The sequence below is a fragment of the Shimia fortis genome (assembly GCF_040225985.1).
GTDB lineage: Bacteria > Pseudomonadota > Alphaproteobacteria > Rhodobacterales > Rhodobacteraceae > Shimia.
In genome coordinates, this window is the sequence record NZ_JBBPEU010000005.1 from 1 (window position 1) to 114260 (window position 114260).

108 protein-coding genes, 2 tRNA genes, 2 pseudogenes and 1 riboswitch (1 of these 113 running past the window's edge) are annotated in these 114260 nt (G+C 58.2%); of the genes and pseudogenes, 61 read left to right on the plus strand and 51 right to left on the minus strand.

The window, feature by feature from the left end; genetic code table 11:
• Nucleotides 1–18 precede the first annotated feature (18 nt).
• Nucleotides 19–95, plus strand: a tRNA-Met gene (locus tag WNE31_RS09260).
• A gap of 537 nt (nt 96–632) precedes the next feature.
• Nucleotides 633–1037 (plus strand): 2Fe-2S iron-sulfur cluster-binding protein, encoded by a 405-nt coding sequence (locus WNE31_RS09265; protein WP_349979466.1) that lies wholly within the window; start codon nt 633–635, stop codon nt 1035–1037.
• Nucleotides 1038–1045: 8 nt separating this feature from the next.
• Here the strand turns inward: WNE31_RS09265 and WNE31_RS09270 are convergent, their stop codons facing one another.
• From WNE31_RS09270 to nrdH, 6 genes are read right to left on the minus strand one after another with little or no spacing between them, the layout of a single operon-like run.
• Nucleotides 1046–1723 (minus strand): Dph6-related ATP pyrophosphatase, encoded by a 678-nt coding sequence (locus tag WNE31_RS09270; protein WP_349979467.1) that lies wholly within the window; start codon nt 1721–1723, stop codon nt 1046–1048.
• Nucleotides 1720–2496, minus strand: coding sequence for a cobalamin-binding protein (locus WNE31_RS09275; RefSeq protein ID WP_349979468.1), 777 nt, complete (start codon nt 2494–2496; stop codon nt 1720–1722). The genes WNE31_RS09270 and WNE31_RS09275 overlap by 4 nt, the downstream gene beginning before the upstream one ends.
• A 27-nt stretch (nt 2497–2523) precedes the next feature.
• Nucleotides 2524–3495 carry a class 1b ribonucleoside-diphosphate reductase subunit beta gene (gene nrdF, locus WNE31_RS09280; RefSeq protein WP_349979469.1) on the minus strand — a complete coding sequence of 324 codons (972 nt, stop codon included), beginning with the start codon at nt 3493–3495 and terminating at the stop codon, nt 2524–2526.
• A gap of 14 nt (nt 3496–3509) precedes the next feature.
• Nucleotides 3510–5633 (minus strand): class 1b ribonucleoside-diphosphate reductase subunit alpha, encoded by a 2124-nt coding sequence (gene nrdE, locus WNE31_RS09285; RefSeq protein WP_349979470.1) that lies wholly within the window; start codon nt 5631–5633, stop codon nt 3510–3512.
• Nucleotides 5615–6022, minus strand: a complete 408-nt coding sequence (gene nrdI, locus WNE31_RS09290; protein ID WP_349979714.1) for a class Ib ribonucleoside-diphosphate reductase assembly flavoprotein NrdI — start codon at nt 6020–6022, stop codon at nt 5615–5617. The genes nrdE and nrdI overlap by 19 nt, the downstream gene beginning before the upstream one ends.
• A gap of 21 nt (nt 6023–6043) precedes the next feature.
• Complete coding sequence (gene nrdH / locus WNE31_RS09295) at nt 6044–6265, minus strand: glutaredoxin-like protein NrdH (protein ID WP_349979471.1); 222 nt, start codon at nt 6263–6265, stop codon at nt 6044–6046.
• 86 nt (nt 6266–6351) lie between these two features.
• A riboswitch (cobalamin riboswitch) is annotated at nt 6352–6543 on the minus strand.
• A gap of 308 nt (nt 6544–6851) precedes the next feature.
• On the opposite strand from nrdH, the gene WNE31_RS09300 reads away from it, so the two are divergent.
• From WNE31_RS09300 to WNE31_RS09320, 5 genes are all read left to right on the plus strand, one after another.
• Nucleotides 6852–8420 (plus strand): ABC transporter substrate-binding protein, encoded by a 1569-nt coding sequence (locus tag WNE31_RS09300; protein WP_349979472.1) that lies wholly within the window; start codon nt 6852–6854, stop codon nt 8418–8420.
• A 246-nt stretch (nt 8421–8666) separates the two neighbouring features.
• Nucleotides 8667–9650: an ABC transporter permease gene (locus WNE31_RS09305; protein WP_349979473.1), complete on the plus strand. Its 984-nt coding sequence runs from the start codon at nt 8667–8669 to the stop codon at nt 9648–9650.
• Nucleotides 9650–10600: an ABC transporter permease gene (locus WNE31_RS09310; protein ID WP_349979474.1), complete on the plus strand. Its 951-nt coding sequence runs from the start codon at nt 9650–9652 to the stop codon at nt 10598–10600. Before WNE31_RS09305 ends, WNE31_RS09310 begins: the two co-directional genes overlap by 1 nt.
• A complete protein-coding gene (locus tag WNE31_RS09315; protein ID WP_349979475.1) occupies nt 10597–11571 on the plus strand; it encodes an ABC transporter ATP-binding protein in 975 nt (324 codons plus the stop codon). The genes WNE31_RS09310 and WNE31_RS09315 overlap by 4 nt, the downstream gene beginning before the upstream one ends.
• On the plus strand, nt 11568–12536 hold the full coding sequence (locus WNE31_RS09320) for an ABC transporter ATP-binding protein (protein WP_349979476.1): 969 nt from the start codon (nt 11568–11570) through the stop codon (nt 12534–12536). The genes WNE31_RS09315 and WNE31_RS09320 overlap by 4 nt, the downstream gene beginning before the upstream one ends.
• Nucleotides 12537–12642: 106 nt before the next feature.
• Here WNE31_RS09320 and WNE31_RS09325 read toward each other — a convergent pair whose 3' ends face one another.
• The 3 genes from WNE31_RS09325 to WNE31_RS09335 are packed head-to-tail and all read right to left on the minus strand — an operon-like array spanning nt 12643 to nt 17798.
• Nucleotides 12643–15105: a GcvT family protein gene (locus tag WNE31_RS09325; protein WP_349979477.1), complete on the minus strand. Its 2463-nt coding sequence runs from the start codon at nt 15103–15105 to the stop codon at nt 12643–12645.
• A 10-nt stretch (nt 15106–15115) separates the two neighbouring features.
• Nucleotides 15116–16291, minus strand: coding sequence for a mandelate racemase/muconate lactonizing enzyme family protein (locus tag WNE31_RS09330; RefSeq protein ID WP_349979478.1), 1176 nt, complete (start codon nt 16289–16291; stop codon nt 15116–15118).
• The gene (locus tag WNE31_RS09335; protein ID WP_349979479.1) at nt 16278–17798 is read right to left on the minus strand and encodes a trimethylamine methyltransferase family protein; all 1521 of its coding nucleotides are present in this window, start codon (nt 17796–17798) and stop codon (nt 16278–16280) included. The genes WNE31_RS09330 and WNE31_RS09335 overlap by 14 nt, the downstream gene beginning before the upstream one ends.
• A 92-nt stretch (nt 17799–17890) precedes the next feature.
• On the opposite strand from WNE31_RS09335, the gene WNE31_RS09340 reads away from it, so the two are divergent.
• On the plus strand, nt 17891–18784 hold the full coding sequence (locus tag WNE31_RS09340) for a LysR substrate-binding domain-containing protein (protein ID WP_349979480.1): 894 nt from the start codon (nt 17891–17893) through the stop codon (nt 18782–18784).
• A 62-nt stretch (nt 18785–18846) separates the two neighbouring features.
• On the opposite strand, the gene WNE31_RS09345 is transcribed toward WNE31_RS09340, so the two are convergent.
• The 15 genes and pseudogenes from WNE31_RS09345 to WNE31_RS09420 all read right to left on the minus strand — a co-directional run bounded on the left by WNE31_RS09345 (nt 18847) and on the right by WNE31_RS09420 (nt 28945).
• Nucleotides 18847–19548: a vWA domain-containing protein gene (locus WNE31_RS09345; protein ID WP_349979481.1), complete on the minus strand. Its 702-nt coding sequence runs from the start codon at nt 19546–19548 to the stop codon at nt 18847–18849.
• A 141-nt stretch (nt 19549–19689) separates the two neighbouring features.
• The gene (locus WNE31_RS09350) at nt 19690–20046 is read right to left on the minus strand and encodes a 3-hydroxyacyl-CoA dehydrogenase family protein (RefSeq protein ID WP_349979715.1); all 357 of its coding nucleotides are present in this window, start codon (nt 20044–20046) and stop codon (nt 19690–19692) included.
• A 12-nt stretch (nt 20047–20058) separates the two neighbouring features.
• Complete coding sequence (locus WNE31_RS09355; protein ID WP_349979482.1) at nt 20059–20565, minus strand: 3-hydroxyacyl-CoA dehydrogenase NAD-binding domain-containing protein; 507 nt, start codon at nt 20563–20565, stop codon at nt 20059–20061.
• Complete coding sequence (locus tag WNE31_RS09360) at nt 20565–21314, minus strand: SDR family NAD(P)-dependent oxidoreductase (protein WP_349979483.1); 750 nt, start codon at nt 21312–21314, stop codon at nt 20565–20567. The genes WNE31_RS09355 and WNE31_RS09360 overlap by 1 nt, the downstream gene beginning before the upstream one ends.
• Nucleotides 21307–22031, minus strand: a pseudogene (locus WNE31_RS09365) (aldehyde dehydrogenase family protein). Before WNE31_RS09365 ends, WNE31_RS09360 begins: the two are co-directional and overlap by 8 nt.
• Complete coding sequence (locus WNE31_RS09370) at nt 22015–22596, minus strand: aldehyde dehydrogenase family protein (protein WP_349979484.1); 582 nt, start codon at nt 22594–22596, stop codon at nt 22015–22017. The pseudogene WNE31_RS09365 and the gene WNE31_RS09370 overlap by 17 nt, the downstream one beginning before the upstream one ends.
• Before the next feature lie 143 nt (nt 22597–22739).
• Nucleotides 22740–23668, minus strand: a pseudogene (kce, locus tag WNE31_RS09375) (3,5-dioxohexanoate:acetyl-CoA acetone transferase).
• The gene (locus tag WNE31_RS09380) at nt 23665–24201 is read right to left on the minus strand and encodes a hypothetical protein (RefSeq protein ID WP_349979485.1); all 537 of its coding nucleotides are present in this window, start codon (nt 24199–24201) and stop codon (nt 23665–23667) included. The pseudogene kce and the gene WNE31_RS09380 overlap by 4 nt, the downstream one beginning before the upstream one ends.
• 199 nt (nt 24202–24400) lie before the next feature.
• Nucleotides 24401–24931 carry an SDR family NAD(P)-dependent oxidoreductase gene (locus WNE31_RS09385; RefSeq protein ID WP_349979486.1) on the minus strand — a complete coding sequence of 177 codons (531 nt, stop codon included), beginning with the start codon at nt 24929–24931 and terminating at the stop codon, nt 24401–24403.
• Nucleotides 24932–24980: 49 nt separating this feature from the next.
• A complete protein-coding gene (locus WNE31_RS09390; protein WP_349979487.1) occupies nt 24981–25196 on the minus strand; it encodes an SDR family NAD(P)-dependent oxidoreductase in 216 nt (71 codons plus the stop codon).
• Nucleotides 25193–26698 (minus strand): choline-sulfatase, encoded by a 1506-nt coding sequence (gene betC / locus WNE31_RS09400; protein WP_463407428.1) that lies wholly within the window; start codon nt 26696–26698, stop codon nt 25193–25195. The genes WNE31_RS09390 and betC overlap by 4 nt, the downstream gene beginning before the upstream one ends.
• A 124-nt stretch (nt 26699–26822) precedes the next feature.
• Nucleotides 26823–27143: an SRPBCC family protein gene (locus WNE31_RS09405; protein ID WP_349979718.1), complete on the minus strand. Its 321-nt coding sequence runs from the start codon at nt 27141–27143 to the stop codon at nt 26823–26825.
• Nucleotides 27144–27155: 12 nt separating this feature from the next.
• The gene (locus WNE31_RS09410; RefSeq protein WP_349979488.1) at nt 27156–27857 is read right to left on the minus strand and encodes an aromatic ring-hydroxylating oxygenase subunit alpha; all 702 of its coding nucleotides are present in this window, start codon (nt 27855–27857) and stop codon (nt 27156–27158) included.
• 120 nt (nt 27858–27977) lie between these two features.
• Nucleotides 27978–28358 carry a helix-turn-helix domain-containing protein gene (locus WNE31_RS09415; protein WP_349979489.1) on the minus strand — a complete coding sequence of 127 codons (381 nt, stop codon included), beginning with the start codon at nt 28356–28358 and terminating at the stop codon, nt 27978–27980.
• Nucleotides 28355–28945, minus strand: a complete 591-nt coding sequence (locus WNE31_RS09420; protein WP_349979490.1) for an AraC family transcriptional regulator — start codon at nt 28943–28945, stop codon at nt 28355–28357. Before WNE31_RS09420 ends, WNE31_RS09415 begins: the two co-directional genes overlap by 4 nt.
• A 307-nt stretch (nt 28946–29252) precedes the next feature.
• On the opposite strand from WNE31_RS09420, the gene WNE31_RS09425 reads away from it, so the two are divergent.
• The 5 genes from WNE31_RS09425 to rpsO all read left to right on the plus strand — a co-directional run bounded on the left by WNE31_RS09425 (nt 29253) and on the right by rpsO (nt 33032).
• Nucleotides 29253–29918 carry a DUF3299 domain-containing protein gene (locus tag WNE31_RS09425; protein ID WP_349979491.1) on the plus strand — a complete coding sequence of 222 codons (666 nt, stop codon included), beginning with the start codon at nt 29253–29255 and terminating at the stop codon, nt 29916–29918.
• Nucleotides 29919–30039: 121 nt separating this feature from the next.
• The gene (gene truB / locus WNE31_RS09430; protein ID WP_349979492.1) at nt 30040–30951 is read left to right on the plus strand and encodes a tRNA pseudouridine(55) synthase TruB; all 912 of its coding nucleotides are present in this window, start codon (nt 30040–30042) and stop codon (nt 30949–30951) included.
• 29 nt (nt 30952–30980) lie between these two features.
• Entirely contained in the window at nt 30981–31505 is a 525-nt protein-coding gene (locus WNE31_RS09435) for a DUF1643 domain-containing protein (RefSeq protein WP_349979493.1), read from the plus strand.
• Nucleotides 31506–31581: 76 nt separating this feature from the next.
• Entirely contained in the window at nt 31582–32619 is a 1038-nt protein-coding gene (locus tag WNE31_RS09440) for a calcium-binding protein (protein ID WP_349979494.1), read from the plus strand.
• A 143-nt stretch (nt 32620–32762) separates the two neighbouring features.
• Nucleotides 32763–33032 (plus strand): 30S ribosomal protein S15, encoded by a 270-nt coding sequence (gene rpsO, locus WNE31_RS09445; protein ID WP_349979495.1) that lies wholly within the window; start codon nt 32763–32765, stop codon nt 33030–33032.
• A gap of 75 nt (nt 33033–33107) precedes the next feature.
• On the opposite strand, the gene WNE31_RS09450 is transcribed toward rpsO, so the two are convergent.
• Nucleotides 33108–33794, minus strand: a complete 687-nt coding sequence (locus WNE31_RS09450; protein ID WP_349979496.1) for an SGNH/GDSL hydrolase family protein — start codon at nt 33792–33794, stop codon at nt 33108–33110.
• 278 nt (nt 33795–34072) lie between these two features.
• On the opposite strand from WNE31_RS09450, the gene pnp reads away from it, so the two are divergent.
• Together pnp and WNE31_RS09460 are read left to right on the plus strand one after the other, a co-directional pair.
• Entirely contained in the window at nt 34073–36223 is a 2151-nt protein-coding gene (pnp, locus tag WNE31_RS09455) for a polyribonucleotide nucleotidyltransferase (RefSeq protein WP_349979497.1), read from the plus strand.
• A 178-nt stretch (nt 36224–36401) separates the two neighbouring features.
• Nucleotides 36402–37550 (plus strand): alpha-hydroxy acid oxidase, encoded by a 1149-nt coding sequence (locus WNE31_RS09460; protein WP_349979498.1) that lies wholly within the window; start codon nt 36402–36404, stop codon nt 37548–37550.
• A 51-nt stretch (nt 37551–37601) separates the two neighbouring features.
• On the opposite strand, the gene WNE31_RS09465 is transcribed toward WNE31_RS09460, so the two are convergent.
• The 3 genes from WNE31_RS09465 to rbfA form a co-directional block, all read right to left on the minus strand.
• A complete protein-coding gene (locus WNE31_RS09465) occupies nt 37602–39458 on the minus strand; it encodes a calcium-binding protein (protein ID WP_349979499.1) in 1857 nt (618 codons plus the stop codon).
• A gap of 95 nt (nt 39459–39553) precedes the next feature.
• Entirely contained in the window at nt 39554–40288 is a 735-nt protein-coding gene (locus WNE31_RS09470) for a phosphodiester glycosidase family protein (RefSeq protein WP_349979500.1), read from the minus strand.
• Entirely contained in the window at nt 40285–40686 is a 402-nt protein-coding gene (rbfA, locus tag WNE31_RS09475; RefSeq protein ID WP_349979501.1) for a 30S ribosome-binding factor RbfA, read from the minus strand. Before rbfA ends, WNE31_RS09470 begins: the two co-directional genes overlap by 4 nt.
• Nucleotides 40687–40806: 120 nt before the next feature.
• Here rbfA and dapB point away from each other — a divergent pair, with 120 nt between their 5' ends.
• The 4 genes from dapB (at nt 40807) to WNE31_RS09495 (ending at nt 45989) form a co-directional block, all read left to right on the plus strand.
• Nucleotides 40807–41616, plus strand: coding sequence for a 4-hydroxy-tetrahydrodipicolinate reductase (dapB, locus tag WNE31_RS09480; protein ID WP_349979502.1), 810 nt, complete (start codon nt 40807–40809; stop codon nt 41614–41616).
• 294 nt (nt 41617–41910) lie between these two features.
• A complete protein-coding gene (locus WNE31_RS09485; protein WP_349979503.1) occupies nt 41911–42870 on the plus strand; it encodes an ABC transporter substrate-binding protein in 960 nt (319 codons plus the stop codon).
• A 3-nt stretch (nt 42871–42873) separates the two neighbouring features.
• On the plus strand, nt 42874–43926 hold the full coding sequence (locus WNE31_RS09490) for a quaternary amine ABC transporter ATP-binding protein (protein WP_349979504.1): 1053 nt from the start codon (nt 42874–42876) through the stop codon (nt 43924–43926).
• Complete coding sequence (locus WNE31_RS09495) at nt 43923–45989, plus strand: ABC transporter permease (RefSeq protein WP_349979505.1); 2067 nt, start codon at nt 43923–43925, stop codon at nt 45987–45989. Before WNE31_RS09490 ends, WNE31_RS09495 begins: the two co-directional genes overlap by 4 nt.
• Before the next feature lie 26 nt (nt 45990–46015).
• Here the strand turns inward: WNE31_RS09495 and WNE31_RS09500 are convergent, their stop codons facing one another.
• Nucleotides 46016–46204 carry a DUF1674 domain-containing protein gene (locus WNE31_RS09500; protein WP_349979506.1) on the minus strand — a complete coding sequence of 63 codons (189 nt, stop codon included), beginning with the start codon at nt 46202–46204 and terminating at the stop codon, nt 46016–46018.
• A 75-nt stretch (nt 46205–46279) separates the two neighbouring features.
• Here WNE31_RS09500 and WNE31_RS09505 point away from each other — a divergent pair, with 75 nt between their 5' ends.
• The 9 genes from WNE31_RS09505 (at nt 46280) to WNE31_RS09545 (ending at nt 57215) form a co-directional block, all read left to right on the plus strand.
• Nucleotides 46280–47548, plus strand: a complete 1269-nt coding sequence (locus tag WNE31_RS09505) for an RsmB/NOP family class I SAM-dependent RNA methyltransferase (RefSeq protein ID WP_349979507.1) — start codon at nt 46280–46282, stop codon at nt 47546–47548.
• 133 nt (nt 47549–47681) lie between these two features.
• Complete coding sequence (locus WNE31_RS09510) at nt 47682–49430, plus strand: heparinase II/III family protein (RefSeq protein WP_349979508.1); 1749 nt, start codon at nt 47682–47684, stop codon at nt 49428–49430.
• Between the two features lie 20 nt (nt 49431–49450).
• The gene (purH, locus tag WNE31_RS09515; protein ID WP_349979509.1) at nt 49451–51040 is read left to right on the plus strand and encodes a bifunctional phosphoribosylaminoimidazolecarboxamide formyltransferase/IMP cyclohydrolase; all 1590 of its coding nucleotides are present in this window, start codon (nt 49451–49453) and stop codon (nt 51038–51040) included.
• Nucleotides 51041–51143: 103 nt separating this feature from the next.
• Nucleotides 51144–51614 carry a signal peptidase II gene (gene lspA, locus WNE31_RS09520; protein ID WP_349979510.1) on the plus strand — a complete coding sequence of 157 codons (471 nt, stop codon included), beginning with the start codon at nt 51144–51146 and terminating at the stop codon, nt 51612–51614.
• Between the two features lie 52 nt (nt 51615–51666).
• On the plus strand, nt 51667–52182 hold the full coding sequence (locus tag WNE31_RS09525; protein ID WP_349979512.1) for a DUF3035 domain-containing protein: 516 nt from the start codon (nt 51667–51669) through the stop codon (nt 52180–52182).
• A 90-nt stretch (nt 52183–52272) separates the two neighbouring features.
• A complete protein-coding gene (locus tag WNE31_RS09530) occupies nt 52273–53613 on the plus strand; it encodes a M16 family metallopeptidase (RefSeq protein ID WP_349979513.1) in 1341 nt (446 codons plus the stop codon).
• Nucleotides 53610–54908, plus strand: a complete 1299-nt coding sequence (locus WNE31_RS09535) for a M16 family metallopeptidase (RefSeq protein ID WP_349979514.1) — start codon at nt 53610–53612, stop codon at nt 54906–54908. Before WNE31_RS09530 ends, WNE31_RS09535 begins: the two co-directional genes overlap by 4 nt.
• A 98-nt stretch (nt 54909–55006) precedes the next feature.
• The gene (locus tag WNE31_RS09540) at nt 55007–56062 is read left to right on the plus strand and encodes a saccharopine dehydrogenase (protein WP_349979515.1); all 1056 of its coding nucleotides are present in this window, start codon (nt 55007–55009) and stop codon (nt 56060–56062) included.
• Between the two features lie 10 nt (nt 56063–56072).
• Nucleotides 56073–57215, plus strand: a complete 1143-nt coding sequence (locus WNE31_RS09545; RefSeq protein WP_349979516.1) for a saccharopine dehydrogenase family protein — start codon at nt 56073–56075, stop codon at nt 57213–57215.
• A gap of 57 nt (nt 57216–57272) precedes the next feature.
• On the opposite strand, the gene WNE31_RS09550 is transcribed toward WNE31_RS09545, so the two are convergent.
• The 3 genes from WNE31_RS09550 to mutL all read right to left on the minus strand — a co-directional run bounded on the left by WNE31_RS09550 (nt 57273) and on the right by mutL (nt 60789).
• On the minus strand, nt 57273–57599 hold the full coding sequence (locus WNE31_RS09550) for a DUF3775 domain-containing protein (protein WP_349979517.1): 327 nt from the start codon (nt 57597–57599) through the stop codon (nt 57273–57275).
• Between the two features lie 109 nt (nt 57600–57708).
• Entirely contained in the window at nt 57709–58860 is a 1152-nt protein-coding gene (locus WNE31_RS09555; RefSeq protein ID WP_349979518.1) for a DNA recombination protein RmuC, read from the minus strand.
• Nucleotides 58861–58911: 51 nt separating this feature from the next.
• A complete protein-coding gene (gene mutL, locus WNE31_RS09560) occupies nt 58912–60789 on the minus strand; it encodes a DNA mismatch repair endonuclease MutL (RefSeq protein ID WP_349979519.1) in 1878 nt (625 codons plus the stop codon).
• Nucleotides 60790–60996: 207 nt separating this feature from the next.
• On the opposite strand from mutL, the gene WNE31_RS09565 reads away from it, so the two are divergent.
• From WNE31_RS09565 to WNE31_RS09575, 3 genes are all read left to right on the plus strand, one after another.
• On the plus strand, nt 60997–61215 hold the full coding sequence (locus WNE31_RS09565; protein ID WP_349979520.1) for a YgaP family membrane protein: 219 nt from the start codon (nt 60997–60999) through the stop codon (nt 61213–61215).
• 15 nt (nt 61216–61230) lie between these two features.
• Nucleotides 61231–62904: a bifunctional protein tyrosine phosphatase family protein/NAD(P)/FAD-dependent oxidoreductase gene (locus tag WNE31_RS09570; protein ID WP_349979521.1), complete on the plus strand. Its 1674-nt coding sequence runs from the start codon at nt 61231–61233 to the stop codon at nt 62902–62904.
• Nucleotides 62905–63027: 123 nt separating this feature from the next.
• Complete coding sequence (locus tag WNE31_RS09575) at nt 63028–64782, plus strand: SulP family inorganic anion transporter (RefSeq protein ID WP_349979522.1); 1755 nt, start codon at nt 63028–63030, stop codon at nt 64780–64782.
• A gap of 3 nt (nt 64783–64785) precedes the next feature.
• Here WNE31_RS09575 and WNE31_RS09580 read toward each other — a convergent pair whose 3' ends face one another.
• The 4 genes from WNE31_RS09580 to WNE31_RS09595 are packed head-to-tail and all read right to left on the minus strand — an operon-like array spanning nt 64786 to nt 68706.
• Nucleotides 64786–65712, minus strand: coding sequence for a metal ABC transporter permease (locus tag WNE31_RS09580; protein WP_349979523.1), 927 nt, complete (start codon nt 65710–65712; stop codon nt 64786–64788).
• Nucleotides 65709–66914: a metal ABC transporter permease gene (locus WNE31_RS09585; RefSeq protein ID WP_349979524.1), complete on the minus strand. Its 1206-nt coding sequence runs from the start codon at nt 66912–66914 to the stop codon at nt 65709–65711. The genes WNE31_RS09580 and WNE31_RS09585 overlap by 4 nt, the downstream gene beginning before the upstream one ends.
• A 13-nt stretch (nt 66915–66927) precedes the next feature.
• The gene (locus WNE31_RS09590) at nt 66928–67734 is read right to left on the minus strand and encodes a metal ABC transporter ATP-binding protein (protein ID WP_349979526.1); all 807 of its coding nucleotides are present in this window, start codon (nt 67732–67734) and stop codon (nt 66928–66930) included.
• A 9-nt stretch (nt 67735–67743) separates the two neighbouring features.
• Complete coding sequence (locus WNE31_RS09595) at nt 67744–68706, minus strand: metal ABC transporter solute-binding protein, Zn/Mn family (RefSeq protein ID WP_349979527.1); 963 nt, start codon at nt 68704–68706, stop codon at nt 67744–67746.
• Between the two features lie 184 nt (nt 68707–68890).
• Here WNE31_RS09595 and deoC point away from each other — a divergent pair, with 184 nt between their 5' ends.
• From deoC to polA, 3 genes are all read left to right on the plus strand, one after another.
• Nucleotides 68891–69883, plus strand: coding sequence for a deoxyribose-phosphate aldolase (gene deoC, locus WNE31_RS09600; RefSeq protein WP_349979528.1), 993 nt, complete (start codon nt 68891–68893; stop codon nt 69881–69883).
• Between the two features lie 12 nt (nt 69884–69895).
• Entirely contained in the window at nt 69896–72232 is a 2337-nt protein-coding gene (locus WNE31_RS09605; RefSeq protein ID WP_349979529.1) for an aldehyde dehydrogenase family protein, read from the plus strand.
• A gap of 84 nt (nt 72233–72316) precedes the next feature.
• Nucleotides 72317–75124 carry a DNA polymerase I gene (polA, locus tag WNE31_RS09610; protein WP_349979530.1) on the plus strand — a complete coding sequence of 936 codons (2808 nt, stop codon included), beginning with the start codon at nt 72317–72319 and terminating at the stop codon, nt 75122–75124.
• Here polA and WNE31_RS09615 read toward each other — a convergent pair.
• Together WNE31_RS09615 and WNE31_RS09620 are read right to left on the minus strand one after the other, a co-directional pair.
• Entirely contained in the window at nt 75121–75876 is a 756-nt protein-coding gene (locus WNE31_RS09615) for a hydroxypyruvate isomerase family protein (protein WP_349979531.1), read from the minus strand. The two genes, polA and WNE31_RS09615, sit on opposite strands and share 4 nt — an antisense overlap.
• Nucleotides 75877–75996: 120 nt before the next feature.
• Nucleotides 75997–76593, minus strand: coding sequence for a DUF1285 domain-containing protein (locus WNE31_RS09620; RefSeq protein WP_349979532.1), 597 nt, complete (start codon nt 76591–76593; stop codon nt 75997–75999).
• A 67-nt stretch (nt 76594–76660) separates the two neighbouring features.
• Between WNE31_RS09620 and WNE31_RS09625 the strand changes: the two genes are divergently transcribed.
• The 8 genes from WNE31_RS09625 to WNE31_RS09660 all read left to right on the plus strand — a co-directional run bounded on the left by WNE31_RS09625 (nt 76661) and on the right by WNE31_RS09660 (nt 88041).
• Nucleotides 76661–77668: an AAA family ATPase gene (locus WNE31_RS09625; RefSeq protein ID WP_349979533.1), complete on the plus strand. Its 1008-nt coding sequence runs from the start codon at nt 76661–76663 to the stop codon at nt 77666–77668.
• Nucleotides 77665–78537 (plus strand): DUF58 domain-containing protein, encoded by an 873-nt coding sequence (locus tag WNE31_RS09630; protein ID WP_349979534.1) that lies wholly within the window; start codon nt 77665–77667, stop codon nt 78535–78537. Before WNE31_RS09625 ends, WNE31_RS09630 begins: the two co-directional genes overlap by 4 nt.
• Nucleotides 78534–81278 (plus strand): DUF4159 domain-containing protein, encoded by a 2745-nt coding sequence (locus WNE31_RS09635; protein WP_349979535.1) that lies wholly within the window; start codon nt 78534–78536, stop codon nt 81276–81278. Before WNE31_RS09630 ends, WNE31_RS09635 begins: the two co-directional genes overlap by 4 nt.
• The gene (locus tag WNE31_RS09640) at nt 81275–83320 is read left to right on the plus strand and encodes a hypothetical protein (protein WP_349979536.1); all 2046 of its coding nucleotides are present in this window, start codon (nt 81275–81277) and stop codon (nt 83318–83320) included. Before WNE31_RS09635 ends, WNE31_RS09640 begins: the two co-directional genes overlap by 4 nt.
• A 108-nt stretch (nt 83321–83428) precedes the next feature.
• Nucleotides 83429–84949, plus strand: a complete 1521-nt coding sequence (gene gpmI, locus WNE31_RS09645; RefSeq protein WP_349979537.1) for a 2,3-bisphosphoglycerate-independent phosphoglycerate mutase — start codon at nt 83429–83431, stop codon at nt 84947–84949.
• Nucleotides 84946–86073 carry a murein hydrolase activator EnvC family protein gene (locus WNE31_RS09650; RefSeq protein ID WP_349979538.1) on the plus strand — a complete coding sequence of 376 codons (1128 nt, stop codon included), beginning with the start codon at nt 84946–84948 and terminating at the stop codon, nt 86071–86073. Before gpmI ends, WNE31_RS09650 begins: the two co-directional genes overlap by 4 nt.
• Nucleotides 86074–86087: 14 nt before the next feature.
• Entirely contained in the window at nt 86088–87428 is a 1341-nt protein-coding gene (locus WNE31_RS09655; protein ID WP_349979540.1) for a S41 family peptidase, read from the plus strand.
• Between the two features lie 130 nt (nt 87429–87558).
• Complete coding sequence (locus WNE31_RS09660; protein WP_349979541.1) at nt 87559–88041, plus strand: RNA pyrophosphohydrolase; 483 nt, start codon at nt 87559–87561, stop codon at nt 88039–88041.
• Nucleotides 88042–88159: 118 nt separating this feature from the next.
• Here the strand turns inward: WNE31_RS09660 and WNE31_RS09665 are convergent.
• Nucleotides 88160–88235 (minus strand) — tRNA-Ala (locus WNE31_RS09665).
• 85 nt (nt 88236–88320) lie between these two features.
• Nucleotides 88321–88647: a TIGR02300 family protein gene (locus WNE31_RS09670; protein ID WP_349979542.1), complete on the minus strand. Its 327-nt coding sequence runs from the start codon at nt 88645–88647 to the stop codon at nt 88321–88323.
• A 109-nt stretch (nt 88648–88756) separates the two neighbouring features.
• Between WNE31_RS09670 and WNE31_RS09675 the strand changes: the two genes are divergently transcribed.
• Nucleotides 88757–89449, plus strand: coding sequence for a M48 family metallopeptidase (locus WNE31_RS09675; RefSeq protein ID WP_349979543.1), 693 nt, complete (start codon nt 88757–88759; stop codon nt 89447–89449).
• Nucleotides 89450–89479: 30 nt separating this feature from the next.
• The gene (locus WNE31_RS09680) at nt 89480–90130 is read left to right on the plus strand and encodes a GntR family transcriptional regulator (RefSeq protein ID WP_349979544.1); all 651 of its coding nucleotides are present in this window, start codon (nt 89480–89482) and stop codon (nt 90128–90130) included.
• Between the two features lie 14 nt (nt 90131–90144).
• Here WNE31_RS09680 and WNE31_RS09685 read toward each other — a convergent pair whose 3' ends face one another.
• Together WNE31_RS09685 and WNE31_RS09690 are read right to left on the minus strand one after the other, a co-directional pair.
• Nucleotides 90145–91107, minus strand: a complete 963-nt coding sequence (locus WNE31_RS09685) for an acetyl-CoA carboxylase carboxyltransferase subunit alpha (protein ID WP_349979545.1) — start codon at nt 91105–91107, stop codon at nt 90145–90147.
• A 171-nt stretch (nt 91108–91278) separates the two neighbouring features.
• Nucleotides 91279–91872: a LysE family translocator gene (locus tag WNE31_RS09690; protein WP_349979546.1), complete on the minus strand. Its 594-nt coding sequence runs from the start codon at nt 91870–91872 to the stop codon at nt 91279–91281.
• Between the two features lie 72 nt (nt 91873–91944).
• On the opposite strand from WNE31_RS09690, the gene WNE31_RS09695 reads away from it, so the two are divergent.
• Nucleotides 91945–92397 (plus strand): Lrp/AsnC family transcriptional regulator, encoded by a 453-nt coding sequence (locus tag WNE31_RS09695; protein WP_349979547.1) that lies wholly within the window; start codon nt 91945–91947, stop codon nt 92395–92397.
• On the opposite strand, the gene WNE31_RS09700 is transcribed toward WNE31_RS09695, so the two are convergent.
• Together WNE31_RS09700 and WNE31_RS09705 are read right to left on the minus strand one after the other, a co-directional pair.
• A complete protein-coding gene (locus tag WNE31_RS09700) occupies nt 92358–93011 on the minus strand; it encodes a hypothetical protein (RefSeq protein ID WP_349979548.1) in 654 nt (217 codons plus the stop codon). The two genes, WNE31_RS09695 and WNE31_RS09700, sit on opposite strands and share 40 nt — an antisense overlap.
• Nucleotides 93012–93093: 82 nt before the next feature.
• Nucleotides 93094–94056, minus strand: coding sequence for an L-malyl-CoA/beta-methylmalyl-CoA lyase (locus tag WNE31_RS09705; protein WP_349979549.1), 963 nt, complete (start codon nt 94054–94056; stop codon nt 93094–93096).
• Between the two features lie 557 nt (nt 94057–94613).
• On the opposite strand from WNE31_RS09705, the gene dgcN reads away from it, so the two are divergent.
• The 4 genes from dgcN (at nt 94614) to WNE31_RS09725 (ending at nt 98465) form a co-directional block, all read left to right on the plus strand.
• On the plus strand, nt 94614–95615 hold the full coding sequence (dgcN, locus tag WNE31_RS09710; protein WP_349979550.1) for an N-acetyltransferase DgcN: 1002 nt from the start codon (nt 94614–94616) through the stop codon (nt 95613–95615).
• Nucleotides 95616–95710: 95 nt separating this feature from the next.
• The gene (gene dgcA, locus WNE31_RS09715; RefSeq protein ID WP_349979551.1) at nt 95711–96676 is read left to right on the plus strand and encodes an N-acetyl-D-Glu racemase DgcA; all 966 of its coding nucleotides are present in this window, start codon (nt 95711–95713) and stop codon (nt 96674–96676) included.
• 69 nt (nt 96677–96745) lie between these two features.
• Nucleotides 96746–97483 (plus strand): hypothetical protein, encoded by a 738-nt coding sequence (locus WNE31_RS09720; protein ID WP_349979552.1) that lies wholly within the window; start codon nt 96746–96748, stop codon nt 97481–97483.
• Between the two features lie 121 nt (nt 97484–97604).
• Nucleotides 97605–98465, plus strand: coding sequence for a D-amino-acid transaminase (locus WNE31_RS09725; RefSeq protein WP_349979553.1), 861 nt, complete (start codon nt 97605–97607; stop codon nt 98463–98465).
• Between the two features lie 47 nt (nt 98466–98512).
• On the opposite strand, the gene WNE31_RS09730 is transcribed toward WNE31_RS09725, so the two are convergent.
• The 5 genes from WNE31_RS09730 to WNE31_RS09750 all read right to left on the minus strand — a co-directional run bounded on the left by WNE31_RS09730 (nt 98513) and on the right by WNE31_RS09750 (nt 101245).
• Complete coding sequence (locus WNE31_RS09730; protein ID WP_349979554.1) at nt 98513–99307, minus strand: DODA-type extradiol aromatic ring-opening family dioxygenase; 795 nt, start codon at nt 99305–99307, stop codon at nt 98513–98515.
• Nucleotides 99308–99487: 180 nt separating this feature from the next.
• Entirely contained in the window at nt 99488–99805 is a 318-nt protein-coding gene (locus tag WNE31_RS09735; protein WP_349979555.1) for a DUF1244 domain-containing protein, read from the minus strand.
• Between the two features lie 42 nt (nt 99806–99847).
• Nucleotides 99848–100087 carry a DUF6868 family protein gene (locus WNE31_RS09740; RefSeq protein WP_349979556.1) on the minus strand — a complete coding sequence of 80 codons (240 nt, stop codon included), beginning with the start codon at nt 100085–100087 and terminating at the stop codon, nt 99848–99850.
• 57 nt (nt 100088–100144) lie between these two features.
• Complete coding sequence (locus tag WNE31_RS09745; RefSeq protein ID WP_349979557.1) at nt 100145–100492, minus strand: 5-carboxymethyl-2-hydroxymuconate Delta-isomerase; 348 nt, start codon at nt 100490–100492, stop codon at nt 100145–100147.
• A gap of 3 nt (nt 100493–100495) precedes the next feature.
• Complete coding sequence (locus WNE31_RS09750) at nt 100496–101245, minus strand: N-formylglutamate amidohydrolase (RefSeq protein WP_349979558.1); 750 nt, start codon at nt 101243–101245, stop codon at nt 100496–100498.
• Nucleotides 101246–101365: 120 nt separating this feature from the next.
• On the opposite strand from WNE31_RS09750, the gene pyk reads away from it, so the two are divergent.
• From pyk to WNE31_RS09805, 11 genes are all read left to right on the plus strand, one after another.
• Nucleotides 101366–102811, plus strand: coding sequence for a pyruvate kinase (pyk, locus tag WNE31_RS09755; protein ID WP_349979559.1), 1446 nt, complete (start codon nt 101366–101368; stop codon nt 102809–102811).
• Between the two features lie 29 nt (nt 102812–102840).
• Nucleotides 102841–103065, plus strand: a complete 225-nt coding sequence (locus tag WNE31_RS09760) for a hypothetical protein (RefSeq protein WP_349979560.1) — start codon at nt 102841–102843, stop codon at nt 103063–103065.
• 109 nt (nt 103066–103174) lie between these two features.
• The gene (rpmI, locus tag WNE31_RS09765; RefSeq protein WP_027263382.1) at nt 103175–103375 is read left to right on the plus strand and encodes a 50S ribosomal protein L35; all 201 of its coding nucleotides are present in this window, start codon (nt 103175–103177) and stop codon (nt 103373–103375) included.
• A 14-nt stretch (nt 103376–103389) separates the two neighbouring features.
• On the plus strand, nt 103390–103755 hold the full coding sequence (rplT, locus tag WNE31_RS09770) for a 50S ribosomal protein L20 (protein ID WP_349979561.1): 366 nt from the start codon (nt 103390–103392) through the stop codon (nt 103753–103755).
• 210 nt (nt 103756–103965) lie between these two features.
• Nucleotides 103966–105036: a Hint domain-containing protein gene (locus WNE31_RS09775; RefSeq protein WP_349979562.1), complete on the plus strand. Its 1071-nt coding sequence runs from the start codon at nt 103966–103968 to the stop codon at nt 105034–105036.
• Between the two features lie 71 nt (nt 105037–105107).
• The gene (gene pheS / locus WNE31_RS09780) at nt 105108–106178 is read left to right on the plus strand and encodes a phenylalanine--tRNA ligase subunit alpha (RefSeq protein WP_349979563.1); all 1071 of its coding nucleotides are present in this window, start codon (nt 105108–105110) and stop codon (nt 106176–106178) included.
• Between the two features lie 146 nt (nt 106179–106324).
• Nucleotides 106325–107110 (plus strand): type 1 glutamine amidotransferase, encoded by a 786-nt coding sequence (locus WNE31_RS09785; protein WP_349979564.1) that lies wholly within the window; start codon nt 106325–106327, stop codon nt 107108–107110.
• Between the two features lie 51 nt (nt 107111–107161).
• On the plus strand, nt 107162–108079 hold the full coding sequence (locus WNE31_RS09790; RefSeq protein WP_349979565.1) for a dimethylarginine dimethylaminohydrolase family protein: 918 nt from the start codon (nt 107162–107164) through the stop codon (nt 108077–108079).
• A 174-nt stretch (nt 108080–108253) separates the two neighbouring features.
• On the plus strand, nt 108254–110653 hold the full coding sequence (gene pheT / locus WNE31_RS09795) for a phenylalanine--tRNA ligase subunit beta (protein ID WP_349979566.1): 2400 nt from the start codon (nt 108254–108256) through the stop codon (nt 110651–110653).
• Between the two features lie 130 nt (nt 110654–110783).
• A complete protein-coding gene (locus tag WNE31_RS09800; RefSeq protein WP_349979567.1) occupies nt 110784–111419 on the plus strand; it encodes a class I SAM-dependent methyltransferase in 636 nt (211 codons plus the stop codon).
• Between the two features lie 96 nt (nt 111420–111515).
• Nucleotides 111516–111965 (plus strand): YtoQ family protein, encoded by a 450-nt coding sequence (locus WNE31_RS09805; RefSeq protein WP_349979568.1) that lies wholly within the window; start codon nt 111516–111518, stop codon nt 111963–111965.
• On the opposite strand, the gene WNE31_RS09810 is transcribed toward WNE31_RS09805, so the two are convergent.
• Nucleotides 111966–112664: a glutathione S-transferase family protein gene (locus WNE31_RS09810; RefSeq protein ID WP_349979570.1), complete on the minus strand. Its 699-nt coding sequence runs from the start codon at nt 112662–112664 to the stop codon at nt 111966–111968.
• A 178-nt stretch (nt 112665–112842) separates the two neighbouring features.
• On the opposite strand from WNE31_RS09810, the gene WNE31_RS09815 reads away from it, so the two are divergent.
• Nucleotides 112843–113649 (plus strand): mechanosensitive ion channel family protein, encoded by an 807-nt coding sequence (locus tag WNE31_RS09815; RefSeq protein ID WP_349979572.1) that lies wholly within the window; start codon nt 112843–112845, stop codon nt 113647–113649.
• Between the two features lie 83 nt (nt 113650–113732).
• On the opposite strand, the gene WNE31_RS09820 is transcribed toward WNE31_RS09815, so the two are convergent.
• Nucleotides 113733–114260: the 3' portion of a CobW family GTP-binding protein gene (locus WNE31_RS09820; RefSeq protein WP_349979573.1), read on the minus strand. Its footprint extends 522 nt past the window's final position; 528 of the gene's 1050 nt are visible here — the last part of the coding sequence; its start codon lies off the right edge, out of view; it ends in the stop codon at nt 113733–113735.

Below are 114260 nucleotides of genomic sequence, written 5' to 3' on the forward strand. Positions count from 1 at the left end.
GCACCTAAGTGCTCATGGCGCGGGGTGGAGCAGCCCGGTAGCTCGTCAGGCTCATAACCTGAAGGTCGCAGGTTCAAATCCTGCCCCCGCAACCAATGACATGAGGTGCCCCTGGTTTCCCAGACACCTGCCTTTTCCAGTTTGAGCTGTCTTTCTTCGAAGTCAACGGGCGACAGCATGCCGTTGTTGGTGTGCTTGCGTTTTGGGTTGTAGAACAGTTCGATGTACTCAAAGTTATCGCGTCGCGCTTTGTCGCGGAAGCGGTACGCACTGGATGCACGACAGCCTCAAGCCGCGGATGAGGATCAAGGCGATTGGCCCTGCCGGACTGTTTACCAATGTGAACAGCACGGTCAAAAATTTTTGTTTCTGTCGGCGGGTTCTTTCATTACGCCCTTGATGTCGATGACCGCATGTATGTGGGATTAAGGGCGTGATCTGGACATTTTTTTTATCAACTATGCCAGGCGCCCTTCGGAAATCTTTTTCCCCAACGATTAGAACATGTGGTAGCTGCACACACGGTCTTGACCTGACATTTGTGGCTGAAGAGCCAGATACCTTCGGTCCTTTAACGGGAAATCAGGAGGCGATTAATCAACTGATGCTATTGCTGTGACCCGGAACCCTTTATGATCGCCGCGCGCGATGCGTTGGCCGGTATTAGGTTCGACATTGACAACTATCATCAGGAAAACTGTGTGGCACTGATTGAGACCATGGCAGATCGACCTGCCTTGGATGTTGTGTTTCCGGATGATGACAGCGCGGCCGCGATTCTGTTTTCCGCCTCGAGCGTGACCACCAAGGTTTCTGAAACCTACAAGGTGCTGGCGGCAGCGCGCTCGGTTGGTATGAACATCCCGTCGGATTTTACGTTTTGTACGTTCGGTGTGTTTGACATCTGCAAGGTCAGGAAAACCCAAGGCGAGGTGCATATGGTCCATAATGACGGGATATCGGACGATGATATTGAAGCAGGAAATACCCTTGTCTGCTGTTCAAGCCCGAACGGCAAGGTTGCGGTAGAGGAATGACGTGCCGCTCAGCCTTTTGCGATAAGCCTGAAGTCGGTGTAAGCCACGCCATTTTGCAGAACGGTTTCACCCCGTTCAAGGGCGAGCGGTTCTTCAAAACCCGGCGCATTGGCAACCACCGTATGAAATTCGCCATTTTCGCCAGAGGGGTCCACACCTTCAGGCAAGGCAGACAGAAAATTCATGTCAAAACGGGCCCCTGCAAGCTTTATGGGAATGCGGGCACAATCAGCGGCAACAACATAAGCTTCAAGACCGACAGAAAGCATATCGCGGGCAAGGGTTGCCGTATCCCGGTCCCAAAGCGGGAAATGCGAGGTGACGCCCAAAGCCGCCATCTGCGCCTCGCGCCAATCCCGAATGTCTTGCAGGAAAAGGTCTCCGAACACCCAGTCAGTCACACCCTGTTGCGCGAATTGGCGCACGACCTCCCTCGTGCGGTCAAGAAAGGCCGCGTTCGAGGTCGGTTCAGGCAAGTCGATTTCCACCAGAGTCAAGCCAAGTGCCCGCGCCTGCGCCCGTACGATTTCGCGACGAGTCGCGTGGGTTTTGACCCGCCCGCCATCGGTGTTGAAGTTGCTTACTAATGCGACGATGTCCAGATTTGCCGCGCTACGGGCAACATGCAGGGCCATGGCGCTGTCTTTGCCCGAACTCCATGACATCACGGCCTTGGTCCGGATCATGACAAGGCCTCGAGGATCGCATCCAGACCATCCGTCAATGCAGCCGGGCCAGGTTGCAGGATCAGAGGCGATTTGATCTCGAAAATGCGCCCGTCGCGCACGGCAGGGATCGTATCCCATCCTGGACGTGCTGAAACTTTTTCCGGTCGCACCTTCTTGCCGCACCAAGAGGCGATAATCACATCCGGAGCCGCTGCAATCACCTGTTCCGAAGTAACGACCCGATCACGTGCCTTGTCCTTGCCCGCCAGGTCGGGAAAAGCCTCTTGTCCGCCCGCGATTTCGATCAGTTCCGAAACCCAGCCAATGCCGGTGATCATCGGTTCGTCCCATTCCTCAAAGTAAACCTTGGGGCGCGGTTTTCCGGTGGTGCGGTTGGCAATTCTTGCGATGCGGGTTTCATACTGCGCTGCAAGCTTTTCGGCCTTTTGGCCTTGTCCGACCGTTGCTCCCACATGCCGGATCATCGCCAGAATACCCGCGACGTTGCGCTGGTTGTATCCCATGACGGTAATGCCTTCTCGCAACAGGTCAGCGGCAATGTCTGCCTGCAGATCAGAGAAGGTCAGCACCAGATCAGGATCAAGCGCCAGAATTTTGGGGATGTCCGCCGAGGTAAAGGCAGACACCCGTGGCTTTTCCTTGCGCACGCGCTTGGGACGTACGGCGTAGCCAGACACACCTGCAATGCGATCTTCTTCGCCAAGGAGATAGAGCGTCTCGACCGTTTCTTCAGTCAAACAAACGACGCGTTCAGGAGGAAAGGTTTTCATTGGTGTGCTTCCGTCAATTGGATCTGATCAAAAATCCCAGTCTTCGTCTTCGGTGGCAACGGCCTTACCGATCACATAGGAAGACCCCGAGCCAGAGAAGAAATCGTGGTTTTCGCTGTCGGGGCTGAGTGCTGCAAGGATTGTGGGGTTCACCTCGGACACTTCTGGTGGGAACAGTGCTTCGAAGCCAAGGTTTTGCAGAGCCTTGTTGGCGTTGTAGTGCAAAAAGACCTTCACGTCTTCGGTCAGACCTAGCTCGTCGTAGAGTTCCTCGGTGTATTTGTTTTCGATGCCATACAGCTCGAACATGAGCGAAAAGGCATAGTCTTTCAGTTTCTGCTGTTCCAGCTCGGTAAGTTTTTCATATCCGCGCTGAAATTTGTAGCCGATGTAATATCCATGCACTGCCTCGTCGCGGATGATCAGGCGGATAAGGTCGGCGGTGTTCGTCAGCTTGGCACGGCTAGACCAGTACATTGGCAGGTAGAAGCCCGAATAGAATAGAAAGCTTTCAAGAAAGACCGAGGCGATTTTGCGTTTGAGGGGGTCATTGCCCGGTGCATAAGTATCAAGAATTGCTTGCGCTTTGGCTCGCAGAAGTGGGTTTTCCTCGGACCAGCGGAAAGCTTCATCAATTTCCTTGGTGGAACACAGCGTAGAGAAGATTGAGGAATAGCTGCGCGCGTGCACGGCTTCCATGAAGGCAATGTTGGTCAGAACGGCCTCTTCATGCGGGGTTATGGCATCGGGCATCAACGCCGGCGCACCTACCGAGTTCTGGATTGTATCCAACAAGGTAAGACCAGTGAACACTCGAATGGTCAGTTGCTTTTCGTGATCCGTCAGCGTGGCCCAGCTTGGGATGTCATTGGAAAGCGGCACTTTCTCGGGTAGCCAGAAATTGACAGTCAACCGATTCCAGACCTCCAGATCTTTTTCATCCTCAAGCCGGTTCCAGTTGATCGCGCGCGGGATCGGGGTGTGGGTCATGTCTTTCATTTGTGTTTCTCCGATCATAGCGTGCAGGACACGCAACCCTGAACCTCGGTGCCTTCCAGGGCTTCTTGGCGCAAGCGCACGTAGTAGATGGTTTTGATGCCCTTTTTCCAGGCGTAGATCTGCGCGCGGTTGATGTCCCGTGTGGTGGCCTCGGCAGGAAAGAACAGGGTCAGCGACAGCCCCTGATCCACATGCTCGGTAGCGGCCGCATAGGTGTCGATCAGAGCTTCCGGACCAATTTCATAGGCATCGCGATAGTATTCTAGATTGTTATTGTCCATGAAGGCGGCAGGGTAATAGACGCGGCCAATCTTGCCTTCCTTGCGGATCTCGACCTTTGATACGATCGGATGGATCGACGAGGTCGAGTTGTTGATATAGGAAATCGACCCGGTTGGCGGCACCGCTTGAAGGTTGCGGTTATAGAGACCGTGTTTCATGACATCGGCCTTCAACACTTCCCACTCGGCACGGGTGGGCAGGTCAATACCGTCAAACAGCCGCGCGACCGTGTCACTTTCCGGCAGCCAATCACGGGTGATGTATTTGTCAAAAAAACTGCCCGAAGCATAGTCAGAGGTTTCGAACCCCTTAAAGGGTTGACCACGTTCCTGCGCCAATTCGCAAGACGTGCGCAGCGCGTGATAGGCCACGGCGGCAAAATAAACCGAAGTGAACTCTACACCCTCGGGGCTGCCGTAGTGCACATGTTGACGTGCAAGGAAACCATGCAGGTTCATCTGGCCAAGGCCGATGGCATGGCTTTCGTCATTGCCCCTGCGGATCGACGGCACCGAGTCGATGGCAGACATCTCCGACACGGCGGTCAAGGCGCGCACGGCCGCCCCGACCGTTGCGCCAAGGTCTTTGCCATCTATTGTTTTGGCAATGTTCAGCGAGCCGAGGTTGCAAGAGATATCCGTGCCTATATGCGAATAGCTAAGGTCATCGTTGAAGGCTGACGCCTCGTTCACTTGCAGGATTTCCGAGCAGAGGTTCGACATGTTGATGCGCCCTGCGATCGGGTTCATCCTGTTCACCGTGTCCTCGAACATGACATAAGGGTAGCCTGACTCAAATTGTATTTCGGCGATGGTCTGGAAGAATTCGCGCGCGTTGACCTTGGATTTGCGGATCCGCTTGTCATCGACCATTTCCTCGTATTTCTCGGTGATTGAAATTTCGGAAAACGGCACGCCGTAGACGCATTCGACGTCATGCGGCGAAAACAGATACATGTCGGCGTTTCGCTTGGCCAATTCGAAGGTGATGTCTGGGATCACCACACCAAGCGACAGGGTCTTAATACGGATTTTTTCATCCGCATTTTCGCGCTTGGTATCAAGGAACCGCATGATATCGGGGTGGTGCGCGCTCAGATATACTGCGCCCGCACCCTGCCGCGCGCCAAGCTGGTTGGCATAAGAAAAACTGTCCTCAAGAAGCTTCATTACGGGGATCACACCCGAGGACTGGTTTTCGATGCCTTTGATCGGGGCTCCGTGTTCGCGGATATTGGTCAGCAACAGGGCCACGCCGCCCCCACGTTTGGATAGTTGCAAAGCTGAATTGATGCCCCGCCCGATGCTTTCCATGTTGTCTTCGAGACGCAGCAGGAAGCAGGAAATCAATTCCCCGCGCGAGGCTTTGCCAGCGTTGAGAAAGGTCGGTGTTGCGGGTTGGAAACGACCGGACAGGATTTCGTCCATGAAGGACATTGCCAGCGCCTCGTCCCCACGTGCCAGCGCCAGTGCGGTCATCACGACGCGATCTTCATAGCGTTCAAGGAACCGCTGACCGTCGCGGGTTTTGAGCGTGTAGGAGGTGTAATACTTGAACGCACCAAGAAACGTGGGAAACCGAAATTTACGGGCATAGGCTTCGCCCCAGATATGGCGCTTAAAGTTCTTGGAATACTGGTCCAGGACGGCCTCTTCGTAATAGCCTTCTTCCACCAGGTAGCCGAGCTTTTCGTCCAGTGAATGAAAAAACACCGTGTTCTGGTTTACATGCTGTAGAAAATACTGACGCGCGGCCATGCGGTCGGCGTCAAAGCGGATTTTCCCGTCTCCGTCATAGAGGTTCAGCATCGCATTCAGCGCATGATAATCCAGAGTGATCAGATCATTGTCGAGCATAAGTTGTCCCCCAGTTTTTCAAGGCCCGCCCGCACGCGGGTGATGTCTGTATCGGTGCCGGCAAGTTCGAAAGAGTAGAGCAGCGGCACTTTGCATTTTTCAGAGATGATGCGCCCTGACAGAGCGTAGGTCGCACCGAAGTTTCGATTGCCGGCTCCGATGACGCCAGCCAACCTGGAGCGCCGGGCCGAATCGTTCAGAAATCGGATAACCTGTTTCGGAACCGCGCCCCGCCCCGCCCCATCTGCATAGGTCGGGCAGATCAATACATAAGAAGTTCCAGGATCAGGCAGCGGTGCCTCTGCGTCGATAGGAATACGTGAGGCTGGCAAGCCCAGCCGGGACACGAACCGTTCCGTGTTTCCCGACTTCGACGAGAAGTAGACCAGCGCCGGTGCGGCGCCCACCGATCAGGCCAGTCGTGCGATCATGTCGGGGCGAAAGCCCGACCAGTGATCCCCGCCGGCGACGACAACCGGTGCCTGCCGATACCCCAGTTCGGTGACGTGGTTGAGCGCGGTGTCGTCCTGCGTGAGATCCACGACGTCATAGTCGATCCCCTTAGCGTCCAGCGCACGGGTTGTGGCGGTGCATTGTACACAGGCAGGCTTGGAATAAACGATGATGCTCATCAGTCCTCTTTCTTTTCTGTTCAAAAGCCGAGGACGCAACGCGACGAAATCCGCACGATGCACGCCCCCGAACCCTCCGTTCGTGGTCATCATTTCACACTTGCGGCAGGTCTCCTGACTCGCGGATCAACGCTTGGTTGGCCTTCCCGAAACCGTGGTTTCAGTGGCGTGATCAACCTTGCTTTCCGCTTACAGTTGCGGGGGCAGTGCCGGATTTTCACCGGCTTCCCTCTTAGCCCTCGAACAGATTCGAGGGAACCGAAGCTTCACGATATTGGGGGTAGGGTGTTCCAACTGTCAATATATAGAGTGATAGGTCCGGGCTACTTTTTGTGGAACGGCATAGTGGCGGCTGCCCATTTCTGAATTGAATGCGCGAATGCCAGTAAGCGTCTGAGAGACATGCTTTGCACAGCAGGCGTTCTTGCTGAAAAGTGAAAGGGACTGAAACTCGGATTGTTGCCGCTGCGTAAAGTGGGGCCGAAGCCTTGTCATTTTCCCAAATCTGGCAAAAACTGCCACCACAATCAGTTCGGCACAAAAACGAAGCCGGACGTAATCCTAGGGAGATGACATGAAAACCGCGATGAAAACGATTCTTGCGTGTCTGGTTGCCGCAACAGCCCTGCCGGCAAGTGCAGAGACCCTGCGCTGGGCGCGTGCTGGTGATGCACTGACCCTCGATCCGCATGCCCAGAACGAAGGGCCGACCCACACCATCCGTCACCAGATGTATGAACCGCTGATCATTCGGGACACCACTGGCGCGTTCCAGGCGGCACTAGCCACGGAATGGGCCCCCAGCAAAGACGATCCGAATGTCTGGGTATTCAAGCTGCGTGAAGGTGTGAAATTCCACGATGGCGCTGACTTTACCGCCGAAGACGTGGTCTTCAGTTTTGAGCGCGCAAAGCAGCCCAATTCGGACATGAAAGAACTCATCGGCTCGATCACCGAGGTGCGCGCGGTTGACGACTATACGATCGAAATGGTCACCAGCGGGCCAAACCCGATCCTGCCGTCGAACCTGACCAACCTGTTCATCATGGACAAGGGCTGGACCGAGGCCAACAACACCGTCAACGTTCAGGACTTTGAAGGCGGCGAGATCACCTTTGCTACGACCAATGCTAACGGCACTGGACCTTACGTTCTGACCAGTCGAGAGCCAGACGTAAAAACCGTCATGACCCGCAACGAAGCCTATTGGGGCCGTGATCAGTTCCCGTTGGAAGTCAGCGAAATCATTTATACCCCGATCCAGAATGCCGCGACCCGCGTGGCCGCGATGTTGTCTGGCGAGGTAAACTTCTTGCAGGACATGCCGGTGCAGGACATTGCTCGTGTGGATGGTGCCGATGGCCTGATGGTCAAGCAGGCCCCGCAAAACCGTGTGATCTTCTTCGGTATGAACCAAGGCGCCGATGACATCGAGGCGGACAATGTCGAGGGCAAGAACCCGCTGGCCGACGTTCGCGTGCGTAAGGCCATGTCGATGGCGATCAACCGTGATGCGATCCGTCAGGTCGTTATGCGCGGACAGTCGCAGCCCGCAGGCATGATTGCACCGCCCTTCGTCAACGGCTGGACCGCCGAGATGGACGCCGAAAGCATGACCGACATCGAAGGCGCCAAGGCTCTGATGGCCGAAGCGGGTTATGCGGACGGGTTCTCGATCCGTCTGGACTGCCCGAATGATCGTTACATCAACGACGAAGCGATCTGTCAGGCGGCCGTCGGTATGCTGGGCCAAATCGGTGTCACGGTGAACCTTGATGCGAAACCCAAGGCACAGCACTTCCCGCTGATCACCGAAAGCAAAACCGACTTCTACATGCTTGGTTGGGGCGTTCCGACCTATGACTCGGAGTACATCTTCAACTTCCTCGTCCACGGTCGCGAAAGCGATATCGGTACCTGGAATGGCACTGGCTTCAACAACGCTGACGTGAATGCGAAGATCAAGTCTCTGGCTTCGAACACTGACTTGGATGCCCGCAACGCGGATATCGCAGATATCTGGCGCGTCGTGCAGGACGAGCAGCTTTATATCCCAATTCACCACCAAGTTCTGAACTGGGGTATGGCCGAAGGTGTCGGCATTGATGTGGATCCGGAAGACCAGCCAAAGGTCAAATACTTCACCATGAAGTAAGCTTGGCGGTTCGTCCGCGTAAAATGCGGCCCCCGGTGGATGTCGTTCCCCCGGGGGCCAATTTGGCAACGTAAGCTTTTGCCGATATCGGGAAACCTTGCAAAAGTGCAGGTTGACCTCGCGGCGGTTGGGGTTGTCTCGTCTTACACTTGAGGGGTAATAGGTTCTTTCGTGCGCGGACCATGTGGGCTGCGCCAAGTCAGAATTCCAAATTCTGCTGCAGGTGATCGGTAGGGAAACCAAAAAATGTTGGCCTTTGTCATTCGACGCATAGGACAATCGCTCCTCGTTCTTCTGGTCGTGGGGTTGGTTGCCTTTTCAATGTTCCGGTTCGTGGGTGATCCCATCGACAACATGCTCGGACAGGAACGCACCATCGAAGATGTCGAGCGTCTTCGGACCCAGCTTGGCCTCGACCAACCCTTTCCGGTTCAATATTACCGTTTCCTTGAAGGGGCCGTGCAGGGCAACTTCGGCGTGAGTTACCGACAAGGGCGCCCGGTGTCCGACATTCTTTTGGAGCGCGCGCCGGCAACCCTCGAACTGGCGTTTGTGTCGGGGGTTCTTGCCATTCTGGCTGGTATTGCGCTGGGCGTGTTTACCGCGATCCGACGAAACGGTCTGGCGGCGCATACCGTGATGGCAGCGTCCCTTGTTGGGGTGTCCTTGCCAACCTTCCTGATCGGCATCCTGCTGATTTATCTGTTCTCTGTTGAGTTGGGGTGGTTACCATCATTTGGCCGTGGAGATACCGTCAAAATAGGTGACTGGTGGACGACAGGTTTCTTGACCGAAAGTGGGCGCAAAGCATTGATCCTTCCGGCTATCACGCTTGGGCTTTACCAGATGACGCTGATTATGCGACTTGTGCGCTCGGAAATGCTCGAGGTGCTACGCCAGGATTATATCCGTTTTGCCCGTGCGCGAGGTTTGCGCAGCCGGGTGGTCAATTTCCGTCACGCGCTCAAGAACACAATGGTGCCCGTGGTGACCGTGATCGGCCTGCAACTGGGGGCGATCATCGCCTTTGCAATCATCACCGAGACCGTGTTTCAGTGGCCGGGTGTCGGTCTGTTGTTCATCAACGCGATCCAGTTCGTCGATATTCCGGTGATGGCGGCGTACCTGATGCTGATCTCGGTCATGTTCGTGGGCATCAACCTGATCGTCGATATTCTATACGTATTCATTGATCCGCGCCTTCGGGTTGACCGGGCAGGGGGGCACTGATGACAGACGCACCGATGACAGAACAGGCGCACGACAAGGGGCGCTGGGAACGCTTTCGAGAGAGTGACTTTTTCTACGCGTTTAAGCGGTCGCCTGTCGCCATAATCTCTTTTGCAGTGGTTTGCGTTCTCGTTCTCTCGGCGGTTTTCGCGCCGTGGATCGCGCCGACAAACCCGTTTGATCCATCCAGCCTGAACCTGATGGATGGGTTTACCCCGCCTATGGAACCAAACGCGTTTACCCAGAATACGTTCCTGATGGGCACGGATGACCAGGGGCGGGATGTGTTCTCGACCATCCTTTACGGGATGCGGGTGTCGCTGTTCGTGGGTGTCTCTGCGGTTCTTTTCGCGATGATCCTCGGGATCGTTCTCGGGTTGGTGTCGGGCTATTTCGGGGGGTGGACGGAAACCATCATCATGCGCGTGGCTGACGTGCAACTGACTTTCCCTTCGATCCTTGTCGCCATGCTGATCTTCGGTGTTGCCAAGGGGATCACACCTGTCGAATACCGCGACCAGATGGCGATCTGGGTGCTGATCCTCGCTATCGGCCTGTCGGACTGGGTACAGTTTGCCCGCGTCGTGCGCAGCGCCACGCTGGTCGAGAAAAGCAAAGATTACGTGGCTGCCGCGCAGTTGATCGGGCGCAGCCCGTGGGTCATCATGACCAAGCATATCCTGCCAAATGCGCTGTCGCCGGTGCTGGTGATCGCGACCATCTCGCTGGCGTTGGCCATCATCGCCGAGGCAACCCTGTCCTTCCTCGGCGTGGGCGCACCGCCGACGCAACCCTCGCTGGGAACGCTTATTCGCATCGGACAGGGATTCCTGTTCTCTGGCGAATGGTGGATCCTGTTCTTTCCTGCCTGCACCCTTCTGGCACTGGCGCTCAGCGTCAACCTGTTGGGGGACTGGCTCCGTGACGCTTTGAATCCGAGGCTCCGTTGACCCAACCTGTTCTTTCCATTCGCAACCTGTCGGTCGAAATCCCGACGCGGCAGGGTATCGTCAAACCCGTGGACAGTGTCAGCTATGACATTGGCGCGGGTGAAATCCTTGGCGTGGTCGGGGAAAGCGGCGCTGGCAAGTCTATGGCCGGCAACGCAGTGATCGGCCTTTTGAATGCGCCGGCCCACATCTCGGGCGGGGAAATCTGGCTGAACGGCAAACGCATCGACCAACTCAAGGGCGAGGAACTGCGCCGGCTGCGTGGTAAGCAAATCGGCATGATTTTTCAGGATCCGCTGACCTCTTTGAACCCGCTTCTGACCGTGGGCGACCAGTTGACCGAAACCATGCTGACCCATTTGTCTATTGGCCGTAAAGAGGCCGAAAAGCGCGCGGTGGCCGCATTGGAAGAGGTCGGCATTCCCGGCGCGGCCGAGCGGATCGACAGCTATCCGCACGAGTTTTCAGGCGGCATGCGGCAACGTGTTGTGATTGCGCTGGCGCTGTGCGCCGAACCCAGCCTGGTCATCGCGGATGAACCCACCACGGCGCTGGATGTGTCGGTACAGGCACAAATTATTGCTCTTTTGAAAAAGCTGTGTCGCGAAAGGGGAACCGCTGTCATGTTGATCACGCATGACATGGGCGTGATTGCAGAAACGGCAGATCGTGTGGCAGTGATGTATGCCGGGCGTCTGGCCGAGCTTGGCGCAGTACGCGATGTGCTGACTGCGCCGCAGCATCCCTACACGCACGGCTTGATGGCCTCGACGCCGATCGCGTCTCTGGGCAAAACCCGGCTGCACCAGATTCCCGGCGCCATGCCCCGGCTGCACATGATGCCCGAGGGCTGCGCCTTTCACCCGCGCTGTCCGCATGCGCAGGACAAGTGTCGACACGCCCCCCTGCCGCCCGTGGTGAATGAGCGGGCGGCCTGCTGGTTTCCCATGACAGAGGAGGAATTCGCATGAACGCCTTTGTCAGCGTCCGCGGCCTGACGCGGATTTTCGATGTCTCTAGACCTTGGTTGAACCGGGTACTTGAAGGCCGCAAAAAGGCCTATCTAACCGCCGTGTCAGATGTGGATTTCGAGATTGAGGAAAAGACCACTTACGCCTTGGTCGGCGAAAGCGGTTCGGGCAAGTCCACGATTGGCAAGATGCTGGTCGGGCTGCTGTCATCCACCGAGGGCAATGTCGAGGTCGAGGGCGTGAACCTGATGACCGAGAAACAGGCCGACAAGGTGTCTGCGGTGCGCTCGAGGATCCAGATGATCTTTCAGGATCCCTATGCTTCGCTCAATCCGCGCTGGCGGGTGCGGGATATTATTACCGAACCTGTCGCGGCGCAGGGCGGCGATACTAAAGGCCTGGCAGAAAGGTTGCTAGAGCAGGTTGGTCTGCACGCCTCGGACGCAGGCAAGTTCCCGCACGAGTTTTCCGGCGGGCAGCGTCAGCGGATTTGTATCGCGCGTGCTCTGGCTTCGGAACCGCGCCTGATTGTCTGTGACGAACCCACCTCGGCGTTGGATGTCTCGGTTCAGGCGCAAGTTCTGAACCTTATGAGCGACCTAAAGGACGAGTTCGGTCTGACCTACTTGCTGATTACGCATGACCTGACCGTCGTGCAGCACATGGCCGACAAGATTGGCGTGCTTTACCTTGGACGCCTTGTCGAAGAGGCCGACCCGAAAACTCTGTTTTCGACGCCCAAGCATCCCTATACGCAGATGTTGTTGGATGCGGCCCCGCGTATGGACGGGTTCGGTCGCGAAGTGCCGCCGCCGCAGGGCGAGATTCCCGACCCGATTGATCCGCCTTCGGGTTGTGCCTTCCATCCGCGATGTCCGATCGCGACAGACATCTGCCGTCAGGAACGCCCACCGATGCGTCAGCTTTCGCTGGGGCGGGTTGCCTGTCATCTGGCTGAAGACTGAGGTCATCGCGCGGCGGACTCCGCCGGGTACCTTTTTGAGTCCGATACAGAAAAGCCCTGACGCAAACCCGAGTTTGCGGCACCGTCTTTAATTTGGTTGCGATGCTCTATGCCCGAATGTGGGCGCCATTGGTATCGTACGCGGGGGCACCAAGCACTTCGGCGTCATACATCTCGCCCAGGATTTCCACCTGCAGAATGGTGCCGGGTTCTGCGTGTTTCGCAGCAACATATCCCATGGCTAGGGATTTCCCGACCCTGTGCCCGTATCCGCCAGACGAAACATAGCCGACCGCAGCACCGTCCTTGAGGATCGCTTCGTCATTGGACACGTCAATGCCGTCCACGTCGATGCTCATGGTGATCAGCTTTTGCGAAACGCCAGCCGCGCGTGCGGCTTCGGTCGCTTCTTTGCCGACAAAACCCTTGTTCCAGTTGATGAAGGCATCCATGCCGCTTTCCAAAGCATTGAAGTCTGGGCGGAACTCCAGGGTCCAGACGCCCCAGCCTTTCTCAAGCCGCATCGACATCAGTGCCCGCGCTCCGTACCAGCGATAACCCAGATCTGCGCCGGCCTCTTCGATGGCTTCAGCAAGTCGCAAGAGATATTGGGGTTTGCAATAAATCTCATAACCCAATTCGCCGCTAAACGAGATGCGGTTCAGGATCACCGGAACACCCGCCACGAAAGTCTGCCGAAGGTCCCTGAATTTCATTGTCGAAATATCGTCGCGCATGACTCGTTGCAACAAGTCGCGGGACTTTGGGCCGGACAGGGCAATGCCGTGCCAGTCGTCACTGATATTGGCATAGGTTATGTCGGCGGGCAGGTCCCGTTCGAACCACCGACGATGCGCTTCCTGCATGGCGCCCGAGCCGAAGAGAATGAAGTGATCTTCAGCCAGACATGCGACAGTGAGGTCGCCATAAAGCTTGCCCTTTGGGGTGAGCATGGGGGTCAGCGCCAATCGTCCCGGCTTTGGCACAAAGCCCGCCAGTACGCGATCCAGATAGGCACGCGCCCCTGCGCCTTTGAATTCGTGCTTCGAGAAGTTCGCAATCTCGATACCGCCCACGGCGTTTTGCACCGCCTGCACCTCGCGGGCGACATAGTCGTGGCTGCGGTTGCGTTCAAACGTTGGTTCCTCATGCGCATCCTCAGGGCCGTCGGCAAACCAGAGCGCGTTTTCCAGTCCAAACCCCTGACCCATACGCGCGCCTTTGGCGACAAGTCGGTCATAGAGCGCGGTGGTCTTTTGCATCCGGCCTTTGGGCAGGGTTTCGTTCGGGAAGGTCATAACGAAACGGCGTTCGTAGTTTTCGGATGATTTGACCGTGCCCCAGTCGGGTGTTGCAAATTCGCCAAAGCGGGCGACATCCATGGCCCAGACGTCGATGGAGGGTTCGCCGTCAATCATCCATTCGGCCATGGTCAGGCCTACACCCCCGCCCTGACAGAACCCCGCCATGACACCAACAGCAACCCAATAGTTCTTCATACCCGGAACAGGCCCGATCATCGGGTTGCCATCGGGGCCGAACGTGAAGGGACCGTTGATCATGTCCTTGATCCCCGCTTCGCCAATCGTTGGGATGCGGTCAAAGGACATCTCAAGCCTATCGGCAATGCGGTCAAGGTCGGGCTGCAAAAGCTCGTGCCCGAAATCCCACGGTGTACCCTCTACCTTCCATGGGGTCGATTTGGGTTCATAGGTACCCAGCAGCATCCCCTGCCTTTCCTGACGGAAATAGATATTGGCCTCATAATCGATCCCTGCCGGCAGCCTTCCGGCCTCACCCATGCTTTCCATGCGATCTTTGATCAGAGGGATGCTTTCCGTAATCAAGTAGTGATGTTCCATCGGCTGCACGGGCAGGTGAATGCCCGACATGTGGCCGACTTCGCGTGCCCAAAGACCGCCGCAGTTCACAACCTGTTCGGCGTTGATCACTCCTTTGGGTGTGGTTAGGTCCCATGACCCGTCGGGGCGTTGGGTCATCGCGGTCACACCGCAATGCGTAAAATAATGTGCCCCGTGCACGCGGGCGGATTTGGCAAAGGCATAGGTCGCGCCAGACGGATCCAGGTCGCCGTCCTGATCATCCCATAGCGCGGCATAGTAATGTTTGGGATCAATCAGCGGATGTCGTTCGGCAAGTTCCTGCGGCGAAATGAACTCCTGGTGAAGTCCCATATAACGCGCTTTGGAGCGTTCGCGTTTCAGATAGTCATACCATTCCTTGGTCGAGGCCGCATAGAAACCACCGGTGATGTGCAGCCCTACTGAGTGGCCCGATGTTTCTTCGATTTCTTTGTAAAGGTCGATGGTATAGCTCTGAAGGCGACTGATGTTTGGGTCGGAACTGATCGTGTGAATTTGTCCCGCCGCATGCCAGCTTGAGCCCGAGGTCAACTCGTCCCGCTCCAGAAGGACAACGTCTTTCCAACCGAACTTGGCTAGATGGAACAGGATGGAGCAACCGACCACGCCCCCGCCAATCACCACGACTTTGGCATGCGACGGAAGCGGTTTGCCTATGGCGGTTTCGTCTTTTTGAATCTCGGGCATGGGGGTCTCCTTAGTTGAGCGGCAAACGGCGGAAGCGCCCTGGGCTTGCAGGGTCATGGAAATGGTCAAGCGGGCCGTTGTCCAGCAGGTGTTGGTGCCAATGTGCCAGCGCCGCCCGATCCAGTGTGACGCCAAGGCCGGGGCCTTCCGGCACACGGATCACGTTATTGGTCTGCCGGAAGGGGCCATCTTCGATCACGTCACCAACTTGCCAACGGAAAAGGGATTGAGATGGCTCGGTGATCCAGGGCATGGCGGCAGACATATGCAAGTAGCCTGCGGTCGCGATGCCCGCATCACCGGAATAGCACCAAAACCCAACGCCCATCGCCTCGCACGCGCCGATAAAGCGGATCGCGCGGGAAATCCCGCCAAGCACAGCGAAGTTGGTGACGATATAATCGGGCGCCCCAAGGGCCACGGCCCGGCGAATATCGGGCACATGCGTGGAGATCGGAATCGCGAAATGGCGGCGCAGCTCGGCCATCTCTTCAAAGGTCGCAACAGGATCTTCATAGTTGCGGATGTCGTAGGGTTCGATCTCGCGGAATATCCGCATTGCGGTGGGCAGCGACCATTGCATATTGCTGTCGAGCCTCAGCATTGCCTCGGGACCAAGTGCCGTTCTCAATGCCTTGACCGTATCGATCTCCAGCTTTGGATCGCCAAGGATCAACTTGCCTTCGAACATCGTGCTGCCATAAGTCTCTTGCATTTGAAGGCAGTAGTCGGCAACGGCCTCTGGCGTCATTTCACCGCCTGCGCGAAAGCCAAAATATTCGGTGAAGGGAATTTCCTTGCGCACGGCCCCACCCAACAACCGATAGAGGGGCTCATTCGCCAGCTTGCCCCGCAAATCCCAGAGGGCGATTTCGATCGCTCCGAATGCTTTGACAACGGAACTGTCATCGGTGTTTTGAACGATTTGCCAAGGTGGAACGCAAAGCGCCTCGCAGCCTGCAATGTCCAGAGGATCAGCGCCTACCAGACGCTCGCCCATGGCCCGGATGGTTTCGACGACATCCACCGAGGGGGCTTCGCCTAGCCCGATCAGACCTTGATTGGTTTCAACCTCGATAATTGTTTTCGATGTGCCGGGATAATGCCCGCCGGTCCACCACATAGGTTTTTCGAGAGGAATATTGATGGGGGTCGCCCGCAGGCCCGTGATCTTAGTACCAGGCATCGGGTAACTCTTCTTTGCGTTTGGCGACAAAGGCCAGCAACTCTTCCCGTACACCTTCATCCATTGGCGGTGCTTGATACTCTCGCAGCATTTGGGTCCAACGCTTGAATGCGCGCTGGCGCATGTCATTCGACCCGGCATCCTCCCAGCTTTCGACGTTTTCGCTATCGCTCAGTTTCGGTTCGTAAAACGCAGTCTGGTAGTTTCGCATCGTATGGGCACATCTCAGAAAATGCCCACCTGCCTCGACTTCTTGATACGCATCGCGGGCACATGCCTCTTCCGAGGTATCCAACCCCGCCGACAGCACCTTTTGATAAGAGCCAAGCCGATCTGCATCCATCACCAGTTTTTCAAAGCCGGTACACAACCCGCCTTCGAGCCAACCCGCAGCGTGCAAGACGAAGTTGGCCCCGGCCAGCATGGTGGAATGCATCGAGTCTGCACTTTCATAGGCGGCTTGGGCATCCTCGACTTTGGATGCGGTCAACGATCCCCCGCAGCGCAGGGGCAAACCAGCACGACGCGCCAGTTGCCCGATGGCATAGTTCGACATGACGGGTTCCGGCATCCCAAAAGTTGGCGCTCCGGATTTCAGCGACATGGAGGACAGGAAGTTGCCTAGCACGAACGGTGCCCCCGGGCGCAACAGCTGCACATAGGCACACACACTCATCGCTTCGGCCATGGCTTGTGCTACGGATGCTGCCGTCGAAACTGGGCCCATAGCGCCCGAAAGAATGAATGGCACTACGACCATGCCTTGTCCACGGGTGGCATATACCCGCGCCGCTTCGGTCACGACCTTGTCTACCAACAGCGGAGAATTGGTGTTCACGTTGCCCATGATCACACAGTTCTCTGCCATCACATCAGTCCCGAAAACGATCTCGGCCATATCAACGCTGTCTTGGGCGCGGGACATTTCGGTGATGGCCCCGAGATGGGGTTTGTCCGACAGGGTCATATGCGCCAGAAGCATGTCGAGGTGCCGTTTGCTGACCGGAACATCGCAGGGTTCGCAGGTGACGAACCCGCCATGGTGCAGCGACGGCAACATGTATGTGAGCCGCACGAGATCTTCGAAGGCCGCCATGTCACCATAGCGCCGTCCCCCCTCTAGATCGCGAACAAACGGCGCGCCATAGATCGGGGCGAAGACCTGGTTCTGACCGCCAATCACGACCGACCTTTCGCGGTTGCGCGCCAGTTGCGTGAACGCGCGTGGGGCCTTGGCACAGAGGGAGCGGATCCAATCCGATGGGGCCTTGACGATATCACCGTCGATCACAGCACCTTCGCGCCGCCAGAGGTCCAGTGCTTCCGGATCATCCCGATAGGCGATGCCGATATCCTGAAGAATCCAGTCCACCTGTTGCTCCAGACGGGTGATCTGTTCTTCGTCGAGCGGATCGAAGAAGGGAAGCGAGCGCTGGATATAGGGTGCGGCACTGCCGAAAGCCACTTCGTTTCCGCGTGCTCGAACCTGTCTGGACCGTCTTGCCATTTCGCCACTCTCAGAGTTGTTTGAAAAAGGCTAGCGCCTTTGAAATCTCTTGTGACGCTTGAAAAAAGAAATGCTTTGGATAATTTCAAATTATGCAAAATTTGTGGAAACATCTCGCCTCGCCTCGCCATCTTGTGGTTTTTGAAGCCGCAGCGCGATTGGGGTCCTTTACCAGGGCGGCGCAGGAACTGAACGTGCAACAGCCCGCTGTCAGTGCCTCAATCCGGCGGTTGGAACAGAGCCTTGGCGTTGCGCTTTTCGCGCGCAGTCATCGCAAGGTTTCGCTGACCTCGGTGGGGGAACGGCTGTTCGCAGATGTGACACATGCCTTTGAATACCTTGCCGAATCTGCCAACGCCATACGGCAGCGCACGCGGCCCGATTATGTCACGCTGAATGCGTCCACGGCCTTTAACAATTACTGGATCATGCCACGTCTTGCCGATTTACAGGCGCGCCATCCCGCAATTGATTTGCGTCTTCAATCGAGTGACCGCGAACCTGACATTGATGCCGAAAACATAAGTCTCGCCGTGCGTCGTGGTGCCGGTGACTGGCCTGGTTGCGAAAGCGCGTTGATCGCGGAAGAGGTGATATATCCGATTGCCTCGCCCAGCACCATGGCGGCGGCGGTCGATCTGCGCAGCCTGCCCAACCTGCTTCATCAACGCCTTATCCACCTTGAGGAACCGGTGCGCGAACGCCCAAGTTGGCGAGACTGGTTTGCCCATTTCGGCATTCGCAATATCGAGGCGAAAGGCGGTCTGCGCCTGAATGATTACGCTCTGGTGATCCAGGCTTGCATGGCTGGTGAGGGGTTCGCATTTGGCTGGCAACATGTGACGGATCGTTTGGTCGCGCAGGGCTTGCTGGCCGCGCGCAAGGAATGGCAATGGCGCACGGGCAAGGGATTTTACCTCGTTTGGTCCAAGAGCAAGGGCCTGTCGAACGAAGCTGTTCTGGTGCGGGATTGGATTTTGTCCTAGCGCAAGCTGTCACATTGAGATGCCGCTTTTGCGGTCGCACCCCACCTCCGCATGCAAGAAGCTCACCCGATAACCGGACAACCAAGCGTACGTTGAAGAGCTGCGACCAATTCTTCGACGGTCTCGGTTGTGACAAACAACCCGCCCGTTTCATCTGCAAGACAACGGGCTACGGTGGTTGTGTTTTCTGGGTCTTGCTCGGGGTTGTTCCACGCGAAAAAATCGACCTCGGCGCGAAATCCGATCACATGCACCGTCAGGTCACGGGCTGTCGCCTTGAGCGCAGATGCCATGTCGCAAGGCCGTCCGCCGCAGGTTTCGTTTCCATCGGTCAAAAGAACCACGACGCCCGCGTTGATGCGGTACTCAAGGGCCTCTGAGGCTTGGCGGACCGCTTCGGTCAGCGGTGTAAGACCATCGGGGCGCAGCGCCTCAACGGCGTCTATCACCGGACCGTCTGCGTTTTCAATCGGACCAAAACGGAGATCTAGGTTCTGACAAGCGCCATTTGGGCCCGGTCCATAAATCATAAGGCCCACCCTTCGATAGGGCGCAATGTCCGGCATCGCGCGACGGATCGCTTGTCGTGCTTCCACGATGCGGGTGTTGGGGCCGCTTTCAAAGCTGATCTCGTCCATGGACGCAGAGCCATCAAACACCAGCATGGCGTCGACAGAACAATCGCCGATCTGTGCCTCTGGAGCACTGGTGCCAAATGCAAGCGCACACGACGCAAGCAGACCAATCTTGAGCAGGGGTTTCATGGTTCCAGTTTGGCACCTGACCCGAGAGTTGTCCAAACAAAAGCAAATGCGGCCGCGTCCTGGCATCTTGTGTATATGGGGCTCGGGGGCTTACCGCAGACCTGCGGTCGCCTTTTGCATCGCGGTAATCAAGGCATCGCGTTACGCCGACAATTCTGCCTGCGGACGGCTGCGCGACTGGTCTTCCACACCGGCTATCAACTGCTGTGCCACTTGCCCGTCAAGATAGACTTGCCCAAGATCATCCCACCACCCGTTGAACGTGTCGGCAAAGTGGTCGCAGAAGGACTGTAGGCCATCTTCGCCCGCGCCAAGATTGAACAACATGGTCGGGCCCATCGCCGCCCAACGCAGGCCGGGGCCGGCCCAAACCGCCTTGTCCACATCTTCGACGCTGGCGACGCCTTCCAGCACAAGGCTGATCGCCTCGCGCCAGATTGTCGCTTGCAGACGGTTTGCGACATGTCCGTTCTTTTCCTTTTGAAGTCTGATCGTGATTTTTCCGACGGCCTAGTAAAAGCGCTGAGCGACCTCGACAACGCCTTCGGTTGTCTTGCCATTTCCAAGGATTTCGACCAGAGGAATAAGGTGCGGTGGGTTGAACGGGTGCCCTAAGGCAAAGCGCGCAGGGGTTTTCCAACCGCCCTGCATCTGGCTCAGCATAAACCCCGAGGCCGAGCTTGCGACGATCGCATCCGGTTCAAGAACCGGCTCAATCTCGGCAAAAGTCGCGTGTTTGATGGGCAATCGTTCGGGCACGTTCTCTTGCACGAGTCCCGCGCCCTTGACTGCCTCGGCCGCAGATCTGTGAAAGCTGATCGCATCCGAATTTCCGTCCTTTGTCAGCCCCAGTTCGGCCAGAGTCGGCCATGCAGTTTCAACATAATCCCGGACGCGTGTTTCAATGTCGGGCGCAGGATCGAATACAGCAACAGACCGACCCGATGCGAGAAAAAGCGCCGTCCAACTTGCGCCAATGACCCCGCCGCCAAGGCAGGCTGTGTGTTGAAAAACCATCAGAACAATCCCGGGTTAAGAGGGGAGGCTGCCGTCATGCCGCCATACACGGTAAAGCATTCGCCGGTCACATAGGCCGATTGATCCGAGGTCAGCCACGTCACCATATCTGCAATGTCGTTGGGCGTTCCAAAGCGTCCGACTGGATGGCGCGAGAGGGCGTCCACCATTGCCGCGTCGGGGCTTTTTGCAAGCGCAAAAGCATCCTCGGCCATCTCGGTCATGATCCAGCCCGGTCGGATTGCGTTGCAACGCACCTTGGGCCCGTGATCGACAGCGATCGAGCGTGTCAGCCCATGAACCCACGCCTTGGACGCGTTATAGAGCGCCATGGACGGGTCTGATACCATGCCGGAAATCGAGCCGATATTGATAATGTTGCCGCCGTGTTCAGTCATGTCCGCCAGTGCGGCGCGGCACATGTTGAACACACCTTTACAATTGACGTTCATCACAAGGTCCCAGTCGTTGTCCTCGCTCTCGGCGACGGTCTTCTCAATCTGAACACCAGCGTTGTTGACCAACACTGATACCCGCCCAAAAACACTTTTGGCCTCTTGGACGAGCATTTCTGCATCACCGGTAAATGAGACATCCGCCTGAACCCAGTACGCGGCTACGTTCAAATCATCAGGCCGTGTGCCGCGCCCGCAGGTCGCAACGTTGTAACCCTCGATCAGCAACCGGTCGACAATCGCGCGTCCGATGCCCCGGCTGCTGCCCATCACGATGGCTGTCGGTTTATCCATGGGCCACCATCACATGTCTGACCGAGGTATAGGCATCCAGCGCATAGACCCTCATGTCGCAGCCTGTTCTCGATCCTTTCATCGCGGCCCAGGGCATTTCGGGTGTGCCGACCCCATGCGTGTTGACCCATGTAAAGCCATAGTGCAGGCGGCTTGTTAACTGCATGGCCCGGCCGACATTCGCGGTCCAGACCGAAGACGCCAAGCCGTAGCGTCCCGTGTTGGCGGTTTTCAAAGCGTCTTCCGCATCGGAAAAGCGCGACAGCGTAACCACTGACCCAAGACCTCATGCGTCGCAACCTCAGCGTCATTGGCCACATTGGCCAGAACAGTCGGCTGATAGAAGAACCCCTCACGATCCCCTGCAGCGCCACCTGTGACAACCTCGCAGGCGCCACTGGCGCGGTTGACAAAGGCGGCCACTCTTTCGCGTTGGGCTGTCGACACAATCGGCCCCATCTCGGTGCCTTCCTCGCGTTGCGTCCCGACCAGGATTTCCTTGACCTGCGCTTCGATCGCGGCCACCAGCTTGTCATAAACCCCGTCCTGCGCCATCACGCGGCAGGGTTGGGCACAGTCCTGCCCCGCGTTGAAGAAGCTGCCATACCGGATGGTTTCGGCCACCGCGTTGATATCGGCATCGTCAAAGACGATCACCGGGGCCTTGCCACCCAGGTCCAAGTGGACATGGCGGATTTGTTCACCTGCCGCCCGCATAGGCCGCCATGCCTGTGGCCGGGCTGCCAGTGACGGTGACTGCCTCCATCTGAGGGCTATTGATCAGCTGATCGCCAATCGTGGGCCCGTGCCCGTGGATCACGTTCAACACGCCCTTGGGCAGGATCTCATTTAGCAACTCTGCCGCCCGCAAAGTCGAGAGTGGCGTCACTTCCGAGGGTTTAAGGACAACGCTACACCCAGCCGCAATCGGTGCGGCGAGCTTCCATGCCGCCATCATCAGTGGATAATTCCATGGTGCAATCGCGGCAACCGGCCCGACTGGGTCGCGCCGGATCATGCTGGTGTGGCCTTCGACATACTCACCCTCGGCAGACCCCGTCATGGTCCGCGCCGCGCCTGCAAAGAACCGGAATGTATCGATGGTCAGAGGCATCTCGTCATCGCGGGCAGAGGGCCACGGTTTGCCGACGTCAAGGCTTTCCAGTTTTGCCAACTCGTCCTGATGGGCCTCAAGGCAATCCGCAATCCCGAGCAGAAACGCCGCACGATCCGCAGGCGGGCTGCGCGAGAAGGTTTCAGCAGCCTCTTCTGCGCTGCGCACAGCGGCTCGACCTGGTCTGCGCTGGCCTCGTTCACCTGTGCGATTTCCGCTCCGGTTGCAGGGTCAATTACCGGCAAAGCCTCGCCGTTGCCCGCCACCAGTTCTCCGTTGATCAGCATCTTTGTTTGCATGTTCTTTTCCTCTCAGAACGCGACCTGATCGCTACCCTTCAACCCGAGGCGCACCCGCGCCTCGGCCGGAGCGGCCACCTTCAGCCCCAGGTTTTCGATGATGTTGCGAATTTTGCTGACTTGCTGCGCGCTCGATACGGCCTTTCACCTGGGGCGATATAGAGGCTGTCCTCAAGACCCACCCGTTCGTTGCCGCCTAGCAGTGCACTCTGTGTGCTGAAGGGCATTTGATGCCGTCCGGCGGCCAGCACGGACCATTCGTAGTCATCTCCAAACAGTTTGTTTGCGATGGTGTGTATGTGCATCAGATTGTCGAGATCGGCCCCGACCCCGCCCAAAATACCATAAACCATCTGCACAAAGATCGGCCCTTGCAGCCAGCCCTGATCAATAATCCACGCAAGGTTATAGAGATGCCCCAGAGCATAGCATTCGAAATCGAACCGCGTGCCGTGACCTTCGCCAAGTTCTTTCAGCGCGTATTCAATTTCGGTGAACGTGTTGCGGAAGATAAAGTCGCGGGTCATGTTCAGGAATTCGGGCTCCCAAGCGTGCTTCCAGTTTGAATACTTGTCGAGCATTGGGAAAATGCCAAAGTTCATGGATCCCATATTCATGCTCGCCATTTCGAGGCTGGCCCGCAGCGCCGCACGCAAGCGTTCCTCGCGCGACATGCCCAGCCCGCCACCGGTCGAGACATTCCTCACCGCATCCGTTGCCTGTTTGATACGGGGAAGGAAACCCATGAACAGGTCCGGATCGGGGTCGGGTTTGCCGGTTTCCGGGTCCCGCGCATGCAGGTGAATGATCGACGCCCCAGCCTTGGCCGCCGCGATGCTGGCGATTGCGATCTCGGTGGGCGTGACCGGCAGGTGCTCCGACATCGTCGGCGTATGAATGCCACCGGTCGGCGCGCAGGTGATGATGACTGGTTTGCTCATGTCTGCTTCGCCTCCAGCTTGCCTAGATACTTTCCGGCCCGTCTGGCCACGGATTTGCGTGGTTCATCCGAAAGTCGGCTCAGATGCGGAAGCAACCAATCCTTCAGCGCGTCGTAGTCATTTGCAAGTGTCGCGAGATACTCGATGGAATTGTTCAATACGATCCAGTCGGAATGGACTTCGAGGTTCCGCTTTACCAGACCAACGGCGCGGGCCCTTTGCATTTCTGACATCTCTGCATGGGCGCCTTCAAATAACTTTGGCAGTGTCCATTGAGCTGAGGCCTGATCCAACGCGCCGATCTCTTCGATCAGTTTGTCAATCAATGGAACGATCAGGTCCGGTTGCCGGGCCTGAACCCTTCGCAGGGCGTTCGAAACCCGCAAACGTACGACCCCGTCTTGGCTTTTGTAACAGCCCAAAAGCTCGTCCATGCGGGTGGGGACTGCGAGCACTGTCTCAACTACCTCGATCGTACGACCAAGTGAATTTGGATGGCCACCCGACAGCATGCGTTCAAAATCTTCGCTCATGCGCGATCCAGCAGGGTACCCTGCGTCCTCCGCTTGTTCATTGTAAAGACTGTGAACTGAGTAAAGACTGTGAACTGACCCAAGTCCGACGCGTGGGTTTCGGGCGCTGCAGCTCTAAGTACACCCCAGATGCCTGTCACGGAGTTGCGTGTGGCCTGTTCTGTCGTGCGAAACTTCATGTGCTGACTCTTCTGCTTGCTCAGAGTTTCATCTGCTGAACTTGTGCCGACAGTCCGCCATCCAACACCCAAAGCTGCCCGCTGGCATAGCGAGCTTCGTCCGAAGCAAGCCAGTTCACGAGGTTCGCAATATCCTCGGGTGTGCCATAAGTCCGCATCGGGTGCACATCCCGCACCGCCTGTTGCAACTGGTCGATGGTCTTGCCACCCGCGCCCGATCCATCGCCGGTAAAAAAGCTCTGGAGCATCGGCGTGTCGATATAGCCGGGGCAAATCGCGTTCACACGAATGCCTTCGGGCCCATGATCGCACGCCATCGCGCGGGTCAACGCATGAACGGCTCCCTTCGTCGCACAATAAGCCGCCAGCCCCGGATCGGCGATAGAGCCGTCATAGCTGCCGAAGTTGATCAGGCTGGCCGTTGTACCAAATGCCGCTGCCTGTCTCATTAGGGGCAGGGCATATTTTGACGTCAGGAAGGTGCCCGTACAGTTGACTGCGAAACTCTGGTTCCATTCGTCAAGGGTTGTGTCCTCGATGTTTTTTTTCAATTTCGCTGCCAGCAGCATTGACGAGGATATCCAACTTGCCAAAGTCCCTTTACACCTGATCCATGGCCGATTTCACTGATGCCTCATCGGCCACGTTCATCGCAATGAAGCGGCTGTCATGATCGGATGCGTCGGCAAGAGAACCCTGACTGGTCAGGTCTGCCGCATAGACAGTCGCCCCTTCGCACAGAAAGCGCGCGACGATTGCCCTGCCAATGCCGCCGCGACCGCCGGTAACCATGGCAATTTTTCCTTCGAGTTTCATCCTATGCCTCCTTCAGGGGTGGAAACCTGTAACGGTCCGCGGCTTCGGTCCAATCCATGTGGTTGCGCACATACTGCTGACTTGCGTCTGATGGCGGGTTGTACCCAGTGTTCTCCGGACCCCGTCGCCATTGCCGCGTGCAGGGCGCGACGGGATTTCTGGGTTGCGATCACGTCAGCACGCAGTATCTCGCCGTCCCAGCGCGCTTTGACTTCGGCTTCGAACGCGGCTGCCGCCTCTGCATATTCAGGATCAGCGGCAATGTTGGTTCTTTCTGCGGGATCCTTCGAAAGGTCATACATCTGGGGCGGGTCCACATCGCAGTGGATGTATTTCAAGGCGCCGCGCCGGATCATGACCACAGGATAGGGAGTCATCTCGGCGCAGTATTCGCCAATGGCTTCATCCACAGGGTCAGCTTCACCCCGCGCTAAGGGCAACAGCGAACGTCCGTCTATGATGTCGCCCAGCATATCGAGCGATCCTTCTGCGGCATCAATGAAGGTCGGCAACAGGTCAAGCAGCGAACAGGCGTTCTGGGCTGTGCCCTGCGCAATGCCCGGCCCGGCCATGATCCGTGGGACAAGCGCCGACTGTTCGAAGAAATTCATTTTGTACCACAACCCGCGCTCTCCCAGCATGTCGCCATGGTTGGCTGTGACAATCAGGCTCGTGTTGTTCAGTTCCCCGATATCCTCGAGTGTTCTGACGATTTCACCCAGCTTGCTGTCGAAATAGCTGACATTCGCCAAGTCGGCACGGCGCGCGCGGCAGACCTCCTCTTCAGTCAGTGGCACATGGTTTGCCTCGATCCCGTCCATGACCCGGCGCGAGAACGGATCCTGGTCTTCGGAGGGCAGAGTGAAGGCAGGCATGTCAATCTCTGCATCCTCATAAAGGTTCCACCATTCAGGCTGTGCGACATAGGGGTCATGGGGATGGATGAAGCTGGCCACCAAGGCAAAAGGCGTTTCCGCGCCATGTGCACGGTCTCGTCCCCTGTCGATCAACCACATGCGCGCAGCAAAGCTGACTTCGTCGTCATAGTCGGTCTGGAAAGTCGCCACGGCAACGCCGCTTTCCTTGACCGTTTGCATGTTGTGATACCACTTATCGATCCGTTCATCATGGGCTTCCCAATCTGGAGTCCATGCGAAATCCGCGGGGTAAACGTCGGTGGTTACACGATCCTGGAAGCCATGTTTCTGGTCTGGCCCGACAAAATGCATTTTGCCGGACAGGCAGGTGCGATACCCGAGTATCTGAAGATAGTGGGCAAATGTCGGCACGGTTGCTCGAAACTCGGAGGCGTTGTCATAGGCGGCGATCCGACTGATTAACTGACCAGACATGATGGAAAACCGCGAAGGGGCACAAAGCGGCGAGTTGCAATAGGCCGCGTCAAAGCGCATACCACGGGCCACAAGCGCATCCACATGCGGGGTTTTTGCGATAGGGTGCCCGTAAGCCCCGCAATAGTGCGGCGCCAGTTGGTCGGCCATGACAACCAAGATATTCGGTTTTTGAGACGTTCCTTTTTCCTGCGTTTGATGAGTGACTGTGACACGAGATGTCAGCCTATCGGGGGGGGCTCGAAGCTCATCGGTTTGCAGGGAAGGGCGCTTGTCATTGCGCCGCCAGTTTGTAGGCGTCCAGAACAAGACCGTGGAAATGATGCACCGCATGTTCCGACATGCCAGACCCGTCAGGGTCATTGACGATACAGCCCGAGTCGAAGGCTGCTGTGCTCATGCCCTTTTGCACGCTTTCAACGATGGCAATGTCTTCAGCTTGTAGCACTTCGTCGAGATAACGGATGGACTCGACCTCTGACTCGTTAGGTTCCTTGGTTTCCAGAAAGAAATCATAGGTTTCCAGTGTGCGATCCGGACCTGCGGGAATAATGTTCAGGATGGTCATGCTCGATCGGCCCGGATAGCGCATGATGCAGGTGTTGGGCTAAAGCCACCACACTGCATGGGTTTTTACCGTCGCGTTGGACACATCATAGGCGCTGTTCGCGGCGTTTCCGGCATCCGCCACATGACTGGAATAAATGCCATGTGTGGTCACCCTGTACGTGTCCATCTCGATGAGCGTGCAGAAATCCTTGTGCGCCGACGGGCAATGATAGCATTCGAGGAAGTTGTCGACGACGTTCTTCCAGTTGGATTCGATATCATAGGTCAGACGGTGGGCAAAAGTCAGGTCCCCGATATCCGGGGCCCAAAATGTGATCTCCGTTTCCAGATCACTAGACAATTCCGCAAGCGGTTTTGCCGTGTTGTCGAGGTTTACATAGATGAAGCCGCAGAATTCCTCGTCCTTTACCTGATGCAGGCAAATCTGTCCGGGGTCGAAGTTTTCGAGGTTTTCAGTATGCGGTGCCCGCACCAGTTGGCCGTTAAGTTTGTAAACCCAGGCGTGATAGGGACACATGATGCGCGTGGTGTTGCCCTCACCCGAAAGCAGTTCGTGCGCACGGTGTTTGCAGACATTGTAAAAGGCCCGAAGCACGCCTTCGCGGTCTCGTACGATGGCTATCGGCTGGTCTGCAATCTCGACCGTGACATAGCTGCCCGGCTCGCGCAGCTTTTCTACGTGGCAAACCCATTGCCAGGTTTTGGCAATGATTTCTTTGAGGTCGATGTTGTACCACATCGCGTCGGTATAGGCTTCGGCCCGCAGCGAAAGAGATGCCGATGCGTTTTCATCATAGCCTTGGGCAATGTCTTCAAATTGTTTGGGAGTGGGCTGTTTTGTGCGCAGGTAGCCATCTAGTTAACTTTTTTCGCCCTCTGGTGCGGAAGGTTTGTTTTTGCGGTGCATCGGCCATGCACGGAATTCGACGGGTACTCGCCCTTCGACCCGGTCACTGCGGGGTGACAAACCAAAGCGTTGACGATAGGCCCGGCTGAAATGCACCTGGCTGGCAAATCCCGCGGCGATCGCCACTTCGGCGAGCGGCATCTCGGTCTGCGTGACCAGCCCGCGTGCCCTGTCGAGACGGATATCGCGGTAGTAGAGCGTCGGAGAATTGTTCACATAACGTGTGAACAACCGGTTCAATTGTCTCTGGGACAGTCCAATTGTCCTGCTGATTTCGGGGATTGATAGCGGTTGTTCCAGGTTCCGTTCCATCAACGTAATCGCGCGTTTCACACTGTCTGGTGCAAGTTGCCCCAGAGGTTCCACGTTACCTGGGCTTTGCAGGGCACCAAGGGGCCTGACGCTCTGATGAAACACATAGCGCGCGGCCGCATTGGCAAGCGTATTCCCGTGTATCCCCAAAATGATGTGCAGTGCGAAATCAACCGACGCAGCACCACCACAGCAGGTGATCCAGGGCCATCGAATACAAACAGTTCTTCGCTGGGCACGACATCGGGGTACATCTCGATCAGTGCGTCGATATGTTCATGATGCACTGTCGCCCTTCGGTCCTTCAGCAGCCCCGCCCGGGCCAGAATAAAAGCGCCGGTATCCAGCGCGCCGAGCGTTCTTCCTTGCCGCGCCCAGCGCCAAAGGGCGGCTTGCATGGATGGAGTGTTATGCGTTTCGGGCGTCCAACTGGACGACACGATGACAATGTCGAAGCTCAGGTTCTGCACCTCTGACATCGGGCGTGTCTGCAGCGTTACGCCGTTGCTCGCCGTGCAGAGCCCCCCTTCTGGCGAGGCAAGGGTCCATTTGTAACATGTGCGCCCGTCCAGATAGTTTGCCGCGCGAAATGGATCCAGAAAGCCCACCGTGGCCACCAAGTTGAAGTTCGGCGTCACAATAATCAGAAGTTCTAGAACTTTTTAGGCACTCTCCTTCATCAGGAAGACCAGCGTAGGCAAAGGTCGCCGGAATGCAAGAATGCAAACAGGTGTCGCTGTTCCAACGTTTCATACTTTGCGGAAAAGGCCGGTATGTTATCGAATGAATAAATATCGCGTGAGGTTACGGACGCTGCGCGGTCGTGACGTGCCTGCAGCCTTGCATTTAAGAGTAGAACTCCTCAGGTTGTTCTCTGACCCGACCACCGCATTCACCGATCACACGGAGACCTTGATGGCTAACCTGTTTCAAATGGCCCGAACAGTCGCTCTAAGTTGCGCATTTGCGCTGCCTGCAGGTCTGTCATTGGCCGATGCAAAAAAGGTGTACTGGCAGGATTTGATGGTCGCTGCAGAACCGATCGAAAACCCGTTTGCCAAACTGGAGACGGAGCAACTTCAGAGACTCGCAAGGCTCTTGCGATACGAGACAGAACAACCCGGTGTGCTGGATGTTGAGATCAAAGAAGAAATAAAGACTCTGAGGTCCGGCCTGGCCGCCGAAGGGCTGGATGTCGACTGGCTTTTCGAACAGCGCCTGATTATCATGGCGGCTAACGAAAAGGCGAATACGCAGCCGAACGAAGAATTGGTTGGCAAAGAGATCAAACTGGCAGGATATGTCCTGCCGCTGGAATTCAATGGCCTCAGAGCGACAGAATTCCTGCTGGTCCCAACGGTTGGCGCCTGTATCCATGTGCCACCACCCCCTGCCAACCAGATGGTGTATGTGACCTATCCCAAGGGTGTCGAACTGACCGGCCTTTATGACCCGGTCTGGATCGAAGGGCCGCTGGAATCCGAAATCCTGAACCATGACATCACCTATTCGGATGGTGCAGGTGAAGTGACGGTGAGCTACAAAATGGTGGCCGATTCCGTGCTGGAATACAGCCAGTAACGCGCGACCGACGGAGACCTGGTTGTTTAGGCTGCATGTGCGCGCCTTTAAAACCATAGCCATTTGACGTGCCCCGAGGAACGGGCTATCCCGCCGTTCTTGTTTAAGTACGGAGCAGGACATGGGACGCAAGCGCAAAGGGCGTGATATCTCGGGGTGGCTGATCGTTGACAAGCCGGCCGGCATGACGTCGACCTCGGTCGTCAACAAGGTCCGCTGGGCCATGGATGCGAAAAAGGCTGGTCACGCCGGCACGCTGGATCCTGATGCCACGGGCGTTCTGGCTGTCGCGTTGGGAGAGGCCACAAAGACGGTGCCCTACATCACCGATGCGCTGAAATGCTACGAATTCACCGTCCGGTTGGGACAGGCGACAAACACGGACGATGCCGAAGGTGAAGTGATCGCATCATCAGATATCCGCCCGTCGGACGAAGAGATCAAAGGCGCGTTGGGCGCGTTCGTCGGAGATATCCAGCAGGTGCCCCCAAAGTTCAGCGCCGTAAAGATCGACGGACAACGCGCTTACAAACTCGCGCGGGACGGGGAGGATGTGGAAATCGCGGCACGTTCCCTTTGGGTCGAGTCGCTGGTCATGCTGGACCGCGAAGACGAGGATCATGTCCTTCTGGAACTGGTCTGCGGCAAAGGCGGCTATGTACGCTCCGTCGCGCGGGACCTAGGCGAAGTGCTGGGCTGCTATGGACATGTCCGCGAGCTGAGGCGCGTGTGGTCGGGGCCGTTTGTGGCCTCGGAAGGTGTATCGATTGAACAGATCGACGAGCTGGCAAAAACCACGCAGCTTGATGAATTTCTGTATCCCCTCGAAGTCGCGCTGGACGACTTGCCCGAGGTGAAATGCACCTCAGAGGGTGCGGTGCGGCTGCGCAACGGTAACCCGGGCATGGTCATCGCCCACGATGTAGATTATGGCGACGAGGCTTGGGCCTCTTTCGAAGGGCAAGCTGTGGCGGTGGGTGTTTTCAAGTCGGGTGAGTTGCACCCCAATCGTGTCTTTGTCCTGCCAGAGTAATGTCGGCCGACAAACGGTCCGGAAAGCCCATGATACGCAAGGAATTTCAAAAAGGTGATGCGGCCTCGTATGCGGAGTATTCCGCATGCGGCACGTATCGCTATTCCTTGACCCGCCTCTGGGACGAGGCTGCACCACGTGTCGCCTTTGTAATGCTGAACCCTTCGAAAGCGACCGAACGGGATAACGACCCTACCATTGAACGCTGCGAACGGCGCGCGCGGGCATTGGGGTTCGGAGGATTTCGGGCGGTGAACATCTTTGCTCTGCGCGAAACGGACCCTGCGAAACTGCGCAAACATCCGGCACCCGAAGGTGAAGAAAACGCCGACGCCGTCCTTGCGGCATGTGACTGGGCGGATCAGGTGATCGCGGCCTGGGGCGCGCATGGCGACCTTCACGGACAGGGGACACGGGTTCGCGACATGCTGTTTCGCACGGGAAGGCCGATCCATTGTCTCGGGGTCACAAAGCACGGGCATCCGCGGCATCCGCTATATATCGCCTATGCGCAACATCCCGTGCTCTGGAATATGGCGGGCAAGACCTGTTAACCAACTGAATCAAAACTGCTTTACCTATATGCTCCGCCACGTCCTTATTCCGTGGGGCGTTTTGTGGAGTGGTGTTATGTTGATGTTTGCGGGTTTGTTGGGCCTGATGGCGGCGGGTGCGGCCGCAATGGTTGTCTTTGATGATGACACGTCTCAGGTCGAAGACGATCAGATGGGCGCGCAGCGGGAAGAGGCCGAGCCCCTCTCGGAAGAAGAAGCCGCCCAAAACCTTGTTGATTTGGTTGAGGGCGGTTCAGAGCCCACCGCAGATTTGTCGATCGGAGTCGAACAGGAAGACCTGATGGCCGATGAGGCAGAAAACCAGATCATCGGCGGTACAGGGCAAGCAGATGACATCGACGGCGGTGCCGGGCATGACCAGATCAATGGATATGCCGGCAATGACACATTGGAAGGTTTGGTAGGCGAAGATCACCTTTATGGCGACGCGGGCGCGGATGTTTTGTCTGGTGGGGGGGATGCCGACATTCTGCACGGCGAGTCCGACAATGACACCTTGCTTGGAGGAGAGGGGAATGACTCGTTATTCGGGCATTTCGGTGCGGATGTGCTGGACGGGCAAACGGGTGCGGACTCGCTGCACGGTGGTTTCGGGGACGACACCTTGGACGGTGGCGCAGACGCAGATGCGCTGCATGGTGGGTATGATGATGACCTTCTGAGCGGGGGCGAAGGTGAAGACACCTTGTTTGGCGGCGAAGGTGACGACCTCCTGTATGATGGGGATGCTCAAGTGGATTTCCTGAATGGTGGTGACGGAGATGATACCATTATCGCCGGACAGTCGGACATCCTGACCGGCGGCAGCGGGCAGGACAGCTTTTGCCTGGCCGACTGGCAATCCGGCGGAGAAAGCGTCATCATCATGGATTTCAACGTGGAAGAGGACCAGTTGGTCTTTCTTAAGGACGACATAGAAGACGACAACCCCACCTTCGAAATTGAACAGGATCGGGATAGACCCAACCAGAGCCGTGTGTTCCTTGACGGCGAGCAGGTTGCACTGATTAACAGCATTGGGGAGTTCTCGGCAGAAAACATCAGTTACGCACCCAACCAGATCCTTGATCATGTTGGGCCGGTGCGCTCTTGATGGGCGATTACCGCTTCCAATTCTTGTGAAACTGCCCTATACGCCCCCATCCGATCCGGGAATCTCTTGGGCGGATATCTCCACGGACCTTGCTGGACGACATCCCGGCTTGTGCCCTTAACCTTCAATCATAGGAGACCCCGATGTCGATCACTGTTGAAGAAAAAGCCCGCGTCATGGCGGAATTCGCAACCAAAGAAGGCGACACCGGTTCGCCCGAAGTACAGGTTGCCATCCTGTCGTCTCGCATCGCGACCCTGACCGAACACTTCAAAACCCACAAGAAAGACAACCACGGCCGCCGTGGTCTTTTGAAGATGGTTGCTCAGCGCCGTAAGCTGCTCGACTATCTCAAGGGTAAAGATGAAGCGCGTTATCAGGACCTGATCAAACGCCTCGGCCTGCGTCGCTAAGACTGCGAAAGCTGCACAAGACTTGGGCCGCGACCTGCAAGGGTGGCGGCCTTTTTCTTTGCCCTTGTGGCGGTCTCAGTTCCGTGTGGGGTCGTTTTCTCGGATCACGTCGGCCACGCGCTTGCCGATTTCCCGGCTGGCTTTAAGCGATGGGTGGATCATGTCCACGCCGTGAAAGGACCGGTCCCCATAAGGCACAAGATCCGCCAGCGATACAAAGTATACATCGGGCAGGATCTCGGCCAGCTTGGAAATCCGTGCCTCAAGCGCATCGCCGTCGTCCCGACATGCGTCTATCATCGACCCGACGCCGGGGCTGCGCAAGTAACCGATATATACTACTTTTGACCCGGCCTTGCGTGCGGTGTCGACAAGGCGCGGGATTTCCCCGCGGCGCCCGTCTGGCGAGATCATTTTGCGCATCCGTTTGTCACAGCTTACACATCCGCAGCCCAACCACAGATCATTGCCTCCGCCGTTCATGATGACCCAGTCCCAATCGCCCCTGGTCAACTGATTGCCGATCCTCATCCCGAAGGCGCCGGTCAGGGGCAGCTTGTAAACGATGCGCGCGCCACTCACAGAGTTGTTCAAAACGGGTTCTTCCAGCTCGCGGGCAACATTGTGCGCGATCGAACGGGCGGAGATCCCGTGCCAGGCCATCAGGCTGTCCCCTATGGCGAGAATCCGCGCGTTGCCCTCGGCCTGGGCCGTAGTACCGAAAAGGAGAACGATTGAGAGAAAAAATGCAGAAAATTTCATGATATCCGACGCTGTTACAATGCCGTTGTCTATCCTGCCCTATTTGGTGTTCTCGTGAAGGATGCACAAAGGATATTTTAAGGCAATCTTGTGGCTGGCAATGGGTAGCTCACTTTTGAGTTTTCAAATCCGCCTTTTTCAGCTAAGTGCCGAACATCTGAGACGTGGTGTTCGGACCTTGACACCGTGAAAGAAGATAAAGAGGTCGGCGGCAATGGGGCCGCCATATGCAACGGGAGACCCGGAGGGCCGGGAGTGCTCCCAACTAGGAATACATGATGTTTGATGTAACGACGAAGAGCATGCAGTGGGGCGAAGAAACGCTCACACTGGAAACGGGCAAGGTTGCCCGTCAGGCGGATGGCTCGGTCATCGCCACCCTGGGTGAAACTTCGGTCATGGCGAACGTGACCTTTGCAAAGCAACCCAAACCCGGTCAGGATTTCTTTCCGCTGACCGTCCACTATCAGGAAAAATACTACGCTGCCGGTAAAGTGCCCGGTGGCTTCTTCAAGCGCGAAGCGCGTCCTACCGAGAAAGAAACGCTGACCGCGCGCCTGATCGACCGCCCGATCCGCCCGCTGTTTGTGCCCGGTTTCAAGCACGAAGTTCTGGTCATGTGCACAGTGCTGTCGCACGATCTGGTCAACGACCCGGATATCGTTGCCATGATTGCTGCGTCGGCTGCCCTGACCATTTCAGGCGCGCCTTTTATGGGCCCGATCGCCGGTGCCCGTGTGGGTTACGAAGACGGTGAATACGTTCTGAACCCGACTGTCGACGACATGCAAGACCTGCGCAACAACCCCGACCAGCGTCTGGACCTTGTCGTTGCAGGCACCAAAGACGCCGTGATGATGGTTGAATCGGAAGCGTACGAGCTCAGCGAAGCAGAAATGCTGGGGGCCGTGAAATTCGCACATGAATCGATTCAGCCTGTGATCGACCTGATCATCTCGCTGGCAGAAGACGCCGCGAAAGAGCCGTTCGACTTCCAGGCACCGGATTACGCGGAGCTCTACGAAGCCGTGAAGGCCGCTGGCGAAGAGCAGATGCGCGCCGCATTTGCGATCACCGACAAGCAAGAGCGCACCGCCGCTGTTGCCGCCGCCCGCGAAGCGATCAAAGAAGCCCTCACCGAAGAGCAACTCGAAGACGCCAACCTTGGTTCGGCCCTGAAAAAGCTCGAAGCCGGCATCCTGCGCGGCGACGTGGTGAAGACCGGCACCCGCATCGACGGACGCAAGACCGACGAAGTGCGCGACATCGTGTGCGAAACCGGCCTCCTGCCGCGGACCCACGGTTCGGCCCTGTTCACCCGTGGTGAAACCCAAGGCCTCGTCGTGACCACGCTGGGCACTGGCGACGATGAGCAGATCATCGACGCACTGCACGGCAACTTCCGCTCGAACTTCCTGCTGCACTACAACTTCCCGCCCTACTCGGTTGGTGAAGCTGGTCGCGTGGGCCCTCCGGGCCGTCGTGAAGTGGGTCACGGCAAACTGGCATGGCGCGCCCTTCAGGCCGTTCTGCCCGCCGCAACCGACTTCCCCTACACCATCCGTGTTGTCTCCGAGATCACCGAGTCCAACGGCTCGTCCTCGATGGCATCGGTCTGCGGTGGTTCGCTGTCGATGATGGACGCAGGTGTTCCGCTAAAATCGGCAGTGGCCGGTGTGGCCATGGGGCTCATCTTGGAAGACGATGGATCCTACGCGATCCTGACCGACATCCTGGGTGACGAAGATCACCTTGGCGACATGGACTTCAAAGTGGCAGGTACCGAGAACGGCATCACGTCGCTGCAGATGGATATCAAGGTCGCAGGCATCACGCCCGAGATCATGGAGAAAGCCCTGGCGCAAGCCAAGGACGGCCGGATGCACATTCTGGGCGAGATGAACAAGGCGCTGACCGGTGCCGCGGAATTCTCGATCCATGCGCCGCGTATCGAGACCATGAACATCCCCACCGATAAGATTCGTGAAGTGATCGGCTCGGGTGGTAAGGTGATCCGCGAGATCGTCGAAGTGTCGGGTGCCAAGGTCGACATCAACGACGATGGCGTGATCAAGATTGCCTCGCCCAACGGTGAGGCCATCCAAAAGGCCTATGACATGATCCACGCAATCGTGGCCGAGCCGGAAGTTGGCGAAATCTACAACGGCAAGGTGGTCAAGATTGTTGATTTCGGGGCTTTTGTGAACTTCTTCGGCAAGCGTGACGGCCTTGTGCATGTCTCGCAAATCGAGAACCGCCGCCTGAACCACCCGTCGGACGTTCTGAAAGAAGGTCAGGACGTAAAGGTCAAACTGCTGGGCTTTGATGATCGTGGCAAGGTGCGCCTGTCGATGAAGATCGTTGATCAGGAAACCGGCGAAGAAATCCCGCAGGAACCGCGCGAGAAAAAAGAGAAGTCCAAAGACTGATCTTTTCGCTCATAGAAAATTCGGAAAACCCCGGCTTCGTGCCGGGGTTTTCTTTTTTGGCCATGCGCATGTTGTGTGAGGACATTGTTGGAAATCCCTTGACGAACCTATGGCTGGTCTATACCAAACTCTAAAATTGGTAATAAGATATTACCAATAAACCCACTTGGAGTGATCCATGCGACTGACCGATTGCCATAATTTTCAGGATTTTCGCCGACTTGCGAAGAAACGACTGCCGGGACCAATCTTTCATTACATTGACGGTGCCGCCGATGATGAAATCACTTATCGTCGGAATACGACAGCGTTTGATGATGTCGATCTGGTGCCAAACGTTCTGAACGGCGTTGAAAGCGTCGATATGTCGGTTGAGGTTATGGGGCAAAAGCTCGATATGCCGATCTACTGCGCGCCGACTGCGTTGCAGCGTCTATTCCACCATGAAGGAGAGCGCGCTGTCGCAAAGGCCGCCACCAAATATGGTACGATGTTCGGAGTGTCGTCGTTGGCTACGGTAACGGTCGAAGAGATCGAAAAGCTCGCACCCGGACCGAAAATGTTCCAGTTCTACTTTCACAAGGACCGGGGATTGAACGACGCATTGCTGGAACGTGCGCGTGCCGCGAATTTCAACGTTATGGCGTTGACCGTAGATACAATCACCGGCGGCAACAGAGAACGCGATCTGCGCACAGGATTTACCTCTCCGCCGAAACTGACACCTGCATCGGCGCTCAGTTTTGCAACACACCCGGCCTGGGCTTGGAATTTCTTCACCAAAGAGAAATTCGACATGCCCCATCTGTCCGGGCATGTTTCGGCGGGGACCAACCTTGCCGTGTCGGTCGGCGAATACTTCTCGACGATGCTGGACCAGTCGATGAACTGGAAAGACGCCGAGAAACTTTGTGCGCAGTGGAACGGCCAGTTTGCGCTGAAGGGGATCATGAGCGTTGAGGATGCGAAACGTGCCGTGGATATCGGATGCACCGGCATCATGGTCTCGAATCATGGCGGGCGGCAGCTTGACGGAAGCCGCGCACCGTTCGATCAACTGGCCGAGATTTGTGATGCAGTCGGTGATAAGATCGACGTAATTTGCGAAGGCGGAATCCAACGCGGCACGCATGTGATGAAGGCCCTGTCGGTAGGTGCCAAGGCATGTTCGGGCGGGCGGCTATATCTTTATGCCCTTGCCGCCGCCGGGCAGGCCGGGGTCGAGCGCGCGCTGGGCAACCTGCGGACCGAAATTGAACGCGACATGAAACTGATGGGGGTCACCAGTCTTGACCAACTCAGCCGAAATAATCTGCGCTGGCGTTAAGACTGTCTGAAACAGAAAGGCCCCAATGTGTGATGGGTTGGGGCCTTTTCTTTATGCCATCAGATCGAAAACCTGTCCGCCAATCTGTATATTGATGCTGTCCTGCCCCGCACCGTCAACAAGGGCCCACATGATCTGGCCGGTCGGGCGATAGATCACGAAAGCCTCCTCTACATTATCGTCGCCCGATCGCTCACCTGCTGCGTTCGAGGTGTGGGTGAAATTCACCTGAAACTGATCCCGTGTTGCAGATGCGATGCCAAATTGCAGGACATCGCCCGCTGCAGAGATGTAATCCTGAATCCAGTCCGAACCGTGGTCGAAAATTCCGATATGGTAGAAGCGATCGGCACCTGCACCTCCATTTACCAGATCATGGCCCCAACCACCGTTGACAAAGTCATTCCCGTCGCCACCGAACACCTGATCGCCAAAGGCGCTACCGGTGAGAGTGTCATTCCCGGATCCGCCAATTACGGTGTCCGCCCCAAAGCCGCCTGCGATCACGTCATCGCCGTTGTCACCACGAAGCTCGTCATTGCCGTGTCCGCCGTCGATGGTGTCGTTGCCTTCCCCACCGTATGCAATGTCGCGCAGGTCGTCTTCGGTCGCTCCTCCGCGCAAATCATCGTCGCCATCCCCGCCGATCAGGGTATCGCTGCCATCATTACCAATCAGCGTGTCGTTGCCACCTAACCCCGAAAGGCGGTCATTGTTGTTACCCCCTTCCAGCGTGTTGGCCCCTTCATCGCCGGTCAGGTTCCGCGCGGGGTCTGGCCGCACCGGATCAAGCGAGGTATCTGCGCCATCGAGATTGATTTCGTAAACCTCGTTGGTGACGATGAAGGCGGTGTTGTTATCGGTCCTGATCAAGGATCCGTGCGGTGTGCCTGAGCCAGTTTCGGACCCGATGAAATTGCCGTTCAGATCATATTCATGGATCACGCCATAGTTCCGGAACGGCGATGTAATTTCGAAATCGTGGAAGTTGACCAAGAAACCGGTTTCGGTCGCCGTCAGGACGGGCACTGTCTGGCTGCCTGTCGTGATCGCGTTGATCAGCGTAGGGCCGACAATTTCGGTGCCGGTCGGGCTATAGATACGAAACCAGACCGACCCGTCATCCGTGTCTTCGGGCTGGGTTTCCGCGTCTGTCCATGTGACGACGAAATTCCCGTTGGTCAAAGTTTCAATCTGAACCCCGGCCCGCACTCCGAAATGGTTGGAAGTACCTTCACTGATGGTGATCGCATCTCCGACTGAGGTGCCATCCATGTTGAAGAACCTCAGAAACGCCTCATCCACCGAGCCGGCCCGGTGAGAGGCGTACACAACAGCAAGCCGGTCACCCACAACGGCCAAATCATTAAGCCAACCAACGCCGTGGGCGGCCGCAGTGAGCGTGCCTTGTGATTGACCGATGAGGTTGCCCATCGGGTCCGCAACCATGAAATGGCCTTGATGCGCGACTGCGATATTGCCATTCGGAAGACTCCAGGCGTTGTCCAGCATCGAAACGGTGTTATCGCCAAAGACACCAGTGGTCAGCTCAGTTGCCGGGCCTGTTTCCTGCCCTGTTTCCGCATCCAGTGTGATCATCCAGTTTGTCATGATGGCGGGCAATGGCGCGGCATCGCGGACCTGAAAGTACAGGTTCATGGTGCCATCGCGATTGTCATGTATGTGGTAGACGATCACCTCGCCCAGCCCCACATCGCCAAAATCTGCATATTGGTAAGTGTCAAACACCGGGCCATCGTCGTCAAACGCGCGCACGAAAAGCTGACCGCTGTTGGCTCCCACGATTACAACGTTGTCGTCCACCCGGTAGGTTCTGAAATGGGCGCCATTGGCAAACACACGGTTGCTGTCATCCGTCGCGAAGGACGGTTCAAGAGAAAAAGCCATTGATATCTCCGCTGCATATGCCCTGTGCCGGGGCGCTCTAAAAATGTGTGACAGCGTAAACCCGCAACGTAAGTGCAATCAATAATTTGTTTGCGTCACTTGTTTTCGACGATTCCGACGATTGGGCCCAACCAGAAGCCGGGATCGGCGCGATCCAGTTCAGGTGCGTAAAGCCGCGAGACTTTTCCGTCGAGAAACAGCGCATTAGGCGTGCCGAGGGCGTCGCGAAACAGGCGCCCGAATTCGTGAAACGTGACCTTGTCATTCGAGATTGCAAAGACCACACGTTTGCCATCGGCGGTTGTTCCAACCCCGTTACGGAAATGGCGCGAGGTGCTGTCGACCAGAAATCGAGGGTGTAGTCTGCCGTTTATCACCAGCATCGGGCCTGATTGGGTGGCGTAGCGGCAGTTGGGAGAGGTCGCTTTGAAGGTAAGCGTTTCCACCACATCCACCCTATTGGCCGCAATACAGAGAACCCCGTTGGGCAAAAGGCCGAAGTTGCCATCGCTGGCACCGGTCAAAAGTTTGCCTTCAATGTCCCCGTTTTCGATATACAGGCCGACCGGGCTGCGATCTGCGTGATACATCCCCGCATTCATCGCAAAAACAAGACGCTCTTCAGGTGGAAGGGACGCGTTGACGGTCGAAAATTGCCCGAGGATGCTGCCTTCTTCATTGCGCAGAAACAAGCGTATATCCTCGGAGGCATCAGCCTCGCAAACGGAATACTCACTGCCCTCGTGGACCAGATCGCGACAGTTCACCGCCAATCCCGCCGTCGCTGTCAGCATCAGTGCCGCAGCGCAGATGACGGCGCTCAGTTTCATTCTTCGGTATCAAGGTCCTGACGCACGTGCGACTGATTCAGCATCCGGCGCGTATCATCCATCTGGTCAAAGGTCCGATCCAATTGAAAGCGCAGATCCGGTGTGAATTTCAGGCCGGTCTTCTTGCCAATCGCCCGCCTCAATTCTCCTTTGTTGCGCGCCAAAAGCTTGAGAACCTCTTCCTGACCCTTGCCGCCCAAAGGCAGCACATAGGCCGTGGCGATTTTCAGGTCCGGTGACGTGCGCACTTCGCCCACCGTGATTGAAAGGCGGTTGAGATCGGGGTCATGAATGTCACCGCGCGCCAACACCTCGGACAAGGTGCGGCGGATGAGTTCGCCAACGCGAAGCTGTCGTTGCGAGGGGCCGGGCCCGTCGTGAAATTTGTTCTTTGCCATGCGCCTCACTTATGCCTTTCACAAGTCTTTGCCAAGCACGACCGCATTGGGTAAACCCGTGCCCGAACATCAGATTGTCTGAAAACAGCGTATCGCAGCATCGCGGATAAGGAAATTGCCATGGAAGATCTTCCCGGAATCGTCATCACAGGGGCTTCGGGCCGTATGGGGCAGATGTTGATCAATACCGTGGTGGGCAGCGACAAGGTTAGGCTGGTCGGAGCGATTGAACGCGAGGGTCATCCGTGGGTCGGACAGGATGTGGGCGAAGCCATGGGGGGGCAACCTCTTGGGGTGGTTGTGACGGACGAACCTCTCGAGGCCTTTGCCAAGGCGCAGGCCGTGATTGATTTCACAGCCCCCTCGGCAACGCTGCAGTTTGCCAAGCTCGCAGCACAGGCGCGGGCCGTACATGTCATTGGGACGACCGGCATGACGGATGAGGATATTGCCAAGCTCGAACCGTGCGCGCGCCATGCTGTGATCGTGCGCGCCGGTAACATGTCGCTTGGGGTCAACCTTCTGACCCAACTGACCCGCAAGGTTGCTGCCGCACTGGATGCCGACTTTGACATCGAAGTAATCGAAGCCCACCACCATCACAAGGTTGATGCGCCGTCCGGAACCGCTCTTATGCTGGGCGAGGCCGCCGCCGAAGGGCGTGGCGTGAAGCTCTCGGATGTGGCGGATCGTGCGCGCGATGGCATCACGGGCGCACGCAAACGCGGAGATATCGGGTTTGTGGCCATTCGGGGTGGGGATATCGTCGGCGAACATGACGTGCTTTTTGCCGCGCCGGGCGAGCGCATCACCCTTCGGCATGTCGCAACCGACCGGTCCGTATTTGCGCGGGGCGCGTTGAAGGCGGCCCTGTGGGGACAGGACAAAAAGCCCGGCGAATATGATATGCTCGACGTGCTTGGCCTTTAATTCTTGCGGTTCGCACCGGTGTTCGCCCCGGTCCATCATGCGCCCTTGTCTCGAACCTGTTCGAATGTCGCTTCGGGTCGAGGAAAAAGATAAATCGTGCTAGGATTTGCGCAATGCATGGGCTTTCGGGCCCTGTCCTGTGACTCTGAGCTTGGCGTGATCCGACACGTTTCAAATCGAAAAATGAGACAGGATTGGCACAAAAGCTTGCTGGACCTGCCTTGTTGTGTCTTAATGCGAGAAACAAAAAGCTGAACGACCATTTAAGAAATGGTCAAAACCAGGGAGAACACCATGAAAAACGGATTGATGTTGCGCTTGTCGGCTTTGGCCATGATTGCCTCAGGTGCGGTGCAGGCGGCTGACCTTGGCGCAGTTGACGAACCGATTAAGCTGGCGATCAACGAATGGACCGGCCAGCACGTTACCACCCATGTCGCTGCCGAAATGCTTCGCTCTGCCGGATACGAAGTGGAATTCGTAACGGCGGGTATGCTGAACCAGTTTCAGGCAATCGCAGATGGCGACATCCATGCGACACTGGAAATCTGGTCCTCCAACGTGTCCGATCAATACGCCGTGCTGAAGGGCGAAGGCAAGTTGGAAGAGTTGTCCGATCTTGGGCTGAATGCGCGGGAAGGGATCGCTTATCCGGCGCACGTCGCAGACCTGTGTCCGGGCCTCCCGGCGTGGGAAGCGCTGAAAGATTGCGCGATGAACTTTGCCACGGCCGAAACTCTGCCGATGGGGCGTCTTGTGGACTATCCTGCGGATTGGGGAACCCCCGGTGCAGACCGCATGACCGGTCTTGAGTTGCCGTTCAAGGCCGTTCCGGCGGGGTCCGAAGGGGCGCTGATTGCCGAGCTGCGTGCGTCTACCGAAAAGAAATCACCGCTGCTGATCACCTTTTGGCAACCGCATTGGGCTATGTCCGCCTATGACGTCAAGTTTGTGGATCTGCCGCCGGGTGAAGAGGCGTGCTTCAACGATCCTGCCTGGGGGCCGAACCCGAACGCCATCAACGATTGCGACTTTTCTGCCAGCCGTATCTTCAAGGCAGGTTGGCCGGGCCTGAAAGACAAATGGCCCGCCGCCCACGAAATCCTTGTGAACTACCAGCTTGCGGTCGAAGATCAGCAACCCATGATGGGTGCCGTCGATGTCGACGGCGAGTCGGTTGAAAAGGTGGTTGCCGCCTGGATGTCCGAGAACGAGGGCAAGTGGAAGCCGGTTGTGGACGCGGCGACCAACTAAGCCATGACGTCTGAAAGCATGACCGCTCCGGCGATCTCGGTCGAACGCCTCTGGCAGGTCTTCGGCGACGATTCCGGCAATGCGTTGCGCGATGCGCAAGGTTCCGGAGACCAGAGCGAGATTGCCGAAAGCCTTGTCTCGCGCGGCCTTATTCCGGCCGTGCGGGATGCGAATTTCGAGGTTCAAAAAGGCGAACTTTTCGTCATCATGGGCCTGTCGGGATCAGGAAAGTCTACCCTGATCCGCTGTATTTCCAGATTGATCGAACCGACTGCGGGGGCCGTCAATATCGATGGAGAGGACATCCTCAAAGCCGATGACAAGAGGCTGATCGAATTGCGCCGTCGTAAGTTGGGGATGGTGTTTCAGCACTTTGGCCTGTTCCCGCACATGACAGTGGTCGACAACGTGGCCTTTCCGCTCAAAATGCAGGGCGCAGGGCAAGCTGAGCGTCAGGCCCGCGCGCTGGAAGTCCTTAAGATGGTTGATCTTGAGGGGCGCGAAGATGCCTATCCCCGCCAATTGTCTGGCGGACAACGCCAGCGCGTCGGGATCGCGCGGTCACTGGCTGTCAATCCCGACATCTGGTTCCTTGACGAACCGTTCTCGGCGCTTGATCCTCTGATCCGTCGGCAGTTGCAGGATGAATTTCTCCATATTCAGGCCACTCTCAAGAAGTCGATCGTGTTCATTACGCACGATATCGCCGAGGCTCTGAAACTGGCGGATCGAATTGCCATCATGAAAGACGGAGAAATCGTTCAGATCGGCACGCCGGAAGAGATCGTGCTGAACCCCGTGAATGACTATGTGGCTGAGTTTTCCAAGGATGTTCCCAAGGGGCGTCACGCCTGTGTCGAATCGGTAATGTTGAAATCAGTGCCCGACCACATGCCCGATGATCCGGGCCTGAAAGTCGGCATGACCCTGGATACCGCCTTAGCCAAATGCATGTTGCTCTATGAACCTGTTCCGGTGCGGGATGCAGCGGGCACGGTTGTGGGTGCCGTGAATCCGGGCGATTTGGCGGCCGCTTTGCAGGTTGAAGACACATGAGCCTTGCCGTTGACGCTCCAACAAGGCGCCGCTTGACCCTGACCCGAGGTGCCAAAGCGGCGCTTGTCGTGCTTTTTGTCGGGGTTGTCTGCAGGGTTTTCGGGTCGCAGTTGGAATGGTTGGTGATCTGGCCGGACGCGCTGGTCCTGCCGGTGACCGAATGGGTGGGAACAATTGTCGGTTGGTTTCTGGGTGTGCTGAAACCGATTGCACGGTTCTTGTCATTCCTGCTTGGCTTCCCGATGCAGTGGGCGAGTTTTGTTCTCGGACAAACGCCATGGCCTTTGACGATTGGCGTCGTCGTGGCTTTGGGGTGGTATCTTGGCGGTCTGCGAATGGCTTTGTTGGGTGGCCTCGGCCTTGGGTTCGTGCTGCTTAGCGGATATTGGGCCGAAGGGATGAACACGCTGGCGCTTGTTGCGGTTTCCGTACCCCTTGCCCTTCTGAGCGGCCTCGCGATTGGCATTCTGGCTTATGAAAAACCCCGAGTGAAAGCGGCTGTAAACGTTGTGCTGGACGTGATGCAGACAGTGCCGACATTTGCCTATCTGACTCCCTTGCTTGTTCTGTTCGGGTTCGGGCCAGTGGTCGGTTTGATTGCGTCTGCGATCTATGCTGCCCCGCCCATGGCGCGCAATGTCTTGCTAGGGCTGGAGCGGGTGGAGGCCGAAGTGCGTGAAGCGGCGGTCATGTCGGGCGCGACCCGTCGTCAGCAACTGTTTCTGGTCGAATTGCCCAGTGCCACAACACAGATCATGGTCGGCGTAAACCAGTGTCTGATGGCCGCTTTGTCCATGGTCATTATCGCGGCTGTTATCGGCGGATTTGATGATATCGGCTGGGAAGTGCTTTTGACAATGCGCAAGGCACAGTTTGGGCAAAGCTTCATGGCAGGGCTCGTGGTGGTAATCTTCGCCATTATCATCGACCGGATGTCTGCCAAACTGGCTGAACCCAGAGTGCATCATGCATCTGGCGTAACACGGGGCATACTCGTGGCTGCCGCGGCTGCGGCGATTGCGGTCTGGTTCACGGGCTGGAAGAGTGCCGATTTCCGCGCCTTTGACGGCATCGCCGAAGCGATTGATACGGGTGTCGGGACGTTCACGGCCAACAACGGGGCCGTGCTGGACGGCTTCAAGAATGGTGCGATGTTCTATGGGCTTTTGCCACTTCGAATAGGTCTGTCGGATGCTGTGTTGCCTTTCACCTGGGGCTTCAAGTGGACCGCAACACTTACATGGCTTTGGTACGGTGCCGCTGCGGTTCTTGCCTCGTTGCTGATCTCGAGGGGGCGAGTGACCACAGGCGTGATGCTGGTGATTTTTGCGGGCATGCTGGAAGTTGGCATTGCGCAGTTGGCCTGGCCCTTCGTGCTGATCGGCGCAGGGGCTCTTGGCTATGTTGCTGGAGGCGCCAAACTGGCACGTTTTGCCGTGCTTCTGCTGGCCTCAATCTTGGTCACCGGGCTTTGGGACCGCGCGCTGTTGTCGCTTTATTTGTCAGGCGCATCCGTTTTTGCTTGTGCATTGATCGGGGGCGCGCTTGGGCTTTGGGCGGGTGTCAGCAAAACGGCATGGGCCGTTCTCAGACCGATTTGTGACCTGTTGCAGACCATTCCCCTGTTTGTGTTCCTGATTCCGGTCTTGATGTTTTTCCAGATCGGAGAGTTCTCGGCGTTTCTGGCGATCTGCATGTACGCGATTGTTCCGATGATCCGCTATACGCGCCATGGTTTGATCAATACGCCCGATGACCTGATCGAGGCCGCCCGCGCTTCGGGGGCCGGCAAGTGGCAGGAAATGTTCGAAGTGCGCGCACCCTACGCCGCGCCGACAATCCTGCTGGGCTTGAATCAGACGATTCTTTATGCCTTTGCCATGCTGGTGATCGCGGCCCTCATCGGCACGACGGGGCTGGGTCAATCGATCTACCTCGCGCTTGGGCAGGCAGATGTCGGACTGGGGCTTACTGCCGGGGCGGCAATGGCAATCCTCGCCCTTGTCGCGGACAGGTTGGTGCAGGGTTTTGCAGAAGAGAGGCGCCAAGCCCTCGGGTTGTGACAGGCGTACGGGATGCGGGGTCGCAATCAAAAATCGATTGCGATTCCTTTCTTTTCCCAATCTCCATAGCGGACAGGTTCGGGGCCATCCCGGCCGCCAAGCTCGGTCGGCAACTCTAGGGATTTCTCTTTCTTGCGCCGTTCTTCGGCCTCGGCCAATGCGCGCAACGCAGCGGGCGGCAGGTCGCGTTTTTCTTCCTCGGGCGTATCCGTCATACCGGGGTTCCTTTCAGGTCTGCCCCTTGATATACGCGCCTGTCCCCGCTGGACAAGCCATTGAAGGAGCGACTGATGTCCGAAACCGGAGTGCAGGCCCGCCGCAGTGCGGTATATTTGCTGGATCAGGTTCTGGGTGAAGGCCGCCTCATGTCCGAATTGATCGGGGGCGGCGCGCTGGATCGCCTTGGCCCGGAAGACCGTGCCCGGGCGCAGCGTCTGGCGATGGAAACCTTGCGCGGTCTCGAACGCGCGGATCGCCTGTTGCAGAAACACCTTCAGAAATACCCCCCGCTAACTGTGCGCAATGTGTTGCGCCTTGCGACAGTTGAACTGTGTCAGGGCGGCGCGGCGCATGGCGTGGTGAATGCATCGGTTACGATTGTCTCCAAGAACAAGCGCACACAATCCATGAAGGGGCTGGTGAATGCCGTTCTGCGGAAGGTTGCCGCGACCGGACCCGAGAGCTGGCAAGGCTTGCGTGCTCCAAGGCTGCCGCGCTGGCTGCGCGACCCCTTGGTAATGGCGTATGGGTCCGAGGATGTGGCTGCCATGGAACGCGCGCATTTCGAAGGCGCGCCGCTGGATTTGACGGCGAAGGCTGATCCCGAAAAGCTGGCTGCCGCAGTCGGTGGCAAGGTGTTGCCCACGGGCTCTGTGCGTGTCGAAGCAGGGCAACAGGTGTCGACCCTGCCAGCATATGAGGCTGGGGATTGGTGGGTTCAGGATGCCGCCGCTGCGTTGCCTGTGCAGGTCCTTGCTCCGACCAAAGGCGAAAAGGTCCTTGATCTCTGTGCTGCGCCTGGCGGCAAAACCATGCAGATCGCCGCGCGCGGGGCCGAGGTGACGGCGGTGGATGTCTCGGAAAACCGCATGAAACGCGTGCGGGAAAACCTCAAGCGTACGGGATTGCGCGCAAACCTCGTCGTCGGGGATGTGTTCGAACAATCCGGCACGTGGGACGCCATTTTGCTGGATGCGCCCTGCTCGGCCACGGGAACAATTCGTCGGCACCCGGACCTGCCTCATGCGAAAGATGGCAGTGACTTTGGCGAGTTGATCGCCTTGCAGGCTGGTATGATTGACCATGCGATTTCCCTGCTGAAACCGGGGGGGCGTCTGGTGTTCTGTACCTGCAGCCTGTTGCCCGATGAAGGCGAATGTCAGATCGAGGATGCGCTGGCCCGCCACAAGGGCCTGTCTGTGGACAGGGCAGCGGTGCAATTGCCCGGCGTCGAGTCGGGTTGGATCACCGAAGAAGGTGGGTTGCGGCTGCGACCTGATTACTGGCCTGAAAGCGGCGGCATGGATGGTTTCTACATGGCGTGTCTAACCAAAGGGTGACCGTCTGCCTACGCCCGGTGGGGATCGTGTCAGGTGGATTTTGCAGTCCTCCGAAGGGATTCGGCGGTGACTTTGCATGTCCGACAGGGTACGATGCCGAAAAGCGCCGCAAGAGCGCAGAGGCAGAGGGCTAATGAGTATTTCCGACGGACTTTCCGCGCGGCATACGCGCTTGATGCACCGCTTGCACGCGCGGTGGAGCGCGATGGCACGCCCTGCAACGGCCTTTACCTCGACCCCTGAACCCCGCACGATCGGCAGCTTTGCCAAGGGTAGGCAACTCATCGCAGGTAACTTCCTTTTTGCTGGGACGCTTGTGACGGATTCCGGCGCGTCCATTTGGGATGTGTCCTCGGGAAATGCGGCGTTCGAGGAAGAATTGCAGGGCTTTGCATGGCTCGACGATCTTGCCGCCGTCGGTGACATGCCCGCTCGGGAAAAGGCCCAGCGGTGGGTCTGGCAATGGATTGATGATGATGGGCGCGGGAAAGGTCCGGGGTGGACGCCGGATCTGACAGGGCGTCGCCTGATCCGGTGGATCAATCACGCGCTTTTCCTTTTGCGTGGGCGCGACAGCCGGGCCTCCGAGGACTTTTACCGCTCGCTGGGGCAACAGACCATTTTCCTGTCTCGCAGATGGCAAAAGGCCCTGCCGGGTTTGCCGCGTTTCGAGGCGTTGACCGGGTTAATTTATGCCGGTCTGGCGCTTGAAGGGATGGCACAGCACGTGGCACCGGCGCGTGCCGCCTTGGAAAGAGAATGCAAGATGCAGGTGGATGCACAAGGAGGCATTCCCACACGCAACCCCGAAGAACTTCTTGAAGTCTTCACTTTGCTGACATGGGCGGCCTCGGCCCTGTCTGAATCCGATTTGGAACCTTCGCCCGAGCATGTTGCGGCGATTGAACGAATCGCACCGACACTCAGAACCTTGCGCCACGCCGACGGCGGTCTGGCCCGCTTTCATGGTGGCGGGCGTGGATTGGAAGGGCGCCTTGATCATGCCTTGGCCGAAAGCCAGGTCAAATCGTTCCAGGCTGATGGACTTGCCATGGGCTATGCGCGGTTGTCGGCGGGACGTACCAGCATCGTCGTCGACGCAAGCCCGCCGCCCTCCGGTATTGCGTCATATAATGCCCATGCGTCGACTTTGGCTTTCGAACTGACAAGCGGGCGTCGTCCTCTGATCGTCAATTGCGGGTCCGGTGTGAGTTTTGGTCTTGAATGGCGCCGGGCGGGTCGTGCCACGCCTTCACATTCCACTGTGTCCATCGACGGATTGTCGAGTGCGAGATTGGGGAAATCGCGCGAAACGCGGACGACCGTTCTCGAGCCGCTGGTCAATGCGCCCACGGATGTGCCCATCGAAATCGGGCAGGCACCGGATGGTGTCAGGTTCCAGGGGGGGCATGATGGCTATGTCAGCGCCTTGGGGCTGACCCATGCACGCACGCTGGAACTGACATTTGATGGACGCGGGTTGGTTGGGGAAGACCTGCTGGTGACGTTGGATGACACGGCCAAACGCCAGTTTGACCGGTCTTTGGACAGCAAGAGCCTGCAGGGAATCCCTTATGACATCAGGTTTCACTTGCACCCCGAGGCAGATGCAACGCTCGATATGGGTGGCACGGCGGTGTCGATCGCGCTCAAAAGCGGTGAAATCTGGGTATTTCGACATGACTCGGCGGCTGAATTGCACATCGAACCCAGCCTTTACCTCGAAAAAACGCGAATAAAGCCCCGCGCGACAAAACAGGTCGTTCTATCCGGCGTCGCAATGGAGTATGCGACGCGCATCCGGTGGTCCTTGGCCAAAGCGCAGGATTCTGCAGTGGCCATCCGGGACCTGACCCGAGATGAGCCTGATCTGACAACCTGACCCGTGGAACCCCATACGTTATGACCGACCTTCACCCTGTTCGCCGCGCCCTTCTTTCCGTATCTGACAAGACTGGCCTGATTGACCTGGGCACCGCGCTGGCCGCGCGTGGTGTTGAACTCCTCTCCACTGGCGGCAGCGCCAAGGCACTGCGCGATGCTGGCTTGACGGTCAAGGATGTCTCGGACGTGACCGGTTTTCCCGAGATGATGGACGGACGCGTGAAGACACTGCACCCCAAAGTTCACGGTGGCCTTCTGGCGTTGCGCGACAACCAGGCCCATGCCGCGGCGATGGAAGAGCACGGGATCGGCGAAATCGACCTACTGGTTGTGAACCTCTACCCGTTTGAGGCCACCGTTGCTGCGGGTGCGGATTACGAAACCTGTATCGAGAATATCGATATCGGCGGCCCTGCCATGATCCGTGCTGCTGCGAAGAACCACGGTTTCGTGAACGTGGTGGTGGATGTCGAAGACTATGATGCACTGCTTCAGGAACTGTCGGACAATGACGGCCAAACCACCTATGGTTTCCGTCAGTACCTTGCCCAAAAGGCCTATGCCCGCACTGGCGCCTATGACGCGGCGGTGTCCAACTGGATGGCAGATGCACTGCATCTTGAGGCGCCCAAGCGCCGCGCGGTTGCCGGAGAGTTGAAACAGACGCTGCGCTATGGCGAGAACAGCCATCAGAAGGCGGCCTTTTACACCGATGGTTCGAACCGACCCGGTGTTGCAACGGCAACGCAGCTGCAAGGGAAAGAACTGAGCTACAATAATATCAACGACACCGATGCGGCCTTCGAACTGGTTTCGGAATTCGATCCCGCAGACGGCCCGGCCTGCGCGATTATCAAACACGCCAACCCCTGTGGCGTTGCCGTGGGCGAGACTCTGGTGGAAGCCTACCAGAAGGCCTTTGATTGTGACCGCACCTCTGCGTTTGGCGGCATTGTTGCGCTGAACATGCCGCTGGATGCTGCAACAGCCTCGAAAATCGTCGAGATCTTCACCGAGGTGGTGATCGCACCGGGGGCATCGGACGAAGCCAAAGAGATCTTTGCCGCGAAGAAGAACCTGCGCCTGTTGCTGACGGAAGCGCTGCCCGATCCACGCAAACCGATGATGGCTTACAAGCAAGTGGCCGGTGGCCTTCTAGTTCAAGACAAAGACGTAGGCAGCGTCGATTTGGATGACCTCAAGGTCGTGACCAAGAAAGCGCCCTCTGACGCAGAAATGGCGGACCTGCTGTTCGCGTGGAAAGTGGCTAAGCACGTCAAGTCCAACGCCATTGTATACGTTAAGGGCGGCGCAACCGTCGGAGTCGGTGCGGGTCAGATGAGCCGGCTGGACAGCGCCAACGTTGCTGCGTCCAAAGCCGAGCGCATGGCGGCCGAACTTGGCATGGCGGAAAGCCCCGCCAAAGGCTGTGCGGTGGCTTCGGATGCGTTTTTCCCGTTCCCGGACGGGCTTTTGGAAGCAGCCGCAGCGGGCGGGAAATGCGTGATCCAGCCCGGTGGTTCGATGCGGGACGACGAAGTGATTGCCGCAGCTGACGAGGCGGGGTTGGCGATGGTGTTTACAGGAATGCGCCATTTCCGCCACTAACGTCGCGGCAAATCAATTTCCGGCCCGGAGACTACATCGGGCCGGAACAACAAAGGCGGCACAAAAAATGCGCCGCAATAGCATGAGGCAAAAGGGGGCGCGTATGCGTCTGGTATTTTGGGCAGCTTTCTGGGCATTCCTGACCGATCAGGCCAGCAAGTATTATGTCGTGCACAGTCTTAACCTGATCGAGCGCGGCCATATCAGCGTCGCACCTCCATTTCTGCAATTCCGCATGGCGTGGAATGAAGGCGTGAACTTTGGACTGTTCGCCAGCGGGTCGGACACGGCGCGCTGGATCCTGATCGGGATTGCAGTTGCGATTTGCCTTGTTGTTCTTTTCTGGGTTCGCAAGGATCCGCCGGGACGGGTGGGGTTGTTCGCGGCGGGGCTTTTGATCGGTGGAGCCATTGGCAACATCGTGGATCGCCTTCTTTACGGCGCCGTAGCCGATTTTCTGAACATGTCCTGCTGTGGCATTGACAACCCCTTTGCCTTCAACCTCGCGGACATTTGGATCTTTGCTGGTGCCTTTGGATTGGCGATTTTCGGCGGAAGCAAAAAGGCCGCGTGACGACGCTGCAACAATGTTGTAAAAGCGTCGCCGAGGTAACAGGAGTAGAGCAATGCGCATCAAGCGTATGGTCCTTGTCGGTATGGCCCTGACGCTCGCGGCATGCAGCGGTGACGATGGTTTGCGCCAATTGAGTAAACCCGGTTCGGGACCGGATGAGTTCCGTATTCTGCCTGCCAAGCCTCTTGAACAGCCGACGAACCTCACGGCTTTGCCCGTACCTACGCCGGGTGGTGTGAACCGGACTGACGTCGATCCAATCAGTGACGCAGTTGTGGCGCTGGGCGGATCTCGGAGTGCTGCCACCAGCACCGCGATCTCGAGCAGTGATGCCGCGATGGTGAATTACACCGGTCGCAAAGGGCGTTCTGCTGACATCCGAGCAGCCACTGCGGCCGAAGATGCCGACTTCCGTCGCAAACGCGGACGCTTTGCAAACATAAAACTGGGCAAGCAGGACCGCTATAACGAGGTGTATGAACAGCAGCACCTTGGCCAGTTCAGCGAACAGGACAGATGGCGTCAGGCAGGGGCCCCGACACCCGCTGCGCCCCCTTTAAACCCGTAAACGATTTTGTGACTTCGCAGGGTCTCCCCTTGAAGCGTGCCGTTCGGGACGTAACTATTTTCTATGGCTGAATCTCGGAGGGCACATCTGATGCCGCGTATTCTCATCGCTATTGCTTTTGCGTTCATGGCGTCTTTACCAGCGCAGGCAAGGGACATCGTGACAACTTTCCAACTGGAAAATGGAATGGACGTTGTCGTCATCGAAGATCACCGCGCCCCGGTTGTCATGCACATGGTGTGGTATCGTTCGGGTTCTGCGGATGAAACCCCCGGTGTGTCAGGCGTGGCCCATTTCCTTGAACATCTGTTGTTCAAAGGCACAGAAAATATGGAGCCGGGAGAGTTTTCGGCGACTGTTGCCGCCAATGGCGGGCGGGACAACGCTTTCACCAGCTATGACTACACAGCCTATTTCCAGCGGGTTGCCTCGGATCGTCTGGAATTGATGATGCAGATGGAAAGCGACCGGATGGTCAACCTGCGCCTTGATCAAGAGGATATCCTGACCGAGCGGGACGTGATCATTGAGGAACGTAACCAACGCGTCGAAAACAGCCCCGGAGCATTGTTCCGCGAACAGTTGAACGCCGCGCAGTATCTGAACCACAGGTATGGTGTGCCTATCATCGGGTGGCGCCATGAGATGGAGACCCTGTCGCTTGAAGACGCGCTTGCCTATTATAAACAGTTCTATGCGCCAAATAACGCTATCCTGATCGTTGCGGGCGATGTCAAACCGGACAATGTTCTAGAGTTGGCCAAGAAGTACTATGGCGTGTTGCCTGCCAACCCCGATCTCGAACCCCGCGTCCGCCCCAGCGAGCCGCCGCAAACATCGGCGCGGCGTATGGTGTTCAATGATGCGCGCGTGTCGCAGCCTTATGTGACGCGGTCGTATCTGGCCAAAGAACGTGATCCGGGGGATCAGGAAACTGCGGCCGCCCTGACCATGCTGGCCGAGCTTCTTGGCGGCGGGTCCACGTCGCTGTTGGCTGACAGGTTGCAATTCGAAGAAAAGCTCGCCGTTTACACGGGTGCGTTCTACAGCGGCACGTCACTTGATCGGACGACATTTGATCTCACGATTGTGCCCGCCCAAGGCGTGAGCCTTCAAGAAGCCGAAGATGCCATGGATGCCGTGATCGCAGAGTTCATGCGTGATGGCGTCGACGAAGAGCATCTCGACCGGATCAAGATGCAGATTGGGGCGTCCGAAATCTATGCCCGAGACAATGTAGGATCTCTGGCCAATCGTTATGGCCGCGCCTTGACGTCGGGGCTGACAGTTGAAGATGTGCAAGCCTGGCCTGAGGTGCTGCAGGCGGTAACACCAGAAGACATCATGGAAGCTGCACGCGAAGTTTTTGATGACCGGCGGTCGGTCACGGGCTGGTTGCAGGCAACCCATCAGACGGAGATGACCCAATGATCCGGATTCTGACAGTTCTTTTTCTGTTTCTGGTGGCCTTGCCGGCCAGAGCCGGTGTGGCGATTGAAGAGTTTACTTCGCCCGGCGGTATCCATGTCTGGCTGGTTGAAGAACCCTCTATTCCTTTCATTGCCCTTGAACTGCGGTTCCAGGGCGGGGCATCGCTGGATGCGCCCGGCAAACGTGGGGCCGTCAACCTGATGGTAGGGCTGCTCGAGGAAGGGTCAGGCGATCTGGACGCGCGGGAGTTTGCGAAAGCTACCGAGAACCTCGCGGCACAATTCGGCTATGATGTGTCGGACGATGTTGTCTCTGTCTCGGCGCGCTTCCTGAGCGAGAACCGCGATCAGGCGGTTGACCTTTTGCGCAAGTCGCTTGTCGAACCTGCCTTTACGGACAAGGCGATCGAACGTGTACGGGGGCAGGTCATGTCCGTGATCCGGTCGAACGAAACGGACCCAGACAAGATCGCAGGCCGGACGTTCAAGAAAATGGCGTTCGGGGATCATCCCTATGGGTCACCCCTTATTGGGACGCCGGACAGCGTTGCGGCCCTGACACGCGAAGATATCGTGGCCGCGCACAAGGCGACCATGGCGAAGGACCGCATGTTTGTGTCTGTCGTGGGCGATATCACGGCCGAAGATCTTGGGCCGATGCTGGACGGTTTGCTGGGTGATCTTCCGGACACTGGGGCGCCGATACCGCCGAAGGTCACACCTGTTCTGGGGGGCGGCACCGAAGTCGTGGACTTTGATACGCCGCAATCCGTGGCTGTCTTTGGCCAGCCGGGCATGGATCGCGACGACGATGATTTTTTTGCCGCTTACCTGTTGAACACGATCCTTGGAGGCGGGGGGTTTGAAAGTCGCCTGATGGAAGAGGTGCGCGAAAAGCGGGGGCTTACCTACGGAGTGTACTCCTACCTTGTGCCCAAGGATCTTGCGGCACTGTACATGGGCAGCGTGGCGTCGGCGAATGATCGGATTGGCGAAGCCGTGCGCGTCATCAAGGAAGAATGGGCGCGTATGGCCGAGTCGGGCGTCACACCGGAAGAACTGGAAAAGGCCAAGGCTTTGCTGACCGGCGCCTATCCGCTGCGATTCGACGGGAATGGGGCGATTGCGCAGATCATGGTCGGGATGCAGGTGCAGGGCCTGCCCATCGATTATATCGACACGCGCAACGACAAGGTGAATGCCGTCACGCTTGAGGAAATCAACCGCGTCGCGCGCGAGTTGCTGCGGCCGGATGCGCTCACCTTCGTCATCGTGGGTAAACCCAGAGGGGTGTGAGACGCCACCAAGCCTGCCGCGGATTTGCTGTAGCCCCGGTCTTGTCTTTCACAAAGCGGGCTGATTTACATTTTCCCTGTCAACGAGGGGAACATGTCATGACTCATCTTTGGGTGCGGGCCGAACAGCGGCCAAATGAAGAGCGCGTCGGCCTTACGCCAGAAGGGGCCAAGGCGCTTCTGGACAAGGGGATTCGCGTCACGGTCGAAGAAAGCTCAGTCAGGGCCATTCCTATTGACGGGTATCGCGCTGCGGGGTGCGAAATCGCCGTCGAGAACAGTTGGCCTGATGCGCCAGCAGATGCGATCATCTTCGGGTTGAAAGAACTGCCCGAGGACGGCACTCCCTTACCGCATCGTCACATCATGTTCGGTCATGCCTTCAAAGGGCAACATTCCGGTGTGGCTTTGCTCAAACGGTTCAAAGCTGGCGGAGGCACGCTCTTCGATCTGGAGTATCTGGTCGATGAAACCGGACGGCGGGTTGCGGCCTTTGGGTACTGGGCAGGATATGCAGGGGCGGCGGTAACGCTCAAGACATGGGTAGCGCAACAATCCGGCGGTCTGTGTGCCCCCGTCGGGGTGTACCAGAGCAAGGACGATCTTCTGGATGATTTGGGGGCGGATCTGGATTCGTTACAGACGCAAATGCCAGATGCGATCGTGATTGGTGCTTTGGGACGGGTAGGAACCGGGGCTTCAGACCTTTTGGAAACCCTTGGCGTCAGTGTCACCAAATGGGACATTGCAGAAACCGCAAGCGGCGGGCCTTTCCCGGAAATCTTGCAGCATGATATCTTCATGAACTGTATTTTCGCACGCCCGGGTACGCCGGTCTTTGTTCCGGTATCGGCCAAAACTGCAGACAGAAAACTGACCGCCATCGGCGATGTGGCTTGTGATCCTGACAGCGATTACAATCCTGTGCCGGTGTACGACACCGCGACTACGTGGGACTCACCTGCGGTGCGGGTACATGACGCGCCGGTGCTGGATGTCATGGCGATCGACAACCTGCCTTCGCTGCTGCCTGTCGAGTCGTCGCAGGACTATGCAGAGCAACTGTTGCCGACATTGATGACCCTTGACGATTTGGGCGCGGGTGTCTGGAAGCGAGCAGAAGCGGACTTCATTCAACACAGCAAAGACCTTTGAGGAGGCGAACATGACTATTCACTGGTGTGGCACAGGCCTTTCCGCCATTCCCGGACTGCGCCGCCTGATCGAAGCGGGTCACGAGGTCACGGTCTGGAACCGGACCGTTGAAAAGGCCCAAGATGCGATTGGCGACCTTACAGACAAAATCAAAGCCTTCGAATTGGACGCTTTGGGTGCCGAGTTGTCTGCGGGCGATATTGTCGTTTCAATGCTGCCGGGGGATTGGCACGTGCCTTTGGCCGAGCTCTGCATAGAAAAGGGCGCCCATTTCGTGTCTTCGTCCTATATCGCGCCGGAAATGCGCGCGCTTGACGACAAGGCGCGCCGGGCCGGTGTTGTTCTGGTCAACGAAGTTGGTCTGGACCCAGGGATCGACCACCTTATGGCGCACCGCCTTGTCGCGGACTACAGGGCATCTGATGCCTATGACGTGGCGAATACGCTCTCGTTCATTTCCTATTGCGGCGGTATCCCCAAGACCCCCAATCCTTTCCGGTACAAGTTCAGCTGGTCGCCTCTTGGTGTGCTCAAGGCGTTGCGGTCCCCTTCGCGGTCGATCCGAGATCATGCCCCACTGGATGTGGCGCGTCCATGGGATGCGATCTCGCGCTATATCGCGCCGCTACCCTCGCCCGAGAGCTTTGAGGTGTATCCCAACCGGGATTCGATCCCGTTCATGGAGGACTACAAGTTCGATCCGAACTGGACCGTGAAAGAATTCGTGCGCGGGACACTGCGCCTGAATGGCTGGGCCGAAGCATGGGATGACGTGTTCAAAGAGATCGAAACTCTGACTGGCCCCGAAGGGGATGCGCGCCTGAAGGAAATGTCTGACACGTTCTGGGACGAGAACGCCTATGATGAAGGCGAACCGGATCGCGTTGTTCTGTGTGTGGGGCTCAAGGCCGAGAAAGAGGGTGTTGAGGTCTGGCACAAAACCTACGTAATGGACGCTTGGGGGGACGAGCGGGGCACCGCCATGGCCCGGCTGGTTTCCGTCCCGGTTTCCCTTGCGGTCGAGTCGGTTTTGAATCGCGAGATCGCCGCAGGTGTCCACGCGGCCCCAAGCGACCCCAAGCTGTTTACCCGCTGGCTGGACGAAATAGATCGGTTGGCCCAACACTTGGAAATCGTAGATCACCTGTCCTGACAAACATAAAAGGCCACGCTTTGTGCGTGGCCTTTTCAATTCAAGTCAAACCGGAATTTACCCGCCGCGAACAAGCTCATCCTCGGCATCTGTCAGGGAAATACCCAACTCGTCCATTCCGTTTTCTAGATGATCGGACAGGTGCGGCGACCCCAGCAGATAATCTGCCGTTGGCGCGGTGGCCTCGTTTTTGGCCGTGGAGATTGCTTCGGCCAGTTCATCTGCGGCAAAGCTTTCGCGGCCGATCCACATAACGGCGACAAGGCTGGCTTGTTCGTCTTCATTCAGCCGCTCGATGAAGCCTCGCAATTCGCCTTCGGCACGGTCCAGTTCGCGGGACATCAACACAACCTGCGCCACTTTCCATGGTGTAATCTCGAGCATGTCGATCCTCCGTCATTGCCTACAGGACTATTACGCCAAGTATTATGCGCATCGTCCTTGATCTCTCTCAACCCCAATTCTTGCGCAGCACTGTCATAGAGACAGGGTATCAGAGGTCCGGTTTCGCAATCGGGACCACTTTGTCCTCGTCCGGGGCAAGCTCTTCAAAGTCGAAATTGTCCAGACGTCGGGCACGCCGGCCCGCCTTGTCGGCGCTGATCTTGATTTCCGAGATATCCTTTGCGGCCTGTCCGAAATGCCGATCAAGGTTCTCGACCCGTGTGCCCAAGCGCTCCACATCGGCGTATAGCAATCCCAGTTCGCGTCGAATGGCCCCGGCCTGTTCGCGCATCCGTGCGTCCTTGAGAATGGCGCGCATGGTGTTCAGTGTCGCCATGCAGGTCGTGGGCGACACGATCCAGACACGCGCCGCAAATCCTTCCCGCACCAGTTCGGGAAAGTTGGCATGCAACTCGGCATAAACCGCCTCGGACGGCAGGAACATCAGGGCACCATCGGCTGTTTCGCCTTCGAGGATGTATTTCTCCGAGATAGCCTTGATATGTGCACGCACCGCCGTGCGAAGCGCGCGCGCGGCTTCGTTCAACTGATGTTGGGTTTCGGCATTGCGCAGGGCCTCGTAGGGTTCCAGCGGAAACTTCGAGTCGATGACGATTGGTCCCGGAGGATTTGGCAACTTGATAAGGCAGTCCGCCCGTTTTCCGTTCGAAAGCGTTTGTTGCAAGGCGTAGCTGTCGCGGGGCAGGGCTTTGCCCACAATGTCATTCAGCTGGATCTCTCCAAAGGCGCCCCGGGTCTGCTTGTTGGACAGGATGTCTTGCAGCGAGAGTACGTCGCCAGAAAGTTTCGTAATATTTTCCTGCGCCTTGTCGATGGTTTTCAGGCGTTCCTGCAATTCACCCAAGGAATGCGCGGTGCGGCGCGACGACCCCTGTAGGTTTTCGTTCATTTGCTGGTTGACCTGCGCAAGGCGCTGTTCCATGTGTTGCAGCAAATTGGCCTGCGATGCGGCTTGTGTCTCGGCGACGTGGGTCAAGCCCCCTGCCAGTTGCTGTTGTCCTGCGGCAAGAGATTCGACGCGTTGCCCCAGAGAACCGATCTGGTGCGCCAAGGGGGCGGCAACCCGCGCCGAGCGGCCCGCAGCCCGCACCGCCATGATCAGCAATACGATCATCACCGCAGCAATTGCGATTGCTGCAAGCTCCAGCGGCCCAAATGTATATGCGCCAAGTGTCATCATTTTAGACCTATCCCTATAACGGGATCCTCTGCTCTTGTTTTTCTTGTGCCGTCAACTGCGGCCAAACAGTTTTTCAATGTCCGCCAGTTTCAGTTCGACATAGGTGGGGCGGCCATGGTTGCATTGGCCGGAATGCGGCGTTGCCTCCATTTCGCGCAGCAAGGCGTTCATCTCGTCGGCCTGCATCCGCCGGCCCGACCGGATTGATCCGTGACAGGCGACACGGCTGAGGATCGCTTCGATACGTGTCTGTACCAAAAGGCTTTCGCCCTGGTCATCCAACTCGTCCAGAATATCTAGCACCATGGCGCGGGCGTCTACCTCGCCTAGGATGGCGGGCGTTTCACGTACAGCCACCGCCCCCCCACCAAACGGTTCCAGCGTCAGCCCGAATCTGGCAAGGTCTTCTGAAGCGGCAAGCAATCTTGCGGCGTCCCCTTCTGACAGTTCAATGATCTCGGGGATCAGCAAAGCCTGCGCCGCGACCCCGTTTTCAGCCATTTGTCGTTTCAGCCGTTCATACACCAGACGTTCGTGCGCCGCGTGTTGATCGACAATCACCATACCGTCATTTGTCTGGGCAATGATATAATTCTCGTGAACCTGCGCGCGCGCAGCGCCCAAGGGCAGCGCGCTGGCGGGCTGCGCAGGGGCTTCGCTGTCAGGTTCTGCCGCGGTTTCCGGATCGGACTCGACCCGCGCGGTGTAGCTGTGTGCGAATTCGGCAAATCCCGCTTCGTGTAACGGGGCTTGCGCAGCAAAGGCTGCGGCACGGGCCCCTTGTGAGGGGCGGTCCATCTGGTACACCCGCGCTGGTCGGCTCGGGTCTTCGGGGCGAAATGCCCCGAGAGTCGCCCCGGCAACCGTGGTCGAGGCTCTATGGCCCGCCTCGGCCAGAGCATGGCGCAGGCCGCTGACGATCAGGCCCCGTGCCGTGCCGGGGTCGCGGAACCGCACTTCGGATTTGGCGGGATGGACGTTCACGTCCACAAGATGCGGGTCACATTCGATGAAGAGCGCCGCGGCCGGGTGACGGTCCCGGCTGAGGAAGTCGAAATAGGCTGCGCGCAATGCCCCGATCAGAAGTTTGTCCTTCACCGGGCGGCCGTTCACAAAAAGATACTGGGCCACAGAGGAACCGCGCGAATAGGTCGGCAACGCGGCATAGCCTGTTAGATGCAGGTCTTCCCGCGTCGCGTCGATGCGCAATGCGTTTTCCGCAAAATCTCGCCCGATGATGCGGGCAAGACGGCCATGCAGGGCGTCGAACATGTCCCCGGTTTCGGCGTCGGCCCGGAAAACCACGCGGCCTTCACCCCCTCCCGAGACATCGCGCAGGGTGAAACCCACAAACGGCTCGGCCATGGCAAGACGTTTGACCACGTCGTTGATCGCCTGCGCCTCTGCGCGATCCGAACGCATGAATTTCAGGCGGGCCGGTGTGGCATAGAACAGGTCCCGTAGCTCGACGATTGTGCCGCTTCTCAGGGCTGCCGGTTTGGTCGCGCCGAGTTTGCCGCCCTCGACCGAGATCATGGCCGCATCTTCACCCGCAGCGCGCGACGTAATCGAGAGCCGTCCAACCGCCCCCAAAGATGGCAGGGCCTCGCCACGGAATCCGAATGTGTGGATGTCGAGCAAGTCCGTGCCATCAATCTTGGACGTTGCATGACGCGACAGCGCCAGGGGAAGATCCTCGCCCGCGATCCCGCATCCGTCATCCGTGACCCGGATCAGCGTTTTGCCGCCGTTGGCATAGGCAACTTCGATCCGCTGCGCCCCGGCATCAAGGGCATTTTCGACAAGCTCTTTAACCGCCGAGGCCGGCCGTTCCACAACCTCACCGGCGGCAATCCGATTGATTGCAGCATCGTCTAGTTGACGAATAATAGGTCGGTTTTCGCTTATTTTGGGGTTCGGCGTAGACATACCGCAAAACCTAGCACAGGGCCGTTCGATTCTGCCACCGCCATTCGGCGAAAACACAACCAAGGGTGCGGATGCCCGCCGCAAGGTCTGGATGCCATGCCTGCGTGCCTGTGGCAACATGCCCGCACAACCCATCTACAGATCATTCACTATTTTGAATATATTCGACGCAACAACCCCTTTGCACCTTTGAGCCGGAGATTTGACATGAGCGAAAACGCGGGAAACCTGGATCGTTTGATCCGTCTCGTGGTTGGCGTTGTCCTTTCTTTGCTGCCTTTTGTGACAGCATGGGCAATCTGGGATAGTGTTGTTTTGACGTTCGGGACGATTGTTGTCGGGCTGGTTCTGGCCGGAACTTCCGCATTCAAATTTTGCCCGATCTACCGTGTTCTCGGCATATCTACCTGCCGCCGCCAACTCTGAGAGAGGATTGCATCGATGGAAGCCAGAAAGATTTCAGATCAGATTTCGGTATCGCCACAGATCCTGCCGGATGATGTCAAGACGATTGCCGAGATGGGATTTCGGTCGATCATCTGCAACCGCCCCGACGGAGAAGGGGCCGACCAGCCGACTTTTGAGGAGGTGGAAGCCGCCGCAAGGCAGTTGGGGCTAGAATGCAAATACCTGCCAGTGGTGTCGGGCAAGGTTCAGGATGAAGATGCCGCCGCTTTTGGCACGGCCATGATGGAACTGCCGGGGCCGATCTTTGCCTATTGCCGCACAGGCACGCGGTCGGCCACGCTCTGGTCCTTGGCGCAGGCCGCGACGATGCAACCGTCAGACATTCTCGCCGCTACGAAGGGAGCAGGATACGATATGGCTGGCGTGGTACGTCGCATCGTGAACGGAGGCAAAACCCCCACGGACACCGCGGACGCGGCCTTTGATGTTGTGATCATCGGTGGAGGTGCGGCCGGTATCGCCGTGGCTTCGTCGCTCAAGATGCGTAAACCCAGTTTGGATATCGCGGTGATCGATCCGGCGGATATCCATTACTACCAACCGGGTTGGACCATGGTCGGGGGCGGCATTTTCGATGCCGAAACCACGGCCAAGACCATGGGGTCGCTGATCCCCAAAGGTGTGCATTGGCTCAAATCCGCCGTCGCCGCCTTTGAACCCAAGGACAATGCGGTCATCTTGGATGGCTGTCGCGTGGTCAAGTACAACCGGTTGATCGTTTGCCCGGGTCTGAAGCTCGACTGGAACAAGGTCGAGGGGCTTGTCGAGACACTGGGCAAGAACGGAGTGACCTCGAACTATCGCTATGATCTGGCACCCTATACCTGGGAGCTGGTCAATCGGGTCAAGCAAGGGCGTGCCCTGTTCACGCAGCCCCCGATGCCGATCAAGTGTGCCGGCGCCCCCCAAAAGGCGATGTATCTTTCCGCCAATAACTGGGAACGCATGGGGGTACTTAAGAACATTGATATCCAGTTCATGAACGCGGGTGGCGTGTTGTTCGGGGTCAAAGACTATGTGCCGGCCCTGATGGAATATGTGGAACGCTATGATGCAGGTCTGAACTTCTTTCACAATCTGGTGGCAGTCGATGGCGCGGCAAAGCTGGCCACGTTCGAGGTCGCCAAGCCGGACGAGGACGTCTCCACTGTCACCGTAGATTTTGAGATGATGCATGTCTGTCCGCCGCAAACCGCACCGGACTTTATCCGTGTGTCGCCATTGGCGGATGCAGCGGGGTGGGTGGATGTTGATCAGAACACGCTGCGCCATAAGGAGTTCGACAACATCTGGTCGCTTGGCGATGTCATGAACGCTCCTAACGCCAAGACCGCGGCCGCGGCTCGGGTGCAGGCGCCGATCGTGGCCGAGAACCTTGTTGATGATATCGAGGGCAAGTCACCGACGGCGATCTACAACGGTTATGGGTCCTGCCCGCTGACCGTCGAGCGCGGAAAGATCGTGCTGGCCGAATTCGGATATGGCGGGGCATTGCTGCCGAGTTTCCCGAAATGGGTGATCGATGGCACCAAACCCACTCGCGCCGCCTGGATCCTGAAAGAACAGATTTTGCCACCGGTCTACTGGAAGGCCATGCTGCGGGGCAAAGAATGGATGGCGAAACCCGAAAAGGTTTCGGCCAGCTAATATGGAAAGGGCGCTCGTTTAGGCGCCCTTTTCGCTTATCTGTCATTTCAACTCTTCACTTATTCATTAGTTTGAATATATAAGGCATCGATATACGCCCCGTCAGCCATACAGGATCGACCCATGGCCACTCCCAACGCGACCCGTGCCAATCTCGAGCGGTATTTGCCCATCTTGCAATGGTCCAGGACCTATGACCGGGATACGCTGACCTCTGACCTTGTGGCTGCGGTCATTGTCACGATTATGCTGATCCCGCAGTCGCTCGCCTACGCCTTGTTGGCCGGGCTACCCGCCGAGATGGGGCTTTACGCCTCGATCCTGCCGCTGGTAGCCTATGCGATCTTCGGGACATCCCGTGCGCTAGCGGTAGGTCCGGTGGCTGTGATTTCGTTGATGACTGCCGCAGCAGTTGGAAACCTTGCCCTGCAAGGTACGGCTGAATACGCCGCAGCCGCCATCACCCTTGCCTTCATGTCGGGGTTGATCCTTACAGTGATGGGGCTTTTCCGGCTTGGGTTTCTGGCAAATTTCCTGTCGCATCCGGTGATCGCCGGCTTCATCACAGCGTCCGGCGTCCTTATCGCGACGTCCCAGCTAAAACATATCCTTGGCGTCGATGCGCATGGGCATAACCTGTTTGAACTGGTACGCTCTCTGGATGCCCATATCGGCGAGACCAACCTCTATACCTTGGTCATCGGAGTGATGTCCGTTGCCTTCCTGTTTTGGGTGCGTAAGGGGTTGAAACCCCTGCTGATGGCCACGGGCATGAAGCCCCGCCTTGCCGATATCATTGCAAAGGCGGGCCCTGTCGCCGCCGTCGCGGCCACAACGCTTGCAGTCTGGGGCTTTGATCTGGAAAACAAGGGTGTGCGGATTGTCGGCGAGGTGCCGATGGGCCTACCGCCACTGTCTTTGCCCAGTTTCTCGGGGGAAATCTGGTCTTCGCTGTTTGTCTCGGCCCTGCTGATTTCTGTCATCGGCTTTGTCGAGTCTGTTTCTGTTGCGCAAACGCTCGCCGCCAAGAAACGCCAGCGCATCGTGCCAGATCAGGAACTTGTCGGTCTTGGTACCTCGAATATCGCGGCGGCGATTTCCGGTGGTTATCCTGTGACCGGCGGTTTTGCGCGGTCCGTGGTGAACTTTGACGCCGGGGCCGAAACACCCGCTGCTGGTGCCTTCACCGCCGTTGGCATCGCCTTCGCGGCGCTGTTGCTGACGCCCTTACTTTTCTTTTTGCCCAAGGCGACGCTTGCGGCCACGATTATCGTCGCGGTGCTGAGCCTTGTGGACTTTTCGATCCTGCCCAAGACATGGACCTATTCCAAAGTCGATTTTTCGGCGGTGGCCGCTACGATTTTCCTTACCCTGGGATTCGGGGTCGAGGTTGGCGTGTCTGCGGGTGTACTTTTGTCGCTGGGTCTGTTCCTCTACAAGACCTCTCGCCCGCATGTGGCCGAGGTGGGTTTGGTGCCCGGCACTCAGCATTTCCGCAACATTCTACGACACAACGTGCAAACACATCCGACGCTGGTATCACTGCGGATCGACGAAAGCCTGTACTTCGCGAATGCCCGGTTCCTCGAGGATTATTTGCTGGCGCGGGTTGGCTGTGACGAACCGATCAAGAATGTCGTTCTGATGTGTTCTGCGGTGAACGAGATCGACATGAGCGCGCTGGAAAGCCTTGAAGAGATCAACAAACGGCTGGGCGAGATGGGGATTTCCCTGCACCTGTCCGAGGTCAAGGGCCCGGTCATGGACCGGCTCGAACGCAGCCATTTCATTGAAGAACTGTCCGGACGTGTGTTCCTGTCGCAGTATGATGCGATGGTGGCTCTGACGCCGGATGATCGCATGCCTGCGAACGCCTAGACGTTAAGTTGCTGGGCTGCCGTTGCGCTTGCGGCAGGGGCCTAAAATCGCGGTCAAGGCAAGGATGATGCCCGAGATTGTCGCGATCATACCCGCCGCACTGACGGCGTTGGTCGCGCCCAGCCACAAGGGACCATATCCGGCGAGGATATATCCCAGCACGGCCGACAGGATGGCAAAGAGAATGCTCCAGGAGATCTGGACTTCCAGACGGTTTGTCATCAGTCGTGCCGCGGCTGGGGGGCAAATGAACATCGCGATTACGATGATCGAACCCACGGCATCAAAGGCAGCCACGGCTGCGATCGCGGCCAGAATGACAAGCGACAACCCGACGAGCTCCGTTCTGACCCCAAGCGTTCGTGCAAACCCTTCGTCAAAGGTGGACAGCTTGAGCGGACGCCAGAACAGCCAGACGAAGGCCGATACGACGATGAGGGTCACGCTGATCCGGATCAGTTCATCCGGCAGCGCGGCCAGTGCGGCTGGATCCAGCAGGCTTTGCCAGCCCACGGCGTCCAACCAGATCAGGCTTTCCAAGTTGCCGTAAAGGGCGTGTTCCACGTCAAGGTGGACATTCGACGTGTTGGATTGCTCCAGCAGCAAAACGCCGGCGGCAAACATCGAGGTGAACGTGACCCCCATCGCAGCGCCGGGTTCGATCCGCCCCAAGCGCCGGATCGCCTCGATCATCACAACCGCAAGCAATGACGCGCCCGCCGCCCCAAACATCATCGGCCATGTCGAGACCGCGCCGGTAATCAGAAAAGCCACCACAATGCCGGGCAGCACCACATGGCTGATGGCGTCGCCGATCAATGCCTGACGCCGCAGCACAAGGAAATTGCCTGGCAGCGCACATGCAATGGCTGCGAAGGTCCCGATCAGAAGGGGTGTCAGCGACAATGGCACAAATTCTTCACCGCTCATGCGCTCACCCCTTTTGGTCCGCCCATGCGGGCATCTATTTCCTGAATCTGGTCAGCGGTCAGAACGGTCTCGATTTCGCGCAAACCGTCATACAGCGCCGCCGCGCCTTCAAAGGCATGATCGGCCCGCACGATCTCCCACCGTTTTTCGTCGCGAAGTGCCTTGGCCGCACGTGCACGGCCCGCGTCGGTAGCCACACCATCCGGTCGCGCAAGCCCCGCGCGCGTCAAAAGCCGAAGCGTCAGCTTTTCGTAAATCGGTTGCCCTTGCGCGAGCGCCAGTAACCCCTGACGCAAATGCACGCGATTTTGAAAGCGGCGGTGGCGCAGAACCGCGGCCAACACCCCACGATTCGGGGCGAACAAGAGAGAGAGCGCGAAGAAAACAAAGCTTACCAGAACAATAATGGGGCCTGTCGGCAGCGCGGGGGCGGTTGCGGATAGCGCCGCCCCGAGATAGCTCGCAAGCCCTCCGACAGTTCCGGAGATCAGTACGACATGGTCCGTGCGTTCGGTCCAGAACCGCGCTGTCACCGGTGGAATGATCAGCATTGCAACAATCAGGATCAATCCCACGATCTTGAGGCCGACCACGGTGACCGCCATGGCAAGACACATGATGATCAGGTCGATCCGTGGCACGTTTAGGCCGCTGGCCGCTGCAAACTCGGGATCAAAGGCCACAAGCTCCATCGGCCGCCGGAAAGCCAAAACTGCAGCCAGCGTCGCTGCCCCTCCAATGAGGATTAGAAGGGCATCGTTCCACAGCATCCCGGCTGTTGATCCAAGCAAAAAGCCCTCAAGGCCCGCTTGCCGACCCGAAGACATGGATTGGATCACGGTCAGCAGAACAATGCCGAACCCGAAAAATACCGACAGAACCGCCCCGATCGCGGCGTCTTCCGCAAGGCGGGTTTGCCGTGTCAGCCAACCAACGCATAACAGGCCGATCCAGGCCGACAGGGCAGACCCCAACAGCAGACCAGCCAGATTGCGTCCGTCAGAGCCTATCGCCACCATGACAATGAACGCCAGTGCCACACCGGGCAGTGTCGCGTGGCTGATTGCATCGCTCACGAGGGCACGTTTTCGAAGGAATAGAAATGTTCCGGTCACGCCCGCCGCAATACCAAGGAAACATGCACCGATTGTAACCAGCGTGGCATTATAACCTAGCTGGAGAAAGATGGCATCCCATAACATGGTGAAACCCGCCTTATCCCGTAGCCAGACCCAATTGATCTACATGAGCCGTCGCCAGCCGCCCGCCATAGGTCTTGTCGAGGTTTTCGGTCGTAAAGGAGTCAGCAACCGTGCCTTCGGCAATCTTGCGAGTGCTGATCATAAAAACACGATCAAAGTATTCGGGTACGGTAGACAGGTCGTGATGTACTGCAACCACGGTTTTGCCCTCGGCGCGCAAGTCTTTAAGCACGCGGATGATCGCTTTTTCCGTAGCGGCATCCACTCCGGCAAAAGGTTCATCCAGAAGGTACAGGTCGGCATTTTGCGCCAGTGCACGGGCCAGGAACACGCGTTGTTGTTGGCCGCCTGAAAGCTGCCCGATTTGCCGATCGGCAAATTCCGTCATGCCTACCCGTTCAAGGCAAGCACGAGCTTTGTCGATGTGGTGCTGGCGAACGCGCCGCAGCAGGCCCAATTCGTGGTAAAGTCCCATCAAAACCACATCCAGAACGCGGGTCGGAAAGTCCCAGTCGATACTCGCGCGCTGCGGCACATAAGCGATGCGGTTGCGCTGGGTCTTAAGGGATTTGCCAAAAACCATGGTCTGACCGGACAGCGGTTTGACGATGCCGAGCACGGCTTTCAGCAGGGTCGATTTGCCGGCGCCGTTGGGGCCAATGATTGCTGTCATGGAACCTTCGTGGACCGTCATGTCGACCGAGAAGACAACCGGTTTCTGCCCATAGGAGACAGACAGGCCCCGCACCGCGAGCGGACTGTTTTCAAGTTGTTCGGCGCTGGGCGCATGGCCAAAATTTGCAGCCAGTTCGAGTGTCATTGGTGTCTCCTAGAACCCGGCAGACAATTTGCCGTTCAGGCCACGGGCGGGGGCTGAGCCGCCAAGGGCGCTGGCGATGACCGTGATGTTGTGGTCGATCATGCCCAAATAAGTGCCTTCATAGGTGCCCGGCGTGCCCATCGCGTCGGAAAACAGCTCGCCCCCGATCAGAACTTCATGGCCGCGCGCGGCTGCGCCTTCTTTCAGGGCGCGAATGCTGCGATCACTGACCGAACTTTCCACGAAAACTGCGCTGACCTTGCGCTCGACAAGGATATCCACCAATTCGCCAATACGGTTCAGCCCCGCTTCTGAGTCGGTCGAAATCCCTTGGATGCCCATGACGTCAAAGCCGAAATCTCGCCCGAAATAGCTGAAGGCGTCATGCGCCGTTACCAGTACCCGGGCCTCTTGCGGAATAGTGGCAAGCGTGGTTTCCGCGAAGCCTTGCATCTTTTGCAAATCACTCAGGAACAAGTTCGCGTTCTGTTGGAATTCGGCGCTCAGTTCCGGGCGCTGTTCGATTAGAATGTCACGGATACGCGTCGCGACATGGCTCCAAAGTGCGGGCACCATCCAGACATGCGGGTCGAATTTGCTGTCATAGTCCGGGTGCTGGCGCAGCAAATCCTGCGGGATTTGATCTGTCACAGCAAAGACAGGTTTGCGGGCGCCCAGCTTCTGAAGCACCTCCTCCATCTGCGCCTCAAGGTAAAGGCCGTGCCACAGGATCAGGTCGGCGCGGGTCATGGCTAGGATATCAGTCCGAGTTTGACGGTAAGAGTGCGGATCAACACCCGGCCCCATGAGGCCCTGAACGTCAACGTGATCCCCTCCGATACGTTGCACCGTATCCGCGATCATGCCCGTGGTTGCCACCACAGACAGTTTTGTTTGCGCAAAAACAGGAGTCGCCAGCGAAGCGGCTCCGAAAAGCCCTGCAGCCAGAAAACCTCGACGAGAGAGTCGCATGTCACCTCCTTATTGGTGAGATTGAATATGAGAGCCATTCGCAACAAAGTCAATGCAATTGAGAATTGTTCTCAATTAAAGTTCCGGGTCTGCCTACTCCGGTGGCATTGACGCCGCGCGAATTCTTGCCTTCGACATGTGGGCATGACACGGTTGCGGCGAAACGGTATCGGGAAACAGCACCATGCGAACAAAGACTGCGACCCCAACAAGTCACCAACTTCCGCAGGCGGTTGAGCCGCGCAATCCGGGTATGGATCTTGATCTCGATTGGGTCCGCAAAGTGCAAGCCAACACCTCAGCCATTGAACGGCGGGCGCAGACCTTGCCGGGGCGCCGGTCGGTCAAAAAGGATTATCAGGCGGCGTGGTTGTGCCGGGCAATTTCGTGCATCGACCTGACCACGCTGGCGGGGGACGATACCGAGGGACGAGTGCGTCGTTTGTGTGCCAAAGCGGCTCAGCCTGTGCGGCCCGATCTTCTGGATGCGCTCGGGATGAAGGGGCTGCATACAGGTGCTGTGTGTGTCTATCACGACATGGTTGAAACGGCAGTTGCGGAGCTGGACGGCATCGGCATTTCTGTAGCCGCTGTCTCGACGGGTTTTCCGGCGGGGTTGTCGCCCTTTCATCTGCGGGTCGCCGAAATTCACGAAAGTGTTGCCGCCGGTGCAAGTGAAATCGATATCGTAATCTCCCGTCGTCATGTTCTGCAGGGAAATTGGCAGGCGCTTTATGACGAGATGCGCGCCTTTCGCGACGCCTGTGGCGAAGCACACGTAAAGGCCATCCTCGCGACGGGCGAATTGGGCACATTGCGCAATGTCGCCCGCGCATCGCTTGTCTGCATGATGGCGGGGGCGGATTTCATCAAGACCTCGACTGGCAAAGAAGCCGTGAATGCTACCTTGCCCGTATCCCTGGTTATGATCCGCGCCATTCGAGATTATTACGAAAGCACGGGATATCGTGTCGGGTACAAGCCTGCCGGTGGAATTTCCAAGGCCAAGGATGCGCTTGTCTATCTCGCATTGATGAAAGACGAACTCGGCGACCGCTGGCTTGAACCGGATCTGTTCCGCTTTGGCGCCTCGTCGCTTCTGGGTGATATTGAGCGCCAGTTGGAACACCACGTCACTGGCGCCTATTCCGCCGCTTACCGCCACGCAATGGGCTGACAGGACAGATCAATGAGCGTCAAAGACCTTTATCAATCCATGGAATACGGACCCGCCCCCGAGAGCGCCGCAGATGCTTTGGCGTGGATCGTCGATCAAGGGGCCAAGTTTGGCCATTTCATCGACGGCGCGTGGACCAGCCCCACCAGCGATTTCAAAAGCCGTAATCCCGCCAATGGCGAAACCTTGGCAACCCTGTCGCAAGCCTCGCTACAGAATGTGGAGGCCGCCGTGGCAGCCGCCCGCAAGGCACAGGGCAAATGGGCAAAACTCAGCGGGCATGGTCGGGCGCGATACCTCTATGCCATTGCGCGCCTTATCCAGAAACATGCACGCCTGTTTGCCGTGCTTGAAACCTTGGACAACGGCAAGCCTATCCGCGAAAGCCGCGACATCGACGTGCCATTGGTGCACCGGCATTTCTATTATCACGCTGGCATGGCCCAGTTGATGGAGAGCGAATTGCCGGATCGTGAGGCGCTTGGGGTCTGTGGGCAGATCATCCCCTGGAACTTCCCGCTTCTGATGCTGGCCTGGAAAGTGGCGCCCGCCTTGGCGATGGGAAACACCGTTGTCCTGAAACCGGCGGAATATACGTCTATGACCGCGCTTTTGTTCGCAGATATCTGTCAGCAAGCGGGGCTGCCGAAAGGGGTCGTGAATATCGTGACCGGCGACGGCAGCGTGGGCGAGATGATCGTCGGAGCGGATGTCGACAAGATCGCCTTTACCGGATCGACTGAGGTCGGACGCAAGATCCGCGAAGCGACGGCTGGATCGGGCAAATCCCTTACACTCGAACTGGGGGGGAAATCCCCTTATGTGGTGTTCGACGACGCAGACATCGACAGCGCAGTTGAGGGCCTTGTGGACGCGATCTGGTTCAATCAGGGACAGGTTTGTTGCGCGGGGTCGCGGTTGCTGGTTCAGGAAGGCATCGCTGATCGCTTTTACAGCAAGCTGAAAGCCCGCATGGACGGCCTGCGCCTCGGAAATCCGCTGGACAAATGCATCGATGTCGGCGCGGTCGTGGACCCAGTCCAATTGCAAACCATCACCGATATGGTCGAAGCCAATAGCGAAGGCGACGTGTATCGAGCCAAGGTCGAGATGCCGGTCGAGGGTTGTTTCTATCCGCCCACTTTGATCACGGGCCTGTCGCCGTCTTCGCGCCTGATGCAGGAAGAGATTTTTGGGCCTGTGCTTGTTGCAACCACGTTCCGTACGCCGGAAGAGGCGGTGCAACTGGCCAACAATACGCGCTATGGTCTGGCGGCAAGTGTCTGGACCGAGAACGTCAATTTGGCGCTGGATATTGCGCCCAAACTTGTGGCGGGCGTGGTCTGGGTGAACGCGGCCAACCTGTTCGACGCTGCCGCCGGATTTGGTGGTATGAGAGAAAGCGGATTTGGCCGCGAAGGGGGATGGGAAGGTCTGTCAGCTTATACCAGGCCCAAGGGCGCGGCCAAGCCTCTGACGCCAGTGGCGCCGTTCTCGGGCAGCAAGGGGCCAAGTGATCCTTTGGACCGGACGCCGAAGCTCTATATCGGTGGAAAACAGGCGCGTCCTGACGGCGGATATTCTACCGTGATATATGGAAAGTCGGGCGCATTGCTGGGGCAGGCCCCCATTGCCAACCGTAAAGACGTGCGCAACGCGGTCGAAGCTGCTCAAGCCGCGAAGTCCTGGAGTAAGACTACCGGACATCTACGGGCGCAGATCCTCTACTATATCGCTGAAAATCTGTCGGCCCGGTCGGATGAATTCGCAGGCCGGATCAATGCGTTGACCGGTGCGCGGAATGGGCGGCGTGAAGTCGATGCCGCAATTGACCGTCTTTTCAGCGCGGCGGCCTGGGCAGATAAATTCGACGGGCAGGTGCACAATGTGCCGATCCGCGGCATGGCGATTGCCATGCGGGAACCTGTTGGGGTGATCGGGGCCCTTTGCCCGGACGAAAACCCGCTTCTGGGGCTGGTGTCGGTAATGGCGCCTGCAATCGCGATGGGCAATCGGGTGATCCTGGCAGCGTCCGAACCCTTCCCTCTTGCGGCGACCGATTTCTATCAGGTTCTGGATACCTCGGACGTGCCCGCAGGGGTGGTGAACATCCTGACAGGCCCACATTCCGACCTTGCCAAGCCGCTGGCCAGCCACCTAGATATCGACGCTGTTTGGAGCTTTTCCTCAAGTGATCTCAGCCGCGAGATTGAAAATGCCAGTGCAGGCAATCTGAAACGGACATGGGTGAACAATGCCCGCAGCCGCGACTGGTTCGCGGATCACAGCCGGGCGTTTCTTGAAGCCGCGACCGAGGTAAAGAATATCTGGGTTCCTTACGGAGAATAAGACCATAGTCTCGGAATCTGCTTTTGTGTCTGGCCCCCCATTCTGAGGCATGTCAAAACAGGGGACCGGAACAGGAGGCGTGACATGGAAAACGGGTTCGGCAAAGGTTGCCATCTGCATCTGATCGATGGATCGGCATTCATCTTTCGGGCATATCACGCACTACCACCGCTCACGCGCAAATCTGATGGCTTGCCTATCGGGGCAGTCGCTGGGTTCTGCAACATGCTGCATCGGTATGTCGAAGGAAACACCGGCCCTGATGCGCCCACGCATGCGGCGGTTATCTTTGACTATTCCGGCAAGAGTTTCCGGAACGAGATCTATGACCTTTACAAGGCCAATCGTCCGCCAGCGCCCGAGGATCTTGTGCCCCAGTTTCCGCTGACTCGCGAAGCCACAAAGGCGTTCAACATCGCCTGTAAAGAGATCGAAGGTTTCGAGGCGGACGACATCATTGCCACGCTAGCCTGTCAGGCGCGCGCGGCAGGTGGGCGCTGTACTATCATTTCCTCGGATAAGGACTTGATGCAGTTGGTCGGAGATGGTGTTGAGATGCTTGATGCCATGAAAAACAAACGCATCGACCGCGACGGTGTGCAGGAAAAGTTCGGTGTCGGACCCGAGCGGGTGGTCGATGTGCAGGCCCTTGCCGGCGATAGCGTGGACAACGTGCCAGGCGCACCCGGCATTGGGATCAAGACCGCTGCTTTGTTGATCAATGAATATGGTAGCCTTGAAGACTTGCTTGATCAGGCAGACCAGATCAAACAACCCAAGCGCCGCCAGACCCTCATCGAGAAGCGTGAGCAGATTGAAATGTCCAAACGCCTTGTGCAGCTTGACTGCGAGATGGAGCTGGACTTCACGCTGGAAGATCTGGAGGTTAAAGACCCTGATCCGGAAACCCTGATGACCTTCCTTGCCGAGATGGAGTTTCGCACGCTTTCCAAACGGATTGCGGACCAGATCGGCGTCGAGGCCCCCGTTATCCCCGATGCGCCAGCGAAAAGCTCAGGCACCACCGATGCGCCCGAGGACAAACCCTTTGATCCCGACGCTTATGAATGGGTTAAGGATCGGGCAACGCTTGAGGTGTGGGCCCAGAAAGCAGTTAAAAAGGGATACGTCGCGGTGGATACCGAGACTACGGGTCTGGACGAGATGGTCGTCGACCTAGTCGGAATTTGCCTGTCTGTTGAGCAAGGAGAGGCATGTTATATCCCCGTCGGGCACAAGAAGGGGGCATCCGACGACCTTTTCGGTAGTGATGAGTTAGCCGAGGGGCAATTGCCGCTGGACGAGGTGCTGGAGGTTCTGAAACCTGTTTTTGAAGACGCGTCCGTGCTGAAAATCTTCCAGAACGCCAAGTACGATTGCAAAATTCTGCGGCGCTACGGCATCACGGTTGCGCCGATAGATGACACCATGCTGCTGAGCTATGCGCTGCACGCTGGCCAGCATGGGCACGGTATGGATCAACTGTCAGAGCGCTATCTTTCGCATACGCCCATTCCAATTAAATCGCTTTTGGGGTCGGGGCGTTCGGCCATCACCTTTGACACGGTGCCAATTGAAGATGCTGTTAAATATGCTGCGGAAGACGCCGACATTACCCTGCGCCTGTGGAAAAAATTCAAACCCATGCTGCACCGTGAAAAGGTGACAACGGTCTATGAAACTTTAGAACGTCCTCTGTCGCCGGTGCTGGCGCAGATGGAAATGCACGGGGTGAAGGTTGACCGTGATACTCTTAGCCGGATGTCCAACGCCTTTGCCCAGAAAATGGCCGCGCTTGAGGCGGAAATCCATGAACTGGCTGGCCGCAGTTTCAACGTGGGAAGCCCCAAGCAGCTTGGGGAAATCCTGTTTGATGAAATGGGTATCGAAGGGGGCAAGAAAGGCAAAACAGGTGCCTATGCAACGGGGGCCGACGTGCTCGAGGATCTTGCGGCCCAAGGCCACGACTTGCCCGCGCGGGTGCTGGACTGGCGGCAATTGTCCAAGCTGAAATCGACCTATACCGATGCGTTGCAGGACCACATCAACCCCGATACGGGGCGGGTTCATACGTCTTACGTGCAGACCGGGGCCAACACGGGGCGTTTGGCTTCGACCGACCCGAACCTGCAGAATATTCCGGTGCGCAGTGAAGAAGGCCGCCGCATCCGCGAGGCGTTCGTCGCCGAGGAAGGCAAGACGCTGATCTCGCTTGACTATAGCCAGATCGAATTGCGTATTTTGGCACAAATGGCCGGGATCGACGCCTTGAAACAAGCGTTTCGCGACGGTCAGGACATTCACGCTATGACCGCCTCGGAAATGTTCGGCGTACCTTTGGACGAAATGACGCCCGAGGTGCGACGCCGTGCCAAGGCGATCAACTTTGGTGTGATTTACGGAATTTCCGGGTTTGGTCTTGCCCGAAACTTGCGGATTCCGCGAGGTGAAGCACAGGATTTCATCAACCGTTATTTTGAACGCTTCCCGGGCATCCGCGACTATATGGACGCGACCAAGGCCTTCGCCAAGGAAAACCTTTATGTCCAGACCCTGTTCGGGCGCAAGATTCACATGCCCGAGATCAACGCCAAGGGACCGCGCGCGGGGTTTGCGCAACGTGCTGCCATCAACGCGCCGATTCAGGGCACGGCTGCGGATATCATCCGCAGGGCCATGATCCGGATGCCTGATGCCATTGCCGATCTGCCCGCCAAGATGCTCTTGCAGGTGCACGACGAATTGATTTTCGAAGTGGATCAGGACGCGGTAGAGGACACCGTAGCCGTAGCGCGCGAAGTGATGGAAGGGGCCACGGCCCCCGTTCTCAAGCTGGACGTGCCGCTGGTCGTGGATGCGGGGCACGGGCCCAACTGGGCCGAAGCGCACTAGCTGCGCTTCAGCCAGCCAAGCCCCGCCTCGGTGGACTGTTTCGGATGGTATTCGGCGCTCACGTGACCTTGATATCCATCCGCGTCCAGCTGGGAAAAGAATTCCGCGAAATTAATCTCGCCTGTCCCGGGCTCATGGCGCCGGGGCGTATCGGCGACCTGTACATGTCCGATGCGGGGGCGATGCGCCTGCCAAGTCCCGATCACGTCGCCCGTGATGCGCTGGGCGTGATAGGCATCAAACTGAAGCGCGAGATTGGGTGCAGCGACAGCATCCAGAATGTCTGCGGCAAGATCGAAATCGTTCAGGAAATAGCCCGGAATGTCGAGGGGGTTGATCGGTTCAATGGTCAGTAGTTGTTTGGGTGCCCAATCCGTCGCCCATGCCAGATTATCGATCATGGTGGCCATGGCCTCGGGGCCATCTGCCACGCCTGACATGATATGCACCATCTTGGCCCCCAACACCTCAGCATAGCGCAGTGCGCGTTTGAAATCGTGCCGGAAACGGTCCTGTCCCCCCGGAATTGCGGCAAATCCACGATCCCCTCCGGCCCAGTTGGGCGGCGGGGTGTTGATTAGGATGATCGGTATCTTTGCGGATTCTGAGGCTTTGAGAATGTCCCGAGCGGAAATGTCGTAGGGAAACAGGATTTCAACGGCCTCGAATCCGGCGCGTCGCGCTGCGGCAAAGCGTTCGAGGAACGGATACTCTTTAAAAAGCATGCTGAGGTTAGCTGCGAAAACTGGCATGTGACGTCCTTTCGCGTCACCCCTTATCGGAACGTGTGGCCAACGAAAAGGTCAGAATGTCCAGGTTGTTGGAATAGGAAAGAATTTGCCGAACTTTATCTTTCCCGACACACCATCAGCCTACTCGAGCGTTTCTAGATCTTCAGATGGCATCAATTTGAAGAAGGTCCCGCTTGACCATACCCCGAACCAGTCCTGACCTTCGATGACGCGCTGAGTAGCAAAGTCCACCATGCGGTAGAAGGTCTTGCGATCAAGCCGTGCCTCAAGGTTGCGCCGGACAATAACATAGGGGGCGGGTTCATCCTCTGCCCCAAACTCCACGCGGATCGGGGCTTCTGAACCCGCGACAACACTGTCTCCGACGTTGGTTGTGAATGTCAGAACCTGACCTTCGCCTTCACCATCCTGATCCACGTCGACCGCCACGAAGGGCGCGTCTTCTACCATAATCCCGACCTTTTCGACAGGTGTGACCAAGAAATAGGCATCCCCATCTTTGCGGAGGATCGAGGCGAAGAGCTTCACGAGTTCGGGTCGGCGGATTTCGCCACCTTCGTGAATCCAACGGCCATCCCGCAGGATTTGCAAATCCATATTGCCGGAAAAGGGCGGGTTCCAAAGATGAACCGGAGGAATTCCTGTGCCCTTGGTGGCGGCGCGTGCCGAGGCTGCAATGTCGTTGGCACCGGGTTTCACGGGAATTTGTCCGCTCATTGTTTTTGCCATTTTTGCTGGGCGCGATAGAGTTGTTGTAGAATATAGACGAAGCAGGAGATTTGTCATGACCGAAGACGCCGAACTGGTTACCGAAATCGGGGCGCTTGGTGACAAGCTGGGTCAGGCAAAACACGCGATCACGAAACGCTTTATCGGACAGGAGAGGGTGGTTGACCTGACGCTGTCCGCACTGTTGTGCGGGGGGCATGCCCTTCTGATTGGTCTGCCCGGGCTAGGCAAGACGCGGCTGGTCGACACATTGTCCACGGTTATGGGGCTGCATGGCAATCGCGTTCAGTTCACGCCTGATCTGATGCCCGCCGATATTCTGGGTTCCGAGGTTTTGGAAAAGGGCAAAGGCGGCGCGCGCGAATTCCGCTTTGTGCCAGGCCCCATTTTTTGTCAGCTGCTCATGGCGGACGAGATCAACCGGGCTAGTCCCCGAACGCAGTCTGCCCTGCTTCAGGCGATGCAGGAACGCACGGTGACAGTTGCAGGCGAAGATCGCCCGCTGGACAAACCGTTCCATGTTCTTGCCACGCAGAACCCGATCGAACAAGAAGGCACCTATCCGTTGCCCGAGGCCCAGCTTGACCGGTTCTTGGTGCAAATCGATGTGCCTTACCCTACCCGCGACACGGAACGCGACATCCTGTTGGCAACAACCGGTGTCGAGGAAGAGGCTGCGCATCAGGTGTTTGAGGCGGAAGAATTGATCGCTGCGCAAACCCTGTTGCGCAGGATGCCCGTGGGTGAAAGCGTGGTCGAAATGATCCTCGATATCGTGCGGGCTTTCCGCCCCGATGAACCCAGCGCGTCCGAAGCCGTGCGGGAAACTGTGGCTTGGGGGCCGGGGCCGCGAGCTGCACAGGCCCTCATGCTGACCGCGCGGGCGCAGGCGCTTTTGCATGGGCGGCTTGCCCCCAGCGCCGAGGACGTAGCGGCAATGGCAGTTCCGGTGCTGAGCCACAGGATGGCGCTCACCTTTGCAGCCCGCGCCCGGGGGGAAACCGTGGGGGATCTCATTTCCGAGACACTGCACGGGATCACCGGCATGGGGGCCGCCGCGTGAATACCCCTTCCCAACTAAGGACTCGCGCGGAAAGCGAAGCCGCGCGTCTGCCGCCGTTGCTGGCGCAGGCCGAGCATCTGGCAGGCACCGTGCTGCTGGGTGAACATGGACGTAGACGGTCCGGGTTGGGAGACGATTTCTGGCAATATCGCCCGGTGCAACCGGGAGACAGCATGCGCATGATCGACTGGCGCCGGTCGGCCCGCAGCGACAGCCAATTCGTGCGCCAGCGTGAATGGCAAGTCGCGCAATCGGTCATGCTTTGGGTCGATCAGTCGCCTTCCATGCAGTTTGCTTCTGCCGACACGGGCCCCAGTAAAGCGGATCGCGCCCGCGTGTTGGCGTTGGCCATCGCAATCCTGTTGATCCGCGCGGGCGAGCGTGTGGGCCTGACCGGAACCTCCCTGCCGCCCCGTCGCGGAGAAGGCCAGATCCTGCGCCTCACGGAAATGCTATTGCAGAAGGAAAGCGGCGACTATGGGACGCCAGAGGCAAGGGCGATGCTGCCCCATGCACGGGCCTTGTTCGTATCCGACTTTCTAGGGGAATTCGAAGCGACCGAAGCCGCGCTGCTCAAAGCTGCGGACCGGGGTATCCGCGGCGTTGTGTTCCAGGTCCTCGACCCTGCGGAGGAGAGCTTCCCTTTCAAGGGGCGCGCCATCTTTGAAAGCATGGGGCATAGCGTCAGCCACGAGACCCGCAAGGCCTCGGACCTGCGCGACAGGTATCTTGAACGGCTGGCGCTGCGAAAAGACCGCTTGCAGATGCTGTGCCGGACCACAGGTTGGCAATTTGGTGTGCATGACACGGCGCAATCCGCGCAGGCCGCGCTTTTGTGGCTATTCCGGGCGATGGAGCGGCGGCTGTGACTTTTGGAGTGCCCATAGGTTTTGCAGCCCCTTGGGTTTTGATGGGTCTGCTGGCTCTGCCCGTGATCTGGTTCCTGTTGCGGGCAATTCCGCCCGCACCCGTGAAGCGTCGGTTCCCGGGCGTCATTCTGCTGTTGGGGCTGCGCGACGACGATAGTTTAACGGATCGCACCCCTTGGTGGTTGTTGCTGCTGCGATCCCTCGCATTGGCAGCGGTTATCATTGGGTTGTCAGGCCCATTGTTGAACCCGACTTCCCCAAAAGACAGTGACGCGCCGGTTCTGTTCCTTCTGGATGGAAGCTGGGCCTCTGCCGAGAATTGGCGGCGTCAGTCTGTCGTAATCGAAGGTTTGCTTGATGATGCCGCGCGTGAGGGACGTGAGGCGGCGCTGGTCAGTTTGACCGACACCCTACCCATTCAGTTTCAGCCCGCGTCTTCAATCAAGAACCGCCTTCCCGGTCTGCTGCCGATGCCATGGCGCGTTGATCAGGAAGATCTTGCAGAATTTGCTGGGCAGCTTGGAGATGTGGCCTTCGACACGGTCTGGCTGTCCGATGGCCTTGGCGGGGTGGATCGCAGCGGCCTCTTGAACAGCTTGCAAAGCAGGGGCAAGGTGCGCGTGATTGAAGACCCGGCTGGGGTTTTCGGGCTTGGCCCCGTGACCTTCGAAGAAGGCGTGTTGCAGTTTTCGCTTTATCGCAGCCGTAGCACTGGCCCCGCCGAGCTAACCGTTCAGGCGCACGGGCTTGATCCGTCCGGCACGGCACGCATTCTGGCCACGGTGCCGGTCCGCTTCGAGGCGGGTGCCACAGTGGCAACCAGCGAACTGTCGCTGCCAGCCGAGTTACGCAGCCGTATTTCGCGCTTTTCGATCTTGGGGCAGGAAAGCGCCGGCGCGGTCAGCCTTTCTGACGATAGTTTGCGGCGCCGAGAGGTTGCACTGATCTCGGGGCGTGAAGATCGGGAAGGGCTCGAGCTTTTGTCACCACTGCATTACCTGCGTCAGGCGCTTGAACCCAATGCAGATGTGATCGAAGGTCCGCTGTCGGAGGTCTTGCCCGCCAGTCCGGATGTGGTTGTTTTGGCGGATATCGCCGTATTGTCACCGGCCGAGCAGTCCATGCTGCTGGAATGGGTGTCGCAAGGCGGTCTTCTGCTGCGATTTGCCGGTCCGGTCATGGCAGCCAGCGGGGTCAGCGTCGCCGACGAGGATCCATTGATGCCGGTTCGCCTGAGATCAGGTGGGCGCAGTATCGGGGGCGCCATGAGCTGGGGTGAACCGAAATCGGTTGCACCTTTCCCCGATGGCAGCCCGTTCTTTGGCCTGCCCGTGCCCGAGGATGTACAGGTCGTGGCGCAGGTCGTCGCGCAACCTGATCCCACGCTTGCCGATCGTGTGATCGCCGAGCTGACAGATGGCACCCCCCTCGTCACACGCAAAACCATTGATCAAGGACAGGTGGTTCTTTTCCATGTCACGGCCAATGCCGAATGGTCTGGTCTACCATTGTCGGGACTGTTCGTGCAGATGCTGGACCGTTTGGCGGTGCTAAGCGCCGTGGGTGTCGATGATGAAACCCGCCTCAGCGGACTTGTATGGCAGCCCGTTCAGGTACTCGACGGGTTTGGCCGGTTCGAGCAGCAAAGCGCACTTGGCGGCGTGGACGGGGATTTGTTGGCAAACGCTGAAATCGGACCCTCCCTGCGCCCCGGCCTGTATCGCAACGGGGATAAGCTCATAGCGCGTAATGTTCTGCGTGACGGCGACACCTTGGAGCCTGCGAACTGGCCGGTTGGCACACAAATCGAAGAATATCGCGCCGCGCCGGTCCGGGATCTGAGTGGCCTTTTTCTGGCAACGGCGCTTGGCTTGATGATGCTCGACATCTTTGCGTCGCTTCTGGTCTCCGGCCGTTTGTTCAGCGCACGGGTTGTGCCGATTGCGATGCTCTTGCTGCTATCCCCATCGCTTGCTGACGCACAGCAAGAGCGCGCCATTGCGGACACCCGTGAACTGGCGCTGGCACATGTCGTGACCGGTGATGCCCGATTGGACACTCTGGCGCAGGACGGGTTGCGTGGCCTGTCTGAAGTTTTGTTTTTCAGAACCTCGGTTGAACCCAGCGAACCTGCCGCCGTAAACCTCGAAACTGATGAAATCTCGTTCTATCCGTTTCTCTATTGGCCGATCAGCGCTGATCAACCGATCCCGTCGGATGAGGCTTATGTCAAACTGAACACCTATTTGCGGTCTGGCGGGATGATCCTGTTTGATACACGCGATGCTGATGTGGCACGCTTCGGCACGGCCAGCCCTAACGGGCGCAAGCTGCAGCGACTGGCGCGTCCTTTGGATATTCCGCCACTTGAGCCATTGCCGGATGACCACGTCCTGACCCGGACGTTCTATCTGCTACAGGACTATCCCGGTCGATACGCGAGCCACGATGTCTGGGTTGAGGCCGCGCCCGCAGACGCAGAGAAGGTTGAAGGTATGCCCTTTCGGAACCTGAATGATGGCGTGACGCCGGTGGTGATTGGCGGCAATGATTGGGCTTCGGCATGGGCGATCGACCGGCGGGGCAATGCCCTTTATCCGGTGGGTCGGGGGCGCGCTGGGGAACGCCAGCGCGAACTGGCCTATCGCTTTGGGGTCAATCTGGTCATGCATGTGCTGACCGGCAACTACAAATCGGATCAGGTTCATGTGCCTGCTTTGTTGGACAGGTTGGGCCAATGAATGCAGAGGTGATCTTTGACCCGCTTTTACCCATTGCCGTGATCGCAGGGTTTGCGATGCTGGCAACGCTGGCCGTTGGTTACGCGTGGTGGCGCGGGCTTTCGGGGTGGGCATTGCGGGGGCTGGCGGCATTGGTTGTGATCATCGCGCTGGGTGGCCCTGTCCTGCACCGCGAAAACCGTGCGCCTTTGTCCGACATTGTTCTGATGCTGGTCGATAACAGCGCAAGCCAGAACCTTGACGACAGGCAGGCCCGCACCAGTGCCGCCGCTGATGCGCTGGCGGCCCAAGTCAGCACGCGCCCGAACACGGAACTGCGCCGGATTGATGTGGCAGACGGTGCGGGGAATGCGGGGACCGAACTTATGGCGGCCCTGAATGACGCCTTGTCACGCGAACCACGCGCCCGCATCGCCGGAATCTTTGCGCTGAGTGACGGGCAGGTGCACGACATGTCGACCATGCCAGACCTGCCCGCACCGCTGCACCTTCTCCATTCGGGGCTGGATACGGATTGGGACCGGCGCCTGATCCTGCGCAATGCCCCGGCTTTTGCAATTCTCGGCGAACCGGTTGTACTGACGCTGCGCATTGAGGACAGCGGGAATGCACCAATCTCGAACGACGGCATGGTACGTGTCGAGGTGTCTGTTGATGGCGAACCCCCACAGAGTTTCTCGGTGCCACTGGGACGCGATGTGGAACTGCCTGTTCAACTGCCGCATGGCGGGCGTAACGTGCTTCAGTTCACAGTACCAATGGCCGAAGGAGAGTTGACTGACCGCAACAACAGCGCCTTGGTTCAGATAAATGGCGTTCGCGACCGTTTGCGGGTGTTGCTTGTCAGTGGGGAACCCCATCCGGGTGGCCGCACATGGCGTAACCTTCTCAAATCGGATGCGTCGGTCGATCTTGTTCATTTCACCATCCTCCGCCCGCCAGAAAAACAGGATGGTGTGCCGGTCAGCGAATTGTCCCTGATCGCCTTCCCGACCCGCGAGTTGTTCCTTGAAAAAATCGATGATTTCGACCTGATAATATTTGACCGCTACAAGCGGCGTGGCATCCTGCCTGCGCTCTATCTCGACAACGTGGCCGAATATGTGCGCAAGGGCGGGGCGGTGCTTGTCTCGGCTGGTCCGGACTTCGCGAGTGCCGATAGCCTGTATCGCTCGCCATTGTCGCAGATCATGCCCGCGCGCCCGACCGCGCGAGTCCTGGACGAGGCTTTTGCGCCGAAGGTGTCCGATCTTGGGCAGCGCCATCCCGTGACGGTTGACCTGCCGGACGCGGAAACGTGGGGACGGTGGATGCGCCAGATCGAGATTGAGGTTGAACAGGGGGATGTGGTCCTGAACGGTGCAGGCGGCCGCCCGCTTCTGGTGCTAGACCGCGTGGAGGAGGGGCGTGTGGCCCTACTCGCGTCGGATCAGGCATGGCTTTGGGCGCGTGGTTTCGAAGGCGGGGGGCCGCAGCTTGAACTCCTGCGGCGTCTGGCGCATTGGATGATGGGTGAACCCGAGTTGGAGGAAGAGGCGCTTTGGGCCGAGGCAACTGGGCAAACCATGCGTATCATGCGGCGTTCGCTTAGCGAAGAGGTGGGACAGGTCGAGATCGTCACCCCGTCGGGCGAAACGGTCATGGTGGATTTGGTGGAAACACGTCCCGGCCATTTCGAGGCGCGCTATGCTGGCGAGGATATTGGCCTGTACCGCCTTGCGAATGGAGACCAGGTTGCCGTAATCGGCTTGGGCCCGGCAGCCCCCCGCGAGTTTGAACAAACCATCGCGACGGCAGCAGTGCTCGCCCCCGCGATCGAACAGCGGCGCGGCGGCAGCTTCGCGATTGACGATGGATTGCCCACAATCCGACCGGTCCGGATGGGCCGCCCCGCCGCAGGCCGTGGCTGGATGGGGATTACCCCGCGCGAGGCCTATGATGTGACCGATGTCGCCCGGGTCGCCCTGTTGCCACAATGGCTGGTTCTGTTGCTTTTGTCTGCCCTGTTGTTGGGGGGCTGGCTGCGCGAGGGGCGTCGCTAGCGGTTTCAGGCCTAAACCCCGGGCATATCGCTGCAGGATTCCAGAAATCGGTTCCCCCTTTGGACTGGGCAAGCTAGAACGCCCAAAAATCCTTTGGAGCGGCAGACGATGACCACACCCAAACCCGTTGTTTTGTGTATTCTTGATGGCTGGGGCCTGAGCGACACCACCGAAGCCAACGCCCCCGCGCTTGCGCATACCCCGACTTTCGATGCGATGATGTCGAACTGCCCCAATGCAACGCTGATCACGCATGGACCGGATGTCGGGCTGCCGTCTGGCCAAATGGGGAACTCCGAGGTTGGACACACCAATATCGGCGCAGGTCGCGTCGTGGCGATGGATCTGGGGCAGATTGATCTGGCGATCGAAGACGGATCGTTTTTCGAAAATGCCGCGCTCAACGAATTTATCGGACGGCTGAAAGAAACGGGCGGGACAGCGCATCTGATGGGCATGATCTCGGATGGAGGCGTACACGGTCATATAGAACATATCCTCGCCGCCGCCAAAGCCGTGGCCGACGCAGGTGTGCCCGTGGTGTTGCATGCCATCACCGACGGGCGCGACGTGGCCCCGAAATCGGCCTTCACTTATCTGGAAACACTTGCCGAGCGTTTGCCGCAGAACGCGGTGATCGGCACGCTCACTGGCCGATATTTCGCAATGGATCGTGACAACCGCTGGGAACGCGTGGCCGAAGCCTATGCCGCATGGATCAAGGCCGAGGGGCTGCACGCAGCCACCCCACACGAAGCAGTTTCGAACGCATACGAGAGATCCGAAACGGACGAGTTCATCAGCGCAACCGTGATCGGCGGATATGCCGGCGCGAAAGATGGCGATGGGTTCTTTTGTCTGAACTTCCGTGCAGACCGGGCGCGGGAAATCCTAATGGCGATTGGCCAGCCCGGCTTTGACGCCTTTGACACCGGGGTACGCCCTGCCTGGGCCGGTTTGCTGGGCATGGTGGATTATTCGGACGATCATTGCGCCTACATGACCACAGCCTACCCCAAGCAGGAAATCGTCAACACGCTGGGCGAATGGGTGGCCAAACAGGGATTGCGCCAGTTCCACCTTGCCGAGACCGAAAAATATCCGCATGTCACCTTTTTCCTGAACGGCGGCAAGGAACAGCCCGAAGACGGCGAAGACCGGTACATGGCGGCGTCGCCCAAGGTAGCGACCTACGACCTGCAACCCGAAATGTCCGCAGCCGAAGTGACCGAGCATTTCGTGTCCGCAATTGAAGAAGGCTATGATTTGATCGTCACCAACTATGCAAACCCTGACATGGTAGGGCACACCGGCGACCTCGAGGCGGCCATGCGAGCTTGCGAGGCTGTGGATGAAGGTCTGGCCGCCGTGACCGAGGCATTGACCAGGGCCGGGGGCACCATGATCGTGACCGCCGATCATGGGAACTGCGAAGTCATGGTTGACCCTGAAACCGGTGGCCCACACACTGCGCACACGACGAACCTCGTGCCAGTAATCCTGTTCAACGGTCCTGAAGGGGCGGGGATCGGGGCTGGGCGTTTGGCCGACCTTGCGCCATCGCTTCTCGATCTGATGGGATTGGAGCAGCCCGAGGAAATGACCGGAGTGAGTCTGATCCAACGATGAAACCTGTTGCGCTGCTGATCGCCTTAGCCCTGATCGCCGGGGTGGCGCGTGCCGAAACCGACACGGCGACGGCAGCGCGCGCGGCCGCCGCGCAGTTAGAAGAGGCAGCGATCTCGCTTGATGCGGCCGAGAGCGCACGTGATCGCGTGGCGGCTCTGACGGATACGGTGCAGGCCTACGAGGCCGGATTGTCCGCCTTGCGGGAAGGGTTGCGTCGCGCCGCTATTCGCGAAGCCCAGATCAGTCGCGAGTTACAGTCGCAAGAACAGGATATCGCCCGTTTGTTGGGCGTGTTGCAAAGCATGGGCGCCGGGCCGCCTCCGACCATGCTGTTGCACCCTGCGGGCCCCACGGGTACAGCCCGATCCGGCATGATACTTGCTGATATCGCGCCTGCGCTCGAAGCGCGGACCGCAGAGTTGCGTACCAATCTTGAAGAGGTCGCGATCCTGAGGGACTTGCAGCAGAGCGCCGCTGAAAAGCTGCAACAGGGCATGACTGGCGTGCAGACCGCGCGCACGGAACTAAGCAAGGCGATTGCCGACCGGACAGACCTGCCGCAGCGGTTTCTGGAGGATCCGGTCAAGACCGCCTTGTTGATCGCGTCGACCGAAACGCTGGAAGGGTTCGCCAGCGGCCTGACGGACATCCAGGAAGCGGACGTTCCCGCCGCCGTGCCAGCAGATCTTGGGGGTCGCAAAGGTAACCTCACACTTCCGGTCGAGGCGCGTATCCTGCGCAAGGCAAACGAGGCCGATGCCGCAGGCATCCGGCGCCCCGGCATCTTGTTGGCTACACGGCCCAATGCTCTTGTGGTGTCGCCGACCGCAGCAACGATTCGCTATGTCGGGCCCTTGCTGACCTATGGCAACGTGATGATTCTCGAACCGCAGTCGGATATGATGTTTGTGCTAGCAGGCATGCAAACTGTCTTTGGCGCCACCGGTCAGGTCATTCCTGAAGGCTCCCCGGTTGGTCTGATGGGCGGAGAAGACGCAGAAATCGGCGCAATTCTCTCACAGTCTGGTGATGGTACTGGAAACGCGCGTCCAGAAACGCTCTATATGGAAGTGAGACAGAATAATAAACCGGTGGACCCAGCCGAGTGGTTCCGCACGGAATAAGGATGGAAGACTTTATGAAGAAATTCGTCGCAGCTGCATTTGGTGGCACGTTGGCCGGGGTGGTGGCCGCCACGCAAATCGCGGGCCCCCTCATGGCTGAGCAGAACGCCCACAACTCGAACCTTTATGAACAGCTGGATCTGTTCGGGGACATTTTTGAACGCATCCGCGCACAATATGTTGAAGAGGTCGAAGAAGGTGAACTGATCGAAGCGGCTATCAATGGTATGCTAACATCGCTGGACCCTCACTCTTCCTACCTGTCGCCCGATGATGCCGAGAGCATGCGTGTTCAGACCAAGGGTGAATTCGGCGGTCTCGGGATCGAAGTCACGCAGGAAGAGGGTTTTGTCAAAGTGGTCTCGCCCATTGACGGCACCCCGGCGGATGCGGCCGGGATCGAGGCGGGAGACTTTATCACCCATGTCGATGGCGAGAGTGTTCTGGGCCTGACACTGGACGAAGCGGTCGACATGATGCGCGGCCCGGTTGGTTCCGAAATCGTGATCACCGTGGCACGCGAAGGCGAAGATGAGCCTTTCGACGTGTCCATCATCCGCGACACGATCAAGTTGACCGCAGTGCGTGCCCGTACCGAGGGCAATACAGCGGTTCTGCGGATTACCACCTTCAACGACCAGACCTATCCGAACCTTGAAGAAGGACTGAAGAAACAGATCGAAGAAGCTGGCGGTGAGGAAAACATCAACGGCATCGTTCTTGATCTACGCAACAATCCCGGCGGTCTTCTGACCCAGGCGATCAAGGTGTCCGATGCCTTCCTCGAAAAAGGGGAAATCGTTTCGACCCGTGGCCGCAACCCAGAAGATGGGGATCGCTATAACGCCACTCCCGGTGACCTTGCAAATGGCAAGCCGATTGTGGTGCTGATCAATGGCGGGTCTGCGTCTGCTTCTGAAATCGTCGCCGGTGCCCTGCAGGACCATCGCCGTGCTATCGTCGTCGGCACCAAGAGTTTCGGAAAGGGGTCCGTGCAAACGGTCATGCCGCTGCGCGGTGAAGGCGCGATGCGTTTGACCACTGCCCGCTACTACACCCCGTCCGGTCGCTCGATCCAGGCGCTTGGTGTGTCGCCAGATATCGTGGTGGAACAGCCGCGGCGCAAACCGGTCAGCGAAGAGGAAGAAGAAGCCACGTCGACCAATCGCAGCCGGTCCGAGGCCGACCTGCGTGGTAGCCTCAATAACGACAGCCTGACCGAAGACGAGATTCGCCAGATCGAGGAAGACCGCGCCAAGGCGGAAAAGGCCGCCAAGCTGCGAGAGGATGATTACCAGCTGGCCTATGCGATTGATATCTTGAAGGGGCTCTCGGCGCTTGGTCCGACTGAGTAACGGCATTCAGACGTCTCTGAAACACGCCTCCTCTGCGGGGCGTGTTTTCTTTTGGGGGGGCTTTCAATCTCGAATTGCGACTGCGACGCGTGTGATTTAGGACATGTGCATTCATATTCGAGAGGCCGCAATGACACCCGAACAAATCGCCGACCTGCCCTATCGCCGCAACGTGGGCGTGATGCTTGTAAACGCCGAGGGGCACGCCTTTGTCGGGCAACGTAAAGATAGCGAGCAACCCGCATGGCAGATGCCCCAAGGTGGCATCGACAAGGGCGAAACGCCGCGTGACGCAGCCCTGCGCGAGTTGGAAGAAGAAACCGGTGTGCCCGTCTCGCTGGTGTCGGTGATCGCCGAAACCGACGGGTGGATTGCCTATGACCTGCCCCACGACATCGTGCCCCGCATTTGGAAGGGGCGGTACAAGGGACAGGAGCAGAAATGGTTCCTGCTGCGTTTCAACGGCGAAGACAGGGACGTGAACATTGAAACCGACCACCCCGAGTTTTCGGAATGGCGCTGGCTACCTGTTGAAGATCTGGTCGAGAACATCGTCCCGTTCAAACGCGAGGTTTACCAGAAGGTTGTCGACGCTCTGGGCAAGCACCTCTGAAGTTTTTTCAGGCTGTGGCAGGGCGGCGGCCAGTCGCCCAATCCCCGACATATCGAACGCAAAGAACAACAAACGATCTAGGATGATCGGTTTGGTTTTCGGTATCTGGAAGGAGTTTTGGTGGAGCCTAGGGGAGTCGAACCCCTGACCTCTACAATGCCATTGTAGCGCTCTCCCAACTGAGCTAAGGCCCCTAACCAGTCAGACCGTTTGGTCTGTGCGCGCCTAATTAGGCGTATGTCGGAGCGGGTTCAAGCGAAAAATTCCCGCTCCAACAAATTAATTTTCTTCGTCATCCGATGCGACGTCGGCAATCTCGTCAAGCGAGACATTGTCGTCTTCGTCGTCGTCCAGAACATCATCTTCCAGATCCAGATCAACGTTGTCGTCATCATCCAGCAGGTCCGCTTCTTCCGCGATGTCGCCTGCCTTGGCTTTCAGGTTTGCGGCGTCTTCGGCATCCGCTTCGATCATGCGGGTTTTACCGGCATCAATCTCAAGTGCTTCGCCGGTATAGGGCGAAACGATCGGATTCTTGTTCAGGTCGTAGAAACGTTTGCCAGTGGTCGGGCACAGGCGCTTGACGCCCCATTCTTCTTTGGGCATGGGAAATCCCCTTTAGATTCTCATGAGTCTTGTCGACGGTTCGGGCCAACTGCCATAAGACATGGCGCGTGTCAAAGGGTATCGTTCCCTAAACCCTACAGGAGTGCAGATGCAGCACCTTATAATCCCCGGGTCTCCGCCGATCGAAGTGATTCTGCGCCCCTCTGCTCGGGCGCGCCGCATCAGTTTGCGGGTGTCCCGACTCGATGGTCGGGTGACGCTGACATTGCCCAAAGGTGCGCATAAAGCCGAGGCCGTGGCCTTTGCGCATGAAAAGGCGAATTGGGTGCGCAAGCAGTTGGCGCAACACCCCGATCAAGTTGTTGTTGGAGTCGGCGTAGACTTGCCGTTTGAAGGACGAGCGTTACAGCTTGTTGCCGGAACCGGACGCCGCGTGCGGGTCGAGGGCGGCACCCTTGTTGTGCCGGGGGCCGAAGACCGCATGGCGGCGCGTGCGCAGGTGTTTCTCAAGGAAATGGCGCGCGACAGGCTGGCTGCCGCCTCTGACCGATACGCAGCACGCGTAGGTAGGCCTTACACACGCCTCACGATGCGGGACACCCGGTCGCGCTGGGGCTCGTGTTCGTCAGCCGGGGCGCTGATGTACAGTTGGCGCCTGATCATGGCACCCGCCGCAGTCCTTGAATATGTCGCCGCCCACGAAGTCGCGCATTTGCGGGAAATGAATCATTCTGCGGCTTTTTGGAAAACGGTCGAGGACATTCACGGCCCCTATCAGGAGCAGCGGAACTGGTTGCGCGAAAACAGCGCGTTTTTACATCGCTTCAGATTTGGTGATTGACAGGCGCGGTTTTGTGATCACATTTAAGCCATGTTGACCCAGACCCGCCCCCAGGACTCTTCAAGCTCTGCACATGACAGGGTGTACCGGCGTTTGCGCACTCGTATCATGCATGGCGAAATCGAACCGGGGCAGGCCCTTACCCTGCGCGGTATCGGCAAGGAATACGAGGTCTCGATGACCCCGGCGCGCGAGGCGGTACGCCGTCTGGTGGCCGAAGGGGCATTGTTCCTGTCAAGCTCGGGGCGCGTATCCACGCCCGAACTCTCAAGCGAACGGATCGAGGAACTGGCCGCCCTGCGCGCCTTGATCGAGGTCGAACTGGCCAGTCGTGCCCTGCCGCGTGCACATATGGCGCTGATCGACCGGTTGCAGACGATCAATGGAACCGTTGCCGAGGCTGTCGAAAGCCGCGATGCGGTTGGATACATTCGCTCAAACCTCGAATTCCACCGAACGCTCTATTTGCGGGCGCAGGCCCCAGCGATGCTAGCGATGGCCGAAACTGTCTGGTTGCAGCTCGGCCCCACCATGCGTGCACTTTATGGAAAATTACGCAAGAAAGAGCCGCCGCATTTTCACCGGCTGATCATCGCGGCATTGAAAGCCGGGGATGAGCCGGGGCTGCGTCTGGCTGTCCGGTCGGATGTAACGCAGGGACTGAAGATGTTGGCGCGTTAACACGGGTGGTGGCCTCAGGCCGCCAACCCCTTGCTGCCCATCTCTAGGAATTTCTCTCGCCGCGCTTTGACAAGCTTCTTTCGGCTTTGTTCGCCCAACTCGTTCAGCATCTCGCCAATTGCCTTGCCGACGGCCTCGATTACAGCAGGGCGGTCCCGATGCGCGCCGCCCTTGGGTTCGGGGATGACGCGATCATTCACACCAAGCTTTTGCAGGTCTTGGGCGGTCAGGCGCAGGGCTTCAGCGGCCTCGCGCATTTTCTCGGAATCCTTCCACAGGATCGAAGCGCAGCCTTCGGGTGAGATGACTGAATAGACCGAGTGTTCGAGCATGGCGACGCGGTTGGCTGTGGCAAAGGCCACAGCCCCGCCCGACCCACCTTCGCCGATCACGACCGACACAAGCGGTACGCCGATTTGCAGGCATTTCTCGGTCGAGCGCGCTATCGCCTCGGATTGGCCGCGCTCTTCTGCACCTTTGCCAGGATAGGCACCGGGGGTGTCCACAAGCGTCACCACCGGCAGGTTGAACTTGTCCGCCATTTCCATCAGGCGAATGGCTTTGCGATAGCCTTCGGGTCGCGCCATGCCAAAATTCCGCTCGATCCGGGATTTGGTATCGTTGCCCTTTTCGTGGCCGATCACGATGACGGGCTTGTCGTTGAACCGGGCCAAGCCCCCCATGACTGCATGGTCATCGGCAAAGTTCCGGTCCCCGGCGAGGGGAGTGTATTGGGTGAACAGCGCGTCAATATAATCTTTGCAATGGGGGCGGTCCGGGTGGCGGGCCACCTGACATTTACGCCACGGTGTCAGGTCCTTGTAAAGTTCTTCCAGCAACTCGGCCGCCTTCCGGTCAAGCGCGGCGGCTTCGTCTGCGACATCCATTTCCTCGTTCTGTCGTGCCAGCGCACGCAGTTCTTCTGCTTTGCCTTCAATTTCGGCCAGCGGTTTTTCGAAGTCGAGGTAGTTGGTCATGTCGCTCTCCGGTTGGGTGCTGCGGCTAGGTATATGACCTTGCGGCACGCCGAATGCAATGGATTGTGCGCATCGCCATGGCCGGTTGGCGCATTAAGTCGTGGTTTTTCGGATGGAGTCGGCAAGGAGCCATTGGTTTTTGGTGGTCCGCGAACTCCAGTGCACCTGTGATCAAGTCATCAAAACAGGATAAAGCGACGCCACCAGCAAACCCGCCATGGTCCAGTTGAAAACCACAAGGCGCCGCGCGCTGTTCAGGATCCGGCGCATCTGTTGACCCAGAACGGTCCAGACGCTCACGCTCGGCAAGTTCACCAGCCCGAATACACCCGCAACCAACGCCACAGCGAACAGAGATCGCTCAGGCGCATAAAGCGAGATCGCTGTCAAAGCCATGGTCCAGGCCTTGGGGTTGACCCATTGGAAAAGCGCGGCCTGAAGAAAGGTCAGCGGCGTCGCGGCGCTGTCGCCACCTTTAGGGGCCGAGGCATGTGCGATTTTCCACGCAAGCCATAAAAGATAAGTCACGCTCACAACCTTTAGCGTCAGATGCGCATATGGCACGATCTCGAACAGGCCCATAAGACCAACGCCGACCAGCAGGACCATGACAGTAAAACCGATCCCGATCCCGAGCATGTGTGGAATGGTCCGGCGAAACCCGAAATTGGCCCCAGACGCCATCAGCATCAGGTTATTCGGGCCCGGGGTGATCGAGGAAACAAAGGCGAAGGCAACAAGGGCCGTCAGGATTTCATAGGTCATGGCGCAACAATACGGCACTGATTGCGCTCAGTTGTTGCAAAGTGCGCAAAGATTCGGAAAATTACACAACAAATGGCGAAACAAAATTCGATAAACCAGAAAATATTGCACTGGCTGTCGCGCGATGGGCGGATCAGTAATCTTGAGCTTGCCGACCGCGTCGGCTTGTCACCATCGGCCTGTTTGCGCAGGGTTCAGGATCTGGAGCGGCGCGGCATCATCAAGGGTTATCGTGCTGTGTTGGATCGCGCTGCGATGGGGGCTGGATTCGTGGCCTATGTCACGGTGGGTCTGGGCGAACATACCAAGGGGGCCCAGCTCGGCTTCGAACGGGCCATTGCCCTGTCTCCCGAGGTGCGGGAATGCCACAATGTGACCGGCGCATTTGAGTATATCCTGCGCATCGAAACGGCTGATCTGAGCAGTTATAAGGCATTCCATACCGAGGTGCTTGGCACGATCCCGCATGTCAACGCGATCACATCCTACGTCGTGATGGACTCTCCGAAAGACGAGCGCGCCTGACCCGCCAACGCGGCGCGTAAGGCCGTTTCAGGGGATGACAGCACAGGGGGGGCGATATCGGCCAATAACGCGGTCGCCGAGGCCATACTGGCTTGGGCCAGGACGACGCAACCGAAGGGGCGCTGTTCCAACGCGTCGCGGACTCCCCCCGCCATGCAGGCCGCAAAGGCCTCGTATTCTGCCGCCTCGAACAGTGGCCAGAATTGACTTAGGTCTAGCAGGGTCACATCGGCTGGAGTGCCTGCTTTCTTGAGGGCAATGTCGAGCGTTTCAAGCGACGTGTCGCGTGTGCTCTCCAAAGCGTAAACCAGAAGAATTGGTCCTCCGATCACTGCAGCCTTTTCCATCATTGGGCCGTCGATGCGAAGGGCGCCCGCCTCGGTGGCGGCATCGGCGATCGTGGTGCAGGTGCAAATGACAGTGCCTTGCGCTTTTTCTACGGTTTCCGCGATCTCCTTACGCAGCGATTGCCGCAGCCCGTGTTTGCGCGCACGGGTAAGCCAGTCTTCGCGCACAATCTGAACAATCTCCGCGTCGCCTGCAATCCGTGAAGCCAAAGCTTTGAAGCTTTGGACATGGGCCTGTGATGTGTGAATTAGCGTGATGGTCGTCATGGTTTCACCAAACAGGGTCGCGGGCCAAAAGACAACGGGCGGCGCAAGATGCACCGCCCGTTTCAAACCGTCTGAGAGAGATTTAGCCGTTTTGTGCAATCAGTTCGGCCTGGGCCACGATCACTTCGGCCTGTTTGATCGACGCGATGTCGACAAGGCGGCCTTTGTAAACGGTGGCGCCTTCGCCATTGGCCTTGGCCTGTTCCATCGCGGCCAGAATCTCGCGGGCCTCGGTGACAGCTTCGTCCGACGGGGTGAAGACCTCGTTCGCCAGTGCGATCTGCTTAGGGTGGATGGCCCATTTACCAACCATGCCAAGCGTGGCCGAGCGTTTCGCCTGTGCGATAAAGCCTTCGTCGTCCGAGAAATCGCCGAACGGTCCGTCCACGGGCAGAACGCCATGGGTGCGGCAGGCTGCGACGATGGCCGCCTGCGCCCAGTGCCACGGGTCGGACCAGTGTTTCTGACCCTCATGCAGCATGTAATAATTTTCCTGCGTACCGCCGATGCCGGTCGTCTGCATCCCCATCGAGGCGGCAAAGTCGGCGGCGCCAAGGCTCATGGCCTGCAAACGCGGAGAGGCGGCGGCGATTTCCTCGACATGGGCGATGCCGGCGGCGGATTCGATGATGACCTCGAAAGAAATCGCTTTGCTGCGCCCCTTCGCTCGTTCGATAGCCGTCACCAGCGCATCAACGGCATAGATGTCTTCGGCGCAACCTACTTTGGGGATCATGATCTGGTCGAGGCGTTCGCTGGCCTGCTCCAGAAGGTCGACAACATCGCGATACCAATAAGGTGTGTCGAGGCCATTGATACGGACCGAAAGGGTCTTGTTGCCCCAGTCCACCGTGTTGATCGCTTCAATCGCGTTTGCGCGGGCCATGTCCTTGTCGGTGGGTGCAACCGAGTCTTCAAGGTCGATATTGATAACATCCGCGGCAGAGGCGGCCATTTTCGCGAAGAGTTTGGTGTTCGACGCCGGGCCAAACAGCTGGCAGCGGTTCGGGCGGGCAGGGGCGGCAGGCTGGATGCGGAAGCTCATCTTGTCAGACCTCTTTGTAAGGAAATTTCATTTCTGCTGCGTGAACGGTTATTAAATTACGCCCCATCTCGCAAGCGGATTCTGCGTTTGCAGCATTTAGGTGCTGCATTGCGGCAGCAGTCCTGCGTCTGGTACTGCGCCGGGCTATTTGCGAATGGGTGTTGGAGCAGGTTAATGGCGTCTAGAGCACACGCCACCACAGTCGGGTCTATATTTAGGTCGCGCAACATGACCTAAATTCATGGCGCCTGTTTTGCACTTATTCATAAGGCTCGCAACGCATGGGTTTATTTCCCTTGGCCTTAAAGATTGGCCCGAACATTTGCGATACCGGCCAACGGGAAAGAGTTTTCGTTTACAAGCCTACAAAATGGCTTGGTTGCGGTCTGAGATCTCAAAAGAAAGGTATGGGTGTGTGACCTTGTGAAAGATTATCTTGCACTTTTTGCAATTCTTCGAAGAAAATTGCTTCAAAATTCCATCTCAGTGTGGGTTAGGTATGTTATTGCATGAAACTCGGTGGACAATGAGCGTGAGAGAAACAGGGGAATCACGTCATGATCGAAACACCATATCTGCTGTTCCTGGGCGACGCGCCGGATCAACTTGCCGCTAAGGTGGCCATCGGCATTAAGGATTGGCGGCCGGAAAACGCCGTGGGGCAGTTCCGCATGGAGGGCTGTAAGGCTGATCTGGGCCTGACGGACATGACACTCACCGAGGCCAAGGCCGCAGGTGCCAAGACCCTTGTGATCGGGGTCGCGAACCGCGGCGGCGTCATCAGCCAAGCGTGGAAGAAGGTTTTGGTCATGGCGCTGGAAGAAGGGTTTGACCTTGCTTCGGGCCTGCACAACCTGCTGCGGGATGAGCCTGACCTTGTCGCCGTGGCAGAGGCCTGCGGCCGTTCACTGCACGACGTGCGCATCCCCGAAGTGGATTATCCGATTGCCAACGGCAAAAAACGCACGGGCAAACGCTGCCTTGCAGTGGGCACTGACTGTTCGGTGGGTAAGATGTACACGGCGCTTTGCATGGATGCCGAGATGCGCAAGCGTGGCATGAAATCGACCTTCCGCGCTACAGGTCAGACCGGTATTCTGATCACCGGGGATGGCGTGCCGCTTGATGCAGTGATCGCCGACTTCATGGCAGGGTCCGTGGAATACCTGACCCCTGACAATGACGAGAACCACTGGGACCACATCGAGGGGCAGGGGTCGTTGTTTCATGTGTCATATTCTGGCGTGACGATGGCGCTGATCCATGGCGGCCAACCTGATGCGTTGATCCTTGCACATGAACCCACGCGCGAACACATGCGTGGCCTGCCAGAGTACCAACAACCCTCGCTGGCCGAACTGCGCGATACCGCGCTGACGCTGGCCAAGGTGGCGAACCCCGCGTGCCAAGTAGTCGGCATCTCGATCAACACGCAGCATATGTCTGACGAAGAGGCCAAGGTCTATCTGGCCGAAGTCGAGGCGGATATGGGCCTGCCCACAACCGACCCGTTCCGCTATGGTGCGGGCAAACTGGTGGACGCTCTGGCGGCGCTGTAAGGCAGGATGCGCCCCGGGCTTGATCCGGGGCCTCTCTTTCGAGACATACAACAAGAGACCCCGGGTCCGTTCCGGGGCAGTTGGAAAGGATTCCCATGCAGATCTCTGTCACCCGCGATGTTTTCAAACTGGCGCAGGTGTTCACCATTTCGCGAGGCTCGCGGACCGAGGCCAAGGTGCTGACGGTCGAGGTGAACGACAACGGTGTGGTTGGCTGGGGTGAATGCGTGCCCTATGCACGCTATGACGAAACACTGGACAGCGTGACCGCAGAAATCGAAGCTCTGCCCGCTGCCTTTAGCCGTGAAGAACTTTATGACCTTTTACCGGCAGGGGCTGCGCGCAACGCCGTTGATTGTGCCCTGTGGGACCTTGAAGCCAAGCGCGCAGGAAAACGCGCGTGGGAGCTTGCGGGTTTGCCGATGCCTGGCCCCGAGATAACAGCGTATACATTGTCTTTGGATACACCCGAAAACATGCAGACTCAGGCGGCCGAGAACGCCTTTCGCCCGCTGCTCAAAATCAAGCTGGGCACGCCCGATGATATGCCACGGCTCGAGGCCGTACGTGCGGGAGCACCGAAGTCCACGATCATCGTGGACGCGAACGAGGGGTGGAGCGCTGAAACCTATGCCGACCTTGCGCCGCATCTCGTGCGCCTCGGGGTGGCCCTTGTGGAACAGCCATTGCCGGCCGGTGAGGATGACGCGCTTTTGGGCATGGATCGCCCCGTGCCGGTTTGTGCGGACGAAAGTTGCCATGATCGCAGCAGCCTGCCCAAGCTGAAGGGCAAATACGATGTGGTGAACATCAAGCTGGACAAGACTGGCGGGCTGACCGAGGCACTGCGCCTGCGCGAGGCGGCACTTGCCGAAGGGTACAAGGTCATGGTCGGGTGCATGGTGGGCTCGTCACTGGCGATGGCCCCGGCGACACTGGTCGCGCAGGGGGCGATGGTCACCGATCTTGATGGTCCGCTGCTTCTGGCCGAAGACCGTGACCAGCCGCTTGTCTTTGATGAGGCTGGGGTGCATCCGCCCGAGGCGGCCCTTTGGGGATAGGGGCGTTTTCGGTGGTCGGGTTTCAACGACATGGTTAACCTGCGGAGCATTCTGTAAGGAGATACTCTCGTGAAAGCCTTTGTTTCGCTGACGATTGCCGCCTTTTTTGCCGTAGTTTCTGTGGCTCATGCACAAAACGCCCCGAATTCCTGGACCGTGGTGCTGACCGGCAAACAGAATGCCGCGTTTCAGGCGCAGAAATCCGTAAAGAAGCACACGGGCTTTGCGATTTCACCAGACGGGGCTTGGGGGCAGTCGCATGGGTTTGCGTCGGCTGACGCGGCCGCAGCCCGTGCCATGTCATTTTGCCGATCGTACATGCGCAAGGGTCAGCGGGACTGCATCCTGTTTGCCGTGAATGGCAAGGTTGTCGCCCCCGCGGTCGTGCAGACCAAAACCGTTCAGGCCCTCTATAAACCCATCGACGCCAAAGCCGCGCCCTCTGTGTTTGGCTATGCGCCCGGGTCATTCAAGGGCAACAAATCCGCAGCGCGCGCGGAATACAAGGCACTGGAAAAGAACCCTGCCTTGCGCAACACGATGGTACGGGACGCGGCGTTTGAACTTATGCTGACAAACCGTACCCTGATGGTGAACGAGAACAGCGCTTTTCTGGTGTGGTTCGAACCTCGGGGCGCGAGCACCATGCCGAGGCGAACAGCGGCGTTCTGCAAAATCGTTTCAAAAGCTGGATCGCCACACCCAACGGCCTTGTGTGCTTGTTCGATGCGGTCTCGACCAACGGTAAACGCATGCCCGACCGTTGTCTGTATGTGGACAGTATCCAAAACGGAAAGGCGCGTTTGACCTGGGCCCATTCTTTCAACCAGAAACGCAAGGCACACCTCCTTGCACGCGACGCCCGCTTTGCAGCCGCGCGCTGATCCTATAGACCGCATTCCAAATACTTGAAGAGGACACTCCGAAAATGACTCGCACCGTTTATGTGAATGGCGAATACTTGCCCGAAACCGAAGCCAAGGTTTCGATCTTTGACCGTGGTTTCCTGATGGCGGACGCCGTTTACGAAGTGACCAGCGTTCTGGACGGGAAGCTGATCGACTTTGATGGGCATGCCGTGCGTCTGAAGCGGTCGCTTGATGAACTCGATATGGCCGAGCCTTGCACCAAGGATGAACTGCTCGAAATCCATCGCAAACTGGTGGATTTGAATGAGATCGAAGAAGGTCTGATTTACCTGCAGGTCACGCGCGGTTCGGACGGGGATCGTGATTTCGTGTTTCCGTCGTCTGACACCAAGCCGACCATCGTGCTGTTCACCCAGAATAAGCCCGGCCTTGCCGACAGCCCCGCTGCGGCGAAAGGCGCCAAGATCATCTCGATCGAAGACATTCGCTGGGGTCGCCGCGACATCAAGACTGTACAGTTGCTTTATCCGTCAATGGGCAAAATGATGGCCAAGAAGGCCGGTGCCGATGACGCGTGGATGATCGAAGACGGCTATGTCACCGAAGGCACCTCGAACAACGCCTATTTCGTCAAGAACGGCAAGATCGTGACCCGCCCGCTGTCCAATGACATCCTGCACGGCATCACCCGTAAGGCGGTTCTGCGCATGGCGCAAGAGGCGCAAATGGAGGTCGAGGAACGCCTGTTCACCATCGACGAAGCCAAAGAAGCGGACGAAGCCTTTACGACATCGGCCTCTGCCTTCGTGATGCCGGTCGTCGAGATTGACGGCGTGCAACTGGGCGACGGCACCCCCGGCCCGATCGCTAAACGCCTGCGCGAAATCTATCTGGACGAGAGCCGCAAGGCCGCGATCTGATAGGGGCGACGTGTGACGAATAAGGCGGGGCATTGGCTCCGCCTTTTTTATCCGAAGCGGAAACCCGAAGCAGTCACACCTCCGAAGATGCCTTTCTGGTGATAGATACGCGCCGCCTGATCCTGTTCGGCGGCGCCGAGGGCGGCAAAGATCGGAACAAAGTGGTCTTCCTTGGCATGACAGGTGCGGGCATAGGGGGCGGACTCCCACTGTTCGAGCGCATTTGTGCGCTGCTCGGGCGGCAGGGCCAGCGCATCGTTAAGCCATGCGTCGAAAACCTCAGAGGGCACACGGGCCGTTTCGTTCATCAGGCGCAGATTGTGGTAACTGAGGCCTGAACCGATGATGACCACGCCTTGATCACGAAGAGGCGCAAGGGCGCGCCCGAGTGCAAAGTGTTTGGCGGGATCATAGCTTTGATGCATCGAGACCTGAAAGACAGGCACATCCGCCTCGGGGTACATGAGCGCAAGCGGCACAAAACTGCCGTGATCAAACCCGATTTCAGTGTCCAGCCGGGTTGGCAGGCCCGCATCGGCAAGCATACTTGCCGTTTGCTTTGCCAGGTCGGGCGCGCCGGGGGCAGGGTAGGTGACAGCGTAGGTCTCGGGCGGGAACCCCGTATAGTCATAGACCATCGGCGGTTTTTCTGATGACATCACTGCAAACGCGTCAGTTTCCCAGTGGCCCGAAATCATAAGGATCGCCTTGGGGCGTTCCGGCAATTGTCCGGGCATATCGACGAGCGAGGCTTCAAGTGGGGCGAACTGTGTTCGCCAGTCGGGCATCCAAGGCCAGGGGCCGCCCCCGTGCGAGATAAAGAATGTAGGCATTCGCGCCATGATTGATCCTCGTGGAAAAGCTGTTTGCACAAATGGTAGGCCGGCTTCACTGCTTTTGATACGCGCCAGACTGCACAATCAGTGTGCATAGAGCGGGTTTGATTTGTCGCGACATCGGGAGGCGCGAAGAAAAAGGCGCCCCTGATAAGGGCGCCTTCGAAATCAAGTGGTTGGGTGGCGTTAGGCTTTGTCTTCACCCACATTTTCCGCAAAGGCGACCTTGAAGGCGGCCTGTTGATCGGCGCTGGCTTCGGTCTGGAATTTGTCTTTCCATTCACTGTAAGGCATCCCGTAATAGATCTCGCGCGCCTCGTCCTTCGACATTTCAATACCGCGTTCATTGGCGGCTTCCTGGTACCAGCGGGACAGGCAGTTCCGGCAGAACCCGGCAAGGTTCATCATGTCGATGTTCTGCACGTCAGTGCGTTTTTCCATGAGGTGTTCGCGCAGGGTGCGGAAAGCTGCGGCTTCGAGTTCGATGCGGGTTTGGTCGTCCATGTCGGGCTCCGGATGAAGAATTGTGTGATGTTGCAGGTGGGGTCAGATCAGCCTGAGCGCAATGTAGGGCATCACGCAGAAGATCAAAATGAACAGTTTGTACAAGGCCAGCCACCGGAAATAGACGTTTTGTACGTCCTGTTTTTCGATCCCGAACAGGCGGGCGTGCAGGTCTGCCGCCCAATCCCGCAGCGCGATCAGCGAAATGCCGGCCACCAGCAACAGGCCGAAATTCAATATGGTCATCCAACCGAAAAACGCTGTCAGGACATCTTGCGACATGGCGGCTGCCTCGTGCTTGTTGAGGCAATTATGAAGAGAGGTGTCCCTGTGCTCAAGTCAAAGTGCGCGTTTGCGATAGGTTTCGGTCGCCATGTCGACGGGTTCGACACTCAGGCTGCCCACGTTGGGTAGGTGGCGATCCAGCAGGGCAAGCATGTCATCGGCCAGACCCGCCTTGGTCTCGATCGTGCGGCCGGACAATAGCCGGATTGTCAGGTGCGCAAAGGTTTGCGGGTCCGCGCCCGAGCGTATGTTCTGGCAGGCTATCGTGCGGACCTTGACGGCCTTGGGGTTGGCGGCAAAGGCCGGATGTGAGCAGCCCGCCTCGAAAATGGCATCGGCCAGCGCAGCAAGGTCCTGCGTGTCGGAAAGCTCGGCGCTGTGTTCCAGAATGAAGTGCGGCATCTCTCAAAGCCCCGTGGTTTCAAGAACGTCGGTCAGGATGGGGGCCAGACGCTCTGCCCAGGCGTGTTGCTTAACCTCGGTATCGATTTCGTCGTGGCGCAGTTCGATCAGCGCGTTCAGGTGCGGGGCTTCCTTGCTGAAGCAATGGGTATCAACCGAGTCGCCCGGCAGGTGGCCTGCATAGGGCTCGTTGTCGCCGACGGTCAGGTCACCTTCGTCCTCCAGTCGTTTAATCAGCGGGATCGCGAACCGGTCTTCTTGCGGGGCGTGTAAAATGCCGATTTCCCAAGGGCGCGGCGCACGACCGTTCAATTTGGGCGAAAAACTGTGCATGGCGATGATGATCGGGTTGTCGCGTTCTGCCACCAGATCGGCATAGGCTTTATGATAAGGGCGGTAATAGGCGTTCTTGCGGCGTTCGATCTCGGTCTCGTCGACGTAACGATTCGCCGGGATGATCGTGCCGTCATAAAGATGCATCACGAGGGTCGGGTCATCCTCGCCCCGGTTCGGGTCGATCACCAGCCGCGAGAAATTCGATGCGATGACCGGGGCGTCCAGCAATTCGCCCAGCCGCAGCGAAGTGCCAAGGGCGCCGATGTCATAGGCGATGTGACGCTCCATGTCGGCGGGGTCCAGCCCGAGATCACCATTATTGATCTCGGCCGGAACGTGGTTCGACGCGTGGTCGACGGTGATCAGCCAGCGCGATTTTCGCGTGCGTCCATGAATGTGAAACGGTTGGTATGTCATGTGCCTGTCATTTCCTTCCGAAAGAGACTTAAGATAGTTGTTGTCGGAATGGAATTGGGTGATAAGCCGCAAGAAGAAAGTTAGCGATAACAATTTTCGCTACGAGGAAAAGATAGATACATGAGACGACTGAGAAATGTGAAGATCGTGGCCACTTTGGGGCCGGCGTCGGAAACCTATGACATGATCCGCGCCCTGTTCGAGGCGGGGGCCGATGTGTTCCGCCTGAACATGAGCCACGGGTCGCATGACGAGATTCGCGAGAAACACAGAATCATCCGGCAGATCGAAAAGGATTTAAACAGCCCGATTGCCATTCTGGCCGATCTTCAGGGGCCGAAACTGCGCGTGGGGGTCTTTGCCAACGAAGCCGAGGAGCTGGTCGAAGGGGCCGCGTTCCGGCTTGATCTTGATCCGGCGGAAGGCACCGTTGACAGGGTCTGCCTGCCCCACCCCGAGATTTTCGCGGCGCTGAACGCAGGGGCGACCCTGTTGGTGAACGACGGCAAGATCCGGCTCAAAGTTGACTCTTGTGGGGCCGATTTTGCCGATTGCACGGTGATTGCCGGTGGTACGATCTCGAACCGCAAGGGCGTGAACGTGCCCGATGTGGTGCTGCCGCTTGCGGCCCTTTCCGAAAAAGATCGCGATGATCTGGAATTCGTCTGTGGCCTTGGCGTGGACTGGCTCGCCCTGTCCTTCGTGCAGCGCCCTGCCGATGTGGAAGAGGCGCGTGCTTTGGCACAGGGGCGCGCCGCGATCCTGTCCAAGATTGAAAAGCCTGCCGCAGTCGAGGCCTTCGAGGACATTCTCGAAGTGTCTGACGGCATCATGGTGGCGCGTGGTGATCTTGGGGTGGAACTGCCGGTGAGCCAACTGCCGCCGATCCAGAAACGCCTTGTCAGGAAATGCCGGTTTGCCGCGAAACCGGTGATCGTGGCGACCCAGATGCTCGAAAGCATGATCGAGAGCCCGATGCCCACCCGCGCCGAAGTTACGGATGTATCGAACGCGATTTATGAAGGCGCTGACGCGATCATGCTGTCGGCGGAATCGGCGGCTGGTCAATATCCGGTCGAGGCAGTCTCTACCATGAACGCGGTGGCGGTCGAGGTTGAACATGACCCGACTTATCGCGACATTATCGAGGCGTCGCGCACCGCGCCGCGGTCCAGTGTGGCCGACGCGATTGTCGCCGCCGCCCGTGAGGTCGCAGAAACCACCGAGGTCAAGGCGATCTGTCCCTTTACCGAATCCGGGACCACCGCGCTCAAGATTGCGCGGGAAAGGCCGCGCGTGCCGATCATTGCGATGACATCCCTGCGAGGCACAGCCCGGCGTCTTGCGCTGAGCTGGGGCATCAACTGTGTCATGACCGAAGAGTTGAAACGGTTCAAAGGCGCCGTTGTGGCCGCGGCGCGCGCCGCAACGGCGCAGGGCTATGCCGGCCCCGAGGACCAGATCGTCGTCACCGCCGGTCTGCCTTTTAACGTGCCCGGCACCACCAACATCCTTCGTGTCGCACCTTGCGATGAGCGTTTGATTTACAACATGGAAACAGAGTAGTTTGCCCCTCAGCAGAGGGACATGCGGGTATGAATACCGACTATTTGTTAACGATCGGGCTTTTGATTGGTGTGTTCTCTGTTCCGGCCATGCTGGCGGCCTATGCTGACCTCAGGCCGCCGCGCATGTCGATGGCGGCCTTCATTCTGGCGATCGCGATCACGGCCTTTGCTTATGCCAACCACCCCGGTGGTTATGACCTTGCCGACATCCCGAATGTGGTGGTGTCTGTGATTGCGGATATCATCAAATAACCCCTTGCCCTATTGGGGATTGCGCCGTATATGGCCCCTCTGTGTGCGCGACCGGCCTGAGAGGCATGCCGAGTCGCGTGAAATACCGACACCATCGAAGGAGACGGAAATGCCCAAGATGAAGACAAAGTCGAGCGCCAAGAAGCGCTTTAAAGTGACTGCCACTGGCAAAGTCATGGCTGGTCAGGCCGGCAAACGCCACGGCATGATCAAACGCACCCGCAAATTCATTCGTGATGCACGCGGCACCACCACCCTGTCGGCCCCCGACGCAAAGATCGTCAAGGGCTTCATGCCCTACGACCGCTAAGAGGAGATTGAAGAATGTCTCGAGTTAAAGGTGGTACCGTCACCCACGCCCGTCACAAGAAAATCGTCAAAGCCGCAAAGGGCTATTACGGTCGTCGCAAGAACACCTTCAAGGTGGCAACGCAGGCCGTAGACAAGGCGAACCAGTACGCAACCCGTGACCGCAAGGCGCGCAAGCGTAATTTCCGCGCCCTGTGGATCCAGCGTATCAACGCAGCTGTCCGTTCGCATGACGAATCGCTGACCTATTCGCGCTTCATCAACGGCCTGAACCTGGCCGGGATCGAAGTTGACCGTAAGGTCCTGGCGGACCTGGCCGTACACGAGCCCGAAGCATTTGCCGCGATCGTCGATCAGGCAAAAGGCGCACTGGCCGCGTAATCTGACACTCCCTGAACGGGATCAAGACGCCGCTGACCGCAAGGTTGGCGGCGTTTTTCGTTTGGTACCTGTGGACCGGACTTGCCCCAAATCTGACAAAACTTGTCAAAACTTCACCCTGTTTGCGCGCCAAATTCGCCTTACGCTCGGGGCATTGTGTGTGGTGGCGCAGTGTGTGCCGTTGAAGGTAACCAGTAACCGGGGTCTGTCGTGGCGCGTATCAGTGAGCTTCATTATTCCAATGCCTACGCGGCCAGTTCCGGCGTGAACGAGTTCCTCGAGGTGGCCTTGGCCGCCTCCGAGGATCCCGCAGATTTCGTTATCTCCTTTTACCAGTCGGACGGATCGGTCGGGCTCGAACTGCCGCTGACACATCCCGACATCCAAGTCAGCATCGACCCCGACAACAATGAACAGGTTTTTGTCATCTCTGCCGATGACTTTCCGATCCTGTTGACCGACCCCGATGGTGGCGGCGTTGGAAATTACGAGGCCTATGCCCTTACCAATACCACCACGAACGAGGTCATCGACTTTTACGACATTGGCGGCGGAACGCAGAACATCGTGGCGATGGATGGCGCGGCGGCGGGGGCGATTTCGGATAACCTGCCGGTTTTGGTGGGTCCCAATGCCACCACCACGACCCTACAATTCAACCAACCCGATCCGGATACGCTAACCTATGGCAGTGTCGCACCGGGGGATACGGGTCTGACCTGTTTTGTAAGGGGCGCGCTGGTAGAAACGCCGGAAGGCGCGCGCCGGATCGAGGACCTGTCTGTGGGCGATCTTGTTCTGACGCGGGACCACGGCGCGCAGCCCGTGCGCTGGATCGGACAACGGACAGTTACGGGCCGGGGTGCCTTTGCGCCCGTGCGATTGCGCCGGGGATTCTTGAATGCCACGCGGAATCATTTCCTGTCACAACAGCATCGGGTTTTGCTGAGTGGCTGGCAGGCGGAACTGCTTTTTGGCGAAGACGAGGTTCTGGTGCCAGCCAAATCCCTTGCGCGTGCAGGGGTGGCCAAGATCGCGCCGCAACCGCGCGTCACCTATTTCCACCTTTTGCTCGACAGCCACCAGATCCTGCGCGTGGACGGGGTTGAAAGTGAAAGCTTCTATCCCGGCGCGCAGGCCATGGATGGTATGGCGCAGGCAACGCGCGACGAGGTGCTGGCGCTGTTTCCTGAACTTGCGGGGCCATTACCCGATCCCGGCCCCACCGCAAGGGCGACCATGACTGTGCAGGAAGGCATCGCGCTGGCCGCTTTGATTTGAGGTGCCTTGCATTCACGGCCTCTGCCCGTTAGCAGACAGGCAACGAACTGAATGCCGGGAATGGGTCCGCTATGGAAGATCTGCGCAACAAGTATCTGGAACTGATTTCGAACGCTGCTGACGAGGGTGCGCTCGAAGAGCTGCGCGTGCAGGCTGTCGGTAAAAAAGGCGAGATCAGCCTGAAGATGCGCGAACTGGGCAAGATGACCCCGGAAGAGCGTCAGGTTGTTGGCCCCGCGCTGAACGCGCTCAAGAACGAGATCAATTCGGCGCTGGCGGCGAAAAAGGCAGCACTTGCCGATGCCGCGCTTGAAGAACGTCTGAAAACCGAATGGCTAGACGTGACGCTGCCTGCGCGCGCGCGTCGCCAGGGCAGCATTCACCCGATTTCGCAGGTCACCGAAGAAGTCACCGCGATCTTTGCCGATATGGGTTTCGCCGTGGCCGAAGGCCCGCAGATCGAAACCGACTGGTATAACTTCGACGCGTTGAACATCCCCGGCCACCACCCCGCGCGTGCCGAGATGGACACCTTCTATACGCACCGTGCCGAAGGTGACAATCGCCCGCCGCACGTGCTGCGCACCCACACCTCGCCGGTCCAGATCCGCTCTATGGAGAAAACCGGCGCGCCGATCCGCATCATTTGCCCCGGTCGCGTTTACCGCGCCGACTATGACCAGACCCACACCCCGATGTTCCATCAGGTCGAAGGTCTGGCCATCGACAAGGATATCTCGATGGCGAACCTGAAATGGGTTCTCGAAGAATTCTTCTCGGCCTTTTTCGGCACCCATGTGGAAACCCGTTTCCGCGCCTCGCACTTCCCTTTCACGGAACCCTCTGCCGAGGTGGATATCCAGTGTTCGTGGGAAGGCGGTCAGGTCAAGGTTGGCGAAGGCAATGACTGGCTCGAGGTTTTGGGCTCGGGTATGGTGCACCCCAAGGTGCTGCAGGCTGGCGGTATCGACCCGAACGAATATCAGGGCTTTGCCTTTGGTATCGGCATCGACCGTCTGGCGATGCTGAAATACGGTATCCCCGACCTGCGCGCGTTCTTTGACAGCGACTTGCGATGGTTGCGCCACTACGGCTTTGCCTCGCTGGACCAACCGACGCTGCATGGCGGCCTGTCGCGATAAGGCGCGCGAAATTCAGTGTTCAAACGGGGTGCTGTAGCGCCCCGTTTTTTGTTGCAAAAGGCGCAACCCGCCCCACCCATGTCGCGAAACGTTGGTTTTCTGGTCCCAGAGCGCCTAACCTTTTTTAAAACAAAGGGAGCCGCGCCATGACCACCATCCTGATCATTGAATCCAACACGCCGGACTTGCTGGCGATCGGCAAATCCGCTGCGGCGTCCTTTGTGCGCACCTTTCAGGGCATCGCGCCCGAAGTCACACTCAAGATCGCCTGCCCCTACGCCGCCCCCCTAAACGATGATGTGTTCGATGGAGTAGACGGCGTTGTGTTCTCGGGCTCGGGCGTGATGTGGTCAACTGCGGACGCACAGGCCGCCCCCCTGCGCGCCGAGATGGAGCGCGCTTTTGAGAGGGGTCGCCCGGTTTGGGGGTCCTGCAACGGGATGCAACTGGCCGCTGTCGTGCTGGGCGGTGGGGTCGGGGAATCGCCCAACGGGTTTGAAATCGGCGCGGCACGCGACACCCGCCTGTCGCCTGATGGTGCGGCCCACCCGATGATGGCAGGGCGCAAAGACGGGTTCGCCGTGCCCTGCATCCACCGCGACGAGGTGCAGGCCCTGCCAGAGGGTGCGGTGCTGATCGCGGGCAACGCCCATTCGCCGGTGCAGGCCATGGCCTATGAGGTTGGCGGCGTGGATTTCTGGGGCACGCAGTATCACCCCGAGATGAGCATGGCCGATGTCGCGGCCTCGACCGGCGGGCGCAGCCTGTTCGACGGCGCACGCGATCTGACCGACGATCTGGCGCGCGCCGACAAAGACCCGAACGCTGCCTTCCGGCTGGGCACAAGTGTCGAGGCGCTCGCGCTGCAGGAACGTGCGCGCGAATTGGTCAACTGGCTGGCCCATGTGCGTGCGAAGGCGGTCCGGGCTTGACTCCAGCCTCCTGACGCCCTGACGCTGGCGGAAACAGCGAGGGAGCATGACATGGCCGGTTTTTCACTGCGTGCACGGCGCGAAGGGCGCGGCACGCCCGTGTTGAATACATGGGGTGCCAATAGCGACTATGGTACCCTGCGTTCGGTTCTTCTCGGTCCCATCGAGAATTACAAGTGGCTGCAAACTTCGAGCCTCTCCAAGAAATCCATCCGGCGCGGTGTGCAGTTTGACCCCAAAGTGGCGCAGGCTCAGCATGCCGAGATGGTCGATGCCTACCGCTCTGCTGATGTCGAGGTGCATTTTCACAAACCCGACCCGCATCTGCCCTATCAGGTCTATGCCCGCGACAGTTCGGTCATGACCCCGATGGGTGCGATCATCACCCATATGGCCCAGCCCTGGCGGCGCGGCGAGAACTTCCGCGCGATTGAAACCTATCACGATCTCGGAATCCCGATTTACGACTATGTCACTGCAGGCACGTTCGAGGGCGGCGATTTCAACGTGATCGAACCGGGCGCGGTGCTGATCGGCTGGGAAGGCCCCGAGGGGCGCTCGTCAGAGGAGGGCGCCAGACAGATCGCGGGCTGGATGGAAGCCGAGGGCTGGGAAGTCATGTTGATGGACATCGACCCTTACTATGTCCACATCGACCTGATGGTGGTGATGTTGGCTCCGAAACTGGCTGCCGTCTGTCTCGAATGCACAGATCCCAAGATCGTGGACTGGCTGAAGTCCAAACGGATCGAAATCATCGAGGTGCCGTTTCAGGAAACCATGGCGCTGGGCTGTAACGTCGTGGCGCTGGGCGAAGACCGTGTATTGCTGCCCGCCGCGTCAAAAACTCTGAAAGAAAAACTCAAGGCGCTGGGCTTCACGATCTATGATCCGGAACTGGACATGATCACGCAGGGTGGCGGCGGTGTGCATTGCATGTGCCAAAGCCTGATCCGCGATCCGGGCTGAAGAACCCGCCCCGAACTTTTTCTTGGACCAAATACCTTGGGGTGAATGGGCGCAGCAGGCGCCCAGAGGGGCAAAGCCCCTTTCCCCGGGTCAAATCCCGCATCCACTCTTTCCCCTTTGCTGCATATCCGCTAAAGCCCTCGTGACCCGAATTCTGACCGATGGAATGACAAGATGAAATTCACGCTGTCCTGGCTGAAAGATCACCTCGACACCGAGGCGAGCCTTGATGAGATCCTCTACGCGCTGACGGACCTTGGTCTCGAAGTCGAAGATGTGAGCAATCCGGCCGAGCGTCTGAAGGATTTTACCATTGGCAAGGTGCTGCACGCTGAGAAACACCCCGACGCCGACAAACTGCGCGTCTGCAAGGTGGCGACGGACGAAGGCGAGCTGCAGATCATCTGCGGCGCCCCGAACGCGCGTGAAGGCATCACCGTCGTGGTGGCCAAGCCGGGGGTGTATGTGCCGGGTATCGACACCACTATCGGGGTCGGCAAGATCCGTGGCATCGAAAGCTATGGCATGATGGCGTCCGAGCGCGAGATGGAGCTTTCGGACGAGCATGACGGCATCATCGAACTGCCCTCGGGCGAGGTTGGCGACCGTTTTGTGGACTGGCTGGCCGAGAATGACCCTGCCAAAGTGGATGCAGTGATCGAGATTGCGATCACGCCAAACCGCCCCGATGCGCTGGGCGTGCGTGGCATTGCGCTGGATCTTGCAGCGCGCGGCATCGGTACCATGAAGCCAGCCAGCACCGCAGACATCAGCGGCAGTTTCGCCAGTCCGATCAGCGTCACTATTGATGAAGACACCCGCGAAAAGGGCTGCGAAGTCTTTGCCGGTCGTCTGATCAAAGGCGTCAAGAACGGCCCGAGCCCCGCATGGTTGCAGGACCGCCTACGCGCGATTGGCCTGCGCCCGATCTCGGCGCTGGTGGATATCACGAACTTCTTCACCTTCGACCGCAACCGCCCGCTGCACGTGTTTGACGCGGATAAGGTCAACGGCAACCTGCGGGTACACCGCGCCAAAGGCGGCGAGACCCTCGTGGGTCTGGATGAAAAGGAATACACTTTCAGCGCCGGTCAGGTTGTGATCTCGGACGACGAAGGGATTGAATCCATTGCGGGTATCATGGGTGGTCTGGCCACCGGATGCACCGAAGCAACCACCAATGTCTTCCTCGAGGCCGCTGTCTGGGATCACATCCAGATCGCTTATACGGGCCGCGCACTCAAGATCAACTCGGATGCGCGCTATCGCAACGAACGTGGCATTGATCCGGGCTTCAACATGGAAGCCGTCGATCTTGCAACCCAGATGATCATCGACTTGTGCGGCGGCGAACCGTCCGAGGTCGTGGTCGCGGGCGAGGTGCCGGATGTGCGCCGCGCCTACAAGCTGGATACCGACCGCGTGCAGTCGCTGGTGGGTATGGAAATCCCTGCCGAACAGCAGATCAAGACCCTGACCGATCTGGGCTTTGTCATGGATGGTGACATGGCGCAGGTGCCCAGCTGGCGCCCCGACGTGCAGGGCGAGGCTGATCTGGTCGAGGAAGTCGCCCGTGTTGCATCGCTGACCAAGCTGCAAGGCAAACCGCTGCGCCGCGTTCAGGATGGTCTGCCCGAAGTGATATTGTCGCCGATGCAAAAGCGCGAACAGATTGCCCGCCGCACCACTGCGTCGCTGGGGTACAACGAATGCGTCACCTACAGCTTTATCGACAAGGCGTCGGCGGAACTGTTCGAGGGCGGGTCGGATGCAACCATGCTCGAGAACCCGATCTCTTCCGAGATGAGCCATATGCGCCCCGATCTCCTGCCGGGGTTGTTGCAGGCTGCGGCCCGTAATCAGGCGCGTGGTTTCATGGATATGGCTCTCTTTGAATGCGGTGCTGCCTTCCAAGGTGGGGAACCCGGTGAACAGCGCCTGCAAGTCAGTGGCCTGCTGGTCGGTAAGACCGTCGGGAAAGACGTACATGGCGAGACCCGTGGCGTAGATCTTTACGATGCTAAGGCCGACGCAGAGGCCGTGCTGGCCGCCATTGGTGCGCCTGCCAAGGTGCAAATCCTGCGCGGCGCCGAAGGCTGGTGGCATCCGGGTCGTCACGGCAAAATCTGCTTGGGGCCGAAAAAAGTTCTGGGTGTCTTTGGTGAATTGCACCCCAAGGTTCTTGAACAGTTGGACGTCAAAGGCCCGGCAGTGGCTTTCACGCTCTATCCCGAGCAAATCCCAATGCCGCGCAAGAAGGGCGCCACCCGCCCGGCGCTGGAACTGCGCGACCTGCAGGCGGTTGAACGCGATTTCGCCTTTGTGGTCGACAAGGGTGTCGAGGCGCTGACCCTCGTAAATGCCGCCGCCGGCGCGGACAAGGTGCTGATCGACGGTGTCCGCGTTTTCGATGAATTCATCGGCGGTTCGCTTGGGGATGACAAGAAATCTCTGGCCATCACCGTGCGTCTGCAACCCACGGACAAGACGCTGAAAGAAGCGGATATCGAAGCCGTGGCCGCGAAGATCGTCGAGAAGGTGACAAAGGCCACCGGCGGCACGCTGCGCGGATAACACCTGACCGCAACCTTTCCATAAAACGCGCGCCGACACTGGCGCGCGTTTTTTCTTTGATGTCCTTGATTGCAGAGCCGCGCCGCCGGTCATATCTGAACGGGACAAAACCTTTTCTGCCGGAGTCATTATGTCCAAAGACGCCAATTTCTGGAATCGCATTGCCGAGAAATATGCCGCATCGCCCATCCGCGACACGGCGGGGTACGAGGCCACGCTTGACCTGACCCGCGCCCATCTCAAACCTTCGGACCGCGTGCTTGAGTTGGGCTGCGGCACCGGCACCACCGCACTGAAACTCGCGCCCAACGTCGCGCATATCACGGCCTCGGATTTTGCCGGGGCGATGATCGACATTTGCAAGACCCGCGCCGCCGAACAGGGCATCGAGAATATCGATTTCCTGACAGCCGACCCGTTTGACAGGGGCTTTGACGGGCAGGACTATGATGTGGTGATGGGCTGGAATTTCTATCATTTGATGGAAGATATGCCCGCCGGATTCCGACGTAGCCATGATCTGCTGAAACCAGGTGGTCTTCTTGTGGCGAAAACCCCCAGCCTTGGCAGTACGCCATTCTTCAAGCGGCTGTTTCTGCGCATGGTGGTGCGTGTTCTGCAACTTCTGGGCAAGGCCCCGTCGGTGGCTTTTGTCACGATTGACGAGGTCGAGACTGCGGTGACATCCGCCGGGTTTGAAATTCTTGAAACACGCAATTCCGGCGGCATGGTACCACGCTCTTACCTCGTGGCGCGCAAGGCCTGATTATGCGCATCCAGTTGTAACAGCTTTTGGCTGCGCATGGTTGGCCCCACCACGAGTGGGGGCTAGAGTCTGCAAAACATTCAGAGGGAAAACGACATGACACTAAAGGTTTACCTGTCCGGTGAAATACATACCGACTGGCGGGACCAGATCATCAAGGGCGCCGAGGGCCTGGACGTCAGTTTCGACAGTGCGGTCACCGACCATGACGCCAGCGACGATTGCGGCGTGCGCATCATGGGGGCCGAGCCGGACAAGTTCTGGCATGACCATAAAGGCGCCAAGCTGAATGCGATACGCACCCGCAAGGGGCTGGTCGATGCCGATGTGGTCGTGGTGCGCTTCGGGGACAAGTACAAGCAATGGAACGCGGCGTTCGACGCGGGCTATGCGGCTGCCTTGGGCAAGTCGCTGATCGTGATGCACGGCCCCGATCACCAACATGCTTTGAAAGAGGTGGATGCCGCGGCGCTGGCCGTGACCGAAACGCCGCAACAGGTGGTTGATATCCTGCGCTATGTCCTGACCGGTGCGTTGCCCGACTGATCAGTCGCGCGGCGGTATGTTCAGCCCGCGCTGCACCGCGGGGCGGGCTGCAAAACGGTCAAGATACGCGACGACATTCGGCAGGTCCGCCAGACCAACCACCTCCTCTGCCTCGTAAAACGCCAAGGCGCGCAGCCAAGGTGCCAGCGCGATATCAGCGATGGAATAGGCGTCTGCGATCCAGTCGCGCCCCTCTAGGCGTTTCTCGATCACGGCCAGCAACCGTTTGGCTTCGTTGATATAGCGGTCACGCGGGCGAGGATCGTCGATCTCGGCACCGGCGAATTTGTAGAAAAATCCAAGCTGCCCGAAGATTGGCCCGACACCGCCCATCTGGAACATGAGCCATTGCGTGATCTCGGCCTTTTCCGCGGCGGTGGACCCAATCAGCTTGCCCGTCTTCTCCCCGAGATAGAGCAGGATCGCCCCGCTTTCGAACAGGGTGACAGGGGTGCCATCCGGACCATCAGGGTCGATGATCGCGGGAATCTTGTTGTTGGGGTTCAAGGCAAGAAATTCCGGGCTTTTGACATCCGCATCAGCCAGCGTGACCTTGTGCGCCTCATAGGGCAGGCCGATTTCTTCTAGCATGATCGACACTTTCACACCGTTCGGCGTGGGAAAGGAATAAAGCTGTAGGATGTCGGGCGATTTGGCGGGCCAGCGGGCATTTACCGGGTGATCTGTCACAAAAGTCATGGGCGGCTTCCTGTTCACGTTTCAGGGGGAAGTGTCGCGTGATTTTTCCCGTCGCGCTAGCAAAACAACTGTGCGATTGCGGAAAGACCCCCTGCACGGATGAACAAAGACGATGCTTGGGCTTGAAACACCAACAAGGCTGCCGTTTGATAAAGGCAGTTTTACAGGAGGGATTTGAATGGAAACCGCAATGGAAACTGCCGGCTGGGTCGGGCCGCTCTTGGTCGCGGCGATCAAGGCGCTGGTCGTTCTGGTCATCGGCTGGATGGCCGCCGGAATGCTGAGCGGCATGGTCCGCAAACGGGTTATCGCCAACCCGCAGATCGACGCGACACTGGGCAATTTCGCAGCTTCGATCGTCAAATGGGTGGTGCTGCTGTTGGTGCTGGTCGCCGTGATGTCGATCTTCGGTATCGAGGCCACATCGCTGGTTGCCATGCTGGGCGCTGCGACGCTGGCCATTGGTCTGGCGCTGCAAGGCACGCTCAGCGATCTTGCGGCGGGGTTCATGCTGATCCTGTTCCGCCCCTACAAACTGGGTCAGTTCGTGGATATCGGCGGCACGTCCGGCACCGTGGTCGACATCAACCTCTTCGTGACCGAACTTGTGACCCCGGACAATGTCCAGATCATCGTGCCCAACGGTCAGGCCTGGGGGTCAATCATCACCAACTTCTCGCACCACGATACCCGCCGCGTGGATCTGGTGTTTGGGATCGACTATGGCGATGACGCCAACGCCGCGATGGAGATTATCCTCGCCGAAGCCAAGGCCGACACCCGCGTGAAAGCCGACCCTGAACCGTGGGTCAAGGTCACCAATCTGGGCGACAGCTCGGTGGACCTGACCACCCGCATCTGGTGTGACGCTGCGGACTACTGGAACCTGAAGTTCGAGATGACACAAAAGGTCAAGGAAGCCTTCGACGCCAAGGGCATCTCGATCCCTTATCCGCACACCGTGGAAATCAAGAAAGAGGGCTGAGTGTCTGCGAGACAACCGGTCTCAAGAACAAGGGCGGCACTTGCGGGTGCCGCCCCTTTTCAAATGTGTTCAGCCCGTTTTTCTCACGCCGGTGTTGCGCGCAGCATATCGAAACTGCGCTGAAGTTCAGTGTTCGAGATATCACGCCCGATCACGACGATCCGCGAGCGCCGGTCCTCGCTGGGCCAGTCGCGCACCGGTACGGGCGGATCAAAGATCGTCTGAACACCATGAAACGCAAAGGGCAGCTCGATTCCTTCAAGGAACACAATCCCTTTGACGCGCAGGATATCAGGGCCGCGCATCGCCACCAGCGTGTTGAGCCAGTTATCAAATACTGCATCGCTTAAAGGTTCGTCAATCACGACAGAGGCAGATCCGATCCGCGAATCGTGTGGCGAGAACGGTGTCTGCGCCGGCGCAGGCGCGGTGAGGCCGGACAGGTTTGCAAGCGGATCGCTGGGCTTTGTCTTGCCTGTTGTCCACGCCAGCACGTCGGACGGGGCTGCGTTCCGGCGTAGCCCGCTTAGCCCCCAGAGCTTGTCTTCCACGCCTTCCCCCTTGACCGCGTGCACAATGCGCACACTGGGGTTCAACGCGCGGACGCGTTC

Bases quoted from the DNA above. Each gene is read 5' to 3' on its own strand.
- WNE31_RS09345 (WP_349979481.1), bottom strand. From the start codon at position 19,548: ATGAAACCCCTGCTCAAGATTGGTCTGCTTGCGTCGTGTGCGCTTGCA.
- WNE31_RS09700 (WP_349979548.1), bottom strand. From the start codon at position 93,011: ATGACGACCATCACGCTAATTCACACATCACAGGCCCATGTCCAAAGC.
- WNE31_RS09660 (WP_349979541.1), top strand. From the start codon at position 87,559: ATGACACCCGAACAAATCGCCGACCTGCCCTATCGCCGCAACGTGGGC.
- WNE31_RS09440 (WP_349979494.1), top strand. From the start codon at position 31,582: ATGTTGATGTTTGCGGGTTTGTTGGGCCTGATGGCGGCGGGTGCGGCC.
- WNE31_RS09305 (WP_349979473.1), top strand. From the start codon at position 8,667: ATGTTGGCCTTTGTCATTCGACGCATAGGACAATCGCTCCTCGTTCTT.
- WNE31_RS09605 (WP_349979529.1), top strand. From the start codon at position 69,896: ATGAGCGTCAAAGACCTTTATCAATCCATGGAATACGGACCCGCCCCC.
- WNE31_RS09585 (WP_349979524.1), bottom strand. From the start codon at position 66,914: ATGTTATGGGATGCCATCTTTCTCCAGCTAGGTTATAATGCCACGCTG.
- WNE31_RS09790 (WP_349979565.1), top strand. From the start codon at position 107,162: ATGGCCGGTTTTTCACTGCGTGCACGGCGCGAAGGGCGCGGCACGCCC.
- WNE31_RS09810 (WP_349979570.1), bottom strand. From the start codon at position 112,664: ATGACTTTTGTGACAGATCACCCGGTAAATGCCCGCTGGCCCGCCAAA.
- WNE31_RS09510 (WP_349979508.1), top strand. From the start codon at position 47,682: ATGAGTATTTCCGACGGACTTTCCGCGCGGCATACGCGCTTGATGCAC.
- WNE31_RS09740 (WP_349979556.1), bottom strand. From the start codon at position 100,087: ATGTCGCAAGATGTCCTGACAGCGTTTTTCGGTTGGATGACCATATTG.
- WNE31_RS09735 (WP_349979555.1), bottom strand. From the start codon at position 99,805: ATGGACGACCAAACCCGCATCGAACTCGAAGCCGCAGCTTTCCGCACC.
- WNE31_RS09725 (WP_349979553.1), top strand. From the start codon at position 97,605: ATGACTCGCACCGTTTATGTGAATGGCGAATACTTGCCCGAAACCGAA.
- WNE31_RS09545 (WP_349979516.1), top strand. From the start codon at position 56,073: ATGACTATTCACTGGTGTGGCACAGGCCTTTCCGCCATTCCCGGACTG.
- WNE31_RS09675 (WP_349979543.1), top strand. From the start codon at position 88,757: ATGCAGCACCTTATAATCCCCGGGTCTCCGCCGATCGAAGTGATTCTG.
- WNE31_RS09465 (WP_349979499.1), bottom strand. From the start codon at position 39,458: ATGGCTTTTTCTCTTGAACCGTCCTTCGCGACGGATGACAGCAACCGT.
- pheT (WP_349979566.1), top strand. From the start codon at position 108,254: ATGAAATTCACGCTGTCCTGGCTGAAAGATCACCTCGACACCGAGGCG.
- WNE31_RS09680 (WP_349979544.1), top strand. From the start codon at position 89,480: ATGTTGACCCAGACCCGCCCCCAGGACTCTTCAAGCTCTGCACATGAC.
- WNE31_RS09320 (WP_349979476.1), top strand. From the start codon at position 11,568: ATGAACGCCTTTGTCAGCGTCCGCGGCCTGACGCGGATTTTCGATGTC.
- WNE31_RS09620 (WP_349979532.1), bottom strand. From the start codon at position 76,593: ATGAGCGGACAAATTCCCGTGAAACCCGGTGCCAACGACATTGCAGCC.
- WNE31_RS09450 (WP_349979496.1), bottom strand. From the start codon at position 33,794: ATGAAATTTTCTGCATTTTTTCTCTCAATCGTTCTCCTTTTCGGTACT.
- WNE31_RS09340 (WP_349979480.1), top strand. From the start codon at position 17,891: ATGCAAAATTTGTGGAAACATCTCGCCTCGCCTCGCCATCTTGTGGTT.
- deoC (WP_349979528.1), top strand. From the start codon at position 68,891: ATGCGAACAAAGACTGCGACCCCAACAAGTCACCAACTTCCGCAGGCG.
- WNE31_RS09555 (WP_349979518.1), bottom strand. From the start codon at position 58,860: ATGATGACACTTGGCGCATATACATTTGGGCCGCTGGAGCTTGCAGCA.
- WNE31_RS09550 (WP_349979517.1), bottom strand. From the start codon at position 57,599: ATGCTCGAGATTACACCATGGAAAGTGGCGCAGGTTGTGTTGATGTCC.
- WNE31_RS09470 (WP_349979500.1), bottom strand. From the start codon at position 40,288: ATGAAACTGAGCGCCGTCATCTGCGCTGCGGCACTGATGCTGACAGCG.
- rbfA (WP_349979501.1), bottom strand. From the start codon at position 40,686: ATGGCAAAGAACAAATTTCACGACGGGCCCGGCCCCTCGCAACGACAG.
- WNE31_RS09785 (WP_349979564.1), top strand. From the start codon at position 106,325: ATGACCACCATCCTGATCATTGAATCCAACACGCCGGACTTGCTGGCG.
- WNE31_RS09730 (WP_349979554.1), bottom strand. From the start codon at position 99,307: ATGGCGCGAATGCCTACATTCTTTATCTCGCACGGGGGCGGCCCCTGG.
- WNE31_RS09655 (WP_349979540.1), top strand. From the start codon at position 86,088: ATGAAGAAATTCGTCGCAGCTGCATTTGGTGGCACGTTGGCCGGGGTG.
- WNE31_RS09310 (WP_349979474.1), top strand. From the start codon at position 9,650: ATGACAGACGCACCGATGACAGAACAGGCGCACGACAAGGGGCGCTGG.
- WNE31_RS09685 (WP_349979545.1), bottom strand. From the start codon at position 91,107: ATGACCAACTACCTCGACTTCGAAAAACCGCTGGCCGAAATTGAAGGC.
- lspA (WP_349979510.1), top strand. From the start codon at position 51,144: ATGCGTCTGGTATTTTGGGCAGCTTTCTGGGCATTCCTGACCGATCAG.
- WNE31_RS09595 (WP_349979527.1), bottom strand. From the start codon at position 68,706: ATGCGACTCTCTCGTCGAGGTTTTCTGGCTGCAGGGCTTTTCGGAGCC.
- WNE31_RS09325 (WP_349979477.1), bottom strand. From the start codon at position 15,105: ATGCCCGAGATTCAAAAAGACGAAACCGCCATAGGCAAACCGCTTCCG.
- WNE31_RS09485 (WP_349979503.1), top strand. From the start codon at position 41,911: ATGAAAAACGGATTGATGTTGCGCTTGTCGGCTTTGGCCATGATTGCC.
- WNE31_RS09565 (WP_349979520.1), top strand. From the start codon at position 60,997: ATGAGCGAAAACGCGGGAAACCTGGATCGTTTGATCCGTCTCGTGGTT.
- WNE31_RS09410 (WP_349979488.1), bottom strand. From the start codon at position 27,857: ATGTGGTACAACATCGACCTCAAAGAAATCATTGCCAAAACCTGGCAA.
- WNE31_RS09525 (WP_349979512.1), top strand. From the start codon at position 51,667: ATGCGCATCAAGCGTATGGTCCTTGTCGGTATGGCCCTGACGCTCGCG.
- dgcA (WP_349979551.1), top strand. From the start codon at position 95,711: ATGCAGATCTCTGTCACCCGCGATGTTTTCAAACTGGCGCAGGTGTTC.
- WNE31_RS09300 (WP_349979472.1), top strand. From the start codon at position 6,852: ATGAAAACGATTCTTGCGTGTCTGGTTGCCGCAACAGCCCTGCCGGCA.
- dapB (WP_349979502.1), top strand. From the start codon at position 40,807: ATGGAAGATCTTCCCGGAATCGTCATCACAGGGGCTTCGGGCCGTATG.
- WNE31_RS09750 (WP_349979558.1), bottom strand. From the start codon at position 101,245: ATGACATACCAACCGTTTCACATTCATGGACGCACGCGAAAATCGCGC.
- WNE31_RS09575 (WP_349979522.1), top strand. From the start codon at position 63,028: ATGGCCACTCCCAACGCGACCCGTGCCAATCTCGAGCGGTATTTGCCC.
- rpsO (WP_349979495.1), top strand. From the start codon at position 32,763: ATGTCGATCACTGTTGAAGAAAAAGCCCGCGTCATGGCGGAATTCGCA.
- WNE31_RS09360 (WP_349979483.1), bottom strand. From the start codon at position 21,314: ATGGATAAACCGACAGCCATCGTGATGGGCAGCAGCCGGGGCATCGGA.
- WNE31_RS09505 (WP_349979507.1), top strand. From the start codon at position 46,280: ATGTCCGAAACCGGAGTGCAGGCCCGCCGCAGTGCGGTATATTTGCTG.
- WNE31_RS09705 (WP_349979549.1), bottom strand. From the start codon at position 94,056: ATGAGCTTCCGCATCCAGCCTGCCGCCCCTGCCCGCCCGAACCGCTGC.
- pnp (WP_349979497.1), top strand. From the start codon at position 34,073: ATGTTTGATGTAACGACGAAGAGCATGCAGTGGGGCGAAGAAACGCTC.
- WNE31_RS09390 (WP_349979487.1), bottom strand. From the start codon at position 25,196: ATGAAACTCGAAGGAAAAATTGCCATGGTTACCGGCGGTCGCGGCGGC.
- WNE31_RS09495 (WP_349979505.1), top strand. From the start codon at position 43,923: ATGAGCCTTGCCGTTGACGCTCCAACAAGGCGCCGCTTGACCCTGACC.
- WNE31_RS09435 (WP_349979493.1), top strand. From the start codon at position 30,981: ATGATACGCAAGGAATTTCAAAAAGGTGATGCGGCCTCGTATGCGGAG.
- dgcN (WP_349979550.1), top strand. From the start codon at position 94,614: ATGATCGAAACACCATATCTGCTGTTCCTGGGCGACGCGCCGGATCAA.
- rplT (WP_349979561.1), top strand. From the start codon at position 103,390: ATGTCTCGAGTTAAAGGTGGTACCGTCACCCACGCCCGTCACAAGAAA.
- WNE31_RS09650 (WP_349979538.1), top strand. From the start codon at position 84,946: ATGAAACCTGTTGCGCTGCTGATCGCCTTAGCCCTGATCGCCGGGGTG.
- pyk (WP_349979559.1), top strand. From the start codon at position 101,366: ATGAGACGACTGAGAAATGTGAAGATCGTGGCCACTTTGGGGCCGGCG.
- WNE31_RS09670 (WP_349979542.1), bottom strand. From the start codon at position 88,647: ATGCCCAAAGAAGAATGGGGCGTCAAGCGCCTGTGCCCGACCACTGGC.
- WNE31_RS09330 (WP_349979478.1), bottom strand. From the start codon at position 16,291: ATGCCTGGTACTAAGATCACGGGCCTGCGGGCGACCCCCATCAATATT.
- WNE31_RS09690 (WP_349979546.1), bottom strand. From the start codon at position 91,872: ATGACCTATGAAATCCTGACGGCCCTTGTTGCCTTCGCCTTTGTTTCC.
- nrdH (WP_349979471.1), bottom strand. From the start codon at position 6,265: ATGAGCATCATCGTTTATTCCAAGCCTGCCTGTGTACAATGCACCGCC.
- WNE31_RS09275 (WP_349979468.1), bottom strand. From the start codon at position 2,496: ATGAAAACCTTTCCTCCTGAACGCGTCGTTTGTTTGACTGAAGAAACG.
- WNE31_RS09460 (WP_349979498.1), top strand. From the start codon at position 36,402: ATGCGACTGACCGATTGCCATAATTTTCAGGATTTTCGCCGACTTGCG.
- polA (WP_349979530.1), top strand. From the start codon at position 72,317: ATGGAAAACGGGTTCGGCAAAGGTTGCCATCTGCATCTGATCGATGGA.
- WNE31_RS09380 (WP_349979485.1), bottom strand. From the start codon at position 24,201: ATGAGCGAAGATTTTGAACGCATGCTGTCGGGTGGCCATCCAAATTCA.
- WNE31_RS09580 (WP_349979523.1), bottom strand. From the start codon at position 65,712: ATGAGCGGTGAAGAATTTGTGCCATTGTCGCTGACACCCCTTCTGATC.
- purH (WP_349979509.1), top strand. From the start codon at position 49,451: ATGACCGACCTTCACCCTGTTCGCCGCGCCCTTCTTTCCGTATCTGAC.
- WNE31_RS09355 (WP_349979482.1), bottom strand. From the start codon at position 20,565: ATGGTTTTTCAACACACAGCCTGCCTTGGCGGCGGGGTCATTGGCGCA.
- WNE31_RS09535 (WP_349979514.1), top strand. From the start codon at position 53,610: ATGATCCGGATTCTGACAGTTCTTTTTCTGTTTCTGGTGGCCTTGCCG.
- pheS (WP_349979563.1), top strand. From the start codon at position 105,108: ATGGAAGATCTGCGCAACAAGTATCTGGAACTGATTTCGAACGCTGCT.
- nrdF (WP_349979469.1), bottom strand. From the start codon at position 3,495: ATGAAAGACATGACCCACACCCCGATCCCGCGCGCGATCAACTGGAAC.
- WNE31_RS09500 (WP_349979506.1), bottom strand. From the start codon at position 46,204: ATGACGGATACGCCCGAGGAAGAAAAACGCGACCTGCCGCCCGCTGCG.
- WNE31_RS09805 (WP_349979568.1), top strand. From the start codon at position 111,516: ATGACACTAAAGGTTTACCTGTCCGGTGAAATACATACCGACTGGCGG.
- WNE31_RS09760 (WP_349979560.1), top strand. From the start codon at position 102,841: ATGAATACCGACTATTTGTTAACGATCGGGCTTTTGATTGGTGTGTTC.
- WNE31_RS09695 (WP_349979547.1), top strand. From the start codon at position 91,945: ATGGCGAAACAAAATTCGATAAACCAGAAAATATTGCACTGGCTGTCG.
- WNE31_RS09800 (WP_349979567.1), top strand. From the start codon at position 110,784: ATGTCCAAAGACGCCAATTTCTGGAATCGCATTGCCGAGAAATATGCC.
- WNE31_RS09265 (WP_349979466.1), top strand. From the start codon at position 633: ATGATCGCCGCGCGCGATGCGTTGGCCGGTATTAGGTTCGACATTGAC.
- WNE31_RS09335 (WP_349979479.1), bottom strand. From the start codon at position 17,798: ATGGCAAGACGGTCCAGACAGGTTCGAGCACGCGGAAACGAAGTGGCT.
- WNE31_RS09490 (WP_349979504.1), top strand. From the start codon at position 42,874: ATGACGTCTGAAAGCATGACCGCTCCGGCGATCTCGGTCGAACGCCTC.
- WNE31_RS09640 (WP_349979536.1), top strand. From the start codon at position 81,275: ATGAATGCAGAGGTGATCTTTGACCCGCTTTTACCCATTGCCGTGATC.
- nrdE (WP_349979470.1), bottom strand. From the start codon at position 5,633: ATGCTCGACAATGATCTGATCACTCTGGATTATCATGCGCTGAATGCG.
- WNE31_RS09530 (WP_349979513.1), top strand. From the start codon at position 52,273: ATGCCGCGTATTCTCATCGCTATTGCTTTTGCGTTCATGGCGTCTTTA.
- WNE31_RS09270 (WP_349979467.1), bottom strand. From the start codon at position 1,723: ATGATCCGGACCAAGGCCGTGATGTCATGGAGTTCGGGCAAAGACAGC.
- WNE31_RS09625 (WP_349979533.1), top strand. From the start codon at position 76,661: ATGACCGAAGACGCCGAACTGGTTACCGAAATCGGGGCGCTTGGTGAC.
- betC (WP_463407428.1), bottom strand. From the start codon at position 26,698: ATGGCCGACCAACTGGCGCCGCACTATTGCGGGGCTTACGGGCACCCT.
- gpmI (WP_349979537.1), top strand. From the start codon at position 83,429: ATGACCACACCCAAACCCGTTGTTTTGTGTATTCTTGATGGCTGGGGC.
- mutL (WP_349979519.1), bottom strand. From the start codon at position 60,789: ATGTCTACGCCGAACCCCAAAATAAGCGAAAACCGACCTATTATTCGT.
- WNE31_RS09615 (WP_349979531.1), bottom strand. From the start codon at position 75,876: ATGCCAGTTTTCGCAGCTAACCTCAGCATGCTTTTTAAAGAGTATCCG.
- WNE31_RS09815 (WP_349979572.1), top strand. From the start codon at position 112,843: ATGGAAACCGCAATGGAAACTGCCGGCTGGGTCGGGCCGCTCTTGGTC.
- WNE31_RS09590 (WP_349979526.1), bottom strand. From the start codon at position 67,734: ATGACACTCGAACTGGCTGCAAATTTTGGCCATGCGCCCAGCGCCGAA.
- truB (WP_349979492.1), top strand. From the start codon at position 30,040: ATGGGACGCAAGCGCAAAGGGCGTGATATCTCGGGGTGGCTGATCGTT.
- rpmI (WP_027263382.1), top strand. From the start codon at position 103,175: ATGCCCAAGATGAAGACAAAGTCGAGCGCCAAGAAGCGCTTTAAAGTG.
- WNE31_RS09570 (WP_349979521.1), top strand. From the start codon at position 61,231: ATGGAAGCCAGAAAGATTTCAGATCAGATTTCGGTATCGCCACAGATC.
- WNE31_RS09745 (WP_349979557.1), bottom strand. From the start codon at position 100,492: ATGCCGCACTTCATTCTGGAACACAGCGCCGAGCTTTCCGACACGCAG.
- WNE31_RS09425 (WP_349979491.1), top strand. From the start codon at position 29,253: ATGGCTAACCTGTTTCAAATGGCCCGAACAGTCGCTCTAAGTTGCGCA.
- WNE31_RS09540 (WP_349979515.1), top strand. From the start codon at position 55,007: ATGACTCATCTTTGGGTGCGGGCCGAACAGCGGCCAAATGAAGAGCGC.